Source organism: Pseudomaricurvus sp. ABR4_320 (assembly GCF_056159445.1).
The window spans coordinates 461374-576716 of the sequence record NZ_JBSWVF010000001.1 but is presented as its reverse complement, the minus strand read 5'-3'; the positions used below and the strand labels follow the sequence as shown (position 1 = coordinate 576716).

The window sequence follows — 115343 nt, the reverse complement described above, 5'->3', positions numbered from 1 at the left end:
CCGGGTGCGACGTTGCTCAATTTTGCTCGAGATCAGATCGTGGACGCAGAAGCGGTGGCCGCATCTCTGAATCATGGTCGGCTCAGCCATTATATTTGTGACTTCCCAGAGCCGAATCTCCTTGGATGTCCAGGCGTTATCGCGATGCCACACATTGGTGCCAGCACCAGTGAGGCTGAGGACAACTGTGCGGTAATGGCCGTCAATCAACTGATGGATTTTTTGGAAAATGGCAATATAGCCAATTCAGTCAACTATCCCAATATTCAGTTTCCGAGGGGGGAGGGGTATAGAATCACCTTCTGTAATGAAAACGTGTCAGGCGTGTTAGGTAATGTGCTCTCCATTTTTACCGCTAACGAAATCAATGTGCTCGATATGATGAATAAAAGCCGCGGCAATGTTGCTTACAATATTCTGGACCTGCAAGAGCCGCCTGCCACCCATATCCTCGCGTCAATTAAAGAGGTTGAGCATGTGATTTCAGTGAGAGCCCTGGATCAATAGGCCTATGAAAAAACTGTGTGTCTATATTCCCGAGGCTCACCTTGAGCCCGTCAAAGAAGCCTTGTTTGCCGCTGGCGCAGGGCGAATTGGGAATTATGATAAATGTTGCTGGCAGGTGGCTGGGCAGGGTCAGTTTCGACCTCTGTCAGGAAGTCAGCCATTTCTCGGCGGCCAGGATCAGCTTGAGGTCGTCGTAGAGTACCGAGTTGAAATGGTGTGCGATAACGCCTGTGCGGCCGACGTTATTAAGGCGCTGCGCGAGGCTCATCCCTATGAGGAGCCCGCGTTTGATCTGGCTGAGGTTGTCGATGTAGAGGATGTGGAGTGATCACATTAATCCGGGGGGACGACTGCCTTCCAGAGTTTCACTGCGCATGTGAAAGTGGTTTTTCTCCCGATCGGCAAAATAGTGCTCGAGTGTTCTACCCATTACGCGAAAAGCCAGTTGCTGCCAGGGAATTTCTTCTTCTTTAAAGAGGGCGACCTCTAGGGACTCGATTCCCGGTCCAAAATCTGTGTTGTTGAGCTTGCCTTTAAACAGCATATAGACCTGATTAATGTGCGGCAGACTAAACAGGGTATAGAGGCCGTCGAGAGAAATCTGAGCTCGGGCTTCTTCCCAAGATTCGCGCAAAGCGCCGTCTTCCGCGCTCTCACCGTTTTCCATAAAGCCGGCCGGCAAGGTCCATAATCCATGACGTGGTTCAATGGCGCGTCGGCAGAGTAGAACCTTGTCTTCGAAATAGGGGAGGCAGCCAACGATAATGCGAGGGTTCTGGTAGTGGATCTCGCCGCAACTGGTGCATACGTGCCGATGCCGGTCGTCGCCGTCGGGAATTTGTAGAGTTACTGTATTGCCGCATTTACTGCAGAAATTCATTCGCCACCTCAATCACAATGATGATTGATTATAAGGCAGCAAGACAAAAAAAAGCAGCGAAGGATTCGCCTTAGCGCTACAAAAGAGCGTCTAAGGCGGTGAAAGGTCAGAATTTTCCTGGAAACGGTAATACCTTGGCTTCGGTCGTTTGGCGATCGTTGTCCTGCTTGTCCAGAACGGACAGTTGCGCCGCACTTTGCCCGGTAATTTGGTTTAACAGGCTTTGCAGCTCGCCGAAGGATTCGTACATCATCTTAGAGATTTCAACACAGGAACCTATAGGGTTCTTATGTAATTGCCGACGCCCGTCAATGGTAAATTGCAAACCTCTAAGGCGTTGACGCATGTACTCAGGCGCTTCGTTGATCACTGCTTCTATCTGTTGTTGACGGTATGCCTCAAGTGCCTCCGGATCATTCTTTGCTAAGTCGATAAGTTCATCAACGGTTTTTCTTTCGCTTGTATTCATTGGGGTGTCCTTTCGTTGTTGCTTTACACATGCTCCTGTGCACCTTCTTACTGAAGGAAAAATGAATTAAGCGCCAAATCGATTGAAAAGTAGTCTATCAAACTTCCATTTTGTATTGCTAGCGACGTGGCTAGATCAATTGGTTATATAACCCGCAATTTCGACTGTGAAGTTAGTAGACGCTAACGGCGCTTTTGGCTACATTGGATAACGCGGTTTCATCAACTTACATGGAATTGTTTCCACGCCAATGATCTCCTTAAGTAAGGTTCGCCAGCATTTTGAGACAGACGTCGAGCTGTCTGTTCCCGCCGGAAAAAAAGGACAGGCTGCCGTCCTCCTGGCGCTCACTGATCGTGAATATCACCCTTCTGTCATCCTCACGCGACGCTCTCCTCATTTATCCTCTCACAGCGGTGAGGTGTCACTACCCGGCGGTAAGTGGGATAGAGGCGATGACTCGCTTCATGATACAGCGCTGCGTGAGACGGAAGAAGAAATTGGTGTCTCTCGGGACAATGTTGAAGTGCTCGGCAGTTTGCCGGTGCTGCAAACCTGGCGGGGTATCGATGTATTGCCGGTCGTTGGCGTTGTGCCGGGAAATCTCGATTACACGCCAAACCCGGCGGAACTGGATGCGATTTTTCATGTGCCATTGAGCTTCTTTGCTGTTGATAAGCGCATCAGAACCGATTGTTTTGAGCGAACTCTGGGGCATAGATGGTCGCCAGCTTACGATTATAATGGCTATGAGATTTGGGGGCTGACCGCGCGAATCCTCTGTATGTTTTTCAGTCGAGCTCTGGGGGTAAAAATCCCTCAGGAAAATCCCGCACCTGTAAAACTCTGGAGCGGTAGAGCTAAACAGGCCTCTTGAAGACTGTTATTCTTGTGATTCCACTTTATTGGGCGCAAAAGCTCTTTTGCGCTCTCGGCTGATATAAATCGGATCTGTTTTGGTGTCGTCTCGTTTGGATAATACGGGGGTTCTTGCATCACCGTGCATTAAGCTCTGCCGCCTCGATGAGCAGCAGCGCTGTGAAGGGTGTTTGCGAACGCTCGAAGAAATCGCTGGGTGGGCTAATTTTACTGAGGGCGAGAAAAGGCAGATCCTCGAGCAGTTAGAGAGCCGTCGTTCGACGGCGAGCCCCGGTTAAGTTATTCGCTGCTCCGGTTCACTCGGCGTACTTTGGCCGATTCAATCATCTTGTCCGTAAGTTCAACGGTTTCAAAGCGATAGTTTTCTATTTCAAAGCCGATGTTTCCAGCTGGAATGCTTTCTGTGTGCTCAAGCATCAGGCCGTTGAGGGTTTTCGGGCCGTCAGTGGGGAGCTCCCAATCCAGCATCTTATTGATGTCGCGAATCGACGTACCGCCTTCAATCAGGTACCAGCCGTGTTCCAGCTCAGAAATTTCACTGCTGTCTTCTTCTGCCAGATTCGTGGTGAATTCACCGACGATCTCTTCCAGCAGGTCCTCCATGGTGACCAGCCCTTGAACGTCTCCATACTCGTCAACAACGATGGCAATACGCCGCTTTTGTTGCTGAAATTGCAGCAGCTGAGTGTGAAGCGGTGTGCCTTCAGGTATGAAGTAGGGTTCGCGGGTAAAGCGACGGATGGCCTCGTGCGTTACTGTACCGTTGTCGCCCCAGATAAAGCGCGCAGCGTTACGCAAATGAAGTACACCAACGATATTGTTGATATCGCCATCGTACACGGGCAATCGAGTGTAGTTAGAGTTGCGTATTTGCGACAGGATATCCGCAATGTCATCCTGCATGTCTAAACCGACAACTTCGTTGCGAGGTATCATGATGTCTTCGACCGTGGCTTTTTCCAAGTCGAGAACATTGAGCAGCATGCCCTGATGTTGTTCTGGCAAAAGGTCTCCATGCTCGTCTACCGCGGTTCGCAGCTCTTCTGGGTGAAGTTTTTCACTCAACCCTGTGCTGGCTGGATCGACACCGCACAGTCGCGCGAGACCGTTGGATATCCCGTTTACCAGATACACCAGTGGATAAAACAGTATTAATAGTGGCCGTAGCAGAAAGCTGGCTGGAAAGGCGATTTTCTCAGGATAGAGTGCGGCAATGGTCTTTGGAGTGACTTCTGAAAAGATAAGTACCACTAACGTCAGGACCAGGCTGGCAGCAAACACGGCGCCTTCGCCGTAAAGTCGTATTGCGATTACGGTTGCCAGAGCTGCGGCGAGATTGTTGACCAGATTATTGCCAATCAAAATAACACCGATCAATCGATCCGGGCGCGCCAGTAAATTGGCAGCGCGAACAGCGCCAGCGTGCTTTTGCTTGACGAGGTGCTTCAGACGATAGCGATTCAGCGCCATCATCCCTGTTTCGGAGCTCGAGAAAAAACCGGATAGAATTACTAATACAGCCAGAATACTAAAAAGCAGGCTAAGAGGGGCGTCGTTCAAGAAGGTTATTGCCTGTATCGTTCTTTAGTGAGTAAGTGTGTCCCAGAACAGACGGTTTCGCAATAGTTTAGACGGGAGCAGTCCCGTTGCCATGGAAAATGCGTCATAAAGAGGCTATTCGCGCCATGCGCACCATCAAACGGGGTTGTGGAGCAGAATTTCCAGCACGAATTTGCTGCCAAGAAAGCCCAGCACTAAGATGAAAAAGCCTCCCAGCGCCCAGCGAACAGCGGTCATACCGCGCCAGCCAAGTCGATGATGACCCCACAGCAAAATGGAATAAATAATCCAGGCGGTAATTGATAGCAACGTCTTGTGGACTAGGTGTTGTGCAAACAAGTCTTCCAGGAATACAAAGCCGCTGATGATTGCCATAGAGAGCAACAGGTAGCCCGCCCAAAGCAATTCAAAAAACAGCGCTTCCATCGTCTGCAGTGGGGGCAGAAGCCGAATCAGTCCCGCTGGGTGCTTGTTTTTCAATTGATGCACTTCAAACGCCAGAAGCAATGCCTGCAAGGAGGCGATAACCAGCAAGCTGTACGCAAAAATCGAGAGCAGTATATGAACACTGGTACCGGTTTCAAAAGGAATCGGGGGAGATGTGTTGCCAGTCAGTAGCGCCAGGATGATGGCGGTTGCCGAAATCGGAAATAAGAATAAAAACAGGGTATATAGAGGTTTACGCAGTCCGCTGATCAAAACAACGGCATTTATAACCCAGCACAGCAGGGAAAAAATCTTGAATAAACCGAGGCTCAAACCGTTGGGCCGAATTAAACTGTGGGCGCCCCCAAACGCGTGAAAGACCAGAGCAATGCTGGTGATGGCAATAATCCATCCGCTGGAGCTGACACGCTTGTGCAGCGTCTGAGACAACAGATAAAAGGCCCCGGCGATATAGAGCGCTATGGCAACCAGGTTGGCGGCAACGATGATGGAATGGGGCATGAATCAGTTCAAATGCGTACTATTCGCGCCGCAGTGTGTCACAGCGCTGTCACAAGTTAAATAGAGGTTTCGAAAAACGGCGGTGCAGCTTATCGATTTTCTCTGCGTTAGTGTAGACCTCTGTGAATCCGTTATAATGTCGACAATTGGTTGTGGGAGACGTCCCGCGCATGTGACACGTATTTTTCCAGCCGCAGGTTTCGGTGCAGCTTTCCAAGATGTGCCAGAGCCTTCGTCGCTAAAAGAACCATCAGTTGAGACTCTGCATGTTTGACAATCTACAGGAACGCCTACAGCGAACAGTAAAACGCGTGACCGGCAAAAGCCGGTTGACGGATGCGAATATCAACGACTCCTTGAGGGAAGTTCGCAAAGCTTTGTTGGAGGCGGATGTTTCTCTGCCCGTTGTTAAGGCCTTTATCGAAAGTGTTCGTAAGCGTGCTCTGGGACAAGAGGTCGCGCGAGCTCTGAATCCCGGTCAGCAATTCATTAAAATTGTCCAGGCTGAACTCGTCAATGTTATGGGGGAGGCGAATGAGGGGTTACATCTTGCCGCCCAACCGCCCGCCGTCGTCCTAATGGCGGGTTTGCAAGGGGCAGGTAAAACAACCACCGTCGGTAAGCTGGCCCGGTTTCTCAAGGAGCGGGAAAAGAAAAAGGTTGTCGTTGTTTCCGCTGACATCTACCGACCAGCGGCGATTCAGCAGCTGGAAACCCTGGCTGGCGAGGTCGGGGTTGAGTTTTTTCCATCCTCTCCGGACCAAAAGCCTGTCGATATTGCGCAAGGCGCCATACTTCATGCGCGCAAGCACTATGCGGATGTTGTCATCGTCGATACCGCGGGTCGATTGCATATTGATGAGCAAATGATGGGGGAGATCAAGGCGGTACACAGCGCGATCAATCCGGTCGAAACCTTATTTGTAGTCGATGCCATGACGGGACAGGATGCGGTCAACACGGCGAAAGCCTTTGACGAAGCGCTGCCGTTAACCGGGGTGGTATTGACCAAGGCAGATGGTGATGCGCGAGGCGGTGCGGCTCTCTCAGTCAGGCATGTCACCGGCAAGCCGATTAAGTTCATGGGGATGGGCGAAAAAAGTGAGGCGCTGGAGCCTTTCCACCCCGACCGAATCGCTTCCCGCATTCTTGGAATGGGCGACGTACTGTCTTTGATTGAAGACGCTGAGCGAAAAATTGACCGAGAAAAAGCGGACAAACTGGTCAAGAAAGTCGTCAAAGGTAAGCGTTTTGATCTTGTCGACCTCAAAGAACAGCTGCAACAGATGCAAAACATGGGTGGAATGGGCGCCATGCTTGAGAAATTGCCAGGCATGGGGAACGTCGCACAGCTGGCAGAGCAGGCTAACCTTGGTGGCCAATTTAAGAAAATGGAAGTCATTATTGACTCCATGACCCCGGCTGAGCGTGCCAATCCAGACTTGTTGAATGGTTCCCGCAAGCGCCGTATCACTGAGGGATCCGGCACGAGCGTGCAAGATTTGAATCGATTGCTGAAGCAACACAAGCAGATGTCTAAAATGATGAAGAAAATGAAAGGCGACGGCATGTCTAAAATGATGCGTGGCCTGGGCGGCATGATGGGCGGCGGCGGCGGTCTGCCGCCTGGTATGCGCTAAAATAATAGGAATTATCCCTTCACAAGCGTTTTAGCTTCCCTTAGAATACCGCGCCTCTTTAAAGAGGCTCTAGCTTTGGTCTGGAGGTGCTTTCGTGCGCCATTACCAAGGCGCGGTGTCTCTAATTCCTTGAAGAGTTATTAGAAGAAATTGTTACGTCCAGCCCTATGAATGGCTGGGCTGGATAAACGTAATTAACTGGTAGGCCCAGCTTATGGTAAGTATTCGTCTCTCACGTGGTGGTTCTAAGAAGCGTCCTTTCTATCATGTGACCGTATCCGACAGTCGCACATCTCGTGACGGTCGCTTTATTGAGCGTGTCGGTTTCTTCAACCCAATTGCCCGCGGCCAAGAAGAGCGTTTGCGCATTGACAATGACCGTATTGATTACTGGGTATCTAAAGGTGCCAAGTGCTCCGAGCGTGTCGCCAAGTTGTTGAAAGAGCAGGTTGCAGCACCTGCTGAGGCGTAATTGCCTCATAACCGATCGCGACTTTGGACGTTAATGCGTGAGCAGCCCTGACAAGCGATTGGTTGTTGGCCGTATCGGTAGTGCCTTTGGCATTAAAGGGTGGGTCAAGGTCCACTCGGATACCTCGCCGGCAGAAAACCTCTTTGACTACTCGCCATGGACGTTAAATAGTAATGGCAGGTTGCAAGAGGTTGAATTGGTGGGCTTTAAAGCTCACGGCAAAGGGTATATCGCGCAGTTAAAAGGCATTGATGATCGTACCCAGGCTGAGTTATTGGTTAGGGCTACAATAGAGGTCCCCGCAGAGCAGCTACCTGGTCTGGAAGACGGGGAGTTTTACTGGCACCAATTGCAGGGGCTGCGTGTACGATCGGTGCACGAAGGGCACAGTGTGGAGCTGGGAGACGTTGTCGATCTGATGGAAACCGGCGCCAATGATGTCATGGTGGTGAAGGATTCTGCCGGAACTGAGCGGCTGATTCCCTATGTGCCAGGTCAATATGTCCTAAATATTGATGTCGGTGATGGGGTGATCACGGTCGATTGGGATCCTGAGTTCTAAAGTGCCACCCACTTGGAGTTGTGCGCTTTACGCTGATGTGATTCGCGACTGGGTAGGAGAATGTGTATGGCGATGACGCGAATTGCGGTTATTACACTTTTTCCTGAGATGTTTACTGCCTTGACTGGCAGTGGTGTTATCGGTCGAGCATTGGCAGAAAATAAAGTTGATCTACGTTTGATCAATCCGAGAGACTTTACCTCCGACCGTCATCGAACCGTGGATGATCGCCCATATGGTGGCGGACCAGGTATGGTCATGATGGTAGAGCCGCTGCAAGCTGCGATAGCCGACGCGAGAGATTGGGCGGCTGGAGAAGAAGATACTTGCCGAGTTGTATATTTGTCTCCCCAAGGAGACAGGTTTACTCAGGTGTTAGCGTCTCGTCAGGTTGACGCGGGAAATTTAGTGTTGATCTGTGGGCGCTATGAAGGCGTTGATCAACGATTGATTGATTTGTCTGTCGATGAGGAATGGTCTATCGGCGACTATGTATTGAGTGGCGGCGAACTGGCAGCCATGGCAATGATTGATGCCATGGTGAGATTGCTACCTGGGGTGCTTGGGCACGCAGATTCTGCCGCTCAAGATTCCTTTAGTGATGGTCTTTTGGATTGCCCTCACTATACACGGCCGGTGAATTATCAAGGCCACGAGGTCCCTGCCGTTTTATTGTCGGGGAATCACAAAAATATATCGCACTGGCGGCTTCAGCAATCTCTCGGGAGAACTTGGTTGAAGCGGCCTGAATTGCTCGAAAAGCGAGAGTTGTCGCCACTGGAGTCAAAATTGCTCAAGGCATTTAAAGATGCTCAGGGTGACGACCAATAACATTAACCGAAGAACTTACGGCGGATACCACCTGATATCGGGCTATTGTTCTTCTTTCGACAAGCGGCACGCTGGGAAGCGTCGCGATCTTGTCATCAGCGGCAACGCTGCCAATACAGGTGTAGGAGAACGTTATGTCTAACAAGATTATTCAAGAGCTGGAACAAGAGCAGCTTAAAAAGGACCTGCCAGAATTTTCACCCGGTGATACCGTCGTGGTTCAGGTTAAAGTAAAAGAAGGTAACCGCGAGCGTTTGCAGGCTTTCGAAGGTGTGGTTCTGGGTGTTCGCAGCCGTGGACTTAACTCCTCTTTCATCGTGCGTAAGATTTCCCATGGCATCGGTGTCGAGCGTACCTTCCAGACTCACAGTCCGCTGATTGATAGTATTGCCGTTAAGCGTCGTGGTGATGTACGTCAGGCGAAGCTTTACTACTTGCGCAACCTGTCTGGTAAAGCGGCTCGCATTAAAGAGAAGCTCAACGCTAAGTAATTCCTATGACGCGAACTTTTTCATTCGCGTGTGTAGAATTGATCAAAAGGCCATTCCCAGCACTGGGAATGGCCTTTTTGTTTTTGGGGTTCCAGATGGAGATCGTATAAGGTGTTCGACAGGCCTGTTTTTCCACTGGGTTTATCGGCGATTTGGCAAGATCCGAAAGAGGTTGGTATCACGGATCTTCGGGCGAGCTCCTGGTTGTTAGATCGTGGATCGCTTACGGTACGGCTGTCCCGCTATTGTGAAAAGGTTGCGGTCTCTCTATTGGGGCAGGCGGATCTTTTGCCACAGCAAGATGAATTAGACTGCTTGCAGCCATGTAAGCAATGGGTTGTACGAGAGGTCCTGTTGTGCGGTGACAACTCCCCTTGGGTCTTTGCAAGATCGGTTATATCACGCCATTTGATGACCGCTCAGCTGTCAAATTTACAGTCCACGCCTTTGGGGGATAGGTTGTTTCGTGGAGCGGACTTTCAAAGGGGCTCCTTTCAGGTTTGTCGCATGCCGAACGATCGAATTCCGTGGGGCAGAAACAGTCAGCCTGACCTGTGGGGGCGCAGATCGGTCTTTGAAAGTGGCGGAGAGCAGGTTCTGGTTGCCGAAATATTTCTGGCAGGATCGCCATTGTACTGGCTCGACTGACAGGAAAACCTCTGTGGAACCCAGGCCGCGCTCTGTACTCTATGGGTGGGTTGCCAGCAAAAATGTCACGGTTTTCAGTTTCAATTCAAGACTGGGCATTATCTATTGGCTGCCTTAGCCCATAAACGCCGCTAAACTTCATACATATTCAAAAAAGATTGATCATTATTATGCTGAAATTTTTCGCAAAACTGGTCTCTGCTGCTCTCCTTACCGGCAGTGTCGCAAGCTTATCATTCGCAGAGGAAAAGGTTCCCGCCGAGGTGGTCGACAGTATTCACAAATCGCTCAAAAGTGCCCGAAGCGATCTTGAATATGGCGACGTCACGCAAAGTCCGGTCCCCGGTTTGTATATGGTTCAGATCGAACAGGGGCCTCTGTTGTATGTGACTGCCGACGGTAAGTTTGCCCTGCCCGGACCTCTGTATGGGGTAAACGAGGGCGGCTTCGTTGATATGCAGGATTTAGCCATGCGTCCGATTCGCGCTGAGCAATTGGATGCTGTGTCTAAAGATAAGGAGCTGATCTTTGCCGCTGAAGGTGAGACGAAAGCACACATTTACGTGTTTACGGATGTGGATTGTGGATACTGTCGCAAACTTCACAAAGAAGTGCCAACGTTAAATGCCATGGGCGTCGAAGTTCGTTATTTGGCGTTTCCAAGGGCTGGTGTCGATTCCGAGTCCTTCACGAAAATTGCCACGGCTTGGTGTGCCGAAGACCCTCAGTCAGCGTTAACCAAATTAAAGAACGGCGGCTCCATCAAAGCAAACGTTTGTAAGGATAACCCCGTTGCAGAGCAGTTCGCTTTGGGTAACGACCTCGGCGTTCAGGGAACTCCCGCGATCATTCTTGCAGATGGCACCTTGTTGCCCGGCTACATGCCAGCTGACGCCCTGATGGAGCAAATACAGGCGCATCAGTAGTTCGTGGCAAGGGCTGCTTGCCGCCGGTAAATACCGCTAACCGCCAATCCTTAATTGACAGTTATACGGCGGATCTTTATCGTTCCCTCCTTTTCTGAAAAGTCCCAGATATCTTCGTTTCGGGGCTTTTCGTGTCTTCTGATCACGACGATAGGAACTGAACTTGAAACCGGTCAAAGTGGGGCTTTGCGGCCTGGGTACCGTGGCTAGCGGTACGGTGAATGTACTTCAACGCAATTTTCGCGAAATTAATTCCCGGGCTGGCAGAGAAATTCAGATTATTCAGATTGGCGCCCGCAGGGATAACCCCAATTGCGATATCAGTGCCTATAACGTCACCAGAGACATCTTCGAGGTTGCCACCAATCCAGAGGTTGATGTCCTGATCGAGCTGATCGGTGGCACCACTACGGCACTGGAGCTGGTAAAAACCGCTATCACCAATGGCAAGCACATCGTTACCGCGAACAAGGCTCTGTTGGCGGAACATGGCAACGAGATTTTTGCGCTGGCCGCTGAGCATAATGTGCAGGTCGCTTTTGAAGCGGCCGTCGCCGGCGGTATTCCGATCATCAAGGCGCTTCGGGAAGGGCTCAGTTCCAATAAAATTGAGTGGCTGGCAGGTATCATCAACGGCACCGGTAACTTCATTCTTTCTGAAATGAAAAGTAAGGGCCGCGATTTCGCCGATGTTCTCAAAGAAGCCCAGCGTCTCGGTTATGCGGAAGCGGATCCGACCTTTGATGTGGAGGGCATCGATGCCGCTCACAAGCTGGTGATTCTCGCCTCCATTGCGTTTGGTATCCCCCTGAATTTTGAAAAAGCCTATACCGAAGGCATCAGTGCTATTGAGCCGCAGGACCTGGAGCATGCTCAGGAACTGGGTTACAACATCAAGCATCTTGGGATTGCTCGTCAAACCGCTGAGGGTATTGAGCTGCGAGTTCACCCAACACTAGTGCCGAAAAAGCGACTGATTGCCAATGTGAACGGTGTGATGAATGCCGTCCTGGTAAAAGGCGACGCGGTCGGACCAACGCTCTACTACGGCGCCGGCGCCGGCGCTGAGCCGACGGCATCGTCCGTCATCGCGGATGTGGTGGATGTCGCTCAAACACTGGAAAGTGGTCCGGCAACTCAGGCCCTCGGTTTTTCCGCTGAAGACGTCAGACCGAAAACCGTACTGCCCATCGAGGAAGTAACGACGGCTTTTTATCTACGTCTTTGCGTACAGGATAAGCCGGGTGTACTGAATAAAGTGACGCGTATTCTGAGCGATTCCGGCATCAGTATTGAAGCTGTTGTGCAGAAAGAGCCGGAAGACGATGAAGCGACGGAAGTACCGCTGATTCTGTTGACGGATCGCGCGAAAGAAAAAGACCTGCTGCAGGCGGTGGCTGAGATTGAAGCGCTGGACGTCACTGTGGGTAGCGTTGCGCGAATCCGCGTGGAATCACTGGGATAAGGGGAAACTACGATGAAATATATCAGTACCCGGGGTGAAGCCCCTGCGTTGAGTTTCGCCGAAGTGGTCTTAACCGGACTCGCGCCGGATGGCGGCCTCTACGTGCCGGAAAGCCTGCCCAGTTTTTCCAAAGAACAGATTGCTTCCTGGGCGGGCTTGAATTATCGGGAGCTGGCGCTGGAAATCATGACGCCTTTTGTCGGCGACGATCTGACCCGGGATGAATTAACCGCGCTGATTGATCGCGCTTACGCCAGCTTCCGTCATTCGGCTGTTGCGCCGTTGATTCAGCTGGGGCCACAAGAGTGGGTTCTGGAGCTGTTTCAGGGGCCAACCCTGGCATTCAAGGATTTCGCGCTGCAGTTTCTCGGTCAGCTGCTGAATCACCTGCTGGAGCAGCGTGATCAGAAAGTCGTTGTGATGGGGGCCACCTCGGGTGATACCGGCTCTGCGGCTATCGAAGGCTGTCGTGGCTGTCCGAATCTGGACATTTTTATCCTGCATCCTCATCAGCGGGTCTCCGACGTCCAGCGTCTGCAGATGACCACGGTGCTGGATTCCAACGTTCACAATATCGCTCTGGAAGGCAATTTCGATGATTGTCAGACCATGGTTAAGCAGAGCTTCGGAGATCAGTCTTTTCTGCCCGACGGACGCCAGCTGGTCGCTGTGAATTCCATCAACTGGGCGCGGATTATGGCCCAGATTGTTTACTATTTTTATGCTGGTCTGCAGCTGGGTGCGCCGCATCGGGAAATGTCGTTTTCCGTTCCAACCGGAAACTTCGGCGACATCTTTGCCGGTTATCTGGCCCGCCAGATGGGCCTGCCCGTAGAGCAATTGGTCATTGCTACCAACGCCAACGACATTCTTCATCGCTGCCTGAGCCAGAACGATCACAGCCGCAAGCCGCTGGTGCATTCACTGTCGCCGAGTATGGACATTATGGTGTCCAGCAACTTTGAAAGGCTGCTGTTTGACCTCTATGGCCGCGATGGCGCTGCCATTCGTCAATTGATGGATGACTTTAAATCCGGCCCTCTGGTGTTGAAAGAATCGGCGCTGAGCGGTGCCCGCGAACTGTTCGACAGCTTCCGTCTGGACGACAGCTCAACGGTTGCCACCATTGAGCGGGTATTTACCGAAACAGGCTATCTGCTCGATCCCCACAGTGCCATCGCCGTGGAAGCCGGGCGCCAGTGTCGCCGCAGTAACGATGTGCCGATGATCTCTCTGGCGACGGCCCATCCGGCCAAGTTCCCTGAGGCAGTCCGTAAAGCCGGTCAGACTCAGGATCCGGCTCTGCCGGCGCACATGGCAGATCTGTTCGAGCGGGAAGAGCGCTTTCACGTACTTCCTAACGACGTTGCCGGCGTACAATCGTTTATTGGCAACAAACTGTCTGTCTGATTCCTGTCTGCGGCCGTGATCGCGCGGCCGTTGGACGCTTCAACTCTGGAATGCCATGTCCACACCGCGAATCCTGCGTCGTCCGGTTCCTGCAATAACCCCTGACTTCGAGGATGCGGCCGCGCAGTCTGTGCATCCGCGTCTCCTGCCCATTTATCTGGCTCGTGGTGTTACCTCCGCCACCGAGCTGGATTATGTGCTTGGCGGTTTGCAGAAACCGGCACAACTGCATGGCGTTGAGCCCGCGGCAGATCTGCTGGCCGATGCCGTAACGGCTGATCAGTGTATCGTGATCGTCGGTGACTTTGATGCTGATGGTGCCACGAGTACGGCGCTGGCCTGCCTCGCACTGCGTGCCATGGGTGCCTCCAATGTGCATTACGTCGTGCCCAACCGGTTCGAATACGGTTATGGGCTGACGCCTGAAATTGTTGAGGTTGCTGCACGACTGAAGCCGGATCTCATCGTCACCGTCGACAATGGTATTTCGTCCATTACCGGCGTCGAGCGGGCGACTCAGTTAGGCATTTCAGTACTCGTTACTGACCACCATCTACCCGGCGAAGAGTTACCGGCTGCAGCAGCGATCGTTAATCCTAATCAGCCTGGTTGTCGATTCCCCAGTAAAAATCTGGCCGGTGTCGGCGTCATTTTTTATGTGATGTCGGCGCTGCGGGCAAAATTACGGCAGCGGAACTGGTTCGAGCAGCGGCAGATTCCGGTGCCGAATATGGCGGAATTTCTCGACCTTGTCGCTCTGGGTACGGTGGCCGATGTGGTGCCTTTGGATCGCAACAACCGCATCCTGGTTCAGCAGGGGCTGCAGCGTATCCGTGCGGGTAGAGCGCGGCCGGGAATTCTCGCGCTGATCGAGGTCTCCGGACGTAGCGCCTATCGGCTCTGTTCCACGGATCTGGGCTTTGCTGTCGGGCCCAGGCTTAACGCGGCAGGCCGCCTGGATGATATGTCGCTCGGGATCGAATGTCTGCTCTGCGACAGTCCCTCGCTGGCCCGGGAAATGGCGCAGGCACTGGATGAGATGAACCGCGACCGGCGCAGCATCGAAAAAAGTATGCAGCAGGAAGCGCTGGCCAGCCTGCAATCCATTCACTTGCAGGAAGACGATATACCGACAGCACTCTGTCTCTATGATCCTCTCTGGCATCAGGGCGTTATCGGGATTCTGGCGGCGCGAATTCGCGAGCGCTTTCACCGGCCGGTCATTATTTTTGCCGATGGTGATTTGGGTGAGATCAAAGGTTCGGCAAGGTCCATCCCCGGTCTGCACATCCGCGATGCACTGGCCCGGCTGGACGCCAGTTTTCCGGGGCTGATCATTCGCTTTGGTGGTCACGCCATGGCAGCGGGGCTCACGATAGCGCGGGAAAATCTGGCAAGATTTGAAGAGACTTTTCAGGCTGTTGTGGCGGCCATGGTTGACGATGATGATCTCGAAGCGCGTGTATTGACGGACGGCGAGCTGGATTCTGAGGAATTAACGCTGGAATTTGCCGAAGCCCTGCGCAATGCCGGACCCTGGGGGCAGCACTTTCCCGAGCCGCTGTTTGAGGGGCGTTTTGACATTCTGCAACAGCGAGTTGTGGGTGGGAACCACCTGAAACTGGCTTTGACGCCAGTGCTGGAAGGACAGGCTGCTGTCGATTCGATTGATGCCATCTGGTTTAACGCCGATCTTGAATCCTGGCCGCGGGATGATGCCGGCTCAGTAAATGCGGTTTATCAGCTCGACGTCAACGAATTCCGGGGGCGCCGGACCTGCCAGCTGATTGTTCAGCATCTTTTCGTGCAGGACTGATTCTGCTCTTCAGTCATTGAGCAGTGGTGCCAGCGACTTCCAGATGGTGTCCAGAATCGGTGGTTGTCCTGCGGCGGTGGGATGAATCTGATCTTTCTGCATCATTTCCGGGTGCAGGGCGACGTCTACCAGCATAAATGGTACCAGAGCGACCGACGTCTCCTCGCGCAGATCCTGGTAGGTCTGTTCAAACAGGCGGGTATAGCGTGGCCCATAATTGGGGGGAATCTTCATGCCGACCAGCAGCACCTCTGCGCCTTGCTCGCGACTCATGGCAATCATGCTGGCCAGGTTTTCACGCATCTGGGGAATGGGGTAACCGCGCAGACCATCGTTGCCGCCGAGCTCCAGAATCACGATTTCGGGCTGATACTGTTCCAGCAGTCTGGGCAATCTGGCCAAACCGCCTGCGGTGGTATCACCACTGATGCTGCCATTGATAACCGTCAATGGAATTTCCTGCGTATCCAGCTTCTGGCGCAACAGATTGACCCAGCCATCTGCTTCATCAATACCGTAACCGGCACTGAGGCTGTCTCCCAAAACTAATAAGTTCCGCTCAGTTGCCGCGCCGGCCAGGGGCGACGTGAGGAAGCAGAGGCAGAGAAAGAATCCGGAAAGCCAGCGTGCTGATGAAAACAGAGACACAGAGCGGAAAGTTTTATTAAGGAGGGAATGCATTGGAACGGACGGTACTCTAATTCATTTCTTCTAATATTACGGCAGAAACCCCCATACGGCGCATAAACGCGCTGATTCATGGAGAATTCAGTGCCTGCTTTATACACTGAGTAATTATTCTGGAAACTTGCGTGCCTGATGATGCACAGGAGATTCGAAGTTAGTGATACTTGCAGCGACAAATCTGACGAAAACAGTGGCCTCGGCGGGATCGCCGCTGACGGTGCTGGACAACGTTTCGATGACCTTGCCTGAGGCTTCCAGTCTCGCCATTGTCGGTGCGTCAGGTTCCGGCAAATCGACATTGCTGGGATTACTGGCCGGCCTTGACACCCCGACATCCGGGCAGGTGATTCTGGATGGAGAAGACATCACCGCCCTCGACGAAGAAGGGCGAGCCGGGATTCGTGCAGAGAGTGTCGGCTTCGTGTTTCAGTCGTTTCAGCTGATGCCGGGGCTCACCGCGCTGGAAAACGTGATGTTACCCCTGGAATTGAGTGCCAGTTCCGGCGCGGAGGCTCGTGCCAGAGAATTATTGGATCAGGTCGGGCTGGGTGATCGCCTGCTGCATTACCCCAAGCAGTTGTCCGGAGGTGAGCAACAGCGGGTTGCTGTGGCCCGCGCCTTCGCCAGCCAACCCAGAATTCTGTTTGCCGATGAGCCGACAGGCAACCTCGATGCAACAACCGGGGAGACGGTGATCAATCTGCTGTTCGATCTCAATCGCCAGCAGAAGGCGACTCTGGTTCTCGTGACCCACGAGCAGCGGCTGGCTGATCGCTGTGAATTTCAATTGCAGCTGGCCGGTGGCCGGGTACAGGCGAGCAATCTGCCGACGGCTACGGCCGGGGCGCTCTGATGCTGCCTCTGAGATTACTGTGGCGGCATCTGCGCAGCGGTGAGTTGCGCCTGCTGAGTCTGGCGCTGGTACTCGCGGTGACGGTGGTCACCACCATTTCCCTGTTTACCAATCGCGTCGAGCGCACCATGGAACGCCAGGGAAACACCTTCCTCGGTGCTGACCAGGTAGTCGAAAGCAGCCAGCCCTTCGGTGCTGAGTGGTTGGACGCCGCCGCTACGGTGCCGAGTGTAAAAACCGCACGCATTGCCGAATTTGCGTCCATGGTTTTTGCCGGAGATCAGATGCATCTGGCAGCGGTTAAAGCCGTCAGTGATGGCTATCCGATACTGGGCCACCTGACGGTTACGGATCAGCCGTTTGCTACGCAGGCGGAGCTGCTTGAACAGACGAACGAGATACCGCCGCCGGGTGAAGTCTGGGTGGAAGCGCGCTTGCTTCCGATGCTCGGAGTGACACTTGGAGATACGCTGGATGTCGGCGAGCTGCCACTGACCATAACCCGGATACTGGTGGACGAGCCGGATCGTGGCAGTGATTTCAGCCGTTTCGGCGCTCGTGTCATGATCAACTATCAGGATCTCGCCGCGACGGAGGTTGTACAGCCGGGAAGTCGCATTCAATATCGGTTTTTACTCGGTGGAACTCCCGCAGCGCTGTCGGATGTGGCGAGCGCTCTCGCGCCCTTGTACAGCGAGCACGAGCGGGATATGTCGCTGGAGCAGGCGCAGAGGCGACTGTCCCGCAGCATGACAACCGCGACCGATTATCTGATGTTGGCGGCGATGATCGGCATTCTGTTAGCGGGGGTTGCGATCGCCATCGCCGCGCGACACTTCGCCGCCCGACAGGTGGATCAGGTCGCGCTGTTGAAAGCGCTGGGAGCGAGTCGTCAGAAGGTGATCAGTCTCTATGGCGCGCAATTGATTCTGCTGGCCGGGGTGACGGCGCTGATTGGAATGGCGGTCGGCTCGATTCTGCAGCTGGGCGTTATTCACGCGTTGCGATCTCTGTTGCCACTGGATCTGATGGCAGCATCCTGGCAGGCCTATCTGCCTGGTGCCGTGACCGGCGTTGTCTGTCTGCTGTGTTTTGTGGCTCCGCCACTCTGGTCGCTGCCAGGGACACCACCGATCAAAGTACTTCGTCGCGAGATGTCGGTCACGACCGTTGCCTGGTTCACGCAGATTGCCATGGGGTTTCTGGCGTTGGCCTTGTTGGTAGCGTTTCTGAATCCCGATATCTGGCTGAATGTGTCGGTGTTTCTGGCTCTGATTCTGTTGTTGGGGGCGGTGGCCGTCGTGGCTTTTCTGCTGCTGACCCGGCGCAGTCGGAGTGCGGACGTTTCCCGAGGCAGTCTGCGTCTGGCGATTGCGGCTCTGCGCCGCCATCAGCAGCAGAGTGTCATTCAGCTGGTGGTGGTGGCACTGGCGGTGACCTTACTGCTGACGCTGACCAATCTTCGCACGGGACTGCTGTCAGATTGGCAACAACAGCTGCCGGAAGGGGCACCGAATCATTTTCTCCTCAACGTAACACCTGCGCAGGTGGAACCCGTTGACCAGCTACTGCGCGACAATAATCTTGAACCGCAACCCTTTTATCCGATGGTGCGGGGACGGCTTACGGCCATTAACGATGAATTGGTCAAGCGTCGGGGAGAACGCGAGCCGGCAGAGTCCACTGACGGTGAGAACAGAGAGCGTCGTGGCATAGGTCGGGAAGTGAATCTGAGCTGGGCGTCTGAGCTGGCCGATGACAACCGCATCGTGGATGGCCAGTGGTGGGATGACTGGCAGGGTACTGGCATCGGTGTCTCTGTTGAAGACGGCATCGCTGAACGATTGGGCGTCGTGCTCGGTGATCGACTCACATTCAGCATTGGTGGCCTACCGCTGGAAGCTGAGGTCGCCAGTATCCGCACTCTGCGTTGGGATTCCATGAACCCCAATTTCTTTTTTCTTCTTTCCCCCGGTGCACTGGAATCTTTCGCGCCGACGTTTCTGACCAGTGTGCATCTGGAGCCAAGCGATAAGCCGCTGCTGAACACGCTTCTGCAGCAGTATCCGACTCTGGTTGTCATCGAAATGGATCGTGTGATCGCTCAGATCCAGACCATCGTCAATCAGGTGAGTGCCGGTGTGGAGTGGATTCTCTGGCTGGTGATGGTCGGCGGTGTACTGGTGATCTGGGCGGCTATTCACGCCAGTATGGAAGCACGGTTACAGGAGGCGGCGTTGTTGCGCGCGCTGGGGGCGTCGCGTAAACGTCTGTTGGGTGCCTTGTGGGCGGAGTTTTTACTGTTGGGTGCCACCGCGGGTGTGTTGGCTGTGGTCAGCTCCGAGGCGCTTTTGTCGGGCATACAGACCTGGGTGTTTGAGCAGGAATATTCGCTCAACCTGCGCTTCTGGATTCCGGCGATCATCGCCAGTGGACTGGTGGTGGCAGGGTTCGGGGTTTACGCCTGTCGCAAAGTGGTGGCGACACCACCGATGTGGATTCTGCGGGAATTGGGCTGACAACTCTGTTTCCCCCGCCGTTCCGGCGGGGGAAATCTTTGGTGATATTTTACAGATTGGCTTCGGCGTATTCCGCCAGCAGTGAACGTGGCACGCCCTGAAGTTTGATGTTGCCGCCGTATTCAAAGTTCTTGAAGCGCTCGGTCAGGTAGGTCAGACCAGAGCTGGTGGCGTTGAGGTAAGGCGTATCGATCTGCGCCAGATTTCCCAGACAGATAACTTTGGAGCCATTGCCCGCACGGGTGACAATGGTTTTGATCTGGTGGGGCGTCAGGTTCTGAGACTCGTCGATCAGGATCAGGCTGTGCTGAAAGCTGCGACCACGAATGTAGTTCAGCGATTTAAAGTGCAGCGGCACTTTATTCAGCACATAGTCGATGCTGCCGGAACAGTCTTCGTCGTCACAATGGAGCGCTTCCAGGTTGTCGGTAATGGCGCCCAGCCAGGGTTCCATTTTTTCCGCTTCCGTACCCGGCAGATAGCCGATGTCCTCGTCCAGCCCCTGAGTACTGCGGGTGGCGATAATGCGTCGATACTGTTTGTTGGCTACGGTCATTTCGATCGCGGCTGCCAGTGCCAGAATGGTTTTACCGGAACCGGCGGCACCGGTCAGATTGACCAGATGAACATCCGGATCCATCAACAGATTGAGCGCCATGGCCTGGAAGGTATCGCGGGGTGTCAGACCCCAGGCTTCCCGTTCCATAAAGTTGTCGCGATCAATGTGTAAGAGGTGAATTTCTTCTTCCTCAACGGCGACGACGCGGCCGATAAAGCCCTGTTCATCGATGATGAACTGATTCGGATACAGGTCTTTGCCGATGGCGGCACGGGGAATGCGATGCACCGTGCGACCCATCTGCTGTTCCGTTTCGACCTTCTCGATCTGCTCCCAGAAGCTGCCTTCAAACTCCAGATAGCCTTTGTTGAGCTGTTCGATGTCGGTGACCAACTGGTCGTTGTGGTAGTCGTCGGATTCCAATCCACAGCCCCTGGCTTTCAGGCGCATGTTGATATCTTTGGTGACGAGGATGATGCGGTGTTCGGGGAGTTGGCTGCGGAGCAGTCGGATTTCGTTGAGGATTTTGTTGTCGTTGTTGCTGGTGGGGAGAATGGCCAGATTATCGGGGGGAGGGGAGTGCATCAGTATCGAGAGTTTGCCCTGGTTTCTGTTGAGACTCTCTCGTCGTATCGGGACCCCGGCTTCGATTTCTTCTGGGGACGCTCGTCCCAGTATTTTGTCGATTTCCCTGATGGCTTGTCGGCAGTCTGCGGCCAGTGCCTGTTTTCCTCCTTTCAATTTATCGAGTTCTTCGAGGACCGTCATGGGGATCATGACGTGGTGTTCTTCAAAATTGAGCAGTGCTGTGGGGTCGTGAATGAGGACGTTGGTGTCGAGGACGTAGAGAATTGGCTGTGCGCTGCTGAGTGGTTCAGCAAGTTGCATATCTACCATAAGCACGTTTCCTTCCTTCTGGCCTGATAGGGTGCAGCTCTCGCGACTGGCTGTTGATTGCCTGAACGCTGGCCGCAATTAATTTGTAGCAGACCTTTACCGGTACTGGCAAGCAACAGGTTGCTTTCCGATATTTTTTGACTGCAGACAAAGGGTGTTTGATGTCTGGGGCATCAAAACAAAAAGTTCTCGTAAAACAATGAGTTAAAAACTCCGAAATTCATCGACCGCGATCTCTCTAAAGTACTTTAATTTATTGTGTTAACTCTATGATATTTATAGAAGATTAAAGAAATATTTCAGTTTTCCCTTGTCAGATTAGATGGGGCGCTTTTGTGTAAAGAAAATTGCACGTCAAAGTGGGCGATCGACGAAGAGTTGGCGTCCATTGATTTTTAGCCAGCGTCTGTGAGCATCGAAATCCGGCATCTGTTGCGCGACTAATGACCAGTAAGTTTGACTGTGGTTAAAGTGGATCAGATGACAGCATTCGTGGCATACAAGGTAGTCGATCACAGGCTCAGGTGCCTGCATGATCAGCCAGTTATATTGCAGTACACCGGCACGGGTGCAATGTCCCCATTTGGAGCGAGTGTTGCGTAATTTAAGACCGCTGAATTGAGTATTCAGTTGGCGGCACCTTTCTATAGATTTCGTCAGTAAAACCTCGGCAGCCTGCTGTTGATACCAGTGGATAAGTGCCTCTTTGATTTGATCCTGCTGCGTCTTTCTTGCTCGACTGGACAGCTTAATGATGAGGCGATCGCTCGTTTGTGTGATCTCGCTCGCGCGCGAGTGATGCTGGATATGCAGTGGATACTCGCGACCACGATAAGGCCAGTAGGCACCTTCAGCAAATGTCCTTTGGGGCAATGCCTCAAGGCTTTGGCGTTGTTTTTCCAGTTGCTGAGACAACCAGCTTGCTTTCGATTGTGCAAAAGCGCGTAAGCTACTCAGGCGCACACCGTTGGGGGAGGCAATCCACGCTTTGGCGTCTTTGACCTGCAGCGCCAGACTGCGACGCTTGGAAAAGCGGATAGTGAGACTCAGCTTTTCACCGGAAGGCAAGTTTATGTCGACGCTTTTGGGCGTTACCGAACGCTGTAACACGGATCTGATGAGCGTATCTCCTCGCGTATTTTTGGATGAAAAACAGACCGAACGGACGCTCGGCAAACTGCGCCAATTTTCGATAGATTTTGGCGCGGCAAATTATATGCAATTTAATTCTGAATAGCCTTGTTGCATCCCATGATGGTCGGGGGTTTTGTTCGTGAATTCTTGAGCAAATATTGAACAAGTTGCTGGGAATCACGGGTTTCCGTGGCTGCCGACGCTTTTCCTAAAACTATCCTCAGATTTATCCACAGGAACTGTGAGTTACTTTTTTCGTCGCGGTTCCCTCAGAGCGTCAGCCATAGTTTGCCAGTTGCCACCTGTCAACAATATTTCCAAAAAAAACAACGCATTTCAGGAGGTTACCAAGGGTAACAAAACTGTCATTGATGACAGCGTAGCGATATTTCCGGAGTGGGGCAGCCTGCTGCCGAAAAGAGGATTCTGGGGATAAATCTTCGGTAAAAAAATCTTTCAGGATAGGTTAAGTTTGTCTTCCTAGTGTTACCCAGATTGTAACAGCCTGTGTATTAGTATTAATGAATTGCCTATTGGTATTGTTCATAACAATTATCTTTGGCAATCTTAATATGCCTTATAGTTATCAAAACCTTAAAAAAAGGGATTACCGTGATGAAGAAAGCCGTGCTTCCCGTCGCTTTGGCGGCGTCTGTTTGTTTTACCTCTTTGACTGCCGTTGCGGCCAGTCAGAAAGATCAGATTGCTTTACGTGAGGGCGTGATGGAGGCCATTGCAGGTCATTTTGGCGCGATACGCGCGACCATGAAAGGATCTGAGGAGATGCAACAATACTGGGGCTTTCATGCAGATGCCTTGGCAGAATTGGCAAAGATATCCAAAGCCAGTTTCGCTGAAGGTTCTGCAGAAGGTAAAACTGACGCGAAAGCTGAGATTTGGGAAAAGCCTGAGGATTTTGCCAGAGCAATGGACACCTTCATTGAGCGTGCCGACACCTTTGCTACAGCCATCAAAGGCGATGACATGGGCGCGACCATGAGTGCCATGAAGGATCTCGGCGGTTCATGCAAAGGCTGTCACGACGATTTCAAGAAAGACTGATTCATTTGTCCGTGTCTGTTGGCCTGCCAACAGACACACCGCCGATTATCTTGATCCCAATTCGGCCACTCCTGCGTAACTTTCTGTACGCATGAGCGTATCCGCGTGTCAGCGGTTAACGCTTAAATTCCTACAACACATTATGCTCAGGAGTTTACTATGGCCATTCGTAAATCAGCGTCGGCTCGTTATGAAGGTTTGGGGAAAGCGGGAAAAGGGTATGTTTCCACGGAAAGTGGCGTACTTAATGACCAGCCCTACGGCTTCAATACCCGTTTTGATGGTGAAACCGGTACAAATCCAGAAGAACTGGTTGGCGCGGCACACGCGGCTTGTTACACAATGGCGCTTGCCTTTCAATTGGAAGCCGCAGGTTTTAAAGACGGGCAGCTGGATACCCAGGCTGTTATCAGTCTGGAAAAAGACGGCGACGGCTTTACGATTACTCGCTCAGCGCTACAACTTACGGCACAAGTAGATGGCATTGCCGACGAGAAATTTGCTGAACTTGCCGATGCGGCCAAGCAGGGTTGCCCTCTCTCAAAATTGATGAATACCGACATTACGCTGGAATATCAGTTGAACTGATACTCTGCTGCCAATCCGGACTTAAGCTATCCGGTGCTGGTTGATTCAAGTGACTGGTGTTTTAAAACTTCGTCCGGAAGAACCATAAAAAAAGGCCGCATTCGTCGCGGCCTTTTTTTATGCGTAGCATCTGTCCCACAGCATCAATAGGGGAGTGACACAAATGCCCAGGTCAGCACTCCGGCGAGTACGGCGGCGAAGAGTACTCTTTCTAATGGCGTATAGGTTACTTTTACAGCGGCCGGTTCTGAGGTTTTGCGTTTGCCAGTGACCATGGGTTCGATCAAACGATCTTTTTTCACCACTTGATAAAACAGGATTGCCGCGATGTGCAGGCCAATGAGACTGGCGATGATAATCCAATTAATACCATGAATTTTCGACCCCAAACTGACCAGCGACTCGCTGGCACCGTAGACCCAAGGGCCCTCGACAAAAAACTCATCGGTCGTCAGCAGTCCCGTGATCGCTTGAACGGTTAGCGCCAACAGCATGGCAATAACGCTCCAGGTTCCCAGAGGGTTGTGTCCCTGAAATCGTTGTTCGCCTTTTAGATAGGCGATAATTTTCGAGGGCGCCAAGACAAAATGGGAAAAATGGCCGTAGTCTCGCCCCAACAATCCGAGAACCAGCCGAAAAACGATCAGCCCCAGAACGCCATAGCCCATATAGATGTGCCAGGTCATCCAGTCCATGTTTTCGCCCAGACCGGAGATCAAAAGGCCCGTCACCAACAGGACGAGCAGCCAGTGAAACAAACGGGTGTGCAGCCCCCAAATGAGTTTTGGCGTGGCAGTAGTGGGCGCGTTTGGCGCAGAGTCAGACATGATTTTCCTTACAATTCAGTACGTCACTTGTCGTACGCTGACGCTTCCACATGAAAAGAAACTGAATCAAGCGTCAGGCCCAGATGCCTGGTATTTACGGGCGAAAGCCTCATTCTGTTCCATAACCCGCAGGAGGTTTCCGCCCATAATCTGGGCGATCTCAGGTTCCTGATAGCCGCGCTTTAGTAGTTCGGCAATCAGATTGGGATAGGCGGCTACGTCTTTTAAGCCTGTGGGAAGTGAATCGCCGACACCGTCAAAATCAGACCCCAGCCCGATGTGTTCGATACCAACCAATGCCTTGGCATAGTCGATTTGATCTGCAATATCTGTCACATCGGCAAATGGATAGGGAAATTTTTCGCGATACTCTTCATCAAAGTGGGACTGGCTCTGCTCGGTCAGATGGTCCCCTTGTAATGCTTCATAGGCTGTTTTGGCGATTTTGTAGTTATCTTCCCACTGGCGGGCAGCTGAGCTGACAAAGGAACTGCCAAAATTAATCATAATGACGCCTCCCTTCGCGGCCAGGGCTTTCAGCATGCTGTCGTCAACGTTGCGTTCAAACCCCGGTGTGAAATGCCGCAGCGATGAATGCGTCGCGACAACGGGCACCTCTGATAATTCGATCGCCTCATAAAACGCTGCGTCCGAAACATGGGCTATATCGATCATAATACCCAATCGGTTCATCTCCTTGACCAGCTTGCGGCCAAAGGGACTCAGACCGTCCCAGATCTTAACGTCATCGTAGGATGAGTCGGCAATGTGGTTGGATTTTGAGTGGCACAGTGTAATGTACCGAATTCCACGCTTGTAAAAATGGTGCAGGTTTTCCAGATTGCCCTCAATAGGTGCGCCATTTTCCATTCCCATGGGTAGAGAAATCAGGCCCTTAGTGAAGTTCTCTCGAATGTCTGCGGCTGTGGTGGCGATGGCGAAATCATTCGGTTGCCGATAGACCATGGCTTCCACCTGATCTATTAACGTGTTGGCGAAGGTGAATGCGCCGTCGGCTTCTTTGTCCGCGGGGATGTAAATGGACATGAATGGGGCATCCAGCCCGCCGGCTTTGGCCCTCGGCAAGTCGAATTCACCGTCGTCTTCGGCAACACCGACATCGCGCCAGTGAAAATTCAGATGAATCGGGACATCGATATGCCCATCGATCAATGGATGTCGTTTAGCGATTTCAGTGGCTTCTTGTAATTGGGCCGCCTCGGTTTCTGCGTGCAGGGGTAGGGAAATGGCACAGAATAAGCCGAGCGCGGTGAACTGCAATTTCATGGTAACTCCAGATGACAGGTAAGACAGATGTTCGCTCCAATACAAGATTCAAACCATGCCATCTTGGCGCACGACGTGTGTGAGTATTCGAGCGCATCTACGTCATTTGACGTAGATGGCTGGGGTAATCGGACAGTAGTGGGGGATTGGGCTCTCGGGAATAATAGAGTGCGTCGATAAGGCAGGCTCTGAGCCCAAGGTGTGTCATCGGTGGTTGAGTTTTTGCCCGCCGGGTGATGGCCAAGCCAGCCACCTTACCGTGTCGACGTTCTGACATTGCTTCTAAGACAAAGGATCTGATATGAACGTAAAAAACACCCTCGCGACGTTTGCGCTTTCCGCCGGTGCAACCTTGTTCAGTGTTTCCGTCCTCGCCGCCGACACCATTAAAGTCGGTGTTCTGCATTCGCTTTCCGGCACCATGGCCATCAGTGAAACCACGTTGAAAGATACTGTGCTAATGCTGATTGATGAGCAAAACAAAAAGGGCGGTGTACTGGGCAAAAAACTTGAGCCCGTTGTGGTTGATCCTGCGTCAAATTGGCCTCTGTTTGCGGAAAAAACCCGCGATCTGCTTACCAACGAGAAAGTGGATGTGATCTTTGGGTGCTGGACTTCGGTATCGCGCAAGTCGGTTCTGCCGGTTTTGGAAGAATTGAATGGCCTGATGTTTTATCCGGTTCAGTACGAAGGCGAAGAATCTTCTAAAAATGTCTTTTACACCGGTGCGGCGCCCAATCAGCAGGCGATTCCGGCGGTAGATTATTTAATGAACGAATTGGAAGTCGAACGTTGGGTCTTGGCCGGTACGGATTATGTGTATCCCCGCACCACCAATAAGATTCTGGAGGCTTATCTCAAAGACAAAGGCGTTGACGCCAAAGACATCATGATCAATTACACCCCGTTTGGGCACAGTGATTGGCAGAGCATCGTTGCGGATGTGAAAAAGTTCGGCAGCGCCGGTAAGAAGACAGCGGTCGTTTCTACGATCAATGGTGATGCCAACGTACCTTTCTATAAGGAACTTGCGAACCAGGGAATCTCCTCTGAAGACATTCCTGTGGTTGCTTTCTCGGTTGGCGAAGAAGAATTATCCGGTATTGATACCTCGCCACTGGTTGGTCACCTGGCTGCCTGGAACTATTTTGAAAGCGTCGAGACTGATGCCAATGAAGCGTTTATCGACACCTGGCATGAGTTCACAAAGAACGACGATCGTGTCACCAACGATCCCATGGAGGCCACCTTTATCGGATTTAACATGTGGGTGAAAGCTGTCGAAAAAGCCGGATCTACCGATGTCGATTCCGTTGAACAGGCTATGATCGGAATGGAGACACCAAATCTAACCGGTGGCACGGCGAAGATGCTGAAAAACCATCACTTAACCAAACCGGTTCTTATTGGCGAGATTCAGGATGACGGTCAATTTGAAGTGGTCTGGGAAACGGAAGGATTGGTGCCCGGCGATGCCTGGTCTGATTTCTTGCCTGGCTCCAAGAGCATTATTGCCGATTGGACCGCGCCTATCAGCTGCGGTAACTACAACACCGAAACCAAAACCTGCTCTGGTCAAAACTACGAGTAACCCGCCAGGCGGTTTCTAACCGTGGCGGGGAGAACTCATCCCCGCTGCGTCGATCTCCCGAAGTAGGTGTCATCGGCATTCTACTTCAGCCAAATTTCTGCGTGTATTGAGCCAGACGTCGGGCCGTCCCGAGGGGGGACTGTGCGTCTCCAGATCCACTGAATCCGGAGTACTTTTGTGAAACAGATTACGGCATTTTTGCTGATCCTCGTCGGGCTCTGCAGCCTGCATTCGGCCAGAGCCGCGGTAGAGTTCGAGGCATTATCGCCTTCGGTGTATGAACAGTTGCAAGCTCTGCCGAAGAGCAGCTTTAAAGAGAAGCAGGCCATGCTGTCAGCGCTGGTCGAGAAAGAAGGCGCCGCGGCCCTGCCGGCGTTGCAAGTTATCTTGGATGGTGAGCTCTACCACAATAAAGAAACCCTGAATCAACTCTATCGTGTCGTCGACGAGGGCAAAGAGGATGTTGTCTACGATCTGCTGTCGGCAGAGCCTGTCTCAGACGTGACTAAGAAGCAGTTGCGCAAGGTTCGCACAAACAATTCGCTGCGCAAAGCCATTCGTGGCTATATGGCCAGTGTGCAGTTGTTTCAAGGGGACAAGAGCCAGCGGTTGGCGGCCATTGAATCCATGCTCGGTGATATGGATGAGGATACGGCAGCTCTGGTCGAGCAGGCTAAAGCGCAAGAGGAATCCTCTGGGGTGCTGCAAATGATGGACGTCGCGTTGGTTATCTATGGGGCAGAAGACGGCGATACAGAGGCGCGGTTTGCGGCGGTACCGATTCTCGAAGGGCGTTTGGAGCCTGAAGCCAGATCAGCTTTGTTACGCATCGCCAATGACGAGAGTGAGGATGACAATCTGCGCCTGGCAGCAAAAAATGCGAGTGCTAAAACCGCTGAGAAAGTCGAATTTTATGGCTTTGTCGAAAAGGTCTTCTTTGGTCTCAGTTTGGGGTCTGTATTGTTGTTGGCCGCAATCGGACTGGCGATTACGTTTGGCGTGATGGGCGTGATCAATATGGCTCACGGTGAAATGATCATGCTCGGTGCTTACACCACCTATGCCATGCAGCAGCTCATGCCCAATCATCTGGCGGCGTCGTTAATCATTGCGATTCCTGCGGCGTTTCTGTTTTCGGGTCTTGTAGGCATCGCGATTCAGCAGGGCGTTATTCGGTTCCTGACCGGGCGGCCTCTAGAAACTCTACTGGCCACTTTTGGGATCAGCCTGATTCTTCAGCAAGCGGTTCGTACTCTGGTCTCACCGCAAAATGTCCAGGTTTCCGCACCGGATTTTATCAGTGGATCACTGGCGTTAAATCCGGTTCTGTCGGTGACGTTTAACCGCCTCTACATTCTGATTTTTTCACTGGTGGTGTTTGCCGTGCTTATGTACATCTTCAAGTACACCTCCCTCGGTTTGAAGGTCCGTGCCGTTTCGCAAAATCGCAATATGGCGCGCTCGATGGGCGTGAGAACTCAGTGGATTGATGCCATGACGTTTGGTCTTGGCTCCGGTGTCGCAGGTGTCGCGGGGGTTGCGCTCAGTCAGTTGACCAACGTGGGGCCTAATCTTGGTCAGGCCTACATTATCGATTCATTTATGGTGGTGGTGTTCGGGGGTGTCGGTAATTTGCTGGGAACCTTGGTTGGCGCCTTTTCACTCGGTGTCGTCAACAAATTTTTGGAGCCGCTCACCGGCGCTGTTCTGGCGAAAATCTTTGTCTTGGTGTTCATCATCCTATTTATTCAGAAGCGTCCGAAGGGACTCTTTCCTCAGAAAGGGAGGGCAGCAGAGTGAGTTCACTGACCGATATCTTAAGCAATCCAAAGTTGCGTCGCAGCAGTACAACCCGTGTCGTCGCAGTCCTGTTCGTCCTTACCCTCTACATGGTGATCTGCAATCAGTTGTTGCCCAGCGATTCATTTCTCTACGTCAACACTTATACCGTGACACTGATGGGCAAATACTTGTGCTACGCGTTGCTGGCGCTGTCTGTGGATGTGGTCTGGGGATATTGTGGCGTGTTGAGCCTGGGGCATGGTGCATTTTTCGCTTTGGGTGGCTACGGCATGGGAATGTACCTGATGCGTCAAATTGGCGACCGGGGCGTGTATGGCAATCCCGAGTTGCCGGATTTTATGGTGTTTCTGAATTGGGACAGTCTGCCTTGGTACTGGTGGGGGATGGATCAGTTTTGGTTCGCCATGTTGATGGCGTTGTTGGTTCCCGGCTTGCTGGCGTTTGTTTTTGGCTGGCTGGCGTTTCGGTCTAAAGTGACCGGGGTGTATCTGTCGATTATGACGCAGGCGTTGACCTACGCCTTGATGCTGGCGTTTTTTCGCAATGAAATGGGGTTCGGTGGCAACAACGGCATGACCGATTTTAAAGACATTATGGGGTTTGATCTGCAGCAGGATTCCACTCGCATTACCTTGTTTGCCTTGACTGCATTTTTTGTTGCGCTTGCGTTTGTGGTGAGTCATTTGATAATGAACTCCCGTTTTGGACGGGTGATTCTCGCGATTCGCGATTCCGAAGCGCGCAGCCGTTTTGTGGGTTACAAAACAGAAAACTACAAGGTATGGCTGTTTGTTTACTCCGCGATTCTGGCGGCAATTGCCGGTGCGTTATACGTTCCACAGGTGGGCATAATTAACCCCGGTGAATTTTCCCCGATCAATTCGATTGAAGTGGTGGTCTGGGTGGCTGTTGGGGGCCGCGCAACACTTTACGGTGCGATCATTGGAGCCATCTTGGTCAACTATGCCAAAACCCGTTTTACCGCGATAATGCCGGAAGCCTGGTTGTTTGCTCTGGGCGCTTTGTTTGTCTGGGTGACCATCTTCCTGCCCAAAGGCCTGGTGGGATTTGTGGAAAACCTCGTGAAGAAAGTCAGTGGTCGTCACACTGGTGGTGGCGCTTCGTCAACGGCCAAAGCAGAAGGAGCAGCATCATGATGGATTTAACCGCGACACGGGAATTCTGGCGCCGCGACCAAGTTTGGCCGGGCTTGAAGCCAAGCGGGGCAGATGTGGATGTCTCCAAACAAATTATTCTGTATGTCGAAGGTCTCAATGTCAGCTTCGATGGTTTTCGCGCGATTAACGATTTGAATCTCTACATTAACGATGGTGAGCTGCGCTGTCTGATTGGCGCCAACGGCGCAGGCAAAACCACGTTGATGGATGTGATTACCGGCAAAACGCGCTGCGATTCCGGCACGGTTTACTTCGGTCAAACCATTAATCTGCTGGAACATTCAGAGCCGGAAATCGCGCAACTCGGCATCGGGCGAAAATTTCAAAAGCCCACCGTATTTGAAGCCCAATCGGTGTTGGAAAATCTAGAGCTGTCGCTCAACGCCAGCAAGCAGATCTGGTTCAATCTATTTGCTAAATTAACCGGCGAAGAACAGGATCGTATCGACAGTATCCTGGAAACCATTGGGTTGGCCGATCACCGCCACTTGGCGTCTGGAGCGCTTTCCCACGGTCAAAAACAGTGGTTGGAGATCGGCATGTTGCTGGCTTCTAATCCTCGACTGTTGCTGATCGATGAGCCTGTCGCCGGGATGACCGCTCAGGAAACCGAGCGCACCGCGGAGTTGCTTACCTCGCTCGCCGGTGAGCGCACTGTGGTGGTGGTGGAGCACGATATGGAATTCGTGCGTAGCATCGCTCGCACCGTAACGGTATTGCATCAAGGCACGGTGCTCGCCGAAGGTACCATGGATCAAGTGCAGAATAACCGTGACGTTATTGAAGTGTATTTGGGGGAAGAAGCGTGATTTCCATTCAGCAAGTCAACCAAAAATACGGTGGAACACAAATTCTGTGGGATTTGAATCTGGACATTGCGCCGGGCAGCCGTACCTGCATTATGGGGCGCAATGGTGTTGGCAAAACCACGCTACTCAAATGTTTGATGGGGCTGCTGCCAATCAGTGCTGGCAGCATAGAGTTTGATGGTAAAGCGATTCACAAAATGCCTGCGGAAACACGCGCTCCTATGGGAATTGGCTATGTTCCCCAGGGGCGGGATATCTTTCCTCTCTTAACCGTCGAGGAGAATTTGCGCATTGGTTTACCTTGCAGAGCCGATAAGTTAAAGTCGATTCCAGATAAAATTTATGAACTCTTCCCCGTGTTAAAGGATATGGGGTCCCGCCTTGGGGGGGACTTGTCCGGCGGTCAGCAACAACAATTGGCCATTGGCAGAGCGCTGGTGACGGATCCTAAAGTCCTGATTCTGGATGAGCCAAACGAGGGCATTCAGCCGAATATTGTCGCGCAGATTGGGGATGTTATTCTCAAGCTTAATGAAGAAGATGGCCTCACCGTTATTTTGGTTGAACAAAAATTAGGCTTCGCCCGCAAGGTAGGCCAAGAATTTCGTCTTATGGAAAAAGGCCGGGTAGTCGCCAGTGATAAAATGGAAAATCTCAGTGATTCTCTTATCAAACAGCATTTGGCGGTGTAAACAGCCAATGGCGTCGGTTTGGCAGGAGGCGAGAGATTGAATCATCCTGCTGCGATTAGCCAGAGTGCTGTCGCTTCCTCCTGGAATGCGCGCCTGGAATTGGGGCTTGCACAAACCACTCGAGGCACTCGACTGCTGACCAACCGCCACAGTGGGCCTCTCTACGTACAAAAGCCCTTTTATCCAGAGGGGCCGGATTTACCCCACATCTACTTGCTGCATCCTCCGGGAGGGCTGGTCTCTGGCGACAGCCTCACGGTAGATGTCAATATTGCAACAGACGCCGGCGCCTTGTTTACGACCCCTGGCGCCGGTCGTTGCTATCGCGCCAGACAGGATGCCACGCCGCAGTGTCAGCACATTAATCTAAGCCTTGGTCAAGGGGCGAGTGTGGAATGGTTGCCGCAGGAGACCATTTTATTTCCCGGTGCCAACGCCCATTTGGACACCCGTATTGATTTGGCGGCGGCTGCCACTGTCTGCTTCTGGGATGTGGTGTCGCTCGGTTTACCGGCGATGAAGCAAACATTTGACCGTGGCCATTTTAAACAGCGGCTTACCATCTTTCACCAAGGGCGACCGCTGTTGGTGGATCGGCTTGATGTTGACGGCTGCGCTTTAAGCGAAGGTCCTCGGGATCTGCTGGCGTTGCGGGATAACCCCGTTGTTGGTTTCTTTGTCGCCGGTCCCTTTGCATCAACGGATCAGCCCGAACAGCTACTTCAACGTCTACGACAATCTGCTGGCGAATATGTCGGGATTGCCGGTTTGACGTTCAATGGGGGCTTTGTGATAGGGCGCTGTTTGGGCGATTGCTCGGCGAGTACCAGGCAGTTGTTGCACGGTTGGTGGCAACACGCTCGTCCGGAACTGCTGGCTCGCCCAGCACTGGCTCCGGGAATCTGGGCGACCTGATCACCTCAATTTCACTTACTTGGATGTGTTATCACTATGGAACTGCTACCGAGAGAAAAAGACAAGTTGCTGGTGTTTACCGCGGCATTACTGGCTGAACGACGATTGGCCCGCGGGCTCAAATTGAATTATCCCGAAGCTGTCGCCTTAATTACCATGGAAATCATGGAAGGTGCCAGAGATGGTAAAACGGTAGCGGAATTAATGAGCGCTGGTAAGGAGATTCTGCGCGCAGACCAGGTTATGGACGGAGTGGCCGAGCTGGTGCATGAAGTCCAGGTGGAGGCGACGTTTCCCGACGGCACCAAGCTGGTCACCGTACACGATCCCATCAACTAAGGATGCGCAAGATCCCCCTATCTGGAGAAGTTTATGAAACCCGGTGAAATACATGTCGCCCCTGGGACGATCACCTTGAATGCCGACCGTAAAACACTTTCCCTGCGGGTTGAAAATCATGGCGATCGCCCCGTGCAGATCGGCTCTCACTACCATTTTTATGAAGTGAACTCGGCCCTGAGTTTTGATCGTGAAAAAGCGCGCGGTTTCCATCTCAATATCGCATCGGGCACGGCTGTGCGTTTTGAGCCTGGACAGGGGCGTGAGGTCGAACTGGTGGAATATGCTGGCAGTCGCACCGTTTACGGTTTTCGTGGAGAGATCAATGGTTCTCTCGACGGTAGCGGAGGCGCATAACGATGGCGACGATGGATCGTAACAGCTATGCCCAGATGTTTGGACCAACCACCGGTGACAAGGTGCGCTTGGGGGATACGGAACTGTGGATCAAAGTTGAAAAAGACTTCACGCGCTACGGTGATGAGGTCAAATTCGGCGGTGGCAAAGTGATCCGCGACGGTATGGGGCAGGGGCAATTGTCCTGCGCCGAAACCGTGGATCTGGTCATCACGAATGCGCTTATTCTGGATCACTGGGGCATCGTAAAGGCCGATGTGGGGGTTAAAGGCGGTCGAATTGCCGCGATTGGTAAGGCGGGTAACCCCGATATCCAGGATGGTGTCGATATTCCCATTGGTCCGGGTACTGAGGTGATAGCCGGGGAGGGTTCGATTCTAACGGCAGGTGGGATTGACGCTCATATCCATTTTATTTGTCCACAGCAGGTGGATGAAGCTTTGATGAGTGGTGTGACCACGATGATTGGCGGTGGCACAGGGCCTGCGACAGGTACAAATGCCACCACCTGTACGCCTGGACCCTGGAACATCGCCCGTATGCTGCAGGCGACAGATTGCCTGCCGATGAATTTTGGATTTCTCGGGAAAGGCAATGCGACCTTGCCGGTCGCTCTGGAAGAGCAGTTGCGTGCTGGCGCATGCGGCTTAAAACTTCATGAAGATTGGGGAACCACGCCAGCCTCCATAGACAACTGTCTGTCGGTAGCAGATGCATTCGACGTGCAGGTCGCCATACACACAGATACTTTGAATGAGTCCGGCTTTGTTGACGACACCTTAGGCGCTTTTAAAAACCGGGTGATTCATACCTATCATACGGAAGGTGCTGGCGGCGGCCATGCGCCGGATATTATTAAAGCCTGCGGTTTTGCCAATGTGCTGCCATCTTCTACAAATCCGACACGCCCCTATACCCGCAATACGGTAGATGAACATCTGGACATGTTGATGGTGTGCCATCACCTGGATCCGCGTATTCCCGAAGATGTCGCCTTCGCCGATTCCCGCATTCGCAAGGAAACCATTGCGGCGGAAGACATACTGCATGATTTGGGCGCGTTCAGCATGATCTCTTCGGACTCCCAGGCGATGGGGCGTGTCGGCGAGGTCATCACCCGTACCTGGCAGACAGCGCACAAAATGAAGGTACAAAGGGGCGCCTTGCTGGAAGATCAGGGTGATGATTGTGACAATGTTCGGGCGCGTCGTTACATTGCCAAATACACCATCAATCCCGCATTGACTCATGGTATTGCTACGGAAGTCGGCTCTATTGAAGTGGGCAAACTCGCCGATTTGGTGTTGTGGAAACCCGCGTTTTTTGGTGCCAAGCCGTCGTTGATTCTCAAGGGCGGTTTTATTGCCGCCGCGCCGATGGGCGATCCCAACGCCTCGATTCCCACGCCGCAGCCGGTGCATTACCGACCGATGTTCGGATCTTTGGGGCTCGCGGCAGCAAACACCAGTTTGACCTTTACGTCCGCCGCGGCGCTGGATGAGGGCATTGGTTCGGCACTGTCTCTCCAGCGTCAATTGGTCGCCTGCGGCAATACGCGAACGTTAAGCAAATCCAACATGATATTGAATGATTGGTTGCCACACATCGAGGTTGATCCACAGACCTATGAAGTGCGTGCCGATGGCCAGCTGTTGACCTGTGACCCGGCGATTGAGTTGCCGCTCGCGCAGTTATATAACTTGTTTTAAAAGGATATTGACGATGGATGTCTATCAACGTCTGGGCGAGAATGCCACGCAAACCTCTCAGCTGCAGGTCGTTATGACTCATGCGCAGCGGGCAAAAGGACGCCAGCGTTTACAGGCAACAACAGGAGAGGAGGTTCGACTGTTTCTTGAGCGAGGACGGGATCTTCAGCCAGGTGAAAAGCTGGAATCCTCCTGTGGCGTTTGCATCGAAGTCGTCGCGGCGTCCGAACCCGTTGCTCTGGTGGAAGCCGATAATTGGCTGCTTTTTGCACGAGCCTGCTATCACTTGGGTAACCGTCATATCAAAGTTGATGTTGGTGAATGTCAGCTAAAAATGGAAAGGGACCATGTACTGGAAGATATGTTACGGCTGTTGGGCCTAACCGTAACTCATGTCGACGCAACCTTTGTTCCTGAGAATGGTGCTTATTTTCAGGGTTACACCGCCGGTCATCATCATGACCACAGCCACAGCCACAGCCACAGCCACAGCCACAGCCACAGCCACAGCCACAGCCATGGATGATTCTGATTCGGGATCACTCAGCTTGTTGCGGCTGCTGCAACTCTGCAGTGCCAGTCTGCCGGTTGGGGCTTTTGCTTTCTCCCAGGGGCTGGAAAGCGCAACTGAATTGGGCTGGGTGACAGATGCGGAGTCCACCTGCCATTGGCTGCAACAACAGATTGCCTGTGGCTTGGCGAGAACAGATCTACCGGTGCTGGCCCTAGCCTATGATGCCTTTTCCAGGGGAGACCATGATGAGGTGCTGCGCTGTAATGATTGGTTGCTCGCCTGTCGGGAAACGTCGGAATTGAGGTTAACGGAAACTGCAATGGGAGCATCACTGATGCGGTTGATGGTTCAACTGAAGGTCGCAACACCTCTGGTCTCTGTCCGTGAAAAAAGCTTTGTGGTTGGCTTTGCGTGTGTTGCGGCTGGTTGGGGGGTGGCAAGGTCGGCGGCGTTAACCGGTTTTGGCTGGAGCTGGCTTGATAATCAATTGGCGGCCGCCATCAAGCAGGTGCCTCTGGGACAAACACAGGCCCAGCATTTAGCGCTTCAATTACAACCGGCATTGGTTGCAGCTCAAACCAACGTCGATGCTTTTGTTCTTGAAGACACCGGCAGCAGCCTGCCAGCTTTGGCCATCGCCAGTTGTCAGCACGAAGTCCAATATTCTCGTTTATTTCGATCCTAGCAGGAGTTTAAACAATGATGGTTTCACAGCAAAAACAAACACTGCGTGTCGGAGTGGGGGGGCCGGTAGGTTCCGGTAAAACGGCGCTGTTGCGAACTCTGTGTACGGCGATGCGTGATCATTACAACATGGCCGTTGTGACGAACGATATTTACACTCAGGAAGACTCTCAGTTTCTTACCAAGCACGAAGCCCTGTCTGCAGATCGCATTATCGGCGTGGAAACCGGGGGTTGTCCACATACTGCGATTCGTGAAGATGCCTCAATGAATCTGGCCGCGATTGACGATTTACAATCCCGACATCCCGATTTGGATCTGATTTTTGTGGAGAGTGGTGGCGATAACCTCAGTGCGACCTTCAGTCCAGAGTTATCCGATCTAACACTTTATGTCATCGATGTTTCTGCAGGCGATAAAATTCCACGGAAAGGTGGGCCAGGCATAACCCGTTCTGATTTGCTGATCATCAATAAAACAGACCTTGCACCCCACGTTGGTGCTTCGCTTGATGTTATGGATCAGGATGCCCGTAAAATGCGCGGTGATAAGCCGTTTGTTTTTACCAATTTGAAACAGGGTCAGGGTGTTGATCAAATTATTGAATTTATTGTGACCGAAGGAATGCTGGACGCAAAAATATTGCCGCCAGCCAAAGCGGTTGTTTAACGCGCTATAAATTGAGGAATTAACATGAAACTGATCGTCCCCCTTGTGGCAACTTTACTCTCAGCTCAAGTTGTAGCGCACCCAGGCCATGGTACGCCGCTGACTCATGATGCCGAGCATCTACTGTGGTTGGCTGGTGCATTGGCTGTAGCCGCGGGCGGCTACTGGTTGATGCGACGTAAAGCGAAGTCGGCTCGCCAGTCTACTCGATAACAAATTGATCTGAGTAAGAGACATTAATCAAAAACCACTGGTCTTTGGGTTTATAGAAATAAAACTCCCATACCAGAGGAAAATGTTCCATGTTTAATTGGTAGATCAGGCGTTTGGTGGTTGACGAAATGTCTTCCTCTTCTGCTTTCTCATAGCCAAGAATGCGCCCATAGCCAGGAAACTGGCGGGCAACACTATCACTTAAACGAGCGACACCTTCGCCTTTGCGTTTTTCGATATAGGACCCTGCCAGCAGCTGTTGAAAGGCGTCTTCGATCTCATTGTTCTTGAGCATGTCGAAGAAGGTGGCAATACGCTCTTCAGGTAAATAGTTCTGGTTAGCAGCATTCGCTGAGTGGACAGAAAGCCCCATCAAAAGGCCGATGATGAGTGCGGTCAATGACCCGAGGCGAGGTCCGTGTCGGGCAGTGATAGGGGTGGGCATGGTGTTAAGCTCCGAATTTTCTCGAGGCTTAGACTGCAGGATCTTTATCGGGTTCGCAAGGTGCCAACCTTCTGCACCCGTTAGCCAACCTTTGTGTCAGGATGTAAGCAGGGTTGCTCTTCGTGAGGAAGCCCTGGTGCCAGACGGCCGTCCAGGTATGTAGATATTGCTCTTAAGGGGAATTTTTCTGTGGTCGTTACTAGAAGGGTACCACGTTCGGCGAGCCGTCGAACAACGCCGTCTCCCGCCGATTGAGCAATAGCGATATCGCAACCGTGGAGCGGGTGACGATGACCATCGTCACGCACATGCCACTCATGCAAGGTGCCGCCAGAGTCGAGGTTGAGAGTCCATTCCAGTTGTGGTTCAAGCGGGTTTTCTACGGTATAGACTTGCCAGATTTCAGCTCTTCCGGCGTGGGGGGCGAGGGTGCCATCCGGCAGCATCGCAACGGCAATCAGTTGGGTTGGCATGGGCGCGCTCACAAAACGTCGGTGAAAGGCTGAGAGTATTCAGAAATTTCAGGAATGAGATATTGATGCAACTCAATAACCTTAAATTATATGAGGTTATTGGCGGTTCAATCGTCAAATAACATTGCGAGCGGGTTTCTCGTTGGCAGATAGAGCCACGTATTCAGTCGTCAAATGCCTGTAGATCTTCGATCGTATCTATATCAATGGCGGCACTGGGCAGCGGCAAGGTTCGAACTGGATATTGTTGTAACAGGGCTTTGGCGCCGCGATCACCGGTGAGTTGACGTAATTCTGAAAAGTACGCCTTCGGAAAAATGGCGGGAATTCCCGGATTGTTTAAATAATGGGCTGCCGCGATGGTATCCGGTGCTTGCGCCCAGAGTGAAATGAGTGATGTCAGTTCGGCAGTGGATACCGCGACTTGATCAGCGGCAAGAAACAACAATGCACTGTGTTGCTTGCCTATGTGTTCGACTGCGACGCGAATGGAGCTGGCGATACCCTCCTGCCAATCTGAATTTATCATCACAGAAGCTTGGCTAAGGTTGGCCGTCTTTAGAATCTGTTCCGAATGTGCCCCGAGAATCACGTAGAGGGGAAAGGACAGTTTATGGCAGAGTGCTACCGAACGCTCCAGAAGTGTTGAGCCTTCGAGACTGGCAAGCTGCTTGGGAGAGCCGAAGCGGCTGGCGGAACCAGCGGCGAGAATGACGATAGCGATTGAGGGTCCACTGGAGGTATGTGGGTTGATTGAAGAGTCTGTCATCGGGGTCATTTTTCACTGCTTGAGCGCTAGGGTAGGAGGCTGATTTCGTATGATAGAAAAAATCTGGCCAAGATCAAATTTCGATTGATTCAGGTGGCGCTCTGTTGGGGTTTCGAGCCTGTGAGCTTGACCGTAAGAGTTAACCTGATTTAGTTTTGAACTTCTGTCTGTTTTATCACAGCAATAATGATCGAGGGGGAGCCGTGGGAAAACTCGTATGGGTTTCGTCAGCAGTAGGCTACTCAGTCTTTATTTTGCTGACTTTTGTATTCAATGTGTTAAATGTCGGCCTCAATATTTTTCTGGCTCTCATTGCTGTCTATGCGGTTGAGTCTGGTACCAAATCGGCTAAGAAATATATTGAAAGGAAAGCTTCAGTTCGTTGAGGTATGCGCGACGATTGGTATTTATCTGTATTCGCGCAAAGATCAAATTGCGTATTCAGAATGCCCGGTGTTTATCTAAGAAGCGGCCGGTGTATTCTGTGAGTTCGTCGCAGGTTGCGAGGATTTCTCGGTTGTCCATAATCCATTGCTTTCGCTTATTTTAGAATATATTTTCCGGTGGGGCCTGCTCTAGCCTACCAGAAAGATTGATTTTCACGTCGCGGTCTTCAGCCTGATCAGATATTTATTCTGATTCTCTTCTTTCCAGCTCCTCCTAAAGTCCATGTTGCCACGGTAAGGTTTACTCTTTTACAGTCGGTGCATATAAACAAGAATGGCGACCAGTAGGATGCCCAGACTGGCCAGCAGGCTGTTAACCAGTAAACCGGCCCTGGCGGGGTAGCCCGGCGGAAATTCCTTGGGATTCAGGCTGCGTAACAGGATGCGGAACTGCATCAATGAGAAGAGCGCCGTGGCAGATCCGAACAGGATAAAGGCGATTCCGAGGAAAAGGGTGGCGAGACTGCGCTCGGCCGCATGAGCGTCAGGTTTGAGTATGTGTAATAGTACGCCGGAGCGTTCGATGACAAAGCCGAAGGCCATTAACGACAGCGCCGTGCGGTTCCAGGCCAGCAGCGTTCTTTCCCCGGCAAAAAGCACTCGGGGGTCTTGCAGGTCGGACACTTCTGAGTTCCTGTATTTTGATAGGACGGGGCGACAACAATAATTAAGAGGTCTGGTTTTGGCAACTGCGCAATTGAGTTTACCCCCTGTACGATTGGTTGGTCTTGCGGCATTGGCGATGCTGGCGTTTGCCGCCAATTCCTTATTGTGTCGGGCGGCACTGCGCCAGACCGGCTTTGACGCGGCCAGCTTTACCAGTTTGCGCATCGGCTCCGGCGCACTGGTGCTCTGGCTGCTGGTCACCTGGCTGGATCGGCGGCGTTCGTCAGGAACATCTCCGTTAAAGATTCTCAACCATGGCAATTGGGTGTCCGCAGCAGCGCTCTTTGTGTATGCCGGCGCTTTTTCTTTTGCCTATCTGCAATTATCGGCAGCCACCGGTGCGTTGTTGCTGTTCGGTGCGGTGCAGATGACCATGATCGGCTATGGCTTTTTTCGTGGCGAGCGGCTGCAGATTCTGCAGTCGCTGGGTGTGTTTCTGGCATTGGTAGGATTGGTGCTGCTGTTACTGCCAGGACTCACGGCGCCGCCGCTAGTGGCTTCTGTGTTGATGTTAGCCTCTGGAATCGCCTGGGGGATTTATTCTCTGAGGGGGCGTGGCATCACCCATGCCGGCGCAGCAACAGCAGGCAATTTTATACGGGCGTTACCGCTGGCTCTGGGATTGTCGCTGCTGATGCTTCAACATGCCTCCTTGACCTCCAGCGGTGTCGTTTATGCGCTTTTGTCCGGAGGTCTTGCCTCCGGTGGTGGCTACATTCTCTGGTATGCCATTCTGCCGTATTTCCAGGCGGCGCAGGCGGCGACGCTGCAACTCAGCGTCCCGGTGATTACCGCGATCGGCGGTGTCCTGTTTCTTGGCGAAGCCTTGACATTACGCATGACGCTGGCGTCTCTGGCGATTCTCGGTGGTATTGCCATGGTTATTCTTTGCAAACGACGCTAAGGAACCTCTGATTAATTACCTACGTTGCCCTCGCTGTGTTAATAATGATCTCAAAATGCTCATTTACAAAACGTAAACTGTGCTTTTTCGACCATTATTGCCTTGCGCCGGCTGCCTCGCCAACATTAATCAGAGGTTCCTCAATCAGTGGTGCAGAGTGAGTCTGATACTGGCGACTCTGAGGATTGTGTCGCCGCGCGTCGACGTTGGTAGTCACTTATTTTTTCGCAGAGGTAGGCAGCATCCTGTTTTATGCCTGAAAAGCGACCCGATCCCCAGGTGTGCAACCAGGGCAGTCCGAGGAAGTAGAGACCGGGTTCTGCGGTGACGCCGCGATGATGTCGGGGATGTCCCTGTCCATTGAAAACGGCGGCATCCAGCCAGGAAAAGTCGGGACGAAATCCGATGCACCAGATAATACTGGTGATGCCGGAATCACTGAGAGACAGGTGGGTTCGTTCTGCTGCCACTGTCCACACGGGTGTATAGGTGGATGGGCCTTCGCGGGTGGTCAGCGCTGCTTTGGCGATGTAGTCGTCGATACGCTGGTTGATGTTGTTGTAGGTGGCGTCGGCACTGTCGAGATTGGCCGTCAGGTTGGGGGCGAAGGTCAGCGAACCGCTATTGCCATCGGTGAGCCGGCCAAATAATTCCATTCCTTCCAGAGCAAACTTACGCAGGTCGATATCGCGCCCACCATCCCGCCCGGTGACATAGTGATTGGTGTTCTGCCGCACGTTTTCACCGAGGGGGTGTTCATCAACGGACATCTGGTAGTAGCCCATCTCGTGTAACCATTCGACCACGTCCTTACCGCGATACACCCGTGCGCAGCGAGGTGCATCGCCGGTTGCCAGATACACTTTGCGTCCACTTAAGTGCAGGTCTTCGGCAATCTGTGCGCCGGATTGTCCGGATCCGACCACCAATACGGCACCCTCTGGCAGCTGACTGGCATTCTTGTAGTCGGCAGAGTGGTGTTGAACGATTGTCTCTGGGAGGCGCTCGGCAAAGCGGGGGATAACTGGCGTCTGATAGCCGCCAGCCGTAACGACGACTTGATCGGCTGTATAACTGCCATCGCTGGTAGAAATCTGGTAGATGCCGTTGTCATCCCGACGCACGTTTTTTACGGTAATACCCTCGCTTACAGGAGCAGCGACTTTTTCTGAAAATCGTTGCAGCCATTCCCGGATCTGTTGGCCGGTCATAAATCCATGGGGGTCATCACCATCATAGGGGAGACCGGGCAGATCGCACTGCCAGTTCGGCGTCACCAGAGTAAACGAATCCCAGCGTTCGTATTTCCAGCCATGCAGCGTCGTGCGTTTTTCCAGCAGCAGATGCTGAATGTTCTGTTGCTGTAAAAAATAACTCAACGTCAGTCCCGCTTGTCCCGCGCCGACGAGAATGACGGAAACATGTTTTGCATCGGTATTCATGGGGTTCTCTCTTCGTTCAGATGTTTATTAATGACAGGATGGTGATGTGTCGACTCTGGTCTTCGAATTCAGCACTGCGTCGCTTAAGGCCTTCCAGTTGATCATTGGCGCTGGAGCAGGCGTAGCCATAACGGGCTTGCACCCGCTCGCTGGCAAGTGTCAGCGCTTTACTGACACGCTCCATAAAGTCATTCACCGACAGTGAGTCACCTTTCGATAAAAACTGATGTATCACGGTTGATGGGGAGTAACAGGTTTCTTCGCGGCCGTCTGGCCAGCGAACAGAGAAGTTGACAGCGGGCATGGAATCTCCAGAAATAAGTCGTTCAATGGTTGTTCAACTGAACCCCGTCAGGGTGTTGTTATTAAGGTCGTAAAACACCTGCTCGGAATCTCCCTGTCGTAGAGTCAGCCGACGAGAGGTGTTCATGCGACCAATCACAGCTGCGTCTATGTCGCGTTGTTGAAAGGTATCGATAAGGGCAGCCAGCTGGTGATCGGTGGCGGTCAGCAGATACCCGAAGCTAGGAAACGCGCAGAGCCAGTCGGTCAATTCAACCCCGTTGGGGATGGGAATGGCATCCAGGTCGATGGTTGCGCCACAATGGGATTTCTCCAGCATCATTACCGTGGTTCCCAGCAGGCCCGCCTGGCTGATGTCTTTGCAGGCGTAAGCCAGTTCCCGCTCCGCGATGGACGGCAGCAGAGCGAGATCGTCGCGCAGTCGCGCTGCCGGTGCGTTGGTGGCTGCATTCCAGTTCAGGCTCTTGCCCTGAAACTTACCGCGTTGATCGATGGCCGCCACCAGCCATTGGTCGGGACGAGCCGCATCACTGCGCAACAGTCGTTGAGCGTGGCCGAGAATGGCGACCGCCAAATTGGCATTGTGAGAAGTCAGATTGGTGTGTCCGCCGACAATGGGAACGCCCAGATGCTCAGACGCATCGCGCATGCCACACACCATGGCTTTGAGTGTTTCAGGGTTGCCGTCGCACCAGAGAGCATCGACAACGGCGGTCGGGCGTCCGCCCATTGCCGCAATATCGCTGCAGTTGACCAGCAGGCTGCACCAACCGGCAAACCAGGGGTCGGCGTGGACAAATTCCGGCTGCATGCCCTCGACAGCGAGCAACTGCCAACCGTTTTCCTTGCCGAGCGGAATGGCCGCGGTATCGTCGCCGTTGCTCAGCCAGTTGTCCGGCAGTGCAGAAAGATGACGGCTGACAGCGGCAATATCCTGTTTCAAGCGAATGCCCGAATGGTCTGCCAGCTTGTCGATGAGGGTTTGCAGGCTGAGTTGATGGGACATCGCGTTATCCTCTCACCGGTTTCATAAGAGGCGTTGTCGCCTTTGATGATTCCAGTAGGCCCGGCCAGATCCCGATGCGCTGGTGCTGTCGTCTGGCTTTGATCACAAAGCCACTGTTGGGAGAGTGGCAGGGGGGATACGTCTGAAGGTCTGCTTCCATCAACACGTGGGGTTTGCCACAGTAGTTAAAGCGCTCAAGGCTCTGCCAGTGGAGTCGTCGGAACAGCGGCTCATTACGGCGTTGTACCCGAGCGAGAAAGCGTCTGCAGCCCAGCCCATGGGCGCTGGATACCGCGAGCCGGATCAGTTGAGCGCCCAGTTGTCCTTGAGAACGGAAATCGGCGTCGACCGCCAGACGCGACCCATACCAGACTCCGTCGGCGTCAGAGTGTATGCGCACGGTGCCCACCACCTGCTGATGCCAGCCGCCATGGTTGCCAAGGGCGACCAGCAATTGCGCGCCCGAGTCCGTGGTATCCCGGTCATTGTCCGTGAACAGTCCCTGTTCGTCGCAGAATACCCGTCGCCGCAGAGCGTAAGCCTGCTGTACTTCCCAGGGTAGGGTGACCCACTTTACGGTATAGTCTGAAAAGTCTGGCAGTGTCATTATCCGATCCCGGTCAGTGGGGGGTGTGAGTCTTCCTCAGCCGCCGCTTGTTCATAGCTGGACAGGGTTGAACAGGCCCCACATTTGCTGCAACCGGCCTTGGCGGTTGCAGAGGTTATTCCCGCATCGTAGAGATATTTACCCAAAGGTTTGAGCACCTCTGCCATAAATTCCGGGCTCGGAGATGGGTGGTCTTCCAAGGGTGTTCCCTGAATGGGTACAAACGGAACCACGAACGGATAGACGCCCATATCGACAAGTTTTCTGCTTGTCGACAGGATGCTGCCTGCACTGTCTCCGAGTCCCGCCAGAATGTAGGTGCTGACCTGTCCGCGCCCAAAGACTTCCACGGCTTGTGCAAAGGCCATGATGTAATCGTCCAGCGTTAGTTTTGATTTGCCCGGCAGAAGTTTCTTTCTCAAATCCGGATCCAGTACCTCCAAATGCATGCCGAGGCTGTCGATACCGGCATCCTTCATGCGCTGATACCAGATGGGATCAGAAGGTGGTTCGCATTGTCCCTGTAATGGCAGGTCTACTGCCGCACGAATCGCCAGCGCGCTTTCGGTAAGTACTTTGGCGCCACGATCCGGGGTGGCTGGTGTGCCTGTGGTCAGAATCATCTGATCGACACCGTCCAGAGACACTGCTGCAGCGGCAACTTCAGCCAGCTGTTGCGGTGTTTTGTGAGCGATGGTGCGACCCGCCCGCAGCGACTGTCCGATGGCACAGAACTGACAGGCTTTGCGACGACTTTCATAGTGAATGCAGGTCTGCAACACCGTCGTTGCCAGCACGCTTTTACTGTGCAGAGTCGCGATGTGGGAATAGGGAATGCCATCGTCTGTCACACCCTCATAAAATCGGGGCGTGTGGGTGAAGGTGATATCCCGGAGAGGAATCTGGTCTGCCGTATGTTGCTCGTGGCGTATTGTCGGCGCGCCGTCGGCGTCTCCCGAATCTGCAATCCAGAAGGGGGAATCCCAGGACGCTTCCGAATAGATGGGCACCATAACCGTGGTGCCGTCAATGGTGACCGCCTGATGATCCGATGGTCCGGCGCCACCTTTGCGCTGGACAATATCCGGTTGGCGCCTTCCGAGGCGCAGCCCCCGGGTCTGCAGTTCTGTCAGCAATTGCTGGCGTGATTCAGGACTCGTTGACATGGCGGTCTCCGTAGCGGGTATCGTCGTCGGGGAATTCCGTCTCAGCGCTTGTCGCATCTGAGTCTTGCATGGGTGCCGCGACATTGGCCGCCTGATCGTTGATCATCAATCGAAGTAATTCGGGGCGGGCATAGTGGCCGACGGAATCCATCATGCGTTTGCGCTTGGTGATTAACTGAAAATCCAGATCGGCGATAACCAGACCTTCGCCTTCCGTGAGCGCAGGCGCGAGGTGTTTGCCTTCAGGCGAAATGATCGCGGTATTGCACCCCTGACGCAGGGCATTCTGGAGCTGGAGGTCCGGGGTGATGGATTCGATCTGAGCGTCGCTCAGCCATCCGGTGGCGTTGACCACAAAGCAGCCGGACTCCAGCGCATGGTGGCGGATGGTGACTTCAATCTGGTCGCCAAAGACCGGCCCGACCAGTGAGCCGGGAAACTGACTGCAGTGAATTTCTTCGTGTTGCGTCATCAGTGCATAGCGGGCGAGGGGATTGTAGTGCTCCCAGCAGGCCAATGCGCCAACACGACCTTTCTGCGTTTCAACGACTTTGAGACCCGAGGCATCGCCCTGACCCCAGACCATGCGTTCGTGATACGTGGGGGTTATTTTGCGACGCTTAAGACGCAACTCGCCGTCGGCATCGAAGATCAGTTGAGCGTTATAGAGGCTGCCGTGATCCCGTTCATTAATCCCCACGACCGCCACCATCTGATATTGCCGGGCGGCTTCGGCGATGGCGGCCGTAATCGGGCCGGGTACCGTCACCGCTTCGTCGTAGAGCCGCAGGTGTTCGCGACCTGCGCTGACCGGTGGGCAGATAAACGAGTAATAGGGATACCAGGGAATAAACGTTTCCGGAAAAACGATCAGTTCAACCCCCTGTGCAGAGGCTTCTTCCATGGCGTTGAGAACCTTGCCCAGAGTGCCCTGAGCACTCCGGAGATCCGGAGCGATCTGGGCAGCGGCGGCTCTGACGATCTTGGTCATGACCGCGGCCTCGTTACAGTGTCCAGGTATCGATGATGACGGCGCCGTCGCGCATGTGCAGGAGTTTCAAGTCCATCACATCGAGGGGATTAATCGGACGAATACCCTCGATTAATGCGGGTTCCCCATGACCGTAAAGTGCCTGTAGCGCGAATCGGCAGCAGTAAACCTTACCGCCTTCGGACATAAACTTGGTCAGCTGATTGGCGTAATTTTGATGGCCGGGGAAGGCTTCGTCACCCAGAGTGGGAAATCCCCGTTGTACGCCGAGGGTGACGCCGGGGCCGTAGAGCAGAATGGATGTCTCGTAGCCTTTTCGTAACAGGCGTGTGGCCTGCAACATATTGACAAGACCAATGGATCCTTCGAAGGCGACGGTGTGAAAGGTGACAAGCGCTTTTTCGCCTTCCCGGGCTTTAACGTCTTCAAACACTTTCTCTTCGTAGTCGACAAAAAAATCGCCACTTTTGTGATTGGGTTGAGTGACTGCGGGCATGGTTTTCTCCTGTGATGTGAGCAAGCAAAACGTGTAGATAAAAAGCAATCAATTTATGCAATCAATAGAGAGCAATCATGGGGCCAATATCTGAGGAGCTGATTGCAATCAATCATCAATCAAGCCCGGGGGAGAAATCCTGAAGACGCAAAAATAATTGATTATTTGACCTATATGCGATCATTATGCAATCAATTTAACGAAAAAATATGCACCGTATCCGCTCATTGATGAGCGGTAACGCACCAAAGTAAGTCTTTTTGAGAGGTGTTTTTTCTGACGCTTAAACGCAATCAATTCAATGCAATCAATTGTTAAAGAAGTAGGGTAGACTGATGGCATCCACATTTGACGACTGTGCATCATGAAGAAAACAGAACTCACGCGATGGGCTCGCCGCATGAAAAACCGGCAGGGTATTCCCGCTTATCGGCTTATTGCTGACCTGATTGGAGAGGATGTCGATAGTGGTCTGTTACAAGCTCGGGATCGCCTTCCCACGCTCCGTGATCTGGCGACGGCGACGGGCATCAATTACACCACGGCGGCGCGTGCCTATCAGGAGGCGCGAACCCGCGGACTGATCGATTCTCATCCGGGATCTGGCAGCTTTGTAAAAGGGAAGGTGGCACCGGTGCCGCCAACTCTCGGCAGCTATGAAATGACGATGAATCTCGTTGTCGAGCCAGCAATTCCCACGTTGGTTGAACAGGTTCGCGACAGTGCGATGACCGTCTTGTTGCAAAAAGATTTGTATGGCTTAATGCGCTATCAGGCGTTTGGTGGAACGCCTGAGCATCGTGAAGCGGCACTGGTCTGGCTGGATCAGCGTTTGCCGGACCCTCAATTGGAGCAGGTGTTGATCTGCCCTGGCATCCACTCTGCTTTGGTTGGATTGGTCAGCACGCTGGTCAATAAACAACAAGTGTTATGTGTCGAGAGTCTGGTGTATCCCGGTATAAAAGCCATTGCCTCGCACCTGGGCATCACTCTGCATTCTTTACCACGGGATTCCAGTGGTCTTTTGGTTAAGCCATTTGAAGATTTTTGCAAATTGGGGCAAGTCGGTGCCTTGTATTTGAACCCTACCATTCACAACCCGACAACGACGACCATGAGTCAGGGGCGGCGTGAAGCGATTGCAGATGTCTGTCGGCGTTATAGCATCGCGATCATTGAAGACGAAGCTTATACCATGCTGGCGGAACCGCGTCCTGTCAGTTTTTCCGAACTGGTGCCCGAGTTGACCTGGTACATTACGGGAACATCCAAGTGTTTTGGTCCGGGGGTAAGATCTGCATTTCTGTACACTCCCAGTCGCCGCCACAGTCAGAGGATCTCTGCGGCGCTGCGATCCTTGCATGTCATGTCCAGCCCGCTGACGGACGCGATGGTCAGTCAGTGGATTCTCGATGGAACTGCACAGCAAATGGTGAAATGCATTCGTCGAGAGAGTATCGCCCGATTACGACTTGCAGAAATGCACCTCGGCAGACGCAATATCCACGGGGCCGATGGCGCTTTTCACCTTTGGTTGGATATTCCCAAAACGTCCGATTGGCACCCATCAGAGTTGGCTGTGCATTTACGCCAACTGGGCATCAGTGCGGTGTTTAGTGCGGCATTCTCGACAGACAATAATCCGCCCGCCGCGCTCAGGTTGTGTTTTGGTGGGCCTATAGGGCGGGATCAGTGGGAGGAAAACGTGAAGCAGGTTGCTGAGGTGTTATCACAGCCCAGTTTTCTGACGACCGGAATGCATTAGGTTCGCTTACGACTGTGTCAGTCGCGATGAAAATTGGGTGTAAACACTCTGTGAATACATTCAAGCAGGCTCGAAGCGCCGTTTTTACTGCATGGAGTTTAGTCGCATCGTCACTGAGATCACCGGCGCGAGGCCGGTGATCTTGTCGGGGGTTAGCGTTGGTTTACTTGCACAATTTGTGGATGTTGCCCAGAGAGAAAAACAGGGTTTCACCCGTCGCGTCATCGACACCATCGTTATCGGTAGCAAGCCAGGTTTTACCATTACGGGTTACAGCAAATCCTTCTAGTTTTTCCGCCGTCCAAACGCTGCGCTTTTGCATGGTTGGCAAAGCATCTACCAGGAGATGTTTTTTCAGCGTAACCAGTCCGCGACTGTCGCTTAAAGAACGAAAATCGGCCTTGGTCAGATTGACTTGGAAGACGGATTTTAAACCGGCAACGGGGCCGGTCGATTCTCCCCAACCTTTGTCGCGTTCGATTACCGCAAATTTGCCATTGGGGAGCAGGGTCAGATCGCTGAGGCCAATCCAACCGCCCTCAGTTTCGGCTTCAAGAGGATAGTGGACGAATGTCCATTCACCACTGGCAACATCGTAGCGACCCAACTTGGTTTCGACACCATCCTCATCGCCGGCGTCTGGCCAGGCACGTTGAATAGCGGCATATAACACTTCTTTTCCTGGCTTGCCTGTCACCGCAACGCCTTCAAAGCCGTTGCTACGGGCATTGGCTTCCAGTGCGTCAGGCAAGAAGATTTCTTCAAGTACCGAGCCGTTGGCTGCGACTTTCAAGATTGCGTTGGGGCGATCTTCCGCGTCGCCTTCACTGGCGACCCAAAAACTGCCGTCCTTACCCACGGCGATACCTTCCAGATCGAGATCGAAACTGGCACCGGTCACTTCAATACGGTCTGTAATTTGTGCGGGCTTTTGGCTGACGTCGATGGTGTAGATAAAGCCGCTGGCCAGAAAAGAATCGCTGACCGCGTAAACGGTACTGTTGTCGACGGGGTCACCCGCAAGACCTGAAAGCGCGACCCAGGGAATCGGATTGCCGGATGTATCTTCAACAGATTCAATCATCGGGTAGCGAGCTTGCTTGGCACCGTACCGATAGATGTTGACCATGGTTGGAATACCATCGTCGGCAACTTCGGTTTCCGTGGCGGCAACAAAAAGGTTTTTTTGCGGAATGGCTTTCAAACCTTCTGGGGCGATACCCGTTGGCAGAATTTGACGTAATTTCGGTTTGCTGGAATTTTTGACGTCGTAAACGCCAACCATATTGGATCTCTCTGAGCCGACAAATAACAGCTTGGACTTTCCGTACTGTCCAAATTCGACGGCCTCTGGCTCTACGCCTTTATTTTCTGAACGGCTTTCATTGTACTGTCCGACTTTGGCGATCAGGTGTTCAAAGGATTCGGCAGACTCATACTCAACGGTGCCGTCCTGATTGAACAGGGTGAAGCTGCGGCTGCCGCCTTCTTCACCATTGGCATCTTCGTAATCACCTTCGTTGGCTGACGCAAAGGTGTCGCAGTCGATCCAGGAAACCGCATCCGGCTCGCGACGCTTAGTGATGGTGGAATCGAAATGGATCAGATCCTCTTCTTCAGTATCGACGTTCTTTAGGGTAACCTCGCCGGCCGGAAAATGATTAAGCACCGATCCTGAAATCATGTCGACGATGGCGAAGTAGTTGTTTTCCTGAAACGAAACGACGGCTTCGTTGTCTGCATTGATGTCGACGTATTCTGGCTCCAGGTCATCGCCGAAAGGCGCTGCTGCAGCAACGTCACTGAGATCAATGGTGTTCAGCTGCCACTGGTTGGGAGCCCCTTTAAGCAGGACTGAAACGAGTCCACCTGTCGGATACTGGGGCAGCAACCCGCCGTTGTAATCTTCGTCGCGTTCGTTTTCGAGTACGATGGCAACGCGCTTTTTGTCGGGCGATAAGGCGAGAGAGTCTGGCTGACCGGCGAGGGCATGTTCTGCAATAATATTTTGATTAAAGCGGTTGATGACCACCAGCTTGCCGGAAGGATTGGTAAAACTCTCTGACGTATTCACCCCGATAATGACCCAGGGTCCTTTGATAACGAGACTGGTTGGTTCACCTCCCAATTCGACACTGCCTTGGCCTCTGGGGTTGGCAGGGTGGCGAATATTGATAAAGCCGACTGCACCATTTTCAGCGTCGGTATAAGCCAGTTGTGTACCATCTGCGGATACATCTATGATTTCTGCGACGCCAGAGCCATTTTCTGCCATCACGTCAAACGTGGCCAGATGGTTGAAGTATTGGGTGTTGGAAGCGTTGCCTGCTTCTGCTTGAAAGGTCAATGCACCCAGTGTCATACCGATAGCGCAGGCGAGACGTTTGCGTTGTAGAGGACGGAAAAAGCGTCGAATCATAATTGGGTTCCCACGAAAATCATCAATTCCTGTTTGATTGGTCTAGCGGTAGCATGCTGTCGATATAGCAGTGTCCGCTATGTTATCGGTGCTGGCGCACCGTGGTGGGAAGTGTCACATAGCAAAGTGACAAATTGGTGACAGCGAATTGCCGTAAGGGAACGGCATACTGCTCTATAATTTTTATATTTTATGATGAGATAGCGTACTGAATGACAGATCTACTCAAACAATTCGTTTTACTTTGGTCGGTAATCGATCCCATCGGGACGCTACCCGTATTCCTTGCGGTAACGGCAGGTTATTCCGATCCTGTCTTGGTGCGTAAAATTGCTTTTAAGGCAATCACCATTGCCGGAGCTGTGCTGCTGTTTTTCGCGGTTGCAGGTGAGTATTTGCTCGATGCGTTGGAAATTCCTTTACCGGCGTTTCAGATCGCTGGAGGACTGGTGTTGTTTCTCTTTGCGTTGACCATGATTTTTGGTGAGGGTAAACCGGAGGAGGAATTACATCTGGTGGAAAAAGGCATGCAGACCGCCGTATATCCTTTGGCTATTCCATCGATCGCGTCGCCTGGGGCGATGACGGCCGCAGTGTTGCTCACAGACAATCACCGCTTTTCGTTTGTTCATCAGAGTATGACGGTGGTGGTGATCCTTGTTGTTCTCCTCATCACTCTGGTATTGATGCTACTCGCTAGCCGCCTGCTGAAAATTATTGGGCAGTCTGGCGCCAGTGTCGTGAGTCGGGTCATGGGGCTGATCCTCGCCGCAGTTGCCGTCAACGCCGTACTGGCTGGCCTGCAAATTTATTTTGGTCTCGACAGCGCCGTGCCCGAGGGTGGTTTGACGGCGCCCGCCGTGGAATCCTCTTCGGTATGAGTTTGGGGTGGGGGCCGTTTGGCCTGCCGTTGACGTTTTTGCCGGGCTAAACGTCGCCACTCAGGTAGCCGGGTGGCGGTAAGAGCGACGGCGAAAATGAGGTAGATCAACGGTTCGCCGATCGCTGATTTCACTGACCACAGAAAGTGCAGGCAGCCAAGAAACGCTGCAACAAAAACAAGTCTGTGCAGTGGTTTCCAGCGTCTTGCCAAGCGTCTGACAATCTTTGGGATGGAGGTGACCGCCAGAATCAGGAGAATCACCAGTGCTAGCAGGCCTACGATGATGTAGGGGCGGCTGGTCAATTCTTCACCGATGAGCGCCCAGTCAAATTGAAGATCAAAGGCCAGATAGCTGCCAAAATGCGCGACCGCAAAAAAGAAACTGTACAGACCCAAGGGGCGCCTTAGTGATGTCAGCCGGCTCTGCCGCAACCAACGGGCCATGGGTGCCACAAGAAGCGATAGCAGTAACAAGCGCAGTGCATCGAGGCCAGTGGCGTGGATCAGTGCTTTGACGGGATCGCCACCCAACTGATTCGTGAAAGCGCGGTAGAACAAAGAGATCAGTATCCATAGGCAGATGACGTGCAGTGCGATACGCAACCACAGATACAGTTTGGGATTCGGTTGAAACATACGGGGTTTGATCATCGAGTTAAAACTGGCGCGTCAGATCCATACCCTTATAAAGTTGCGCAACCTCCTCGCCATAGCCGTTGAAGGCTTGGGTTGGAATGCGCTTATCACTGCCGATTCCGCCACCGACGATGCGACGCTCACTGCCCTGGCTCCAGCGGGGGTGGTCTACTTCGGGATTGACGTTGGCATAGAATCCATACTCGTTTGCCGCAGCAAGGTTCCAGGTTGTCGGCGGTTGTTCGCGAACCAGTGAGATTTTGACGATGGATTTAATGCTCTTAAAGCCGTATTTCCAGGGCACCACTAATCTCAGTGGGGCACCGTTTTGTGGGGGGAGTGTTTTACCGTACACTCCGACCGCCATAAAGGTGAGGGGGTGTTGGGCCTCGTCCATGCGCAGACCTTCGACATAGGGGAAGGAAATTCCACCACCCAGAAACCGGCTTTTCACCCCCGGCATCTGGTCTGGGTCATTGAGTGTCTGCATGGCAACATAGCGGGCGCTGGATAAGGGTTTGGCTTTTGCGAGCAAGCTGGCCAGAGGGAATCCCACCCAGGGAATGACCATCGACCAAGCTTCCACACAGCGCAGGCGGTAAATGCGCTGCTCCAAAGACTGACCGTAGATGTCGTCGTAACTGAGCGTTACCGGGTTTTCCACTTCTCCATCAATGGTCAGCTGCCAGGGGTCGACCTTGAACGATTGAGCGTTTTCGACAGGATCAGATTTAGCGGTGCCAAACTCGTAGAAATTGTTGTAGCTCAGAACGGTTGCTTCTTTTGTCAGAGGATCTGCCGCCTGGAAATCCGAGCTTTCAGAGAACGTCAGTGCCCGCTGTGAGAATGGGCTCGCTGCTTTCTCTTTACCGAATAGATCCAGTAGACCCGCGGAGGCCGGGCGCGCCAGCAGAGTTCCCAATCCGATATAGCCTAGATTGCGTAGCAACTGCCGGCGATTATGGTAGGTCGATTCCGCCGTGGTCTCAGATTCTGGCAGTTGCCAGGGTTTAGGGCGTCGGATCAGCATGACAAAGGCTCCTGTGTGCCTGCTACGATATCTCAAGTTTACGTGACAAGCTGGCCCCAGGTTGACTTTCTAGCGACTAAGGTGCTGAATTCGATGCCGCGGCGTAAATTGCTGTCACCTTACAAGACCCGCGCAGCCTGACAAACCTTACCTACATGGAAAAATTTTCTTGTGGCGAGGCCTTGCAGGCCAGCGATGGCGTAAAAATACAACCTTTTATTCGAACTGCTGTCAGATGGACTGACCATTCGATGACACATAACCATTAGGCGATGTACCTTTTCTGGGAGGAAATACACAATGAAGAAGAAGCCAATGACTTCACTTTTAAAGGCTCTGGCCGTCACCGGTACCGTGGGATTCAGTGGATTTACACTGGCCGATTGTACGCAGCCGGATATGCCCGAGATGCCCGAGGGTGGCAAGGCTTCCATGGAGCAGATGCTTGAAGGTCAAAAATCCATGAAGGCCTTCCAAGCAGAAAACGCTGACTATATGACCTGCTTGGAACAAAAGTTCACAGCCGCGGAAAAAACCGTGAAAGACGGTGCTGATGAAGACAAAGCGGAAGCTTTAAAAGCCTACGAAAGTGGTATCAAAGCCTACAATGACGCAGTTAATGCTGAGAAAGGCATGGCAGAAGATTTCAATGCCCAGGTGCGCGCCTATAAGGAAGCGAATCCAGGCTAAAGTACTGAAAAACACGCTGTTGTAAATTTATCTATACTGTAAACGGGGGCGCCAACCGATGACGTCCCTGTTTTTTTGTTCCTAATGTATCTGTTGTGAAGTCATAAAAGCGGCTTGTGACAGTCCTGTCATTGTCCTTATAGGCAGGCTTCATGCATAATTCACATTGACGTCAGCATGAGGCTGCAAACTGTCACTGCTCCCCAATAAACAAGGCTTGTTGAACTAACTCCACTATGTATGCCGAATATTTCGGACTGAAGGAAGCGCCTTTCTCCATCGCTCCGAACCCCAATTACCTATATATGAGTCCGCGGCACCGGGAAGCCCTGGCGCATTTGCTGTACGGGGTCGGTGTCGGAGGCGGTTTCGTCCTGTTGACCGGTGAAGTCGGAACCGGCAAAACCACCGTGTGTCGCTGCTTTCTTGAGCAAATACCTGACGAAGTCGACGTGGCATTCGTACTCAATCCATTGATGAACAGCCAGGAATTGCTGGCGACCGTTTGTGATGAACTGAGCATCGAGTATACCCAGGAGCAGGCTACAACAAAGGGTTTGACAGAAGCTCTTTACCATTTCCTGCTGATGAATCACGCCCGGGGTCGCAACACCGTCCTGTTGATTGATGAGGCACAGCTGCTCGAGTTTGAGGTGCTGGAGCAGATTCGTCTGCTAACCAATCTGGAAACCAATTCCCGCAAGTTGCTGCAGATCATTTTTATCGGCCAGCCGGAGTTGCGTGAGCTGTTGCGTCAACCTCGATTGCGGCAGTTGTCCCAGCGGATTACAGCAAGATTTCATATCGAACCTCTGAATCAACAGGAAACGGCAGACTACATTCGTCACCGTTTACAAACTGCCGGACAGGCGGGAGGCATTGAGCTCTTCAGTGACAAGCTCATCGCCCGCATTCACCAGTTTTCTGGCGGTGTCCCTCGATTGATCAACGTTGTGTGCGACCGCATGCTGTTGGGAGCATACGCTCAGAATCGTACCCATCTGGATGGCAGCCTGTTTGAAAGTGCCATTTCAGAAATTCGCGACGAGCAGGATTTACCTGGCAAAAGCACTTGGCGCTGGCCATTAAAACACTGGCAGAGCGGTGCCATCGCGGCAATGTTGCTTTTCGGAATACTAATATGGCAGTGGCCATTGTTGGCGGGGCTGTTTTCGTCGAATCCCTCGCGGGGAGAGGAGGTGGTCGAGGCCGCACCTGCGCAACCACCCCAACAAGAATCAGGCAAGCGTTCGCCTCTTAATGAAGTGGAAACCTCATCGTTGCAGGAGGTTTCTGAGGCGGAGCAGCGCGATGTGGTCGCTGCCGCTGAAGAGATTGAAATTGCCGATACTGATCGCCTGCTGGCGGTAAGCTACGAAACGCGCGAAGGGGCGATCAATCAGCTACTGAAGATGCGCGGGCGCTACCAGTTAAAATTTTCGGATCCTTGTGCCGAGATAGGTGCGCTGAGCATGCGCTGTGAACGGGAATCCGTGCGCAATTGGTCAGATTTTCGCAGTTACGGTCGACCGGCAGTGCTCTCTCTGGACTTCGATGGAAGAGAGCGTTACGTCGCTCTGGTGGGGATGTCTGATCATCTGGCGATGCTCGCCAATAAAGAGCGCCGCCTGGAGATTCCGTTAATCTCGTTGGGCCGTTGGTGGACGGGAGATTTTCAATTTATCTGGCATCCACCGGAAGGATATCGCGGTAACTCGTTGGTTGCCGGTGAGCGTTCGCCAATGGTCAGTTGGCTGGCGGATGTTTTTATGGAGCTGAACGACGATCTTGTATTGCCGTCGGGAGAGGTCTACTCTTCTCAATTGCAGCAGCAAGTTCGAGAGTTTCAGAGAGTTGAGGGATTACAACAGGATGGTGTCGTCGGGTTGAAAACTCTGCTGCGCCTGAATGTGGCTTTGGGCCTGGATGACCCATTGCGTGAAATTGGAGACGGTATTAGCGACAACACCGCCGCTTTGGCGGACATCTACCAGGAAGACCCCTGATGTCGTACATTCTTGATGCCCTAAACAAATCCGAAAGTGAGCGGGTAGAACGGCAAAAACTACCGACCTTGCAGTCTCGCCACGGTGTCGTTGCTGCGCCGGTTGAACGCAAGTCCCGTCGCCTGGTACTTATTGCGGCCGTGGTCGCCTGCTGGTTGTTGACAATTGCTGTGCTACTGGTCAGTCGTTTGGATGTGACAGTATCTGCCGGTCATCAAACCGCTGAGGCCGCTCCGGTGGCTGCGGCTCCAGCACAGCAAGTTCAGGCGACAGCTCAGACCCCAGCCCAGGTGGCTATGGCTCCTGCGGCTGATAATTCATTTAGTGCCGCCAATGCGAATCTCTCGAACGATGAATTGCCGTTTTTGACAGAGTTGCCCACCTCTGCTCAAGAGGGCCTTCCGCCGTTGGATTACTCCGCCCATATTTTCTCCGGTACAACCAGCCGCGGTTTTGTGATCATAAATGGTCGCAAACTGTACAGCGGTGATCGCCTCTCTGCAGAGCTAAAGATTGAAGACGTTCTGCCAGAAAGTGTCGTCGTTAATTGGCAGGGGCGTCGTTTTCGACTGGCTGCCATGCAGAACTGGCCGGGATAACAGACAGATTCGCATTACCTTATCGGTGGGGTTACATGCTGCCGATGATGGCCAGAGCTTTACTGGCGGCTGCAGTGCGATTTTCCACACCGATTTTTTGAAAAACCTGCTCCAGGTGTTTGTTAACGGTTCTGGGGCTTATAGACAGTATCGTGGCGATTTCCCGGTTGGTTTTGCCGCGGGATATCCACATCAAAACCTCTGCCTCTCTGACCGTTAGTCCCAATTGCTCCCGTAAACGTTCGTCTTCCCGTACCTCGGATTCTTGAACCAATCGCAACAGATATTCGCTTCGCATCTGGCGTGCTTCGACCATAACGACAGTAAATGCCTTGTCGGCTGTTCGCAGGGACAGCTTCTGCCGTGGCAGTGGCTCTCTTGCCAGCCACTGGGCAATGGGAGCCGTGAGCCCGGATTCTCGCCAGGAAAAAGCCGCGCCAAGGGTTTGTAACCAGCGGTTTGCCTGTGGCGTTGCCCACAGTAAATCTCCTTCTGCGTCGACCGTTAACAGTGGCTGGCCGATCGAGTCGTGGGCGGTGCGGGCGCTGGCGGTGAGCCGTGCGTTTTGTAAATGCACCCGCATGCGCGCCAGCAATTCATCGGGCTTTACGGGTTTGGTGAGATAGTCGACACCGCCAGCATCAAAGGCTCGCACCAAGTCCTGAGTGTCTGTAAGGCCGGTCATAAAGATGACGGGAATGTCGGCTAGGGCTGGGTCGCGCTTGAGCTCCCGACAGGTTTCGAAACCGTCCATTTTCGGCATCATAGCGTCGAGAAGAATAATATCGGGGGGCATTCGTTTGGCGATGTTCAGCGCTTGCTGCCCCTCTAATGCGACCAGAACATCGATCCCGGCTTGCTCAAGCGTATCATTGATGAGGCTGAGCGCATCGGGCGAGTCGTCGGCGACCAAGACCAGATCCTGGCGTTGTTTATCCATGTTGGTTGGGGGCATCGTTGAGCACTTCCTGAATGTGGTCAAATCGCATGGCTGCGGCCATGTCGCGCAGGCTCTCGACATCGAGCGAACCTGTGTTTCCGGTCGCCTGAATCTGGTCCAGCACCGCCAGAAAACCGCGTTTGTGGCCAATGGCGGCTTTCTCTTTCAGTTCTGTGAGCAGTGTATTGTTTCCCTTCTGAGTTGGGAGACCAAGGCTCGCCGGAGTGGATGTAGTTTTGCTGGAGGGGCTGATCAATTCCTGTTGGTTCTGGGTGGGTTCAACCTTTTGGGGCCGTGTGGGGGTGTAGACCCAGGTCAATTTGAGCAACTCGCCAATTTTGGCGATAAAGGCCTGATTGCGGAACGGCTTGGTCATATAGCCATTGTGCTCGACGCTGCGCGCTTCTCCAACATGGGTTTCCGTCGCATTGGCAGACAGCATCAAAATCGGTGATGAGTATCCCTGATGGCGCAATTGACTGGCGAGATCCAGGCCGCTCATACCGGGCATATTGACGTCCAGTAGGCAGAGGTCGGGAACGCTTTTTGTCATCCATTGCAAACATTCCTGCGGGTCTTTGGCTTCGATCACGATAAAACCCAATGGGGTCAGAATTTCTGTTACTAATCCGCGATGCACTGGCTCATCATCGACCACCAGCACTTCACGACGTTTGCCATGGTAGCCGATGATGGATCGAGATTGTGTGTCGACGGCCGGAGGCTGATGGATGCTGCTGAGCATAAGAGAAACCTGGAAGCGACTGCCCTGGCCAGGCTCACTCGTGATTTGCAAGTTGCCGCCGAGAACGTCCGTGAGCAATTTGACGATGGTGAGACCCAGTCCGGTCCCGGCGACGGCGGGGGCGTCAGCCGTACGTACGCGTTCAAACGGTCTCAAAATGCGTTCAATGTCTTCCTTCGCAATACCGATGCCGGTGTCTTCAACGATAAATTCTGCGACCTGAAAGCGGTAGCGAACGTGGAAGTCGACTTTGCCAGATACTGTATATTTTACCGCGTTGCTCAGTAGATTCGTCAGAATCTGGCGAACGCGGCGTTCATCTGCTGCAACATAATCGGGTAGTGGGGTGTGTTGATGAAAGGTGAATTCGAGGCCTTTCCCGTGAGCCTGATCCGAAAAAAACTCCACCAGTTGATGCAGTAACTCGCCGATGTTCACCGTGTTGCGGTAAATGTCCAGGCGCCCGGCTTCAATTTTAGAAATTTCCAACAAGCCTTCGATCAGATCAACGAGGTGTTCACCGCTGTTGCGAATAATGGTTAGTGCTCGAGACTGGCCCGGTTGCACGTCGTCGCGGTTTTGTAGCAGTTGAGCGTATCCAAGAATGGCCTGTAGAGGCGTGCGCAGTTCATGGGTGATGCCGGACAGGTAGCGGCTCTTGGCAGCGTTGGCTCTTTCGGCGGCTTCTTTGGCTTGCTGAAGTGCCAGATCGGTTTCTCGGTGGGCGTCAATTTCCCCCATCAGTAACTGAGTTTGACGGGTGGATTCCTGCTGTGCAACGACCCGGCTTTCGTGGGCGAGTAAAAACAACCAGGCAATGACACCGGCGATAACCAAAACGATGTAGAACACGGTCCACAGGGTCTGGTTCACCAAAGACAGCTGGCTGTCACTGTGGTTGCTGGCCAATTGATAGTAGATAAGCGTTAGAAAGCCACCTGTCACCAGGGCGATGGCTGCGAAGATGGCGCCAAACCTCAGTGCCCGGGAGCGGGCAATGGCCGCCGCGTGGCGAGGCGTAAACAAGTGCAAAAATCTGGCGAGTTGATCACCCAGTCGAGCGCGATCCTTGCAACTATCCAGGCAGCGCGCGTCGAGGGAGCAGCATAATGAGCAGATATAGCCGTTGTACGCCGGACAGCGGCTGATATCTTCGGCGTCAAAATCGTTTTTACAGATACAGCAGGTTAACCGATGGGCGCGGAGAAAGGGCGCTTTATCCCCGGGACGGATGGTGACCGGAGAATCCTTTCGCGCAAGGTAGAAGCGGCCTCCGGTTAGGGCGGCCATAAGTGGCATCATCAAAAAGCAGATGCCGAGGCTGAGATAGTGAGCGAGATATCGCGCCGTATCCCCAAAGAGGCCCAAGTAGGCCAGTAGACCGATAAGAGACGCTGTAAACATTGAGACCAGGCCGACGGGATTGATGTCGTAGAGGTGAGAGCGTTTGAATTCAATCCGTGCAGGGCTGAGACCCAGCGGTTTATTGATCAGCAGTTCTGCGGCCAGGCAACCCAGCCAGCTGATAGCGATCAGGGCGAAGGTGCCGACAATGGCTTCCAAAGCCTGCAGAATTCCCAACTCCATCAATAGCAGGGCAATGGCGACATTGAACACCAGCCAGACGACCCGCCCCGGGTGGCTATGGGTGAGCCTTGAAAAGAAATTGGACCAGGCGATTGAGCCGGCGTAAGCATTGGTGACGTTAATTTTCATTTGCGAAACGATCACCATGACACCGGCCAGAATCAGCGCAAACGTTGGCGAGTCGGTGACGTAATTAAAGGCAGTCTGGTACATGTAGACCGGGTCTATGGCCGTTTCGAAGCCGAGGCCAGCACTTACCGCGAGATAGGCCAGGAAAGATCCCAGCAACATTTTAGGCAGGCCCACCAATATCCATCCTGGACCCGAAATTAACGTCCAAAACCACCACTGATAGCGATTGGATGGCCTCTTGGTCGGCATAAAGCGCAGATAGTCCACTTGCTCGCCGATCTGGGCGACCATCGCAAAAAATAATGCTGAACAGGCGCCGAACAGGCTCAAATTGAAGGAGGTCGCCTCGGGAAGTTGGGACGGGGCGTAGTGCGTCCAATCGTCGACGTTGTCCAATTCATGGAAAGCGACTATCGCCAGGGCGGAAATCTGCAAAAGCAACCAGATCGGTTGGGATCCTAATTGGAAACGACTGATGGCCGTGATGCCGTGGCTAACAATGGGGATGACGAGTAAGGCGCAAAGGATATAGCCAATGTTTACAGGTATTCCGAAGAGAGCATTGAAGGCAGATGCTAAAATGGCAGCTTCGATGGCGAAAAAAATAAAGGTGAATGTCGCGTAGATTAATGAGGTTAGCGTCGACCCCAGGTAGCCGAAACCTGCACCGCGAGTCAGTAAGTCGATATCCAGACCTTCACGTGCGGCAGTGACGACAATCGGTATGCCGGTCAGAATGATAACCGCCGCCAGAGCCAGCATCGCCGCCAGCGCATTGATGAAACCGTATTGTAAGGTTGCTGCCGCGGCCAGGGCTTCCAGGGCCATAAAGGCCGTCGTTCCCAGTGCCGTTTGACCTATTCGGGCCGCGCTCCAACGGCGCGCGTCTTTTGCGGTAAACCGCAGAGCGTAATCTTCTAGAGTTTCGTCTGCGACCCACTGATTATAATCGCGTCTGACGCGAAAGATTGATTGAGGTGCCTGACCCTGGATGTCATCGGTTGCGGGGGATTGTGATTCGGGACTGCCCATGACGACATCGCTGTAACCAAACCATTAAGTCTGCACAGATTCCAGAGGTGATACAAGAACCTCGAACTTGACTGACACAGGCTCTCGCAGTTATCGCAGAAATCTACGGTATTTTGTTTGGCAGGCGATTATCGAGATGTCGGTTTGGATGGTTGTTTCTTGCGCCGCAGCCATCTCGTCGTGAGTCAATTGGCAAAATGACTTCGTCGCACGACAGGATTCAGCAGGCGCGAAAACCAACCGGTAAATTCTATGGGAGCGGCAACGGATGTGAGGCAGATACACGCGACGTCTGTGTCAGCAATGGGGCTGTGGTCCTGCAGGGACGCCTTGTTAAAAATGATGTCGCCTCGCTCGTAACGACCACTGTCGTCTTCAAAACCGCCTTGTAGAACCACCGTGATTTCCTCGCCGGTGTGGCGATGGGCAGGCATTTTACTGCCGGGTTTTATTTTAAGCAGTTCCAATTTTGAACCGTCGACATCATTGGGAAAACGCACGGTCTGGATGGCCGAACTCAGTCGTTTCCAGGACCTGCCATCGGTCCTGTTGGTCAAGAAATTCTGCAGGCTGGCCGGGAGTAGATTGTGCTCCGGCAGGCGCCGCTGATCGTTGCTGTGATGGGGGATGCTAAAAGGGCATTTGCGCGCCTGAGCTGATGCTTTTATCTGAATGGCATCGGCATTGTCTATCGCGTCCAACACTTTATTGCGCAGCTCTTCGCTAACTTTGGCGTCGCTGGCTGACGTTTGCTTAAAGTAGGTAGCTCCCACCATCTGTAACCGTTGAGCCTCGCACCGACAGCGGTGGCAGAGTTCTATGTGCGCGGCAATGCACAGAGACTGACTCAGCGGTAAATTGCCTGCGGCAAAAGCCGTCAGGTAATCGTCAGAAGGGTGGTGAGAAATCATTAAGCATAACCTCTAACGAGCACCTCCAACTTCTGCAAAGCGAGGCGCGCTCTCGATTTGACGGTGCCGAGTGGAATGTTTAACTCGGCCGCGGTCTCCCGCTGTGTTTTGCCTTCCAGGTATATCTTCGCAAGTACCTGGTTTTGTTCCGAAGGCAGTGTCTGCAGCCCGTCGTGAATTTTTTCGCCAATGCGTTTCTGTTGTGTACGCTCGAACGGATCAGGTTCGTCACATTCAATGGTGGCAAATAGGCTATCTGCATCGACATCAGCCGCATAACGGCCATTGCGTCGCAGATAATCAATGCGACAGTTTCGAGTCAGCGTAAAAACCCAGGTATTTACGTTTGCCTTTTCAGGGTTGTAAGTACTGGCCTTCAACCAGATTTTCAGCATGACATCTTGGACCAGCTCATCTGCGACGAGGCTTGACCCAGGGTCTCGATTTAAGCTGAAGGATTTGATCAGTGGCGCAAAGTGATCGAATAAGCGACTGTAGGCTTCTCTGTCGCGGTCTTGGGCAACGCGGTGAACCAGTTCTTTCAGGTCTTCAGGTGAATTGGCTTTTTGCGACTGTCTCATTATGGGCCTCTGATGCTGATGGACGATGTCGGACCGCATTCCCATCAGCGAATCCGATCAACTATACGTTTCCGTACGACGACAGGTTCAGCCCGAAGGCCCGGGAATTCTCCTATCTGGCAGTTGGGAAGGCTGCCGAGAAACCCTGCTCCTGTTCTTACAACCTCATGACTCAGGTTGAAGGATAGGCCGAAACATCCGCTATTTCGACAATGAACTTAAAATCTCAGGTCAGCGTAATCATCGCCATGATGACTATCCGGAGTTTTCCAGTGATTCCTGTCACCGAGCGCTTGAAAGGCCTGATGCGAGAACCTTTGCAAGTTGATCCGCGTGAATTCATGCTCACCTATGATGACCATGTCATCGTGCGCAATCCCTTCATGCAAGTGCAGGGAGCCGCCGACCTGTATGCGAGGTTGCAGGAACTGTGCCGGTGTCTCACATTTGCTCGAGTTGAGTACCTGGATCAAATGATTGGGACCGACTCTGCTTACCTAAAGTGGCAATTGCACTACCGGCATCCGAGGCTTGGGCAGCAGACTCACAATCTGCGCGGATTCACGCATTTGGAGTTTGGCGAGAAGATTCGATTTCAGGAAGATTGTTTCGACACCGGTCAGGCTGTCTACGAACAAGTCCCCATGGTTAGCGGGATGGCGCGATGGTGGCGGCGCAGAATGGCGAGCTGATCTTATCTTTAGGGGGCTGCGTATTACTGGATGATCGGTTTCTTAATGCAAACAAAGGTGGTCGGTAACGTAATCTTTGAAAGATTGTGCACAGCGGAAATGAACGTCATTGCCGGAGCCTTTCAAAGCCACGCTTAGTCAAGCTAAGCGTGGCGAAGAGCAAGCGTCAAACGCTGTGGCGGAGAGAGAATTTTGCAATATTTGCAAAATCGACTGCAGGCTTTTCCCAATTTTGCAGACTCTATAATTAAACAGGCGGTCGCAGGACTTACTGTCCGATAGAAGATCTCTCTACAGTGTCGATCTCAGACCGTTGGTGGTACATCAGACTCAACGGTTTTTCCGCGCAGTTAAGTCTCAGGCTTTGGCCGTTTACTTGGCCACTTTGGGACTTGTGCCTGACTGATTGAGTCGGTACCTTGCACCGCGCCTGAAGTGCTAGCATCCTGCCAAATTAACCGAGTTTGGCGCCGAATTGCTTCTTTTCGGGAGATTTTCTAGGTTATATAGGGTTGATTGATTGAAGATTGCGGTTATCGGCACAGGTATTTCCGGACTGACCTCTGCCTACTTATTGGATGCCGAGCACGAGCTGACCTTGTATGAGGCAGAGGATTGGATAGGTGGTCACACAGCAACGCGCAGTGTCGAGGTAGCCAGCGGTCGCTATAACATCGATACCGGGTTTATCGTTTTTAATGACGCCACCTATCCCAATTTCATTCGCCTCCTCGGTCAATTAGGCATTGGCGCTCAGGCGACGGAAATGAGCTTCAGTGTCCACGCTGCAGATACTGGCCTCGAATATAACGGCGGTACCCTCAATGGGCTCTTCGCTCAACGCCGTAATTTGGTCAAGCCCGACTTTTGGAAAATGTTGGCGGATATTCTCCGGTTTAATCGCGAGGCCTTAAAGGACTTGGAAGCCGGGTCTATCAGCGCGGGTGAAACCCTTGGTGAGTATCTGTCCGCGCACGGTTACGGCCAAGCCTTTCGCAATCATTACCTGATCCCAATGGGAAGCGCCATTTGGTCTGCCGGCTTGGCGGATATGCTGGATTTTCCACTGCAGTTCTTTGTGCGTTTCTTCAAGAATCATGGCTTATTGCAAGTCTCTAATCGTCCCCAGTGGCGTGTCGTCGAAGGTGGATCAGCCAGTTACGTGACGGCGCTGCTGAAAGGAATGCGGGCCAGAGTTCTCAGCAATACACCTGTACACCGGGTAACTCGCGACGACGGCGGTGTCACCGTAGAGAGTGCGCAGGGCTCGGAGGTTTTTGATCAGGTTATATTTGCTTGCCACAGCGATCAGGCCTTGGCGATGCTGACAGATGCCAGTCCTCAAGAGACCGACATACTGGGGCGAATGCCGTACCAGGATAATTCCGTTATTTTGCACACCGATACGCGTTTGCTACCGAGTCGACGCAGAGCCTGGGCGGCGTGGAATTATCATCTCCAAGGCAACGCAACCAACGCAGCTCAGGCGCTGGTTACCTATAACATGAACATTCTGCAGGGACTTAGTGCTCCAGAAACCTTCTGTGTCTCGTTGAACAATGATGATCAAATAGATCCTACTGCAATTTTGGGCCGTTACACCTACGCCCATCCCGCATTTTCATTAGCGTCTGTGGCAGCGGCAGAGCGCTGGCCAGAGATTAACGGTGTTAATCGCACTTGGTATTGTGGTGCCTACTGGGCCAATGGCTTCCATGAAGATGGATGTCTTAGCGGCATTCGGGTCGCCCGTGGACTTGGGGCTGAATGGTGATCGAACGCAGCGCGATTTATACGGGATGGGTTGGACATCGGCGTTTGACTCCCCGACAGCACAGCTTCCGCTATCAGTGTTTTATGGTGTATCTAGACCTTGCTGAGCTTGATGACGTCTTGTCGATGGGACGTGGCTGGTCGACCCGACGGGGCTTTCCCGCCCGCTTTGTGCGCAGTGATTATCTCGGGGATCCCGAGCGGCCGTTATTGGATAGTGTGCGCGAACTGGTGGCAACAGAATTGGGGCTCGATCTGCAGGGGGCTGTCTGCCTATTGACCAATCTGCGCTATTTCGGCAAGACGATGAATCCGATCAGCGTCTACTATTGCTATGATTTAGATAATCGTCTGCGAGCGCAGGTTCTGGAGGTGACCAATACGCCCTGGAACGAGAAAACAACCTATGTCCTGGCCTGTGACCCCGAGCAGGATCTCCAGCGTATTTCGTTTGACAAGGCAATGCACGTATCGCCTTTCAACCCTATGAATGTCCGCTACCATTGGCAGAGCAACTGCCCTGGAGAGGTGTTGTCTGCTGAATTGCGCAATGAGATTGACGGTGAATGCAATTTTACCGCGACCTTGTCGCTGAAGCGTGAGCCGTTGATACCCGGTAAACTGGATGGTTTGCTGCTGCGTTACCCGCTCATGACATTAAAGGTGGCGACCGCAATTTACTGGCAGGCGGCGCGACTTTGGCTAAAACGGGTGCCGATTTTTGATCATCCGGGATGATAACCCTGACATAAATAAAGTATGCGTAGTTATGAGTGAACAGAGTATTGGTGACCTGCAATCCCGTAAACGGCAGGGCAGTTTTCTCGACGGGTTGGCCCGCAAAGTGGTATTGCGTTTTCTCGGTCAGTTGCAGGACTGTGAATTGGCGGTCGAAGAAAATGGTGAGCATTTTGTTTTTGGTGACACGTCATCTGAGTTAAAAGCGCAGATCGTAATCCATCAACCCTGGGCGTATCGCAGTCTGTTGAGTGACGGTTCCATAGGTGCAGGTGAAAGTTATATTGATGGCGCTTGGTCGTCGCCGGATTTGGTCGCTTTGATTCGCGTTTTTGCTCGGAACATCGACCTCTTAAATAAATTGGACCGCCGTTGGCCGCTGCTATCGTCGCTATTGAATCGTATTGCCCATCGCGGTCGGGCAAACAGTCTGAGCGGTTCGCGGCAAAATATCGCAGCCCACTACGACCTCAGCAATAAGTTCTTTGAATTGTTCCTCGACCCCCAAATGATGTATTCGGCCGCGATCTACCGGACGGATTCGACCTCTCTGGAAGAAGCCGCTGTGACGAAGTTGGAAAGGGTGTGTCAGCAACTGCAGCTCAACCCCAGTGACCATCTCTTGGAAATTGGCTCTGGCTGGGGGGGCATGGCAATTCACGCAGCGCAGAATTATGGCTGCCGCGTCACCACAACGACATTATCCCGCGAACAATTTGAATGGGTCCAAGCGCGGGTGGATGCCCTGGGGTTGAAGGATCAGATTACGGTATTACTGGATGATTACCGTGAGTTACAGGGATCCTATGACAAACTGGTTTCCATCGAGATGATCGAGGCTGTAGGGCATCAATTCTACGACCAGTATTTTCGGATGTGTTCGCAACTTCTGAAGCCCGAAGGGTTGATGATGTTGCAGGCCATCACCATCGCTGATCAACGATTTGACGACGCCAAGCGTTCTGTCGACTTTATTCAAAAATATATCTTTCCCGGAGGCAGTTTGCCTTCGGTCGCGGTCATGGCGGATTGTGTATCGCGGTGTACTGACATGATGATGGTTGATTTGCGCGATATGGGCCGTGACTACGCGTTGACCCTGAAAGACTGGCGCCAGCGATTTATGGCGCGGCAAAATGACGTTGAGGCGCTGGGTTTTAGGGCGGATTTCCGGCGCATGTGGGAGTTTTACCTGGCCTACTGTGAAGGGGGCTTTCAAGAGCGTGCTATCAGTACGGTGCAAGTGCTTATGGCGAAGCCGAGAGCGGAACTGGCGAGAGGATTTCGTCCAGTTTGAACTGACTGCTCTGCCATACTGTCTGTAGTCAACGTGTTTCAGTAAAATCGCCCATGATAAAAATTGCCTTTCGTTCTCCCGGTCGCACTTGTCGGCTGGGTCGTTACCGCCTGCAGCCTTCTCGAATGATTCTGCTGAGTCTCGCTTTATTGGTCAGCCTTCCCGTGTGGGCGGCGGTGCCCGATGGCGCCACTCTATACGCCGTTGGGGAGGCCAAAGATCGAGATTCTCGGCAACTGGTGTATCGGGAATATCACTATCATTTGCCTGCGACTGATCGATCGCAGACGCCGGACTATGTGGTGTACAAAACACCCGATGGCCGTCTGCTGGTAGAGAAGCAGCTGTGGTTTCGTTTGGGGCCGACAGTTCCGGATGTCAGGCAGCGCAACCATCTCAACGGGCGTGAAATTGACGTCTCCGTTTCAGAAGCGGAACTGGACATTCGCTATCGGGACAGTACCGACGCAAAGGAAGAGCAATACTCTCTGGAAAATCAGGCGATCACGGCGGTCGATGCGGGGATGGAAGGGCTGATTCGAACCCGCTGGGATGAGTTACTCAAGGGAAGCATAGTCGAGTTTCACTTTCCGCTTGTCGCTCGAGGTCAGCATGCTGTATTGAGAATGCGCAAAGGAGACTGTGGTTCACGCGCCGAAGCATTGTGTTTGCAGGTTGAGCCCAACGCCTTCCTTTTGCGAATGCTGATATCGCCCATCAAAATGCAGTTTTCTCTGTCGGATCAGCGTCTTTTGGAATATCGAGGTCCCAGTAATATTACCCTGGCCGATGGCAGTAATCCTGAGGTTGTCATCGGCTACCGCTATCCCGAATCTGAACCAAAGAACTGAGACCAGCCTCAGTTCTTTGGCATCACGGTTTCTTCGGCGGGAAGTTCGACAATGGGAACCGCATCGGCATCTTTGCTCGTCGCCGATTTCTGTTGTGAGGCTTCGCCAACGTCGATCGGAATGGCAAAGGAGCGATTCATGCTGCGGCTGCCCGATTTGGATTCTACAAACAGGTTGATGTAGAACTTGCCATCGCTTACTGATTGAACAGTGATGGGGATATCCAGAATGTCATTGCCAAAATTCGAAACACTGATCTCCGTTTCTGTATTGACCAAAAGCCCGGCCGGCGCAGACAGCTGCACAGTGATGGTATCAAGGGGCTGTGTGGCGGACAATTTTGCCGTAAAGGATTCCACCTGACCATTGTCCGTATGGCCGTCATAATCGTGGGTTAGGGTGACGGGAGCCCCTGGTTTGGCGATTGCGGGTTTGAACTCTCCTTGACTGGCGACAATGGGCGCGCTGCGACTGATGGCGTCGTTGTGCTGGGAGTTTGGCTGAGAGGCATTACAGCCGGTCAGGACAAATAGGCTGAAAATCGCAGATTGCGTGCAGCGAACGACATAGTTATGTGATGGATTCATGAGTGCGTCCTTAATTCTGTGTGATGACCAGGCTGTAGCAGGCGGCTTGCGCGTCCAGCTCAAAGAGATCGAGCAGATAATCACTTTCGGTCAAAGTGCCGCTCCAATCAATGGCGCCGCTGCTGGTCGCCGTCAGTTCTCGATAAAAGCCTAAATTATTAAAAATATACAGGTTGGGCGTCGTGCCAGAGGTGGGGCTGGAACCGCTTTCAGTCAGCTGTATCCGATAGCTTCCTCCACTTACGCTGGTAATACGAAGGTAGCGATGATTTCCCAGGCGATTGGTATCACCATCGCTGCTGTAATCATCAAAGGTACACAGGGTCTGGCTGCTGCCGATACTGCCAGTCTGGTAGATCGGCAGCAGGGCCGCGATGTCTCCGTCGTTGGTTTCTCCCACCCCCCAGGCATCAGCAACTCCGATTTCCTGGGCTGCAGCTAATGCGTTCACAGCTGCAGTTTGGCTGGGGTAAAGGGTTCTGAATTGTTCGAGAAACAGAAAGACGGAAGCAAAACCGGGGAAGGTCAGATACTCATTGTCCGTCAGCGTAGCGTAGATGGGGCCTAGTCCCAGTGCTAGAGTGTCGGCACCATCCTCGGCGGAATCAAAAATGTCGTACAGCAATGAGTGTATCGACGCTTCGACAAACCAACCTCGATCGGAATAATTGTTCTCTTCCATATCAATGGCGAACCCAAAGGCTTGCTGAAGGCCGCCGCTGTCCTGATAGATTGGGTCATTGAGTATCATGGCTGCCAGGGCATTGCTCCAGCCTTCTGACCAGGCGACACGCATATCCAGCCGATCGGTGATACTGTGTCCGCCGCCAATTGAATCTGAGCGGGCGAGTACCGATTCAATAAAATGTCCCCATTCATGCACGATGAGGTGTTGATCGTACTCGTCACTGTCGTTATCTGCCGCACCGAGCAAATAGATCACATCGCCAGCACTGGTGTAAAAGCTGGTGCCGATGTCGCCGTCGGCATAATCACCGCTGGCAGCGATGTTATTTTCACTCCATCGAACTTCCAGTGCGGGAAGCGTCAGGTCTGTGTCGACGCTACTGAGCGCTTCCATCCCTTCGTAAATAATGTCCAGGATGGCGAAAGGCGCAGCTGCGCGGGTTGAATCGTAGGTGCTGCTGCTGGTGTTCCATCCGGAGGCTGCGTGCAGATCGCGAACACTCGCGCCACTTCCCGTCGACAAGAGTTGACCGTTGAGGACATAGAGCGCGTTATCCGAGGTATTGTCTGTCACAGTGACATCGCCAATGCCGCTCAGCGATGCTCGCATTTCCGCTCTGACTCTCACTCGAACATCGACGTTGGGTTCTACATCAAATTGATAAAAGCCGGCAGCATCTGTGGTCGTTAGGTCGATTTCGCTGCCGTTGGCATCCAGCAACTGCACGACCAGGCCGCGGGCGGGGGCGCTATAAGTTTCGTCATAATCCAGGCCATTGGTGCTGTCGTCATGGGGGACACGATCATAGGTGATCGTACCAGAGAGGCCGGATGTGTTGTTAACCGGAGGCGTTGAACCGCCGCCAGAATCTCCGTCATCGTCGCTGCTACCGCCGCCACCTCCGCCACCGCAAGCGGTGAGAGCCAGGCCGAAGCAGATGGGGGAAAGTATCTTGAAGAATTTGTAGGTCATACCGAATTTCCTGACAGGCAACAGCAGTTTCCCGTCTGATGTTAACAGGCCATCCTGTCATTCCCGTGAAAGGTGGCCGAATGAGGTTGTTTTGGTCTAGGGAACGTCTGTGCTAATGTGCCCTGGTTTTATGGGGACTGTCGTCTCTGTCCTTCTTAGCATAGTTGGTTTATGTCTGAATTGCTCTCGTCTGTTCCCCTTGGCGCCCGTTACATGATCTTAAGCGCCGCGGGATTCGCCTGTATGGGTATGTGCGTTAAGCTCGCTCACGCTGACGGTATTCCGATTCTGGAAATCGTTGCAGCAAGGTCGCTGATTTCCGGTGTTATCAGTTGGGCGGACGTCCGCCGCAAGGGAATTTCGCTGTTGGGTAACCAGCGGGGGCTGCTGTTTGCGCGTGGGTTGGTTGGCGCTGTTGCGTTAATCTGTGTGTACTATGCGGTCGTTCATTTACCTTTTGCGACGGCGACGTTATTGCAATACTTGCATCCGATGTTTACAGCGGTTCTCGCGGCGTTATTTCTGCGTGAAAGACTGCAAATGCCAACACTGGTCTGCATCCTGTTGAGTTTGCTTGGGTTGCTGACGATTGTTCGCCCAGGCCCAGAGGCGCTGTCGGCAGGCTACCCGCCACTGGCAATCACGGCGGCCATTGTGGGTGCTCTCGGCAGCAGTGTCGCCTATGTGTTCGTGCGCCGTTTGAGTCGCAGCGAAGACCCGTCGGTCATCATTTTTTATTTCCCCATCATCACCCTGCCGATTGCGCTCGTTCTCTTGGGTAATGATGCGGTCATGCCGGAGGGCGTAACCTGGCTGACGTTATTGGGGGTTGGAGTGTCCACGCAGATTGGTCAAATTGGATTGACCAAGGCCATGCAAACCGAAACGGCCGGCCGTGCGACCAGCTTTTCCTATCTGCAGGTGGTTTTTGCCGCAATAATTGGGTGGTGGGTGTTTGCGGAAATGCCGGATCTCTGGACTTGGATTGGGGGTGGGTTAATCGTGCTCGGTGCCCTTGTTAATATCTTCTGGAAACCCCAGGCCAATCGTTAGGACACGTGGTTTTGCTTTGGATCAGTCTACTTTTAGCGAGTGTGCATGCTGCAGGAATCCTGTCGTCGGTGCATGCGCTGTTGATGGTTCGCAGTTCACAAAGCGTTATTGCATGGGTGTTAATCCTGTTGATGTTTCCCTGGTTGGGGGTGCCAGCCTATTGGGCGTTTGGCCAAAATCGTCTGCATGGCTATGTCCCTTTACGTCGACGGGTCGATAGTTCGTTGCGCCAACGAGTGCAGGCTGAACGTCAGGCATTGACTCAGCTGACGCCGGTTAGCTCGCCGCCACAGCCAGAAATTGAAGCGGTGCAGCGACTTGCCCAGCTACCGTTTTTAAGAGGGAATCGGGCGGAACTGTTAATTGACGGGCAGGCCACTTTTGACAGCATACTTGCCGGTATGGCGGCGGCTCGTCATTATGTTCTGGTGCAGTTTTTTATTGTTAAAGATGATCGAACCGGAAAGCGCTTGCAAGAGGCTATGTTGTCCTGTCAGTCTCGCGGCGTGTCTGTGTACTTTCTCTACGATGATATCGGCAGCCATGCCTTGCCCAAGGCGTTTTTGCAGACGTTGCGAGATCGTGGCGTTCAGGTCCAACGATTCCATTCCCGTCAGGGCAGCAGCAATCGATTTCAAATTAATTTTCGCAACCATCGAAAAATTGTCATCGTTGACGGTGTTTGGGGTTGGCTCGGAGGACACAATGTCGGTGACGAATATGTCTATGGCCATGACCGCCTCGGCCATTGGCGTGATACGCATTTAAAACTAACCGGTCCCGCGGTGCTCGGCCTGCAAATGGTTTTTGCCGAAGACTGGAACTGGGTAACGGGAGAAACTCTTCCGGTTTGTTGGACACTGTGTCCTCAGCCAGAAGATCTGCCGGTGCTCATTATTCCATCCGGTCCTGCGGACGTTCGTGACACGGCCAGTCTGATGTTGCAGCAGGCGATATTTTCCGCTGAACGACGCATCTGGATTACATCGCCTTACTGTATCCCGGACGATGGTGTTTCCTCGGCATTGCAATTGGCGGTGCTGCGCGGGGTCGATGTTCGCTTGTTAATTCCAGATCAGCCAGACCATGATTTGGTCTTTCATGCATCCTTTTCTTTTCTGGGGCCGATCATCGATGCTGGGATAAAGGTTTATCGTTACAAAGCGGGATTTCTGCACCAGAAGGTTTTTCTTGTCGATGATAAAGCCGCGGGGATTGGTACGGTTAATCTCGACAACCGTTCTTTTCGGCTAAATTTCGAAGTGACAGCATTGATTACCGATAGCGGTTTTGCCAAACAGGTTGAAAGCATGTTGGTCGAGGATTTTGAGGACTCAGTGTTGATGACCAAAGCATCGCTGGAACAAAGGGGGCTTGCTCGCAAGGTGATTTCCAGAATCTGCTATCTGTTCGCGCCGATTCTGTGAGTGCTGGCGTCGATCAGGATTTAGCCTGAAACGATTGGAGTTCTCGCGCCAGCGCTTCGCTCAATTGTAATAGCAGTTCACTGTACGACTGGGCCAGTGCACGGCTACTGTCGCCGCTCAAAGGGGCTTTGAGATTGAGCATCCCTTCCTTCAATAATTGGCGTTCGTCGGGAGCGCGTAAACTCCATTGCGCTTGCAGTACGGATTCGTCACCGCCATCGTAAAGATTCAGAATTTCCACCTTAAAGGCGAGGTCGGGAGCATCCTGTCGGTGCCAGGGAAAGGCGCGTACATGTTCATTGCCCGTTAACGTGATGATGTTGCTGGTGAGAATGCGGGTCATGGAGATCTGTAGATCTTCGCCCCATTGTTCCAGTTCACTGCGGACGAGCCGATAGTTACTGCCATCGCGAATAATAGAGCGGCCAGCCAGGTATTCAGGAATACGCACTGGCCCTATGCCAACGCTTTGATTGCTGTCGGTAGGAATAACCTGTGCGCTAGCCTGTGGTTGTAATAAGTAGTAGCGGATAGGGGGGCTGGAACCGCAAGCACTGAGTAACAGTGTCAAAAAAAGGCTTGTCAACAGGGATAACAGGGAAAATCTCATCATTAGTGCAACTGTAGCCAGAGGTCAGGGAGCGCGTTTACCTTTAAGAATAGCTTCTGGTTCCCGCTCCAGGGTGCCAGATATTCGATTTACCTGATCGGCGGCTCTGCGCATGGCTTGCGCCGCCTGACTCATCTGATAAATCAATGGCGAATCGTCGGAGAGCAGATAGCTGCCATCTTCTGCCATATGCTCAAGTTTTAAGGCGGCCTGCTGAAGACTGGCAGAGGTTTCTCCGAGATCTTCAAGTAGATTAGGGAGGTCGCGATTGAGCGTACTGAGCAGCTGTTCGCCTTCGCGGCCAATAGGCTGCAAGGATTTACTGATGGCACTGATGTCTTTCTGACTGCTTACTGCCAGAGTCTCCAGGGACCGCGCTGCCGAGGCCAGTGTGGCAGGAAGCTGCTGAGTTTCTGGTTGGTTGAAGAGATCATTAAGCGAGCCGAGTAAGGAGTGCACTTGAGCGGCCATGAGTTCCACGTTGATTTCTTCGAAGATGTTGTAGATTTCTTCGAGGTCTGACCAGACAGTGGGAAACTGCGGATAGTCCGTATTGACGTCAACCAGTCGCGGAGGATTGGCATCGCCAAAAAAATCGACATTGATGTACAGCAATCCCGTCAGCAGACTCTGTGACTTTAGTTGTGCACCTAACCCATTGGCGAGCATTTCCTGCAGCAGTGTGTCGTCGTCGATATCCGACCCGGATTTCTCTCGGAACAAGGCTTCTGGACGTATACTGGCAATCACGTGGTTGTAGACGGTAACATCGTCACTGTCGAGTTTGACACGTATATCTACGACTTCGCCGATATTGACCCCTTTGATCGCAACCGGTGCGCCAACACGCAGCCCACTGATGGACGTCTTAAACACCATTTCGAATTTTTGAGAATCTGAAACCAGGTAGCCGCCACCGAAGAACATGACCAGGGCGGTGGCCAGTCCAACAATACCGATAAAAAAACCGCCAATCGCGCTGACGCTAATGCTTTTTGACATGCTTGCTCTTTCGGTTTTTGGAGATCATTGAGACTGAGCATCCGGCTCGGGTTCTGGGGCGCCACGACGTAGAAACTTTCTCACATCGACATGATGACTGTGGTGCAGGAGATCGCTCGGTTTTCCACAATCGAGCTGTGTACGCCTTACCGGATCGAGAAAAACGGAGTTTGTCCCAATTGTAAAGATACTTTCCAATTCATGAGTGACAATAACAAACGTAGATCCCAGTGTCTCTCGCAATTCTAGTATAAGTTCATCGAGCAGTCGGGCGCTGAGAGGGTCAAGCCCGGCAGAGGGTTCGTCGAAAAATAACAGCTCAGGGTCCAAGGCGATGGCTCGGGCGAGTCCGGCTCGTTTTTGCATTCCTCCACTGATCTCAGCAGGATAGTAGTCTTCGAATCCTGCCAGTCCGACGAGCGCCAGTTTAAAGTGAGCTCGCTCTGCGATATCCCCTTTGCTGAGTTTCGTGTGTTGACGCAGAGGGATACTCACATTTTCTGCCAGCGTTAAATCACTGAACAGAGCGCCACTTTGAAAGGTCACCCCCCAGCTTTGTGTCATTTCGATACGGTGCTGTCGACTGGCGTGAGAAATGCTCTGGCCGTTGATTTTGATATCACCTTTACGGGGTTGATAGAGGCCGATCATGTGTTTTAACAGGGTACTTTTGCCACAGCCACTGCCGCCCATTATGATAAAAATATCGCCGCGGTTTATGTGGAAGTTCAGGTGTTCCTGAACGACGCGCGAACCGTAGGCCATGGTGAGATTACAGACATCGATATGGACACTTGTCATCAAATATCCAACCGACTTAACGCAATATTAAAGATGGCATCCCACACCACTAACCAGACAATGGCTGAGACGACGGCTCGGGTTGTCGCCGCGCCAACCGCCGCAGAATTGCGTCCGCTGGCCATACCTGCCTTGCATCCGGCGACGGCAATAACCATTGCAAACACCAAACTTTTCGTGACGCCAATAAGAATCACGCTGGGTGTGGCGGCGTCGCGGGCCTGGGCGGCGAACTGTACCATGGAGACATCCATTTCCAGGGCGACCAGGGCTCCACCGAGAATGCCCAGCACGTCGGCGTAGATACACAGCATGGGCATGGCAATAATCAAGGCCAGTAGTCGGGGAATCACCAGATAATCGATCGGCGAAATTCCCAAGGTCGTCAGCGCATCAATTTCTTCGTTGGCCTGCATGCTGCCGAGCTGAGCCGCGTAGGCTGCCCCAGTACGTCCGGCGACGATGATCGCTGTCATAAAGGCGCCCATTTCTCGCAGCATACCGATGGCAACCAAATCGGCTACGTACAATTCAGCACCAAACATACGTAGTTGGACTGCCCCCAGGTAGGCCAAAATCATTCCCACTAAAATGCTGATCAAGCCAATGATTTTCAGTGCTTCGGGGCCGCATTGTTGAAAAAACGACCAGAACTCTCGGGTTGGCATGTCGGAGCGGCCGACGCAGAGTCTGCCACACCCACAGATAACTTCGCCGATAAACGTGCATTGGGAATGCAAGGTGCTCCAGATTCGGCGTAGCGTGGGCAGTGGATTCAGCGAAGAATACCAGTGTTCGTCTGCTGTTTTATGTACATCTCGTGGTGGAACAGCAATCGCCAATTCCATGATGCGGCAGAGATTCGGCGGCAATTCGTGAAACGTCAAAGGAATATTGCGCTGACAGCTCCAGCGCCAGCATTGGTAGAGGCGTGCGGTCAACGTTGAATCCCAGCTGGTGTGTCCATCCAGCGTGAGAATCAGTTGGCGGGGCTTGGCATCTTCCAGCGTTCGTGACATCTCGGCAAAGGTTGGCGGCTTGTGAGCTTCGCGCCAGGTGCCGGAAAACACCAGCGTGGTGGCGGCATCGGATTGATGTAAGGAATAGCCGGGAGTCATAAGTTGTCTAGCAGCGAAGCAGGGCGTTGGACCAGCGAAGCTTATGTCCATTGCTAAAAACAGAAATCATTGAGCTTGTCGCTAACCCCAAAATGGCTCCTTGTTATCTGGGTTTGTCACTTTTCATTAGGTCTGAGGTAATTCGACCACAGCCATGGTTAATCGGGAAATACAGCTCAGCTTACCCCGGTGATCGACGATTTTGATCTCCCAGACCTGGGTGGTTTTGCCCATATGAATCGGGTGCGCTGTGCCGATGACCTCGCCCCGAGACACGCCCCTCAGATGATTGGCGTTGACCTCCATGCCGAAGCAGCGATAGCGAGACGGGTCGACGGTTAGATTGGCGCCGATGCTGCCCAAACTTTCAGCCAGTACCACATTCGCGCCGCCGTGAATTCTGCCGGTGGGTTGAAAGGTGCGTTGATCGGCAGGCATTGTACCCTGCAAAAAATCAGGGCCGATTTGGGTGAGTTTTATACCGAGGGTTTCGTCGATGGTACCAAGCATCATTTCGCGAACTTGGTCGACCGTGGGTTGGCCAAACCAGATAGGTTTTGACATTCCGATGATTTCCTTACCAGCTGGGCCTTTATGATTGATCTGTTTGAATTTTTTCGGGAATCGTTCGACGCAAATTTATACCGTTTGGTTAAAACACAAGCGCACCATAAGCGTCTGACTTATTGGGGTCAGTGTAGCCTTAGCTGACGTCAATGAACAGTGACATTGCGCTGGGCTCGATGGCCGTATTTCGTGTGATCGTACCTACGGCGGAAACTCTGTGTCGATTTACGTGTCTAGGATTGGCGAATTCGGGAATTATTGTGTAAAGTTACTTAACTTTTCTTTAATGCCCTTTTCGCTTGTGTCTCGAGGTTCCGGAGAGCAAAGGGGACCACTGGACAGTCACGATTTTGCCGAAGTGCCAGTGCCGCCGGTCGGGTAGTTTTAACCGTAATTGATACGAATCACATTTCTGTCGCCTGTTTTGTCTTTGTATAAGACAGAGCTGGTAGAATTGTTGAGTATCAGGGAAGACGCACGGAAGCAAAGCAGCAGTGTTCTTACGATTTTTTCTAACGTTTGTTACCGCTATCACGCTGTCGTTGCACACGGCTGCTGGCTGGTGTGCAGAGGCTTCTGCAGAGGCAGTTCAATCTTCAAAGAAGGTTGTGCTGCAACTGAAATGGCGCCATCAGTTTCAGTTTGCTGGCTATTATGCGGCGCAAAAGCAAGGCTATTATGCGGCAGAAGGGCTCGAAGTTGAGTTTCGTGAGCCTGATCCGGATAAGCAGCCCTTGCAAAGTGTATTGGATGGTGACGCACAATACGGCGTCAATGATTCCAGTATTGTTCGCGCGCGTCTGCAGGGTAAACCGCTCGTTATTGTCGCGCCTATTTTTCAGCGGTCAGCACTCGCTATTCTCACCTTGGCATCTTCGTCAATAACACGTCCCGAGCAGCTCCGGGGGCGAACAATCATGTATACCCTGTCTGAATACGAGGGCAGTCTGACCGGCATGCTGCGCCGCGCTGGAATCAATTACGGCAATCATACACATATTGCTCACTCGATGAATGACGACGAGCTATTGCGCGGAAAGATAGATGCGATGTCTGGGTACGTCACCGATCAGCCCTACTATTTGCAGCAGAAGGGCGTGGCTGTCAATGTGCTGTCGCCGGACGCCGAAGGCATTGATTTTTATGGCGATACACTGTTTGTTAAAGAATCATACCTCGATGAACATGCCCATGAAGTTGAAGCGTTTCGACGTGCTTCGATTCGGGGATGGGTGTACGCCTTATCGAACAGAGAGGAAATGGTCGATTGGATCGTTGATCATTACAATCCCGGCAAAACCCGTTCTCATTTGCTCTATGAAGCCGAGCAAATCGAGAAGCTGATTCGCCCTGACTTGGTTAATATTGGCTATTTCAGTCGAGAGCGAGTGGAGCGTATCGCCCAGACATATCTGGATTTGGATATGGTACCGGACACTAACGGGCTAAAAGGTATCTACTACCTAGAGCATATGAACTCCAGTCGGGGAATTTATACCCGCTGGGCGGTAGGGACTTTGCTCGTCATTTTGCTGATCACTGGTATCGCTGTCGGGCTCTGGGCCATTAATCGCCGATTGAAACGCGAAGTCATTCTGCGGACTCGGGAGCTCCAGTTACAGACACGAGCACTGCGCCAATCGGAACAGCGCCTCATCGCCGCTCAGTTTATCGCACACCTCGGTAACTGGGAGTGGGACATAGAGAGTGACCAACTCTGGTTGTCGGCTCAAGCGCGACAGTTGCTGGGTATTTCTAACCGTGAAAAGGTGCTGGCTTTGGCGCATTTTGAGTCTGCCATTCATGCAAATGATCGCACCCATTTCGATGTCGTACTGCATGCATCTCTGGCTGGCAAGCGCCCCTTTGATCTGGAAGTCCGCGTCGCCGATGACGGGCGTGAAGCCTATCTGGAGATCAAAGGCGAGGTAACCTGTAATGAACGTGGCGAACCTTTGCAAATGCAGGGAGTCTGCATGGATATCACCGAACGTTTTTTGCAGGAAAAGCGATTGGCGCTCGCTGCGAGTGTGTTTTCACACACCCAGGAAGGAATCATTATTACCGATGCTGAGGGGCGCATTATTGAGACCAATGAAGCGTTTGAGCAGATAACCGGTTATTCCGGTGAAGACGTGGAGGGGAAAAACCCACGGCTGCTCAAATCCGATCGTCACGATGACGGCTTTTATCGCCGTTTATGGCAGGATTTAACCCAGCTGGGGCGCTGGAGTGGAGAGTTGTGGAACTCCAGTAAATCGGGTGAGCTTTTCGCCGTCAATCTGGCGATATCTGCGGTTGCGGACAATCGGGGGCGGCAAACTCATTACGTCGGTGTATTTTCTGATATCACGGAAAAGAAAGTGTATCAGGAGGAGCTGGAGCACAATGCGTTTTACGACATCCTTACCTCGTTGCCCAATCGTTTGCTGCTGGCGGAAAAACTTGAAGAAGCGATGAAGTTCTGTGCAAGAACCGGGGAGTATCTCGCCGTCTTCTATTTGGATCTCGACGGGTTTAAGGCCGTTAATGATCACCATGGCCACAGGGTCGGGGACGAGTTGCTGACGATTGTGTCGTCGCGATTAAATGAGTTAATTCGAGAGACAGATACGCTGGCTCGTGTAGGCGGGGATGAATTCGTCGCAGTTGTCCTTGGGTTGGAGCCAGGTAAAGAGTTGGAGATGTTAATCGAACGACTGCTCCGGGCGGCATCGACGACCGTAAAACTGTCTGTTGGTAAAATTAATATATCAGCGAGTATTGGTGTCGCGATCAGTCATCAGACCGGAGAAGATACCGCGGAGAAATTATTGTCTGTCGCTGATGAGGCTATGTATATCGCCAAGGCGGCAGGTAAAAATCGTCATCATGTGATCGAAATTTAGTTCGTCATCCACGTCTAAGCTGTTAGTCAGGGAGGGCGCCGGAAATATGTTTATTACCGTTACTGGGGGAATACAAATGAAAAAACTGTCTGCCATTGCGCTGTCAATGTTTTTGATGCATCAAGCTCACGCGGGGTTGTTTGACTCGGCAGAAGAGGCTGTCGATGAAGGTGAGGCCTCGTCCGCGGCGGCGGACCTGGCAAGCGCAGGCGCTGATTTATTGCCAATGTTAAGCAGTGCCCTGGGTGTTTCGACGGAGCAAGCTGAAGGTGGCACCGGTTCCCTATTGCAGGCCGCCAGTTCCATGTTATCGGATACGGATTTCAGCACGCTGTCGTCAGCAATCCCGAATGTGGATGATCTGCTCGCTGCGGCGCCTTCTCTCGGGTCTGGCGAAAGCGAAGAGGGAGACAGCAGCAGTCTGTTGAGCGGAGCCTTAGAAGCTGCTGGTGAATACAGCGAAACCGCCAAGATGGCCAGTCAGCTTGGGGCGCAGTTCGAAGCTCTGGGGCTGGATGCCGATATGATTCCCAAGTTCATTGACGTGCTGAATGGCTTTCTCGGCAAAAGCGATCAGAGTGAGGCTTCAAGCCTCTTACAAGAGGCCTTGGGTGGCTTCCTGTAAAATGTCGTTTAGGGCCTGCTAGCAGGCCCTAGGGCAAATCACCTTCCGCGGGACGAATGATCAAATCTTCAACCACCGTGCGTGGGCTGGTGGCATGGGCTGAGTAGATCAATTCAGCAACGTCAGTGGCGGGAATAAAACGGTCTTCAGATAGGTCAGTTCCCTCCCAGCTCCCCGTAAACGTGGCTCCCGGCATCACAGAGGTAACACGAATGCCGAAAGGTTTGAGTTCCTGTCGCAGACTTTGAGAAAGGCCATACAAGGCAAACTTGCTGATGGTGTAAGAACCGCTGTTACGGTAGGCTGCCAGCGAGGCGATTGAGCAAATATTGAAGATATGGCCTTGTTTGCGGCTCATCATCTCTGGCAATAGCCCACGGGTGATACGGTAGGCGGATTGTACATTGGTCGCCAGTTGTTCTTCTAAGACGCCTTCCGGTTCTGACCATATTTCGCCGGGATAGTAAACCCCCGCGTTATTGATCAATATATCAACACGCATCCGGTGATCTTTAATGGCCGTGACAAACGCATCACAGTCTTCAGGCTTGCTAACATCGGTCGGAACAGCCACCACTTTATTTTCATAACGGCTTTCTACGAGTTCCTTTAACTCATAGATATCCTGTCGATTGCGAGCGCAGGTCGCAATATCAAAGCCCGCTGCGGCGAATCGATCAACCAGCGCTAGGCCGATACCTTTGGTGCCACCGGTAATGACCGCACAACCTTTGGTAGTGGTACTCATCGAATTCCTCCTTATTGGTCTCATTGAATAGACCATATTTCCGCTTGGTGTGTATCAATAAATAGATTCCGATGTATGATACATCGGAACAAGCGACGATATTTGCTGGCTTTTGCTGGTCACGATCTGATGATCGTCGTGGGTAATATCTGGGTGCTTAACGCTGACAGGCTATTATGTGAGCTGCCCGCAAATAACTGTATTAGAACACTATGACTTCTCGAACAACGAAAATAACACTGGCAAAAGAGTACCAGAAATTTTCCGCTGCCCATTTTACGATTTTTTCTGCGACAGAAAGAGAGCGATTACACGGACACAATTTTTCTGTTGCCGTTGCCATCACCGTGCCCGTTGGTGATGATGGCTTGTGTTTTAGCTACCGTATATACAAAGACATATTAAAGTCCATTTGTGAAGAATTGGACGAGTTCACACTGCTTCCGGGTCTCTCTCCCTATTTATCACTCACAGAGGAGGGCAATTATATCTTGGCGCAATTCAATGGCGAACGTCATTATTATTTGCGTTCGGATACTCGTATCTTGCCAATCCGTAATACGACGGTCGAAGAGTTTTCCGCTTATATTCTCGGTCAGCTTCTTAAGCCGGGGGGGGAATCGGAGGCTCTTGGTATTCTCGCGATTGAAGTACAGGTTTTTTCCGGTCCAGGCCAAAGTGGCAGTGCCGATTGGAATGCATCTGATCCGATTCGGGCCTGATGGCAGGCCCTGTCTTTGAATTTGGTTAATATTGCTCTGGTTGGTCTTCAAGCTGTAAATAGGACTTGAGTTTGGCCACCAGATAATAAAATGGCAGAGTATCTGCGATTGCGACCACCATCTTAAAAACATAGCTGCTGAGCATTAACATGATCAGTGCCTGCAGCGTCATTTCCCCGGCTAAAAACGCAGCCCCAAAAGCAACCCCAATGACGACGATGGAATCTACCATTTGACTAATTAGAGTGCTGAAATTATTGCGCAGCCAAAGATGGCGGCCGCGGGTTAATCGCTTCCAAAAATGAAACAGACGCACATCGCAGTACTGAGCTGCTGTATACGCCAGCATAGAGGCAACAACCGATCCGGCGGTGAGCGAGTAGATAAAATCGAAAAGCTCTACAGAACCGGACATAACCACACCGTTCGGTAGCAAAACATCGTTTTCCAGTGTCAACGTCTGCCAAGGTGGCATCACGGATGGATCCACTGGCGGAAAGGCTTGCGCCAGATAAACAAAGAAAATGACCAAGAGATTGAGTAGCAGGCCGACCGTCACTAGAAAGTTCGCCCGTCTTTTCCCGTACAGCTCACAGACCAAATCGGTACAGAGAAAGGTAATGGGGTAGGGCAATACGCCAACGGTTACCGCCATAGGACCGATTTGAATAAATCGAGTCATGCCAATCACATTGAGCATCGTCATTGATGCCAGAAAGATGCCGGCGAGTACAAGAAAAACTCTCTCACGCCTTTCCATTATGTCGGTGTAACCCGACAGTGCAATGCCTTTATCAGACATGAATAACGTCCTTGAACCGTTTAAGAGAGGAGGAAAACAGAGGTAACGATAAACGAAGTTGGCGCCAATTATAATTCATAAAAAGGAAATTATTCTGTAACACAGTCACCCTAGCCTTGTTGGGCCTCTCCGGTAACCCGAAAAAAACACATGGAGTTTTAACCCGATGATTAAGTCTGAAGACCAAAAACAGACGCAAGCCCAACTGCATGACGAATTGCACCCTGATAATAACAAATCTGGCAACCGCCCATTTGCCGATGTCCTCAAGTCTCACATCTCTCGCCGCAAAATTGTACAAGGTAGTGTTACTGCGGCAGCGACCACGTTTCTCGCACCCTCCGCTTTCGCGGGTTGGAAAGCCAAAAAATCAACAAGCGGTGGTGAGTTGGTTGGTTTCAATCCAGTAACGACGGAAGAAAAAGCCGCTAACCCAACTTGGCCAAGCATTTCTTCAGATTACGAATTTCAAGTCTTGATTCCTTGGGGAACCCCCTTGGAGCCAGGAACAACGACTGCGTATAAAGGTGATCCTACCACTCGTCCAACACCTGAGGAAGCCGCGCTGCAGATCGGCATCGGTCATGACGGTATGTGGTTTTTCCCCATCGACTGCCACACCTACCGCAAGAACAAGCACAAAGGTTACAAAGCCAGTTCTGTCGCCGGTATGTTGTGTATCAACCACGAATACGGCGGCAACAGCCATGTTCTTGGTAAGGACGCACCCGAAGATCTCGATGATGTACGCCGTATGCAACACGCCATGGGCGTGTCTGTGGTTGCGTTGAAAAAAGTGGGTAAGAAGTGGAAAAACGCCCAGCACAAAAATGCTCGCCGTATCCATGCCAATACGCCAGTGATGTATTCTGGGCCTGCCGCTGACAGTGATCTGTTGCAAAACACGGCCGGTAACATTGCGCTTGGTACATTGAACAATTGTGGTAGCGGTCCAACTCTATGGGACACCTATCTCACTTGCGAAGAAAATTTCAATGGCTACTTCGGTACCAGCATTGACATGGTGCTGTCAGAAGAGCAGGAACGTTACGGCTTGTCCAGTGGCGGATCTGGTTACAATTGGCATTACTTTGACAAGCGTTTTGATCTGTCTGACGCTGACTATGCAAACGAATGTAACCGCTATGGTTGGATCATGGAAATCGATCCCTTTGATGCAACTCAAACACCGGTGAAGAGAACGGCTCTGGGTCGCTTCAAGCACGAAGCCATTGCCATTGCTGAAGACGAAGCCAGTGGACGTATTGCAGCGTACATGGGTGATGATGAGCGTTTCAATTATTGCTACAAGTATATTTCTGACGCAGCTTACGAAACTTGTTTGGCGAACGGCAACAGTCCGCTGGACGAAGGCAAACTCTACGTTGCCAAGTTCAACGATGACGGTTCCGGCGAATGGTTAGAGTTGACCATCGACAATCCGACCCTGGCTGCCCGCTTCAGCTCTCAGGCGGAAGTCTTGATCTATGCTCGTATCGCTGCGGATCTTCTCGGTGCTACACCGATGGATCGTCCAGAGTGGACGACCATTGGCGGTCAAGGGGAAGTTTATTGGACCATGACCAATAACTCTGAGCGGACTGAAGCGACAGTTCCGAATCCAGAAGCGCCCAACCCGAACGGACACATCATTCGTACCACTGGCGAGCATGCGAGCACCAGTTTCCAGTGGGAAATCTTCATTCTGGCGTCGTCTACTGTAGAAACCGAAGAAGCCTTCTCCTCTCCGGACGCGGCTTGGGCTGATCCATACGGTCGCTTGTTCATCGGTACTGACGGTGGACAGCCGAATGGTTTGCAGGATCAGTTGACCGTTTTCGATACAACGGCGGCTAACCCAGTGCCTAAGCGTTTGTTCTCTGGTGTAGAAGGGGATGAGATTACCGGTTTCACCATCACTCCCGATCAGCGCACGGCGTTTGTTAATATTCAGCATCCTGGCAATGGTGACCCTTCTGTCACTAACTTCCCGGCGCCATTGGATTACATGACCATTCCACGCGACTGCACAATTGTCATCACCAAGAAGGATGGCGGCATTATTGGTTCCTGATTTTTAGGAGCTGTCTCACTAAGGCCTCCCCTGGAGGCCTTTTTTATGCCTGGAGAATACGCTACTGACGCCATTCATTTTCCTGGTCGGAAAGATCAATACCGGTTAGCCTGAAGGAAATACTCTGAGAAATAAGACGCTGAAGAATAGGGAGGAGGAGACGATTGTGAATTCAGGTGTCGTCATGCCGGCAATGACTCTTGCTGGTTGGACATTGTGTGTGCTTTTGTTGATTCCCTGGCGACGTTTTCAGGCGGCGCGGCAAGGCCTCGTTAATCCCGATGATTTTAAGCTCGGTGAATCCAGTCGGGTGCCTGATGTCGTTTGCCTTGCCAATCGCAATTATATGAATCTGTTGGAATTGCCGATTCTCTTTTATTTTTTGTCAGTCGTTCTGTTGATTACTCAGGAAGCGACGGCGGCAATCATGGTTTTGATGTGGCTGTATGTCTCTTTGCGAGTAATCCATAGCTTGATTCATCTTACTTACAACCATGTGTTTCATCGTCTGACGGCATTCGCGAGCAGCAACTTAGTGTTGCTGGTGTTGTGGTTAATGACGCTGAGTGCATTGGCAGGCTCAGCGTCATCCTCGTGAGTGACTATTTATCGATTACGAAGTAGCTGGTAGAGAGAGGAGGCAGGTCTAGAGAGATAGAGAAGGCCTGGCCGTGACTGGCGATGCGTTCGGCTTCAACGCCGCCTCCGTTGCCCATGTTCGAACCCCCGTAGCAGTGAGCGTCGCTGTTGAGTCGTTCTTTCCAAAAACCAATCCGCGGCACGCCGAGTCGATACCCCTGGCGGGGCACCGGAGTGAAGTTGCATACCACCAATACCGGCGCGATCTTGTCGTCGGGCGCGCGGCGAATAAAGGCGAATACGGAATTGGCTTTATCATCGCCAATAATCCAGCGGAATCCCTGCGGGTCATCATCTGCGAGGTGCAGGGCTGGTAGCTCGCGGTAGAGTTTGTTCAAGTCACTGATTAATCTGGCGGCTCCTGAATGAAGCTCATGACTCAATGCCGGCCAGTCCAGTTGCACGTTGTGATTCCACTCGGAGCGCTGCCCAAATTCTCCGCCCATAAATAACAGCTTTCTGCCAGGGTGGCCCCACATAAAGCCGAAGTAGCTGCGCAGATTGGCGAATTTCTGCCAGGCATCACCGGGCATTTTTCCAATAAGTGAGCCTTTTCCGTGTACCACTTCATCGTGGGACAGGGGCAGTACAAAATGTTCTGAAAAGGCGTAATGCAGACCGAAAGTGATGTTGTTGAGGTGATGCCCCCGATAGAGCGGGTCTTTGCTCATAAAGTTGAGCGTGTCGTGCATCCAGCCCATGTTCCATTTGTGGCTGAAACCGAGCCCGCCATTGTCGACACGCTGAGTGACGCCAGGCCAAGCGGTCGATTCCTCTGCCATCACCAAAGCGCCCGGTGCGCGTTCAGCCACAATACCATTGAGATGCTGCAAAAAGGCAATGGATTCGAGATTTTCACGACCACCGTATTTGTTGGGTACCCATTCGCCGTCTTTGCGGGAATAATCCCGGTACAACATTGAGGCGACGGCATCGACTCTGAGAGCATCCACATGGTAATTGTTGAGCCAGTGCAGTGCATTAGCGAGTAGAAAACCCTTTACTTCGTTGCGTCCCAAGTTATAGATCAGCGTATTCCAATCCTGGTGATAGCCTTCGCGAGCATCCTGGTGTTCATACAACGCCGTGCCGTCAAACTGCATCAGGCCGTGGGGATCGGTAGGGAAGTGTGCTGGCACCCAGTCGCAAATCACGCCAATTTCGGCTTGATGACACGCATTGACGAAGGCGGCAAAATCTTCCGGTCTGCCGAGTTCAGGCATAGGGGCAAATAACCCAATCGGTTGATAGCCCCAGGATCCGTGAAAGGGGTGCGCGGTTATGGGAAGTAATTCTATGTGGGTAAATCCCTTTTCTTGAACGTAGGGGATCAGCTGTTCCTGCAGCTCTGTCCAGGTGAGTGGTCGATTCCCCTCTTCGGGAACTCGGCGCCAAGAAAGCACGTGAACCTCGTAGATGGAAATTGGGCAGCGCTCACCTTGATGGTAGTGACGATTGCGCATCCAGTCGTCGTCTTGCCATTGAAAGGATGTGGTTTCTGGAACGATTGATGCTGTGCCGGGTGCCGGTTCACAGCGACCGGCAACCGGGTCTGCCTTCAATGGCAGAACCCCTTTCGAACCCAGGATTTCATACTTATAGAATTCGCCTGGTGCCAGCCGGGGTACGAAAATCTCCCACACTCCGGAAGCCCCGCGATGGCGCATGGGGTGGCGACGGCCATCCCAGGCGTTAAAGTTTCCAACCACGGAAACCCGTTTAGCATTGGGTGCCCAGACGGCGAAGCGCACCCCGGCCACACCGTCGACCGTGACGGGATGCGCGCCCAGAGTATCGTAAAGCTGGTAGTGTCGTCCTTCACCGATGAGGTGAAGGTCCATCTCACCCAACAACAATCCAAAGCTGTAGGGATCTTCAATCTCTTGAATCTGATCTCCCCAGTCGATACGAAGGAGGTAGTCAGGCAAATTTTCAATGCTGCCAACAAACAGTCCACCGGTGGTGTCATCTTCTAAAAGCTCACCGATGACCGTGTTGCTCTCCCGCTCAACGAGCTCGACCCGTTGGGCGCCGGGTTGGAAGGTTCGAATAACCGTTTTACGGCCATTTTTGTGGGGCCCTAGCAAGCCAAAGGGGTCACTCAAAGTGCCCTGTGTCAGTGCGTTCACGGCAGCTCTGTCAGTGGCTGCATCTTGAATTTTGGTGTAGTTGTTCATCCTATAAACCTTGTTGTCGGTGATGTCTGGTTAGGGTGAAGCAACGCTCTATGCGAGCAATCTGTTCATAATGCGAACGGATTTAGTCTCGAAATAGTCGCTGTACAATACCAGTCATACTCATCACCGTGGATTCCAGATCAGGTGAATTTGTGCCTGGAGATATCTCTGCGATCCGATTCATCAAGATATCCAGGGCGAAAAAGTCCACCAGAGAGGACAGATTGTGTTGATCCTTCCAGTGATGGTCAATGGCGGAGGCGGTTTCCAAGTAGCCTCTCCACACCTGATGCCAGCAGGTATCGATGCACATTTGCTGCAAACGCCCTGACCGACGAGGCTCCTCTGCCAATTCACCGAACGTTATTCCAATGTCGTTAAACGTAGTTTCAATTGACAAATACAGGCTAGCCAGGTCTTTCGCGGGTGATGCTTTATAAAGGTATTCGGCGCCATCCAGGTATACATCTCGAAAGCCACGAAAAAACACTTCGTCTTGTGCGATAAGAATGTTCGTTAGCGTTGCGTTACCATGAATGCACATTTCAAGAGATCCTACCGCTTCTTGCGCCAGACGACTGAGTTGTCTTCGCAACCAGTTAGAGCGCTCCAGCAGTTGATCATAATGCTGCAGGGCACCACGGTTGTTCGTTCTTTGATTTGACAGTGTCCTTTCAGCGGCCTCCAGTTTGCAAGTGGCGTCGCGGTACCAGGTTTGTACGTGTTCGTCGGTGATGCGATTTGGCGACAATGGGCTGTCACTGCTGGGGTTGGCCAGTAAGCTGTGCATTTCTCCCAGCCGCAGGCCCAGCCGCCGAAAAACGGGCGCCAGGGTTGCGACGACGTCTTTTCCGTAGCGATCCAGTTCGTCCTGGAGGTCAGTGAGATCCGAATTGGCTCCTTCCAAATCTCTCAATGTGTGATTGAGATGGGCTTGCGACCAAGTCGCCGCATTGCCCTGATTGTCGATGTAGGTCTGTAGGTACGCGATGGCGCGGTGGGAGTCCGGTGAGGGCGTATGTAGCAAGTAGCCGCACAGCTGCGGCAGATAGGCGAAGTTTTCGCGCGTTAGGTAATCTGCGACCACGAGTTCCGGAGGAATCGACTGTTCCTTGGGGGTGGTCAGGGGGCAGCGAATCACTTTAAGAACAACCGCATCACCCACAACCAATCCGCTATGGGGGGCTTCCGGGTTTAATGCTCGGGTTTCTGCATCCGCAAGTGTCGTTGGCAGGTGGGCAAAGCCTGACGTTTTGACAAAGCTCAACATGTTTTCGAAGCCTGCTTTTGTCTGGTCATTAAAAAATGCCTGTAGCAGTTCCTGTGAAAATGTCGGCATCGAGATGGCGTCGGTCAGGTAGCCCACCTGATAGCCATGTCGTATGCGCGAAACGGCCAATTGATGTGCCAGCGCAGGTATGTTTTCGCCTTCGTAGCAGACCGTCAGAGGTAAGTGCACGGTTATCTCGCGATGGCCCAGATCGACGGTAAAATCCGTCAGATACAGCCTGCTGTCGGATTCATTCGATAATGCTGTCCAGTTCTGTAAGCTAATGCTGCGAATGTCGGCGACGCGGGCTAAAAACCAACGACGTTTCGCCAAATAGGCGGGCAAAATATCCTGCAGCAAGGTGTCGATATGAGGGCTGGAAAATACGTCGTCTGGCGAACGCGTTACCACGAAGGTTGTCAGTTCTGGCAGTGGTTCGGGGGGGGCTACATACCAATCGGGCAGCTGTGTCTCTGTGGACAATAAGAACCAATAGAAGCCGTAGGGCGAAAGTGTCAACAGATAGGGAAGCTCTCCGATCGGCGGAAAACGACTGCCGCCCAGTAACTCTAAAGGAACACTGTCTTGGTATGCTGATAGGTCGAGTTCCACGGCTTGAGCGCTGTTCGCCATATTGGCGACACAGAGTAAAATCTGCTCCTGACCATCTGCGACGGAATGGCGTCGGATAAACGCCAGTATGCGCCGATTACTAGGATAAAGTATGGTCATTTCTCCGCGCCCGAACGCCTGAAAGCGTTTGCGAATATGGATCATCTGACGCGTCCAGTTCAGCAGAGAGTGGGGATCGCGGCTCTGTGCTTCAACGTTGACGGCGCCAAATCCATAGAGTGGATCCATAATGGGTGGGAGCACCATTTGCGAGGGATCCGCGCGTGAAAATCCACCGTTGCGATCGGGAGACCATTGCATTGGGGTGCGCACCCCGTCGCGATCACCTAAGTAGATATTGTCACCCATCCCGATTTCATCTCCATAATAGATAACGGGCGTGCCAGGCATGGAGAACAGTAGGGAGGTCATCAGTTCGATGCGTCTGCGGTCCCGTTGCAACAGAGGCGCCAGCCGCCGGCGAATCCCCAAGTTTAGGCGGGCGCGGGTTTCACGGGCGTATTCCTGCCAGAGATAATCCCGCTCCTGGTCGGTGACCAATTCCAACGTCAGTTCATCGTGGTTTCTCAGAAAAATCGCCCACTGGCAGTTTTCGGGAATCGGCGGTGTTTGCTTGAGAATATCGACGATAGGAAAGCGATCTTCCTGGGCAATTGCGATGTACATTCTCGGCATCAATGGAAAGTGAAATGCCATGTGGCACTCATCGCCATCGCCGAAAAATTCGAGTGCGTTCTCTGGCCATTGATTGGCTTCCGCAAGTAAAAATCGGTCGGGAAAGCGATTGTCGATTTCAGCCCTGAGGCGTTTTAGGACCGCATGGGTTTCCGGAAGGTTTTCATTGTTGGTACCCTCGCGTTCCACGAGGTAGGGAATGGCATCCAGACGTAAGCCATCGATACCCAGTTCGAGCCAATAGTGCAGGACTTTGACAACGGCTTCTAACACGGCGGGGTTGTCGAAGTTCAAGTCCGGTTGATGCGAATAAAATCGATGCCAATAATAGGCACCGGCAGTTTCATCCCACGTCCAGTTAGATGTCTCTGTGTCCGAGAAGATAATTCGCGTACCTTGGTACGTCTCTTTGGTTGTCGACCACACGTACCAGTCCCGTTCGTCGCTGCCGGCTGGCGCCTCGCGGGCACGTTGAAACCAGGGGTGCTGGTCCGAAGTGTGGTTTATCACCAGTTCGGATATTACCCGGAGACCTCGACGATGTGCCTCGTCAATAAAGCGCCGAACTTGCGCAAGAGTTCCATAATCTGGGTTTACGCCATAATAGTCGGCGACGTCGTAGCCATCATCTCGCAGTGGACTCGGATTGAACGGGAGTAACCAGAGGGTGTTTACTCCAAGCCCTGCTATGTAGTCCAATTTAGAGATGAGTCCGGTGAAATCACCGATCCCGTCGTCGTTTCCATCGTAAAATGATTTCACGTGCAGTTGGTAGATGAGTGCGTCTTTATACCAGTCGGGTTGAGTGGTTGATGGCGGTGTCGGATGTTGAGCGGTCGATGAATCTGGATGGGACATGAGTGTGACATTCCTGCAAAAAAGCAATAGGTGGCTGATCAGGCATGGCTTCAAGGATTCAGAGAATAGTTACTGGTGGTTGTCGATTCTGGCTCATTTCATCCTTTTCTTTGAGTCATAAACGGGGGAATTCTGCTGTGAAAATTGGTGTCATCAGTGATACCCATGGATTACTCCGTCCAGAGGCTGCGACGCAGCTGCAAGGCTGTGATGTGATCATTCATGGGGGCGATATTGGCAAGCCGGACGTCATGGCTAGGCTCAGTGACATTGCCCCGCTTCATGGGATCCGCGGTAATGTCGATCGCGACGCCTGGGCGCTTGAGTATCCTGACCAGTTGTTGCTGACCATCGCTGGGCACAAGGTATTTGTCATCCATAATCGAAACGATTTAGGTTCCGAGCGTATCATTGAATTGAGTCCGGATGTCGTCATTTGTGGACACTCCCACAAGCCCTACATCGAGAAGGAGGGGACGCGTTTGTGGATCAATCCCGGTAGCGCAGGGCCAAGACGTTTCCGGTTGCCGGTCACACTGGCGTTGCTGACGTTATCGCCATCCGATTGTGACGCTCAAATTGTTGATTTGCTCTAACGGTATTTATTAATGAAAGGGCGCGGACGTCCGTAGGTCGGTGTCTTTCGTAAATTTATGAATTCACCTTTTCTAAAAGATTCCGCGTTGTTGGAGGTTATCCATGTCGGAAATGTATCAGTTTGGGAGACGTCGACGTATCACCGACGTTCAAACTCAGATATTCAACACCCTTTCCCGTGTTGTTTCTTTCGCCCTGTTTTGTTTGGCTGGGCTCGCAGCGACAGAGAGTTTCGCTGAATCTGTGGACTATAGTATCGAGAAGGTCACGGGTAACGTGTACCGCTTCAATGCGGGCAACTATAAGTCGGTCGTCATGGTGACACCGTCCTCTGTCGTCGTTACGGATCCAATCAGTCGCGAGGCTTCCGCATGGTTAGCGCAAGCGATTGAAGATCGGTGGAAAAGACCGATTCGCTATGTCATTTACAGCCATAATCATACGGACCATACCTACGGTGGTGAAAATTTTGATTCGCCGCACACGGATTTTATCGCTCATCAATTGGCGCGCGAAGATTTGATCAATACCCGAGCACAGACGCGAATCCCCAACTTGACGTTTACCGATGAGATGGTGCTTACCGTCGATGATAGTCAAGTCACCCTGCGCTATCACGGTGAGAACAACGGGCGAGGATCCATTTCCATGATGTTTGAGCCCGCGGGTGTACTGCACGTGGTGGACTGGGTGGTGATCGGTCGTATGCCTTATAAAGATTTGCTGGGTTATGATATCCAGGGGATGATCGATTCGACGCGAGAGATTTTGAATCTGGATTTCGACGTGTTTGTTGGCGGTCATGCGGATATGGGAGATAAAGCTGATGTCGCCTATTACCTCGGCTATCTCGAGGCACTTTATGACTCTGTTAGGGACGGCATGCTGGCAGGGCAGGATCTGGCGACCTTGAAGGAAACAATCCGGCTTGATGATTATCAGGATTTACCTCAGTACGAGGCTTGGTTGCCGTATAATATCGAGGGCGTGTATAAAACACTGACAGACCGTTCATATCTGCCGATGCGCCCCGATGTTACCGGCGAATGGTGACCCTAGAGGCAATACTGAGCCAAATGTAAAGATGTGATCGTTAGTGTTCAGTCTGGATTCAGATGCTGCCGCTAGCCTAGCGGTAAGAATTTGATCCGTTCGAGCTTACGATATCCGGTTAACTATGGCGAAAAAATCACAGCCTCAACGCCGCCGCCTGGTGCTATGCATCGAGCTGTGTCTGGCTTTCGGACCTTGCCTGGCCTTGGCGGGACAAGAAGAGGGCAGTGGTGGTCCACAGCATCGTAAAGCGGTTGAGTTGCAGAAAGAAGGCAAAATCGTTGCTCTGGAATCTATTTTAGAGCATTTAAAATCGATTAAGTCAGGTCGTATCATAGAAGTTGAATTTGAAGAAGAAAATCAGACCTATCTCTACGCCATTGAATGGCTGGATGATGCTGGCAAGGTTTGGGAATTTGAGGTCGATGCCCGCACGGGGCATTTGCTGGAATTGAATCAAGAGGGACATTAGTGCGCTTATTGCTCGTAGAAGATGAGCCAGAGTTGGGCAGAGAACTTAGAGGTGCTTTACAGCAGGCTGGATACGCCGTCGATCTGTCTGTTGATGGAATTGATGCACAGGCGTTAGGGGAAATTGAACCCTACGATCTCATTGTGTTGGACCTGGGACTGCCTGGGCGCAATGGCTTGGATATCCTCAATTACTGGCGCGAGAAAAATAATCGCGTTCCTGTCATTGTTCTGACAGCTCGTGACGGCTGGCAGGATAAAGTCGCCGGGTTTAAAGCTGGTGCAGACGATTATCTTGCCAAACCGTTTCAAACCGAAGAGCTGCTCGCTCGGATTGGTGCAGTATTAAAACGTTCTAGCGGTGTTACGGTTGGCGAGTTGGCGTTTGAAGGTCTGCGGCTCGATGAGGCTACTCAACGAGTCATCCTGGAAGACGAGTCTGAGTTGCCATTGACGGGAACTGAGTTCCGGCTCTTGCGATATATGATGATGAATCCCGGGAAGATCCTGTCAAAATCAAATCTTACCGAACACGTCTACGAATACGATTCGGACAAAGACAGCAATGTTGTCGAAGTCTACGTCAATCGCTTGCGACGTAAAATCGGCAATCACTTTATCACCACGCGACGTGGTCAAGGGTACGTCTTTGGCAGCCGCCAAACATGCGATCCCTGAAGCGCTTTTTAACCATCCGGCTGGCATTGGCACTGGGTGTGCTGATGTCGTTGCAATGGATGGTGGTCACCTACGCATTGGACCACCTGGTCGAAGATCAGTTGGTCGAGCGTCTCAAGCAGGAAGGTAACAGCCTGCTGGCCGTCATAGATGTAAACGTTGACGGTGGTCTGAGTCTCGTCAATCTGCCCGTGAAAAGTATCTACCTCAGACCTTTCTCCGGACGCTACTTTGCGATTCGGACCGCCAATCAGTCCGCCCAGTCCCGCTCTCTGTGGGATCACACTCTAAATTTGCCGTTGCTACCCACCGGGCGGGTGGAGCATCGCATTATTGAGGGGCCGTTAAAGCAGCGCCTGATGATGGTTCTGCATGGCTACAGTAAGCAAGGTGTGAACATTACGGTAGCGGTCGCTGAGGATATATCCGGCCTTCAAGAAGATAAATGGCGCTTCTTTTATCTCTTTAGCTTTCTTTCCAGTATTGGGTTGTTGCTGCTTTTGTGGTCCCAGACGCGGATTGTTACTCAAGGATTGCGTCCTCTATCGGCGATTCGTCGTAGATTGATACAACTGCGTCGAGGCGAATTGGCAAAGATTATGGTATCTGCGCCAGAGGAAGTTGAGCCGCTGATTGATGAGTTAAATCGACTTCTGGAAAACATCAGTCAGCGATCCCGGCGCTCCCGGCAGGCGACGGGAAATCTTGCCCACGCGTTAAAGACTCGCTTGACGTTACTCAATCAGATCGCGGAGCGCCGTGAGTTGGATGGCGCCGTCTCGTTGCGCCAGGATATTTTAAAAACAACCCAGGACCTCCGAGTGATTGTTGAACGGGAATTGCGTCATGCCCGTTTACTGGGGACGGCTCTGCCGGGGAAAGCCGTGGATATCGCAGAAGAGCTACCTCAGTTGATACAGACGCTCGAGCAAATCTATCGTGATAAAGCGCTGACGTTCTCCGTCCACATCGATGCAGATGCGCGATTTCTTGGGGACAGCGAAGACTTTCTGGAGCTAATTGGCAATGTTCTAGATAACGCCTGTAAGTGGTGTCAGCAGCGGGTTGATGTCAAAGTTCAGCAATCAGAGGACACGCTGATTATGATCATCAATGATGACGGTCCCGGATGCAGCGAAGAAGATTTGCAGGAGATTGATCGCCGCGGTTATCGCGCTGACGAAAATACGCCGGGCAGCGGCTTGGGATTGGCGATTGTTCGAGATACGGTAGATGCTTATGGCGGAAAATTACGCTTTGCCAGTGGTGAAGGGCTTGGCGGCTTGCACGTCACCATTCGTTTTCCCAGTGACTGGCAGGCGGGGATGTAGGGCGGCAGCGTTTAGCGCCCGCGGTTAGTTTCGCGTCCAGGTTCCGTTGGCTCAGATTCCATATCCGCGCGTTGCACCATTTCCCAGCGGTGAGCCGTATTTTCCTGGCAGCCGTGTTCTTTAGCCAGACGCTCTTCCAGGGCCATTACTCCGCCGCTAATGGTTAACAGCATTGCGGTGGAGGCGCAGCGTTTCACCAGAGATTTTTTCTTCACGTTTAATATCCTGAAAATGTCGTTACCGAAAAGGTAGGCTCCTGGGCTGAATTCAGTCTTAACAGTTGCTGCGATTTCTCTCAATGAACGACGGACGGTTTGCCGCTCCAAATTAGAATACTTTCTGCTAACCACTGGTTGATGGCGATGGCTGAACACGAAGCCGCTTCCTGGAGTGGTATTAACAGGTCGCCGTAGGGATTAATCCGCTCTTGGCTTTGCAACAACCGGTTCGCCGATTCGAAAATTTGGCTTGCACTGCTGCAGCGTCCTGTTTTCCGTAATAGGTAAATAAGCTCACGCGCTGATTCAACGAAAAACCTCTCTGCCTGTAGCCCTGAGGTCTCATCCTGTAACAGAATCCCTGCCGCATCGAAGGCGTTTCCATAGGGCATGATTGCGTCATCCCAGCGCATTTCCGTCATCATTTGACGGGCTTCTCCCATGGTAAAGTGCCAAAAGGCGCGAGCTTGGGTACTGTCATTTGCCAGCAACGTAAAGTGTTTTTCACAGAGAAACATGGTTTGCCCTTGTGCCAGTGAATTGTATCGTTTTAGATCAGGCGCTGATTTGCTGCAGTTGCGGTAAGCGATTGATAGAGTCAACCCGGCCTGTTCTGCGGACTTGAAGTACCGCTGGTGTAGCGGTTTCGCCAGTGCTTTGCACGGTGGTTTTCTCGGCAGTTAGGGGGGAGAAGCGCTGTTGGGCCTGCCGTAATGCTTCAGCACTGGTTAATTGGTTGCCTCTACGAACGATCATCATGACTTCTAAGTCGGGTTTTTGTGGTGTCGAACGGTTGCCAGCGTTGCGATGGATGAATGAGCCAAGGATTCGGTTCAGTTTGGCCTGAACGCCGTAGGCTGCGCTGGGTTGTTCCTGAATGCTCAAGGCTTCTTCAAGCTGGCGATAAGAAAAGGCAGCGAGGCCCGCAATCGCAGCGTCAGAACTGCACCGCAGTTCCTTTTCAATGATTTCACAGGCTTTTATAAGCCACGCTGTCCTACTGGCAATGGCATTGGCGTGCTTACTGACTTCTGCAGCAGTGATGTATTGAATCCAGCGTTCCATAGTCTCTCTCCCAATGGTCGATCGTTACGAAATGTGTCCAGTTGATTGGGGCGGTGGGAATTCTTGCAGAATTTCCCGTGGCCTGGCCTGCGTTTAAAACCGCCGCTGAGCTATTTGTAAATCGGAAGCTCATTGACGTCTTTGTTGAGAAGGATATTGACACACCACCCTATTTTTGTAAATGATAATAATTATCATTTGAAAAGATTCTGACAGCTATTTCAACGATTGAGCCAGCAGAGATTGATTCTGCCTGTTTGAAAGGCTTTACAGCCAACTTCAGCGGTGCGTGAGACCGTTGGTCGTTCTTGAATTGTTATCGAATATTGATTACGTCGGGAGTCTCGACGAACTTGGAAGGGTTGAACATTGGTAAAGATGATTGTTGTCGTTCTAATCTTAGTGGCTACGTTGGCGGTATCACTGGGCCTTGAGAGGGTGTTGATGGCGTTGGGATTGCCCGAGGCGGAGTTGTTATTGACGCAGGCGCTTTATACGGTGGTATTCGTCTGCTTCTTATGGGGGGCGGGTATCGGTGCACTCAGGTTCATGATGGTAACCTCAGTTGCGTTAATACCCTGTTCAGTGCTTGTGCTATTAATGATGCTTTATCGATTTGGCTGAATAACTTGCTCGGATTGAGGTGTTGAGCCGAATGATTCTACTTCGAGATTATTGCTTGCACTGTTTGCCGATACCAGTGTGCTCACCATGGCGATTAGCACGATGGGGCGAGTGACCAGGATTAAGAACATCATCGTTCTCTTTAACCGTGGTGATTGTGATATCCGTTTCATGGTGTACCTCAATAGTTGTTTGCTGGCACACGAGACGTCAGGCGACCTCTGCCGGCAAAGATGCAAACTGTTAAATCGATAAATGAATATGCCAGTGCTGGAAATGGCAATGGATGCCAAGCTCAAGGCAAAAAAAGGTGTACGTGAAGTTACGCGGCAAACTTTACGTTAGGGTAGGGTTTTGCTGTAGCCTCATTTTGGTCAGCTAATAGGGTGATTTAGACTTGGAGAGTCTTGGCCCCGGGTTGAACGTACGAAATCACATTGCTGTTTCTTAAAACCGCAGCTCGGCACGTTGCCCTATATACATGAAGGGCAAGACGTTCGTCCTGAGACCTCCCATCTTCGTTCGACAAATTTCCATCAAGTGTGACTTTTAAAGATCGGACTGGTTTTTGGGCGGGTCGTTTTTGGGGCTGAAATATTGTCATCATGTCGGTTTGTTATAAGTTCATTGTGAGCAATTTTGGTGATTTTGATTAAAAAATGCGGTGTGTAATGCACCATTTTTGACGGTGGGACTGTTCAATAAAAAAACCCTACAGACTTTGGGAAAATTAACTTGAACCGAATCGCCGCTTTCCATAAAGTTCCCGCGTTGCTAAAAAATTGGCGCTAAAATTCTCTCTGTAATTCAAGGATATGTCTTCATGATACGGAATGTCAGCGGCAAGGTTGCCGCCGGTCTGGTTAGCTTGTTGGTAGGGACGATTGGTGCTCAGTCTGTAAATGCGGCTCTTAATGCCAGTGAAAGGGACTATGAGCTTAAACTTCTTGGCAAATACGTTTTCTTCGATGAATCTTTGTCCAATCCAGAGACCATGGCATGTGCAACCTGTCATGCGCCTTCGGCGGGTGGCACCAGTCCTTTTGAGCAGGTAAACCGTTTCGGCGTAGTTATGCCGGGGGCAGACCAAAATAGTACCGGTGGGTTAAAACCGCCGACCAATGCTTATGCAACCTTTATCGAGCCTTTTGGTGTTTGCGGTAAGGGGGCTACGGGTTATTGCGGAGGAAACTTCTGGAACGGCCGTTCTGTCGGTCGTTTTGGTGAGGTGCAATCCTTTAGCACCACGGTCATTGGAGTAGATGTTATTCCTGCCGGGAAGGAAAGCTACAGGATGTATTTAAAGCCCGCTGCAGATCAGGCAATGAATCCATTTCTGAATCCCGTCGAGCATAATATGACGGAGCAATCTATCTGTAACAAAGTCGCTGCAGCTTCTTATAGCCCGTTGTACACCGAAGCCTGGGGCGAGCCAATTGACTGTGGTGTTAATCTTGAGGAAAGCTATCAACGTATCGCTGTTTCCCTTGCAGCCTACCAGCACTCTAGGGATATAAACTCTTTTAGCTCAAAGTACGATCGAGCTCTGCGTCGGGAGAGGAACGGCATTGATGTCGACTCTACTCCAGGAGAGTTTCCACTAGTGCGATTTACAAATCAGGAAAATCTTGGCCGAGATTTGTTTTACGGCGTGACGTCGACATTGAATCCGCAAGGAAAAGATGCACGCTGTGCGGTATGTCATACTGACAACGAGGGAGACAGTGGAGCTGAGCAGCGCCAATTGTTTACTGACGACAGCTTCCACAATATCGGTATGCCATTTAATTCCGCAATTGTTAATCCCGAATCCGTTGGTACTGAAGGGCTAATTGGACATTTAGGAAGTTCCAATTTTCGCGGTTACCGCAAAACTCCAACTCTGAGAAATGTCGACAAACGTCCGACAGATAATTTTATTAAAGCTTACGGCTCAAATGGTTGGTTTAAATCTTTGGAATCAATTGTTCACTTTTATAATACGGCAGATACTCGCTCCCCTGAAGATCATTTGGCGGGAATAGGCGGTCGACAGGGTGTTAAATTGCATTCTGTTACAGAATGTCCGGCTTGGGTACGTCGGGAAGCCCAGGCTTTGGCTCGTAACTGTTGGCCTACTGCTGAGTTTCGACGTGGCGCTGTAAGGGGCAGGGATATCGGAAATCTGGGACTAACCGACGCCGAAGAAGCCGCTATCGTCGCATTTCTCAAAACAATGACTGACTCCCAAACTGCGGAGCCGCCAGCACCCTACCAGCCTTGATTCTTTAGGCTCTTTTTCCCGCTCACCGACTTCTAAAATTAACAGTCGCTGCCGTGGCAATTACGCTGCTGCAGTGGATTGTTAAGCTTCAGCTAAGCTGCATAAAATAGAGTTGCTCTCAGTCGCGATTTTCATTCATGCTTTATGTAAACAGCTATAAATGAGGTCAGCAATATGGCTGGCGTTTATGCGAACCTGAGTGTGCTAATTGCCCGGAAGCGTCTTATTGAAAAGTTGTGTAAATTAAAAGCGCAAAGTTTCGAAAATCTCTAGACCGAAATTTGTATTTGGGTGCCAACTTCCATACAGTCGCAGCCAATCGCAGTACTAAGATACCTTTATTTCTCAAAGGGTTAAGATGCTTTTATTGATTTCTGGAATAGAAATTAATTTTTTTGAGAGCGCTTCTTAACTTTTATCTTACTTTTGTTACTGCATAGGAATTTACGTCGTAGTGTCGTACTTTTAACGATCACTTATACAATTGGTGCCTATCATGAAAAACAGGGAAGAATGGATAGACGCGGTTAAAGGACTAACAATTTGCTTAGTCGTGATGTATCACCTTTTTGGAGGTGTTAACAATCATGTGGGCTTTTCTGAACAAACACTCTCTCTATACGAATTAGCGACAACGATTCGGATGCCGCTCTTTTTTCTCGTTGCAGGTTTTTTTGCCTATAAAGCCATACATGCATCGTGGAATGAATTCGTTGACAAAAAGATATTCCACTTTTTGTATTTCTATTTGTTGTGGAATTCCCTGACAATCATTGGTGCGTTTTTATTAACTGATTTTTCCCGAGCGCAGCAACTCGCTATGTTTGCATGGGTGCCGTTCCGAAATTTTTGGTTCTTATACGCCTTAATGCTGTGCTTTCTTTTTGCTAGATATAGTCGCAATTTACCATTTTCCGTTCAGTTATCGTCTGCTCTCATGGCTTCCTGCCTGCTGTACTTCTTGCCGAAAATACCAATCCCCGAGGTTTTTTCAGGAACTATAAAATACTATCCATGCTTTCTGACTGGCATCTATCTGTCCGGCAATATTCGACGTTTCGTGGTTGAAGCAAATTGGCGGCAGTTGGCCGGCTGCGCGCTGGTCTTTTCATTATTGTCAGTCATTGCTTTGGAAATTTTGCCGGTTTCAAACCCATTTTTATATTACCCCATGGCTGCTGCTGTCAGCCTGTTGATTATGGGGCTTATCCAAAAAATTCGTGGTACTGGGTTGTTTAACGTACTCGTATATCTTGGCGAGCGGGGCCTTTACATTTTTGTACTCTATACCGTTCCGGTGATGCTTATACAGCAGTACGGGTTGAAATACGGACTTGGAGCCTACCCAGGTGCGCTCGTGATTTTTGGCTCCATTGCAGCCGTCGCGATCTGTATCGGGCTTTACAGTGTGCTGAGCAAAATCCCCGCGTTGTCCTTTCTCTTTCACCGTCCGGATTTTGCGCATTATCGCGTGAATTCCCATCGTCAAGAGGCAACCGCGCGCCCTCGACAAGCCACGGATATTCGCTAGTCCATAGTTCTGTGATCTTCCCCTAAATATCTGCCCGCTCGTTCGTCAGCGGGCATTTGCCTTTTTTCATTCATTTCATCAAAGATTCTGCATCGACGCTTAATTGGTGGTGAAGATGCTAAACTCTCCTTTGTAACTTCAGTCTGATAGTCCCTGATCCTTGAGAGGGTAAGGGCGTCAATTCGGGAATTGGTGGTTTCGCTGATATGGAAATAAATCTGCTGTACTGGCACTGGATTCTTCTGGGCGTCATCCTGATGCTTGCGGAAATTTTTCTGGCGTCGTTCTTTGTGCTTTGGTTTGGTGTCGCCGCGATCATTACCGGTATTGTTTTGATGGTGGCGCCTGGATTAGGCCTGTCTGTTCAGCTAACGCTATGGACATTGCTGTCTGTGTGTCTGGCGATCGCTTGGTTCAAATATCTGAGACCTCTTGCTGTCGATAGAACTCAGGCTGGCCTTTCTCGTGAGGCCATTATAGGGCAGACCGGTCAGGTAATTGTGGTTCCTCAGGGGGAGATAAAAGGCTCACTCCGGTTTCCCGCACCTATACTAGGCAATGATGAGTGGCTGATCATGACGGAGGATTCTGTCGCTGTTGGTGATCGAGTCAGAGTAATAGAAGTCTCTGGCAATGCCCTCATTGTCACAAAGGCTTAGTTTAAGGAGAGATTATGGAAAGTTTGTATGTCGTTGTAGCGCTCTTAGTCCTGGTCATTGTCACCCTGGGTAAAGGGGTAAGGCTGGTTCCGCAGGGCTATAAGTGGGTGGTTCAACGCTTGGGAAAATACCATTGCACCTTGAATCCGGGTCTTAATATTTTGATACCGTATATCGACAACGTGGCTTATAAAGTCACAACGAAAGATATCGTTTTGGATATTCCCTCACAGGAAGTGATTACCCGAGATAATGCAGTGATTGTTGCTAACGCTGTCGCTTATATCAACATAATTTCACCAGAAAAAGCGGTGTACGGTGTGGAGGACTACAGTATCGCCATACAGACATTGGTCCAAACCACACTGCGTTCAATTATCGGGGAGATGGATCTGGATGACGCTCTGTCTTCGAGAGATAAAATTAAATCACATTTGAAGAACTCCATTTCCGATGATATTGCCGATTGGGGTATCACTCTGAAAACAGTTGAAATTCAGGACATCAATCCATCGGGTACCATGCAGCATGCGATGGAAGAGCAGGCCGCAGCAGAGCGAGCTCGTCGAGCCACCGTCACACGGGCGGATGGTGACAAACAAGCGGCCATTCTTGAGGCTGATGGCCGACTAGAGGCATCTCGTCGGGATGCTGAGGCTCAGGTGGTATTGGCGGAAGCCAGCCAGAGAGCGATTTCTATGGTGTCAGAAGCGATTGGTGACAAAGAGTTGCCCATTGTTTATCTGTTGGGAGAGAAGTACGTCCATTCTCTTGAGAGCCTGGCAGAATCTGAGAATGGAAAAATGGTTGTTCTTCCTGCGGATTTACCCGCGGCTATCCGTGGCATGATGGGTAAAGCCTAACTGAAACCTGGGGTTCGTCGCTGAGACGTGTATTATGTCGAATAAGGTGTGATTTCCCGGTCGGGTTGAGCACCTTATTTCCATCTCCCGCGTAATTAAACACAAGATTACACGCGGAAAGTGCAACCAACAGACAGTTCCAACGTCAAAACTCCTTTTTCGCCTTTTAGGAAAAGGCTGCGAGACAGCAGAGAAAAGTGACACGTTAATGGCAAGAACCACGACACAAGAAAGAGTCAAACGACTCGAAAAACATCTCCAGCAAGAAAATCCAATACTCTCCCAGGTGGTTTCTGGTTTCCAGAAACTTGATCGCATCGCGCGAGGCTTGGGGCTGATGGAGGCTGACGACTCTTACGCGACACAGGTCTCTTGGTGGCCGGTAGTCTCTATCCTAGGTACTTTTTCTGCCGGTAAATCAACCTTTATCAATCAGTACACTGGGCACAAGCTGCAGCGTACAGGCAATCAGGCGGTGGATGACAAATTCACTGTTCTTTGTTACGGCAACACTGACTCCAATCAGGCGCTACCAGGCCTGGCTTTGGACAGTGACCCGCGCTTCCCCTTTTATCAAATCAGTCACGACATCGATAGCGTGGCAGAAGGCGAGGGACGCCGAGTCGACTCTTACTTGCAGCTGAAAACCTGTAAGTCAGAAAACCTGCTAGGAAAAATTCTGATCGATTCTCCTGGGTTTGATGCGGATCATCAGCGCACATCAACACTATTGATCATCGATCACATTATTGACCTGTCTGATCTCGTGCTCGTGTTTTTTGATGGTAGACACCCAGAGCCTGGTGCAATGGCAGACACATTGGCGCACTTGGTTAAAAATACCATTAACCGACATGATGCTACCAAGTTTCTCTACATTCTGAATCAGATCGACAACACTGCTCGAGAGGACAACCCGGAAGAAGTGGTCGCTGCGTGGCAGCGAGCTCTGGCTCAGCAAGGGTTGACAGCGGGTCGCTTCTATCGGATTTACTCTCGAGAGGCAGAGGTGACAGGTGTTGACGACTCGGTCAAACAGCGGCTTGAACGCATTCGTGACGAAGACCTGAAAGATATAGAAGCTCGTATGACCCAGGTTGAAGTTGAGCGAGCCTATCGGGTTGTCGGCGTTTTGGAAAAAACCGCCCGCCACATCCAAGATGTGATGGTGCCCCGGTTATCTGATCTGCGACGCCAGTGGCGCAAACTCACGGCAACCTTTAATACGGTTGTTTTTGGTACGCTGCTGGCGCTGTTTGCCTGGTGGAGTATCTCGTCTGGCTACTGGGTTGATGGTGCTTTCACGCCTTTGGCAACGATGGACCCTGCCATGCAGATGGTCTCGCTCATTATGGGGGCATTGGTTGCCGGGCTCATTTACTACAAGCTTAGGGGTATTGCCGGCAGTATTGTTGCCCGTCGTTTTGAAAAGACGGCCGGTGACAACCGCGACGATAATGCGTTAAGAAAGGCATTCAAGCATAACAGGATGGCATGGTGGAAGTCTGTCGCTTCGCCAACGCCGAGAGGTTGGGGCTTTCGCAAAAAGCGAATGCTGGAGAAATTACTGGCTGATGCGGATGGTTTTGTACAAACCTTGAACGATCAGTACGCCAGTCCCTCCGGTAAAGGTTCCACTGTTGCCGCTGCAGCAGCAGACGTTGCAGAACCGGGCGTGCCTGAAAAAGATATGGCCGAGACAGAGTTGGCGGAGAGTGATTTGGCAGAGAAGGGCGACTCAGTTGATGAGTCTACGGGAGCCGATGTTCAACCGGCTTCCGAGCCAGAAAAATCCCCTTCATCCACTCAATCCTAATTCTATGCGGACCTGCTTGAAATACTGATTCAGGCGGTCCGCATTTTTCCCAACATCACTGACCCCCACTCTTGATACAGAACGTGCGTCGAGCCTCGTCTGACCGTTGTCGGTGTTGATTCTAACCACCACATCATCTTTAAAGCGAAACCAGAAGGTCGTGTCTGTCGCTTCAATTCGCAGGCGTTCTTTGTCTGCCGCCGCGATCTCCCACCCCATGGACTCAGCCGCTTGCAACGCTGCATCAAAGACCTCTGTGCTGGCTTGGTCATAATACTGTGGGACAATTTCCGGGTAGGCTTCGGTCTGAAGAGCAGCAAGTTTTTCGGGTGTCATATCCGGAGAGCCGCCATAAACGGTAGTGTTGCTGTCTGCTCCGCGCAACGGGAGCACGGCTTCAAATTCGGGAGGATTTGTCGTGTCGCTCGAAATATCGTGAATTGGGGGAATGATCACTTCCTCGCCAGGCCGATAGCTCTCGGGAATCTGCCAAGCCAGTAGGGCTCCGATCAGCCCAATGACACTTTTCTGAAGGCCATTCCTGAATGTTTTAGACGTACCAAGCTTGGGCAGAAAGACCACCAGAATGATCACTAGCATCACCAGCGACAGCCAGGAACCTGCCTTATTTGCGGCACCCAACAAAAGAAAACCTGTGCGAAAATTCCACAGTTGCAGCCATACGCCGAGAGGACCGGCGATCGCCAGTAGACCGCAAAGAAGGCCGAGGCAAAGTAACAAGTTAGCTGTTAGGGAGGGAAGTTTGCTGGCATTTGCCTGCGTGGTTTGGTTCATGGAGATCTGGTCCTTAAAGTTTTTTCAAAGATGGTTGAACGGCGGTTCACCGACCGTCCTGAATGTTCGCTTTATTCTCTGTACTGGTAACGCGTAACCATAGATACCCTAAAAGACCACAACACAGCGATGTTAGCAAGATCGTAATCTTACTCAGGTCGGCTGGCGCAAAGGCTGACTCTTGTGAGCCTGTGAACGCCAGTGTGGCCACGAGAATGGACATGGTAAAGCCGATACCTGCGAGAAAGCCTATACCTACGACATCGTTCAGCCGCAGGCCACTGGGCAGTTTCCCTCCAGCAATTTTCATTGTGAGAAATGAAAACAGCAAGATTCCGCCCATCTTTCCCAGCGCCAAACCTGCGGCAATACCCCACGCCAAAGGTTGCTGTAAGAGTTCGGCGAACAGCTGGCCTGACAAAGGGATACCGGCATTTGCGAGCGCAAATAACGGCATAACCAGTAATGTAATTGGTTTGGAAAAGAGGTTTTCCCATCGTCGCAAGGGGGTAGTTGCTCTCTCGGCTTCTTGTCGTACGCCTTCAATAACCTCGTGCTGTTCCTCGTCTTCGAGCACGCCAGAATCCTGTCGGTCGCGCCTCAGCGCGAATGCGTGACGTAAGAGCGTTGATGATTTCGCTAGGAAGCCTGTGCGCCCAATGCGTGGCCTCGCCGGGACCGTTATGGCAACCAAAATCCCTGCCAGGGTTGTGTGAATACCGGCTTCATGAAGCAGTCCCCATACTATGCAACCACCTATCGCGTATAACGCAGAATGGCGTATTCCGAACCAATTTCCCGCCGCCAACACCATTAAGATAACGCCGGAGTATGCTAGCGGTTGACAGTGGAGTTCTTCGGTGTACGCGATAGCAATGACCAACATAGCGCCAATGTCGTCAATAATGGCCAGAGCGGTAATAAACAGCGCAGCGCCCATTGGCGCTCGCCTACCCAATAGCGCCAGAATGCCCAAGGCAAAGGCGGTATCCGTCGCCATGGGAATTCCCCAACCGTGAGAAAATTCACTGTCCGGCGGATTGAGTATTAGGTAGATGGCTGCCGGGCAAAGCATGCCTCCAATCGCGGCCATGATAATGGGCAGTGAACGGTCAAGGTGTCTTAGTTCACCGACGAGGAATTCCCGTTTGATTTCCAGGCCAAGATAAAAGAAGAACAGTGCCATAAGGCCGTCTGATATCCACTCTTCTACTGTTAAAGAGAAATGCTGTTCTCCGTATAAAACGCCGACGTCTAGACCAAAGAAATGGTGGTAGGAGGGCGCCCATGGTGAATTTGCCCAGATCAGCGCGGCCAGAGTGCAGGAGAGCAAAAGCAGGCTCGATGCCGTTTGGCTTTCCGTAAACTCTGCAAAAGGGCGAACCGCACTTTTGACTTTGTTAGCTACTTTCATCGGCGATTTCAAATCTATTTGCCTCATAAATGCCATATATTTGCAACGATATTGCCGTAACTCTGTCACTTTTAGGTTTTAGGATCCTGGTTCACGCATGGCGCCCGGTTAAACACAGGAGAGCGCCAGAACATCAGTCCTGATAGGAGTTACACATGAAAAGCAAGGGAACCAATCGCAGAGACTTTCTTCGAGATTCCAGCATGACCCTGGGGGCAGGAGCCGTTGCCGTCCAGAGCGGTCTGTCCACCAAAGCGTTCGCGGGCTCGCCAGCCGTGATCACGTCTGAAAAAGAAAGGCCTCAAGTCGATCAGGGATTACAGATCGGCGATGTTCTGGCTCGCCGCGGTGTGGTGTGGAGCCGTTCCGATCGTCCCGCACGTATGTGGGTTGAAGCCAGCTATCATGAAAGTTTCGCCAACAGCATGCGTCTGCGTGGTCCCTTTGCCCTTGCGGATACTGACTATACGACGCGTATAGACCTTTCGGGTTTACGCGCCGATAGTAAGGTTTACGTTAAAGTGACTTACGAATCTCTGGATAACAGTCGCTGCACCAGTGCGCCGGTGTATGGAGAGTTTGTCACTGCGCCTGAGCGTGCTCGTGATATCCACTTCCTTTGGTCTGGAGACACGGCGGGTCAAGGCTGGGGGATCAATCCTGATTTCGGCGGTATGAAAATCTATTCGGCGATGAAGAATGAAGGTGCTGACTTTTTTATTCACAGTGGCGACACGATATACGCCGACGGTCCTATCAGCGAATTTCAAACGGCAGAAGATGGTTCTACCTGGCGTAACATTGTGACTGAAGAAGTCAGCAAGGTCGCGGAGACCCTGGATGAGTATCGGGGACGCTATAAATACAATTTGCTCGATGAAAACATGCTCGCGTTCAATGCGACAACACCGCAAATCTGGCAGTGGGACGATCATGAGGTGACCAACAACTGGTCGAGCTCTAAAGACCTCACTGATGACGATCGTTATACCGAAAAGAATGTTCCTTTGCTGATTGCCCGCGGCGCTACCGCTTTTCTTGAGTATGCACCGATTCGTCCTCATAACGCGCGGGAAGAGGAGCGGGTTTATCGCAAAATTTCCTATGGCAGCCTGCTCGACGTGATTGTTGTGGACATGCGCAGTTATCGTGGCCCAAATACCGCCAATGATCAAACCGAAGCTGGGCCAGAGACCCGCTTTTTTGGCGCTCGCCAATTGGCGTGGATCAAAAAGGCTTTGAAAGAATCCACGGCCACCTGGAAGGTTGTTGCCTCTGATATGCCCATTGGACTGGTCGTCGCGGATGGTGACAACTTTGAGAACATGGCCAACGGCATGGATATGCTGGCGGGAAGAGAATTGGAAATGGCAGAGTTACTGCGTCATATCAAAACCTGCAACATCGAGAACGTGGTGTGGTTGACGGCAGATGTCCATTATTGTGCCGCCCATCACTATTCGCCTGAGCGAGCTGTTTTTCAGGATTTCGCGCCTTTCTGGGAGTTTGTTGCAGGCCCACTAAATGCAGGAACCTTTGGTCCAAATGATTTGGACAATACCTTTGGGCCGCAAGTGGTTTTCGAGAAAGCGCCTGAAGTGGCAAATTCCTCACCTTTCGCAGGCTTGCAGTTTTACGGCGATGTGAAGATTGATGGCTATAGCGGACAGATGACGGTCAGTCTGAAAGATCTCAATGGCGCGGTGGTGTATTCGAAAACACTGGATCCTGTGGTTTAACCGCCGATTGGTCACAGTGCGGTTTTCGCACTGTGACGATTTCCAATAACCTTGTTGTGATTGGGCGTCCGTACTGACCTTTGGTGCGTCTATCGTGCGCTGACTGACGTTTCACATCACTGTCTTTTTGATTTTGAGTTTTCTTGATGTCTTCAACCTTTCTATAACGAACACTCAATCGCTTTAGAAAATTGACTTCCTCGGTCTCTGTCGCTATTTTCGGCTCTTTGTTGAGGTAAGGGCCGGGAATGATGGAAAGCAAACCGACATCCGTATTGGTGACAGGGGGGCTGGGGTTTATTGGATCAACACTTACCGAACAGCTGCTCGCCAGTGGCGTGGACGTTACTGTTATCGACAGTAAAATCTCAAATGTGATTGACGGTAGTGACTTGCTGTCACAATACGCCAATTTCCATCTTATTGAAGCTTCCGTTTCTCCCAAATCTTTGGCAGCTGCGGCAGAGTTTCAGCCGGATATGGTGGTTCACCTGGCCAGTTACGTTGGACCTGCCGGAATCTTAAAATACAGTGGGAAAATCGGACCTGAAATCGTCGCTAATACGGCGGATGTCATTGAATTTTCGCTCAGCCACCAACTGCCCTTGGTTTACTTCTCATCTGCAGAGGTCTACGGATTCAGTGGCGTTTTGAGGGAATCTGCCAAAATTGAAGTGACACCGCATTACAATGCCCGGATTGAGTATGCGCTGGGCAAAGTCACTTGTGAATCTATGGTGTATAACTCTAGAGTTCACGGTCTTAAATCGATCACCATTCGGCCATTCAATGTCGCCGGATCGCGTCAATCCAGCGCTGGCGGCTTCGTTCTACCAACGTTCATCGAGCAAGCCTTGCAAAATCAGCCGTTAACGGTTTTTCATACGGGACAACAACAGCGCGCGTTTACCGATGTGCGGGATGTCGCGCATTTCGTTGAACAGGTGATGATGCGACCTGACTGTATGGACGGGCGTGTGGTTAACGTTGGAAATCCCGGAAACAGTATCACCATGATGGCCTTGGCGGAGCGGGTAAAAGCCCAATTGCACAGCGAATCTGACATCCAGTTGGTCGATGGCAAGTCCATTCATGGTGATTTGTACGAAGAAGCGGAGAGCATTATAAAGATACCGGATATCGATAGGGCTCGCTCGATGGGCTGGGTTCCGGAATACGATCTCGAGGCCGTTATAGAGCAGGCAGCCGCAGAAATCCGGAGTAAGCTAGGTAGCTCTTTGGAGAGCACTCTTGCGAGCTGAACGAGTCTTAGTGGTTTCTCCCCATCCGGATGATGAAGTGCTCGGTGCTGCAGGGACTCTGCAAAAACTAAAGGCGGCGGGAGCGGAGATCTGGGTAACCTATCTGTGTGTGGATGGCTTCAACCACTATGGCATTGATTATAAGACGACTGCCGCAGAGCGATACGCTGAAATTGACGCTGTGGCAGATTTGTTAGGTTTTGGTTATGACGTGGTGTTTGATCAACAGGAACTCACTGAAAAGCTCGACACGGTACCACAACGAGACTTGGTCACGTGGTTTGAACAAAAATACAACGCGTTTAAACCAGATCTCTTATTTTTGCCACACGGAGAAGATTACGATCAGGACCACCGAGCGACCTTCCAAGCCGCGTTTACCGCTGCCAGACCCATTCCTGAATCTCTGCAGAAACATTTACCGCCTCGTGTTCTGACCTATGAATCACCGAAATTGGCTTGGGCTGAGCATGTGTTTCGTCCTACGTGCCATTGGGAAATCGGTGCTCAGCTGCAGACGAAATTGGATGCCGTAGCGCTTTATAAAAGCCAGTTGCGCGAGCCGCCTCATATTCGCAGTCTGGAAAACTTGAGAAGTTTGGCCAATCTGCGCGGAAGTGAAATGGGCGTCGACTACGCTGAGGCATTCCAAGTGTGGCGTTGGTTCGCCGGTTGAGAGCTTGGGCGACATCGTTTGCGCATACTGCAGCTATACAATCAGTATCGAAATAACGTCCATGGTGAAGAAACGGTTATTCGACGCACCTGCCAGTTACTTCAGGCCCATGGCCATGATGTTGAGGTTATTCGGTTTCCGTCGACGCCGGTAGATCTGACAGCTTTGGCAAAAGTCCGTCTCGCGGTGCAGAGCCACTTCAACCTTCGCAGCCATCGCTTTTTGGTCGAGAAATTCCGCCAACTGCGACCAGAGATAGTTCATCTTCACAATATTTACCCCAGTATTTCTCCGGCTGTTTTTGCGGCGGCCAGACGCTGCGGCATTCCGACAGTGATGTCTTTGCATCACTTTTTCTTAACGTGTCCGGTGTTGACTCATCGCCGGGGCAATCAAAGTTGTCTCAAATGCGTTGGGCACTCTGCGTTTAATGCGCTGCGCTATAACTGTCGCGACAACTGGCTGGAAAGTGCGGTCTATGCCAGCCGTTCCGCGTTTGCGAGGCAATTTGACTTGATTCCCAAGGCTGAAACGCGTCTGATTGCTTTGTCGTTTTTCTCTCGGAATCTGTTGATACAGCAGGGTTTTTCGCCTGATTTCATTTCTGTCTTACCCAATATGGCGGACATTGCACCCGAACCAGCAAAGCCCAGCGCGGGGGGCTATTTCCTTTATTTGGGGCGATTGACTGCGGAAAAGGGCATAGAAACGCTGTTTCGTGCCGTCGAAAAAACGGGGCTTCCTCTGAAATACGCCGGACCCTATCAGGACAATTGGCTGGAGACTCTGACAGAGCCAGAGTCAGCACATTATTTGGGTGTGCTCTCTCAACATAAGTGTACTGCGATGCTTAGAGGCGCGATTGCTCTCATCGTGCCAAGTGAGTGGTTCGAAATGTGTCCCATGGTAATATTGGAGGCGATGGGGCAGGGAATACCGATTATTTGTTCGTCAATCGGAGGATTACCTGAAATGGTCGGTCACGAGCGGGAAGGGCTATTGTTCTCGGCGGGTAACACGGAGTCGTTGGCGAGGGCCATGAATCGCCTGTGGCATGATCGGCGTTTGGTCGCTCAGTTGTCAGCGAGGGCCTACAAGGCTGCGTTGCTTAAGTATCATGATCGACGTTATGTCGATAAACTGCTGTCGATTTACCGTGAATCGGTAAGATCAAGCGGAAACTAGGGATGTGTTCGGACAGTGATGTTCGTCAGTGGAAGAATCAGTTGAGATTAGAGGATGACCGTAAAAGCGCGACGTAATTGGTATACCGAGTTTTCGACAGTGAATTTCAGCGGTGATCCCTTGAATTTGGTGGGCGAGCGCGTTATTGATTTGGCGAGCACTCAAGGTCGCAGTACTCTGATTACGGGCATTTCCATTCACGGCTTGACGGCGATGTATCAAGACGCTGATTTCCTTAAGGCCGTGAAGTCTTTTGACGTTGTAACCATCGACGGCGTTTCAACTCAAAATGTGCTCTGGGCGTCGGCGGGAGGGAAGAGACCTCATCGCGTTACCGGGACTGATCTCACCTGTTGGCTTTTAGAGCGTGCTCATCGAGAGCGAGTCCCTGTGTATTTCTATGGCAGTCGTCCCGAAACCATCGATCGCTTGATTGTACAGACAAAACGCCGTTACCCCGATATCGAAATTGTCGGTGCTGAACCCTCTCTGTTTAGACCTTTGAATAGAGAAGAAAAAGCCTTACTTTGTCAAAGAGTCAGAAACAGTGGCGCGCAATTTTTGTTCTTGGGATTAGGCTGCCCTCTGCAGGAAAAATTTGCTGCAGAGATTGCAAGCCAGTTGGCGGTTGCCATTGTATGTTCCGGGGCGGCTTTTGATTTTATAGCGGGTACTCGTTCCAGAGCTCCAGCCTGGATGCAGCGTTTCGGATTGGAGTGGTTACACAGGATAACCCAAGAACCTACACGGCTTGGGTGGCGCTATTTAGCCTGCGGAGTATTACTGGGTATTCTCTGCGGAGCAAGTTTACTCCGCAGACCCTCTAGAATTAATGGTTAACCACGTAGCACCCTGTAAGCCTTTTCTTTTTATGCTTAGACCCTATCTCGAGTCCGGACTCTTCAGTCTTTTTCTCTCTGTCGGAATTCTGTCGGCGATATACCGTGCCAGCGTTTGAACGCCCGAGTGAAATTCGCCTGATCAGAAAATCCCAAAAGATAGGCAATTTCGTTGATTGACAGCGAATGGTCGCGGATATATTGATCGGTCAGCTTTTGACGTGCTTCCTGTAGCAGTTGACTAAAGCTCAGCCCCTCGTCGGCCAGCCGGCGCTGCATCGTACGGGTGCTCATGCCAAGCTTTGATGCGATGTCTTCTTCACGCAAATGGCCTGATGGCAGCAATTCGAGGATTTTCAATTGTATTTGCGTGCCAAGCTTATCTTTGTCGAGATCCGCCAAATGCTTGAGAATGATTTGCTCATTAGCCTGGGATAGCTCGTTGTTCCCCGAGGTCAGCTTGCGCTCAATATCCTGCCGGTCGAAGACAAACTCAACGGCGTCACCGCCATAATGAACCGGGCAGCGTGCTCTCATCTCCAGCATCAAGCTGGCGCCATTTGGCGGGTGAGGACAAATTATTTGGCGAGGATTGAAGGATTCGCCCATCAGCATACGGATCATCTTTAATATCGCAGCGATCGCCGCATCTGATGCCGGTGACTGGTGCTGTCTTTCCAGAGGAATCGGGACCTGTTGTTTTACGCGAATACGAAAGTAATACAACATTTTATCGGCCACCAACTCGTACTCCATCCCGTCAATGACGAAGTCGCCATAGCGTGCAAAGCGGTGCAGCGCCTCCCCTAGGGAATTGCTGGCAAGCCAGGCGAAGCCTAGGGCGTGGAAAGTCGACGGGTTCCAGCGGCTTCCTGCTTCGATGCCGAAACATTCGTCGCCGCTTGTGCTTCGGGCTAATTCCCACAGCTTTGCCATGTTGAGCATGGGAAAACGTGCGGCAGAGTCGTTAAGTTTGGTGGGATCTAGGTCGGCTTGCCGAAAGACGCTATTGGCATCCAGTTGTCGAGAATTTAACTCATCCCAGATTAAACGGGCCCAAGAACTGAGGCTGGAAGAGGACAATCAGGTAACTCCGTGGGTGGATTTCGTGTAAGGATAAACTTTTGGCGCAAAATGACAATTCCCGGACTGAAATTTGGCAGGAATAAACCAGCAGTGCTTAGACCGTTTTTCTATTATTGCTTCCATGATCTATTTCGAGGAAAGCACAATGAAATCGGTTAACCCGTCCATTTATCAACAGCACACGTTGGTGGCTCCAATCCACTTCGTTGGACAGGGCCTGCACAGTGGCAAGCCGGTTAGTATGACATTGAAGCCGGCGGTCGCCGACTCGGGATACATTTTTGAGCGCCTGGACGTTGCCCCTGGCATCGGCGAAATTCCTGCTCGTTGGCACACGGTGACCGACACGCGTTTGTCCACAACCATTGCAAATGGTTCCGGAGTGACAGTCAGTACCGTTGAACACTTGATGGCTGCGCTTTTCGCAATGGGCGTTGATAACTGCCGTATTCAGCTCGACGGCCCAGAAGTACCGATTATGGATGGCAGTTCTGACGTATTTGTTGAGCAGATCCAAGCCATTGGCCTAAAGGAACAAACGGCTCCGAGACGCGCCCTGGTGATTACCGCACCCATCGGCGTTTGGGAAAAGGACAAGCACGCCGGGTTCACGCCATTTGGTCAGCCGTGTATAGACATGACCATTGATTTTGAAAATCCGGCGATTGGGCGTCAGTCGTACTCCTACAATCTGATGGATGCAGATTTTGCCGATGAAATTGGTCGTGCACGGACGTTTGGTTTTCAAGAGCAATTAGATACTTTACAGAAACTTGGATTGGCGAAAGGCGGCTCTCTCGACAACGCGATTTTGTTAAATGAGCAGGGGATCGTAAATAAAGAAGGTTTGCGATACACCAACGAATTTGCGCGCCACAAGCTGTTGGATGCGATTGGTGACTTGTCTCTGGCCGGTGCAATTATCGTCGGACGTTTTTCCGGAAATTGCAGCGGACATCAGCTTAACAACGAAGTATTGAGAAAATTACTTCAGCAAGGTGACTGCTGGAGATTTACAACGCTGGAAAACGCGATCGAACATTGGGGTCAGTTTATGGATTCAACATCGAGATTGAAGACTGCCTAAACAGACTCCCTACAACGACTTACCACAACCGGGCTCAGGCCCGGTTTTTTTGTTTGCAATAAAGCAAAGCAGAGACGTAAAATATCTGTACATAAATACAGTTTTTGGAGCGTTTCTGTCCGTTGAGTCCCGTGAATCGGAAAATTCTGCCGCCAACCTACTATTTAGAGCATTTTCTCGAATTTCTAGAGCAACTGGAAACTGCCAGTCGCCATCTGCTGTTTGAAGAGCACCGCCTATTTATCCAGAGGTTTTATCAGCTCAATACGGATTCGCAATGTCTTCTCGTTCGATGCATTTCTCGCAAAGGCCATTTTTTTCATCTGGAAAGCCTGAATTACGCTGAAATCATTGACCAGCCAATGGCGCTGCGTCAACTGAAGGCGGCGGGCTTTGTTGCCTCCATACGAGTCTCGTCGGTTAAATCGTTGATCAAAGGTCTTACCAAACCGCAACTACAGCAACTAATACCCTTGTGCTCGACGGCGAACACGCCATCTAAATCTGCGTCAAAACTACGCTGGATGACGTTTTTTCTCGCTCCGCAACAAGTAAAAGTGCTCGAGGCGCAAGCTCACTCTTTAAATTACATTGAGCTGCAGCATTTGGGTGTTATCGAGTACCTACTGTTCCTTTTCTTTGGTCAGTTGGATGTTGGCCTGTCGCAATTTTCATTGCGAGATCTCGGAATTCTGCAGACGCGAAAGTCGATAAAGAGTCCCATAGCTCGCTTTGAGACTTCTG

At 51.9% G+C, this 115343-nt stretch carries 113 protein-coding genes and 1 pseudogene (2 of these 114 only partly in view); 68 read left to right on the top strand and 46 right to left on the bottom strand.

Going from position 1 to position 115343, the window contains the following annotated elements; translation table 11 throughout:
• Positions 1–507, top strand: partial view of a 3-phosphoglycerate dehydrogenase family protein gene (locus ACXAFR_RS02540; protein WP_475171612.1) — the end only. The gene continues 669 nt to the left of window position 1, outside the view; the window shows 507 of its 1176 coding nt (coding positions 670–1176); the start codon falls outside the window, past its left edge; it ends in the stop codon at positions 505–507.
• A 4-nt stretch (positions 508–511) separates the two neighbouring features.
• Positions 512–835: a YqfO family protein gene (locus ACXAFR_RS02535; protein WP_475171611.1), complete on the top strand. Its 324-nt coding sequence runs from the start codon at positions 512–514 to the stop codon at positions 833–835.
• On the opposite strand, the gene ACXAFR_RS02530 is transcribed toward ACXAFR_RS02535, so the two are convergent.
• Complete coding sequence (locus ACXAFR_RS02530; protein WP_475171609.1) at positions 836–1387, bottom strand: NUDIX hydrolase; 552 nt, start codon at positions 1385–1387, stop codon at positions 836–838.
• Positions 1388–1493: 106 nt separating this feature from the next.
• Positions 1494–1856, bottom strand: a complete 363-nt coding sequence (locus ACXAFR_RS02525; protein WP_475171608.1) for a DUF3135 domain-containing protein — start codon at positions 1854–1856, stop codon at positions 1494–1496.
• A gap of 250 nt (positions 1857–2106) precedes the next feature.
• Here ACXAFR_RS02525 and ACXAFR_RS02520 point away from each other — a divergent pair, with 250 nt between their 5' ends.
• Together ACXAFR_RS02520 and ACXAFR_RS02515 are read left to right on the top strand one after the other, a co-directional pair.
• Positions 2107–2733 (top strand): NUDIX hydrolase, encoded by a 627-nt coding sequence (locus ACXAFR_RS02520; protein ID WP_475171606.1) that lies wholly within the window; start codon positions 2107–2109, stop codon positions 2731–2733.
• Between the two features lie 82 nt (positions 2734–2815).
• Positions 2816–3013 carry a DUF1289 domain-containing protein gene (locus ACXAFR_RS02515; protein ID WP_475171604.1) on the top strand — a complete coding sequence of 66 codons (198 nt, stop codon included), beginning with the start codon at positions 2816–2818 and terminating at the stop codon, positions 3011–3013.
• A 1-nt stretch (position 3014) separates the two neighbouring features.
• Here ACXAFR_RS02515 and ACXAFR_RS02510 read toward each other — a convergent pair whose 3' ends face one another.
• Both ACXAFR_RS02510 and ACXAFR_RS02505 read right to left on the bottom strand, forming a co-directional pair.
• Positions 3015–4295 (bottom strand): HlyC/CorC family transporter, encoded by a 1281-nt coding sequence (locus ACXAFR_RS02510; protein ID WP_475171603.1) that lies wholly within the window; start codon positions 4293–4295, stop codon positions 3015–3017.
• A 135-nt stretch (positions 4296–4430) separates the two neighbouring features.
• A complete protein-coding gene (locus ACXAFR_RS02505; protein WP_475171601.1) occupies positions 4431–5243 on the bottom strand; it encodes a cytochrome C assembly family protein in 813 nt (270 codons plus the stop codon).
• Between the two features lie 266 nt (positions 5244–5509).
• Here ACXAFR_RS02505 and ffh point away from each other — a divergent pair, with 266 nt between their 5' ends.
• The 10 genes from ffh (at position 5510) to recJ (ending at position 15504) form a co-directional block, all read left to right on the top strand.
• Positions 5510–6883, top strand: a complete 1374-nt coding sequence (gene ffh, locus ACXAFR_RS02500) for a signal recognition particle protein (protein WP_475171599.1) — start codon at positions 5510–5512, stop codon at positions 6881–6883.
• Between the two features lie 214 nt (positions 6884–7097).
• The gene (gene rpsP / locus ACXAFR_RS02495; RefSeq protein ID WP_475171597.1) at positions 7098–7355 is read left to right on the top strand and encodes a 30S ribosomal protein S16; all 258 of its coding nucleotides are present in this window, start codon (positions 7098–7100) and stop codon (positions 7353–7355) included.
• A 37-nt stretch (positions 7356–7392) separates the two neighbouring features.
• A complete protein-coding gene (gene rimM, locus ACXAFR_RS02490; protein ID WP_475171595.1) occupies positions 7393–7917 on the top strand; it encodes a ribosome maturation factor RimM in 525 nt (174 codons plus the stop codon).
• 60 nt (positions 7918–7977) lie between these two features.
• Positions 7978–8748: a tRNA (guanosine(37)-N1)-methyltransferase TrmD gene (gene trmD, locus ACXAFR_RS02485; protein ID WP_475171593.1), complete on the top strand. Its 771-nt coding sequence runs from the start codon at positions 7978–7980 to the stop codon at positions 8746–8748.
• A 134-nt stretch (positions 8749–8882) separates the two neighbouring features.
• Complete coding sequence (rplS, locus tag ACXAFR_RS02480) at positions 8883–9239, top strand: 50S ribosomal protein L19 (protein ID WP_475171591.1); 357 nt, start codon at positions 8883–8885, stop codon at positions 9237–9239.
• A gap of 111 nt (positions 9240–9350) precedes the next feature.
• Positions 9351–9887, top strand: a complete 537-nt coding sequence (locus ACXAFR_RS02475) for a chorismate--pyruvate lyase family protein (protein ID WP_475171589.1) — start codon at positions 9351–9353, stop codon at positions 9885–9887.
• 170 nt (positions 9888–10057) lie between these two features.
• A complete protein-coding gene (locus ACXAFR_RS02470) occupies positions 10058–10813 on the top strand; it encodes a thioredoxin fold domain-containing protein (RefSeq protein ID WP_475171587.1) in 756 nt (251 codons plus the stop codon).
• A gap of 163 nt (positions 10814–10976) precedes the next feature.
• The gene (locus ACXAFR_RS02465) at positions 10977–12278 is read left to right on the top strand and encodes a homoserine dehydrogenase (RefSeq protein WP_475171585.1); all 1302 of its coding nucleotides are present in this window, start codon (positions 10977–10979) and stop codon (positions 12276–12278) included.
• A gap of 12 nt (positions 12279–12290) precedes the next feature.
• Positions 12291–13688 carry a threonine synthase gene (gene thrC, locus ACXAFR_RS02460; RefSeq protein WP_475171583.1) on the top strand — a complete coding sequence of 466 codons (1398 nt, stop codon included), beginning with the start codon at positions 12291–12293 and terminating at the stop codon, positions 13686–13688.
• A gap of 55 nt (positions 13689–13743) precedes the next feature.
• A complete protein-coding gene (recJ, locus tag ACXAFR_RS02455) occupies positions 13744–15504 on the top strand; it encodes a single-stranded-DNA-specific exonuclease RecJ (RefSeq protein ID WP_475171581.1) in 1761 nt (586 codons plus the stop codon).
• Positions 15505–15513: 9 nt separating this feature from the next.
• Here the strand turns inward: recJ and ACXAFR_RS02450 are convergent, their stop codons facing one another.
• Positions 15514–16047, bottom strand: coding sequence for an arylesterase (locus tag ACXAFR_RS02450; RefSeq protein WP_475171579.1), 534 nt, complete (start codon positions 16045–16047; stop codon positions 15514–15516).
• 304 nt (positions 16048–16351) lie between these two features.
• On the opposite strand from ACXAFR_RS02450, the gene ACXAFR_RS02445 reads away from it, so the two are divergent.
• Entirely contained in the window at positions 16352–17044 is a 693-nt protein-coding gene (locus ACXAFR_RS02445) for an ABC transporter ATP-binding protein (RefSeq protein WP_475171881.1), read from the top strand.
• Positions 17044–19563 (top strand): ABC transporter permease, encoded by a 2520-nt coding sequence (locus ACXAFR_RS02440; RefSeq protein ID WP_475171577.1) that lies wholly within the window; start codon positions 17044–17046, stop codon positions 19561–19563. Before ACXAFR_RS02445 ends, ACXAFR_RS02440 begins: the two co-directional genes overlap by 1 nt.
• Before the next feature lie 49 nt (positions 19564–19612).
• Here ACXAFR_RS02440 and ACXAFR_RS02435 read toward each other — a convergent pair whose 3' ends face one another.
• Positions 19613–21019, bottom strand: a complete 1407-nt coding sequence (locus ACXAFR_RS02435) for a PhoH family protein (protein ID WP_475171576.1) — start codon at positions 21017–21019, stop codon at positions 19613–19615.
• A gap of 354 nt (positions 21020–21373) precedes the next feature.
• A complete protein-coding gene (locus ACXAFR_RS02430; RefSeq protein WP_475171575.1) occupies positions 21374–22087 on the bottom strand; it encodes a M48 family metallopeptidase in 714 nt (237 codons plus the stop codon).
• Positions 22088–22091: 4 nt separating this feature from the next.
• Here ACXAFR_RS02430 and ACXAFR_RS02425 point away from each other — a divergent pair, with 4 nt between their 5' ends.
• The 3 genes from ACXAFR_RS02425 (at position 22092) to ACXAFR_RS02415 (ending at position 23803) form a co-directional block, all read left to right on the top strand.
• Positions 22092–22256 carry a hypothetical protein gene (locus ACXAFR_RS02425; protein WP_475171574.1) on the top strand — a complete coding sequence of 55 codons (165 nt, stop codon included), beginning with the start codon at positions 22092–22094 and terminating at the stop codon, positions 22254–22256.
• Positions 22257–22768: 512 nt separating this feature from the next.
• On the top strand, positions 22769–23215 hold the full coding sequence (locus tag ACXAFR_RS02420; RefSeq protein WP_475171572.1) for a c-type cytochrome: 447 nt from the start codon (positions 22769–22771) through the stop codon (positions 23213–23215).
• 159 nt (positions 23216–23374) lie between these two features.
• Complete coding sequence (locus tag ACXAFR_RS02415; protein WP_475171571.1) at positions 23375–23803, top strand: OsmC family protein; 429 nt, start codon at positions 23375–23377, stop codon at positions 23801–23803.
• Positions 23804–23946: 143 nt separating this feature from the next.
• On the opposite strand, the gene ACXAFR_RS02410 is transcribed toward ACXAFR_RS02415, so the two are convergent.
• The 3 genes from ACXAFR_RS02410 to ACXAFR_RS02400 form a co-directional block, all read right to left on the bottom strand.
• Positions 23947–24630: a cytochrome b/b6 domain-containing protein gene (locus ACXAFR_RS02410; RefSeq protein ID WP_475171569.1), complete on the bottom strand. Its 684-nt coding sequence runs from the start codon at positions 24628–24630 to the stop codon at positions 23947–23949.
• 66 nt (positions 24631–24696) lie between these two features.
• Positions 24697–25917, bottom strand: a complete 1221-nt coding sequence (locus ACXAFR_RS02405; RefSeq protein ID WP_475171566.1) for a dipeptidase — start codon at positions 25915–25917, stop codon at positions 24697–24699.
• Between the two features lie 97 nt (positions 25918–26014).
• Positions 26015–26194 carry a hypothetical protein gene (locus ACXAFR_RS02400; protein ID WP_475171562.1) on the bottom strand — a complete coding sequence of 60 codons (180 nt, stop codon included), beginning with the start codon at positions 26192–26194 and terminating at the stop codon, positions 26015–26017.
• Between the two features lie 24 nt (positions 26195–26218).
• On the opposite strand from ACXAFR_RS02400, the gene urtA reads away from it, so the two are divergent.
• The 13 genes from urtA (at position 26219) to ACXAFR_RS02335 (ending at position 37390) form a co-directional block, all read left to right on the top strand.
• Positions 26219–27508 (top strand): urea ABC transporter substrate-binding protein, encoded by a 1290-nt coding sequence (urtA, locus tag ACXAFR_RS02395; protein WP_475171561.1) that lies wholly within the window; start codon positions 26219–26221, stop codon positions 27506–27508.
• Between the two features lie 177 nt (positions 27509–27685).
• Positions 27686–29308, top strand: coding sequence for an urea ABC transporter permease subunit UrtB (gene urtB / locus ACXAFR_RS02390; protein ID WP_475171560.1), 1623 nt, complete (start codon positions 27686–27688; stop codon positions 29306–29308).
• Positions 29309–29313: 5 nt separating this feature from the next.
• Positions 29314–30468: an urea ABC transporter permease subunit UrtC gene (urtC, locus tag ACXAFR_RS02385; protein WP_475171878.1), complete on the top strand. Its 1155-nt coding sequence runs from the start codon at positions 29314–29316 to the stop codon at positions 30466–30468.
• On the top strand, positions 30465–31298 hold the full coding sequence (gene urtD / locus ACXAFR_RS02380; RefSeq protein WP_475171558.1) for an urea ABC transporter ATP-binding protein UrtD: 834 nt from the start codon (positions 30465–30467) through the stop codon (positions 31296–31298). Before urtC ends, urtD begins: the two co-directional genes overlap by 4 nt.
• Positions 31295–31990, top strand: a complete 696-nt coding sequence (gene urtE, locus ACXAFR_RS02375; protein WP_475171556.1) for an urea ABC transporter ATP-binding subunit UrtE — start codon at positions 31295–31297, stop codon at positions 31988–31990. Before urtD ends, urtE begins: the two co-directional genes overlap by 4 nt.
• Positions 31991–32026: 36 nt before the next feature.
• Positions 32027–32905 (top strand): urease accessory protein UreD, encoded by an 879-nt coding sequence (locus ACXAFR_RS02370; protein WP_475171553.1) that lies wholly within the window; start codon positions 32027–32029, stop codon positions 32903–32905.
• 36 nt (positions 32906–32941) lie between these two features.
• Positions 32942–33244, top strand: coding sequence for an urease subunit gamma (locus tag ACXAFR_RS02365; protein WP_475171551.1), 303 nt, complete (start codon positions 32942–32944; stop codon positions 33242–33244).
• A gap of 33 nt (positions 33245–33277) precedes the next feature.
• Positions 33278–33601, top strand: coding sequence for an urease subunit beta (locus tag ACXAFR_RS02360; protein WP_475171548.1), 324 nt, complete (start codon positions 33278–33280; stop codon positions 33599–33601).
• Between the two features lie 2 nt (positions 33602–33603).
• Positions 33604–35310, top strand: coding sequence for an urease subunit alpha (gene ureC / locus ACXAFR_RS02355; RefSeq protein ID WP_475171546.1), 1707 nt, complete (start codon positions 33604–33606; stop codon positions 35308–35310).
• 13 nt (positions 35311–35323) lie between these two features.
• Entirely contained in the window at positions 35324–35836 is a 513-nt protein-coding gene (gene ureE, locus ACXAFR_RS02350) for an urease accessory protein UreE (RefSeq protein ID WP_475171545.1), read from the top strand.
• The gene (locus ACXAFR_RS02345) at positions 35769–36509 is read left to right on the top strand and encodes an urease accessory protein UreF (RefSeq protein WP_475171544.1); all 741 of its coding nucleotides are present in this window, start codon (positions 35769–35771) and stop codon (positions 36507–36509) included. The genes ureE and ACXAFR_RS02345 overlap by 68 nt, the downstream gene beginning before the upstream one ends.
• 14 nt (positions 36510–36523) lie before the next feature.
• Positions 36524–37177: an urease accessory protein UreG gene (gene ureG, locus ACXAFR_RS02340; RefSeq protein ID WP_475171543.1), complete on the top strand. Its 654-nt coding sequence runs from the start codon at positions 36524–36526 to the stop codon at positions 37175–37177.
• Between the two features lie 24 nt (positions 37178–37201).
• Positions 37202–37390 carry a hypothetical protein gene (locus ACXAFR_RS02335; RefSeq protein ID WP_475171541.1) on the top strand — a complete coding sequence of 63 codons (189 nt, stop codon included), beginning with the start codon at positions 37202–37204 and terminating at the stop codon, positions 37388–37390.
• Here the strand turns inward: ACXAFR_RS02335 and ACXAFR_RS02330 are convergent.
• From ACXAFR_RS02330 to ACXAFR_RS02310, 5 genes and pseudogenes are all read right to left on the bottom strand, one after another.
• Complete coding sequence (locus tag ACXAFR_RS02330) at positions 37380–37835, bottom strand: hypothetical protein (RefSeq protein WP_475171537.1); 456 nt, start codon at positions 37833–37835, stop codon at positions 37380–37382. The genes ACXAFR_RS02335 and ACXAFR_RS02330 overlap by 11 nt on opposite strands.
• 80 nt (positions 37836–37915) lie before the next feature.
• Complete coding sequence (locus ACXAFR_RS02325) at positions 37916–38308, bottom strand: NifB/NifX family molybdenum-iron cluster-binding protein (protein WP_475171534.1); 393 nt, start codon at positions 38306–38308, stop codon at positions 37916–37918.
• A 163-nt stretch (positions 38309–38471) separates the two neighbouring features.
• Positions 38472–39086 carry a nucleotidyltransferase family protein gene (locus ACXAFR_RS02320; protein ID WP_475171531.1) on the bottom strand — a complete coding sequence of 205 codons (615 nt, stop codon included), beginning with the start codon at positions 39084–39086 and terminating at the stop codon, positions 38472–38474.
• A 432-nt stretch (positions 39087–39518) separates the two neighbouring features.
• Positions 39519–39608: pseudogene (locus ACXAFR_RS02315) on the bottom strand (type II toxin-antitoxin system CcdA family antitoxin); the annotation flags it as partial.
• A 164-nt stretch (positions 39609–39772) separates the two neighbouring features.
• Positions 39773–40147 carry a YidH family protein gene (locus ACXAFR_RS02310; RefSeq protein WP_475171529.1) on the bottom strand — a complete coding sequence of 125 codons (375 nt, stop codon included), beginning with the start codon at positions 40145–40147 and terminating at the stop codon, positions 39773–39775.
• A 58-nt stretch (positions 40148–40205) separates the two neighbouring features.
• Between ACXAFR_RS02310 and ACXAFR_RS02305 the strand changes: the two genes are divergently transcribed.
• On the top strand, positions 40206–41093 hold the full coding sequence (locus ACXAFR_RS02305; protein ID WP_475171527.1) for an EamA family transporter: 888 nt from the start codon (positions 40206–40208) through the stop codon (positions 41091–41093).
• A gap of 140 nt (positions 41094–41233) precedes the next feature.
• Here ACXAFR_RS02305 and ACXAFR_RS02300 read toward each other — a convergent pair whose 3' ends face one another.
• The 7 genes from ACXAFR_RS02300 to ACXAFR_RS02270 are packed head-to-tail and all read right to left on the bottom strand — an operon-like array spanning position 41234 to position 47104.
• Positions 41234–42535: an MSMEG_0569 family flavin-dependent oxidoreductase gene (locus ACXAFR_RS02300; RefSeq protein WP_475171525.1), complete on the bottom strand. Its 1302-nt coding sequence runs from the start codon at positions 42533–42535 to the stop codon at positions 41234–41236.
• A gap of 16 nt (positions 42536–42551) precedes the next feature.
• Positions 42552–42839, bottom strand: a complete 288-nt coding sequence (locus ACXAFR_RS02295) for an MSMEG_0570 family nitrogen starvation response protein (protein ID WP_475171523.1) — start codon at positions 42837–42839, stop codon at positions 42552–42554.
• A gap of 33 nt (positions 42840–42872) precedes the next feature.
• Positions 42873–43844, bottom strand: a complete 972-nt coding sequence (locus tag ACXAFR_RS02290) for a sll0787 family AIR synthase-like protein (RefSeq protein ID WP_475171522.1) — start codon at positions 43842–43844, stop codon at positions 42873–42875.
• A 4-nt stretch (positions 43845–43848) separates the two neighbouring features.
• Positions 43849–44451 (bottom strand): MSMEG_0567/Sll0786 family nitrogen starvation N-acetyltransferase, encoded by a 603-nt coding sequence (locus tag ACXAFR_RS02285; protein WP_475171520.1) that lies wholly within the window; start codon positions 44449–44451, stop codon positions 43849–43851.
• On the bottom strand, positions 44451–45617 hold the full coding sequence (locus ACXAFR_RS02280; protein WP_475171519.1) for an MSMEG_0568 family radical SAM protein: 1167 nt from the start codon (positions 45615–45617) through the stop codon (positions 44451–44453). Before ACXAFR_RS02280 ends, ACXAFR_RS02285 begins: the two co-directional genes overlap by 1 nt.
• A complete protein-coding gene (locus ACXAFR_RS02275; RefSeq protein WP_475171518.1) occupies positions 45601–46608 on the bottom strand; it encodes a Nit6803 family nitrilase in 1008 nt (335 codons plus the stop codon). Before ACXAFR_RS02275 ends, ACXAFR_RS02280 begins: the two co-directional genes overlap by 17 nt.
• Positions 46609–46621: 13 nt before the next feature.
• Entirely contained in the window at positions 46622–47104 is a 483-nt protein-coding gene (locus ACXAFR_RS02270) for an MSMEG_0572/Sll0783 family nitrogen starvation response protein (RefSeq protein ID WP_475171517.1), read from the bottom strand.
• 364 nt (positions 47105–47468) lie between these two features.
• Between ACXAFR_RS02270 and ACXAFR_RS02265 the strand changes: the two genes are divergently transcribed.
• Positions 47469–48869: an aminotransferase-like domain-containing protein gene (locus tag ACXAFR_RS02265; RefSeq protein WP_475171515.1), complete on the top strand. Its 1401-nt coding sequence runs from the start codon at positions 47469–47471 to the stop codon at positions 48867–48869.
• Positions 48870–49032: 163 nt separating this feature from the next.
• On the opposite strand, the gene ACXAFR_RS02260 is transcribed toward ACXAFR_RS02265, so the two are convergent.
• Positions 49033–51288 (bottom strand): esterase-like activity of phytase family protein, encoded by a 2256-nt coding sequence (locus ACXAFR_RS02260; RefSeq protein ID WP_475171514.1) that lies wholly within the window; start codon positions 51286–51288, stop codon positions 49033–49035.
• 212 nt (positions 51289–51500) lie between these two features.
• Here ACXAFR_RS02260 and ACXAFR_RS02255 point away from each other — a divergent pair, with 212 nt between their 5' ends.
• Positions 51501–52169 (top strand): MarC family protein, encoded by a 669-nt coding sequence (locus tag ACXAFR_RS02255; protein ID WP_475171513.1) that lies wholly within the window; start codon positions 51501–51503, stop codon positions 52167–52169.
• On the opposite strand, the gene ACXAFR_RS02250 is transcribed toward ACXAFR_RS02255, so the two are convergent.
• Positions 52097–52822: a protein-methionine-sulfoxide reductase heme-binding subunit MsrQ gene (locus ACXAFR_RS02250; RefSeq protein WP_475171511.1), complete on the bottom strand. Its 726-nt coding sequence runs from the start codon at positions 52820–52822 to the stop codon at positions 52097–52099. The genes ACXAFR_RS02255 and ACXAFR_RS02250 overlap by 73 nt on opposite strands.
• A gap of 4 nt (positions 52823–52826) precedes the next feature.
• On the bottom strand, positions 52827–53837 hold the full coding sequence (msrP, locus tag ACXAFR_RS02245) for a protein-methionine-sulfoxide reductase catalytic subunit MsrP (protein WP_475171510.1): 1011 nt from the start codon (positions 53835–53837) through the stop codon (positions 52827–52829).
• Between the two features lie 315 nt (positions 53838–54152).
• On the opposite strand from msrP, the gene ACXAFR_RS02240 reads away from it, so the two are divergent.
• From ACXAFR_RS02240 to ACXAFR_RS02230, 3 genes are all read left to right on the top strand, one after another.
• Positions 54153–54527 (top strand): hypothetical protein, encoded by a 375-nt coding sequence (locus ACXAFR_RS02240; protein ID WP_475171509.1) that lies wholly within the window; start codon positions 54153–54155, stop codon positions 54525–54527.
• Positions 54528–54763: 236 nt separating this feature from the next.
• A complete protein-coding gene (locus ACXAFR_RS02235; protein ID WP_475171508.1) occupies positions 54764–56533 on the top strand; it encodes an ExeA family protein in 1770 nt (589 codons plus the stop codon).
• A complete protein-coding gene (locus tag ACXAFR_RS02230) occupies positions 56533–57132 on the top strand; it encodes a general secretion pathway protein GspB (RefSeq protein WP_475171506.1) in 600 nt (199 codons plus the stop codon). Before ACXAFR_RS02235 ends, ACXAFR_RS02230 begins: the two co-directional genes overlap by 1 nt.
• Positions 57133–57163: 31 nt before the next feature.
• Here the strand turns inward: ACXAFR_RS02230 and ACXAFR_RS02225 are convergent, their stop codons facing one another.
• From ACXAFR_RS02225 to ACXAFR_RS02210, 4 genes are all read right to left on the bottom strand, one after another.
• Entirely contained in the window at positions 57164–58087 is a 924-nt protein-coding gene (locus ACXAFR_RS02225) for a response regulator (RefSeq protein WP_475171504.1), read from the bottom strand.
• Positions 58065–61568: a hybrid sensor histidine kinase/response regulator gene (locus tag ACXAFR_RS02220; RefSeq protein ID WP_475171502.1), complete on the bottom strand. Its 3504-nt coding sequence runs from the start codon at positions 61566–61568 to the stop codon at positions 58065–58067. The genes ACXAFR_RS02225 and ACXAFR_RS02220 overlap by 23 nt, the downstream gene beginning before the upstream one ends.
• Before the next feature lie 185 nt (positions 61569–61753).
• Entirely contained in the window at positions 61754–62479 is a 726-nt protein-coding gene (locus tag ACXAFR_RS02215) for a ChrR family anti-sigma-E factor (protein WP_475171500.1), read from the bottom strand.
• On the bottom strand, positions 62479–63060 hold the full coding sequence (locus ACXAFR_RS02210; protein ID WP_475171498.1) for a sigma-70 family RNA polymerase sigma factor: 582 nt from the start codon (positions 63058–63060) through the stop codon (positions 62479–62481). The genes ACXAFR_RS02215 and ACXAFR_RS02210 overlap by 1 nt, the downstream gene beginning before the upstream one ends.
• Before the next feature lie 212 nt (positions 63061–63272).
• Here ACXAFR_RS02210 and ACXAFR_RS02205 point away from each other — a divergent pair, with 212 nt between their 5' ends.
• The 5 genes from ACXAFR_RS02205 to ACXAFR_RS02185 all read left to right on the top strand — a co-directional run bounded on the left by ACXAFR_RS02205 (position 63273) and on the right by ACXAFR_RS02185 (position 68411).
• Positions 63273–63752, top strand: coding sequence for a nuclear transport factor 2 family protein (locus ACXAFR_RS02205; protein ID WP_475171496.1), 480 nt, complete (start codon positions 63273–63275; stop codon positions 63750–63752).
• A 520-nt stretch (positions 63753–64272) separates the two neighbouring features.
• On the top strand, positions 64273–65526 hold the full coding sequence (locus tag ACXAFR_RS02200; RefSeq protein ID WP_475171495.1) for an NAD(P)/FAD-dependent oxidoreductase: 1254 nt from the start codon (positions 64273–64275) through the stop codon (positions 65524–65526).
• A complete protein-coding gene (locus ACXAFR_RS02195) occupies positions 65520–66263 on the top strand; it encodes a DUF1365 domain-containing protein (protein WP_475171494.1) in 744 nt (247 codons plus the stop codon). Before ACXAFR_RS02200 ends, ACXAFR_RS02195 begins: the two co-directional genes overlap by 7 nt.
• Before the next feature lie 31 nt (positions 66264–66294).
• The gene (locus ACXAFR_RS02190; protein ID WP_475171492.1) at positions 66295–67560 is read left to right on the top strand and encodes a class I SAM-dependent methyltransferase; all 1266 of its coding nucleotides are present in this window, start codon (positions 66295–66297) and stop codon (positions 67558–67560) included.
• 53 nt (positions 67561–67613) lie between these two features.
• On the top strand, positions 67614–68411 hold the full coding sequence (locus tag ACXAFR_RS02185) for a hypothetical protein (protein WP_475171491.1): 798 nt from the start codon (positions 67614–67616) through the stop codon (positions 68409–68411).
• Positions 68412–68419: 8 nt separating this feature from the next.
• Here the strand turns inward: ACXAFR_RS02185 and ACXAFR_RS02180 are convergent, their stop codons facing one another.
• Both ACXAFR_RS02180 and ACXAFR_RS02175 read right to left on the bottom strand, forming a co-directional pair.
• Positions 68420–68998 (bottom strand): hypothetical protein, encoded by a 579-nt coding sequence (locus ACXAFR_RS02180; protein ID WP_475171490.1) that lies wholly within the window; start codon positions 68996–68998, stop codon positions 68420–68422.
• Positions 68999–69008: 10 nt separating this feature from the next.
• Positions 69009–70658, bottom strand: coding sequence for a hypothetical protein (locus ACXAFR_RS02175; RefSeq protein WP_475171488.1), 1650 nt, complete (start codon positions 70656–70658; stop codon positions 69009–69011).
• 171 nt (positions 70659–70829) lie between these two features.
• Between ACXAFR_RS02175 and ACXAFR_RS02170 the strand changes: the two genes are divergently transcribed.
• The gene (locus ACXAFR_RS02170; RefSeq protein WP_475171485.1) at positions 70830–71711 is read left to right on the top strand and encodes a DMT family transporter; all 882 of its coding nucleotides are present in this window, start codon (positions 70830–70832) and stop codon (positions 71709–71711) included.
• 11 nt (positions 71712–71722) lie between these two features.
• Entirely contained in the window at positions 71723–73138 is a 1416-nt protein-coding gene (cls, locus tag ACXAFR_RS02165; RefSeq protein WP_475171484.1) for a cardiolipin synthase, read from the top strand.
• A gap of 13 nt (positions 73139–73151) precedes the next feature.
• Here cls and ACXAFR_RS02160 read toward each other — a convergent pair whose 3' ends face one another.
• From ACXAFR_RS02160 to ACXAFR_RS02140, 5 genes are all read right to left on the bottom strand, one after another.
• Entirely contained in the window at positions 73152–73751 is a 600-nt protein-coding gene (locus tag ACXAFR_RS02160) for a PqiC family protein (RefSeq protein WP_475171482.1), read from the bottom strand.
• A gap of 21 nt (positions 73752–73772) precedes the next feature.
• Positions 73773–74750, bottom strand: coding sequence for an MlaD family protein (locus ACXAFR_RS02155; RefSeq protein ID WP_475171480.1), 978 nt, complete (start codon positions 74748–74750; stop codon positions 73773–73775).
• Between the two features lie 24 nt (positions 74751–74774).
• A complete protein-coding gene (locus ACXAFR_RS02150; protein ID WP_475171478.1) occupies positions 74775–75551 on the bottom strand; it encodes an ABC transporter ATP-binding protein in 777 nt (258 codons plus the stop codon).
• Complete coding sequence (locus tag ACXAFR_RS02145) at positions 75551–76669, bottom strand: MlaE family ABC transporter permease (RefSeq protein ID WP_475171474.1); 1119 nt, start codon at positions 76667–76669, stop codon at positions 75551–75553. The genes ACXAFR_RS02150 and ACXAFR_RS02145 overlap by 1 nt, the downstream gene beginning before the upstream one ends.
• A gap of 126 nt (positions 76670–76795) precedes the next feature.
• Positions 76796–77233, bottom strand: a complete 438-nt coding sequence (locus tag ACXAFR_RS02140; protein WP_475171471.1) for a hotdog fold thioesterase — start codon at positions 77231–77233, stop codon at positions 76796–76798.
• Between the two features lie 497 nt (positions 77234–77730).
• Here ACXAFR_RS02140 and ACXAFR_RS02135 point away from each other — a divergent pair, with 497 nt between their 5' ends.
• Both ACXAFR_RS02135 and ACXAFR_RS02130 read left to right on the top strand, forming a co-directional pair.
• Complete coding sequence (locus ACXAFR_RS02135) at positions 77731–80124, top strand: ABC transporter substrate-binding protein (protein WP_475171468.1); 2394 nt, start codon at positions 77731–77733, stop codon at positions 80122–80124.
• 76 nt (positions 80125–80200) lie between these two features.
• Positions 80201–80749: a DUF2780 domain-containing protein gene (locus ACXAFR_RS02130; RefSeq protein ID WP_475171467.1), complete on the top strand. Its 549-nt coding sequence runs from the start codon at positions 80201–80203 to the stop codon at positions 80747–80749.
• Between the two features lie 28 nt (positions 80750–80777).
• Here the strand turns inward: ACXAFR_RS02130 and ACXAFR_RS02125 are convergent, their stop codons facing one another.
• Entirely contained in the window at positions 80778–81497 is a 720-nt protein-coding gene (locus ACXAFR_RS02125) for an SDR family oxidoreductase (RefSeq protein WP_475171465.1), read from the bottom strand.
• Positions 81498–81709: 212 nt separating this feature from the next.
• Between ACXAFR_RS02125 and ACXAFR_RS02120 the strand changes: the two genes are divergently transcribed.
• Positions 81710–82219, top strand: a complete 510-nt coding sequence (locus tag ACXAFR_RS02120) for a 6-pyruvoyl trahydropterin synthase family protein (protein WP_475171461.1) — start codon at positions 81710–81712, stop codon at positions 82217–82219.
• Positions 82220–82244: 25 nt separating this feature from the next.
• On the opposite strand, the gene ACXAFR_RS02115 is transcribed toward ACXAFR_RS02120, so the two are convergent.
• Complete coding sequence (locus ACXAFR_RS02115) at positions 82245–83021, bottom strand: queuosine precursor transporter (RefSeq protein WP_475171460.1); 777 nt, start codon at positions 83019–83021, stop codon at positions 82245–82247.
• 166 nt (positions 83022–83187) lie between these two features.
• Between ACXAFR_RS02115 and ACXAFR_RS02110 the strand changes: the two genes are divergently transcribed.
• Both ACXAFR_RS02110 and ACXAFR_RS02105 read left to right on the top strand, forming a co-directional pair.
• Positions 83188–85095 carry a PhoX family protein gene (locus ACXAFR_RS02110; RefSeq protein WP_475171458.1) on the top strand — a complete coding sequence of 636 codons (1908 nt, stop codon included), beginning with the start codon at positions 83188–83190 and terminating at the stop codon, positions 85093–85095.
• A gap of 166 nt (positions 85096–85261) precedes the next feature.
• Entirely contained in the window at positions 85262–85693 is a 432-nt protein-coding gene (locus tag ACXAFR_RS02105) for an MAPEG family protein (protein ID WP_475171454.1), read from the top strand.
• Between the two features lie 4 nt (positions 85694–85697).
• Here ACXAFR_RS02105 and glgB read toward each other — a convergent pair whose 3' ends face one another.
• Together glgB and treS are read right to left on the bottom strand one after the other, a co-directional pair.
• On the bottom strand, positions 85698–87911 hold the full coding sequence (gene glgB / locus ACXAFR_RS02100) for a 1,4-alpha-glucan branching protein GlgB (protein ID WP_475171452.1): 2214 nt from the start codon (positions 87909–87911) through the stop codon (positions 85698–85700).
• Between the two features lie 82 nt (positions 87912–87993).
• Complete coding sequence (treS, locus tag ACXAFR_RS02095; protein WP_475171450.1) at positions 87994–91347, bottom strand: maltose alpha-D-glucosyltransferase; 3354 nt, start codon at positions 91345–91347, stop codon at positions 87994–87996.
• Between the two features lie 137 nt (positions 91348–91484).
• On the opposite strand from treS, the gene ACXAFR_RS02090 reads away from it, so the two are divergent.
• From ACXAFR_RS02090 to ACXAFR_RS02070, 5 genes are all read left to right on the top strand, one after another.
• A complete protein-coding gene (locus tag ACXAFR_RS02090) occupies positions 91485–91943 on the top strand; it encodes a metallophosphoesterase family protein (RefSeq protein WP_475171448.1) in 459 nt (152 codons plus the stop codon).
• Positions 91944–92046: 103 nt separating this feature from the next.
• Positions 92047–92997: an MBL fold metallo-hydrolase gene (locus ACXAFR_RS02085; protein WP_475171447.1), complete on the top strand. Its 951-nt coding sequence runs from the start codon at positions 92047–92049 to the stop codon at positions 92995–92997.
• Between the two features lie 124 nt (positions 92998–93121).
• The gene (locus tag ACXAFR_RS02080; protein WP_475171445.1) at positions 93122–93469 is read left to right on the top strand and encodes a PepSY domain-containing protein; all 348 of its coding nucleotides are present in this window, start codon (positions 93122–93124) and stop codon (positions 93467–93469) included.
• Positions 93469–94146 (top strand): response regulator transcription factor, encoded by a 678-nt coding sequence (locus tag ACXAFR_RS02075; RefSeq protein ID WP_475171443.1) that lies wholly within the window; start codon positions 93469–93471, stop codon positions 94144–94146. Before ACXAFR_RS02080 ends, ACXAFR_RS02075 begins: the two co-directional genes overlap by 1 nt.
• Positions 94134–95477, top strand: a complete 1344-nt coding sequence (locus ACXAFR_RS02070; protein WP_475171441.1) for an ATP-binding protein — start codon at positions 94134–94136, stop codon at positions 95475–95477. The genes ACXAFR_RS02075 and ACXAFR_RS02070 overlap by 13 nt, the downstream gene beginning before the upstream one ends.
• 11 nt (positions 95478–95488) lie before the next feature.
• Here ACXAFR_RS02070 and ACXAFR_RS02065 read toward each other — a convergent pair whose 3' ends face one another.
• The 3 genes from ACXAFR_RS02065 to ACXAFR_RS02055 all read right to left on the bottom strand — a co-directional run bounded on the left by ACXAFR_RS02065 (position 95489) and on the right by ACXAFR_RS02055 (position 96760).
• The gene (locus ACXAFR_RS02065; RefSeq protein ID WP_475171440.1) at positions 95489–95692 is read right to left on the bottom strand and encodes a hypothetical protein; all 204 of its coding nucleotides are present in this window, start codon (positions 95690–95692) and stop codon (positions 95489–95491) included.
• A gap of 80 nt (positions 95693–95772) precedes the next feature.
• Complete coding sequence (locus ACXAFR_RS02060; RefSeq protein WP_475171439.1) at positions 95773–96213, bottom strand: hypothetical protein; 441 nt, start codon at positions 96211–96213, stop codon at positions 95773–95775.
• Positions 96214–96250: 37 nt separating this feature from the next.
• On the bottom strand, positions 96251–96760 hold the full coding sequence (locus ACXAFR_RS02055) for a hypothetical protein (RefSeq protein ID WP_475171437.1): 510 nt from the start codon (positions 96758–96760) through the stop codon (positions 96251–96253).
• Positions 96761–97129: 369 nt separating this feature from the next.
• On the opposite strand from ACXAFR_RS02055, the gene ACXAFR_RS02050 reads away from it, so the two are divergent.
• The 6 genes from ACXAFR_RS02050 to ACXAFR_RS02025 all read left to right on the top strand — a co-directional run bounded on the left by ACXAFR_RS02050 (position 97130) and on the right by ACXAFR_RS02025 (position 104516).
• Positions 97130–97384 (top strand): hypothetical protein, encoded by a 255-nt coding sequence (locus ACXAFR_RS02050; RefSeq protein ID WP_475171435.1) that lies wholly within the window; start codon positions 97130–97132, stop codon positions 97382–97384.
• 823 nt (positions 97385–98207) lie between these two features.
• Complete coding sequence (locus tag ACXAFR_RS02045; protein WP_475171433.1) at positions 98208–99647, top strand: cytochrome-c peroxidase; 1440 nt, start codon at positions 98208–98210, stop codon at positions 99645–99647.
• Between the two features lie 496 nt (positions 99648–100143).
• Positions 100144–101178: an acyltransferase family protein gene (locus tag ACXAFR_RS02040; protein WP_475171431.1), complete on the top strand. Its 1035-nt coding sequence runs from the start codon at positions 100144–100146 to the stop codon at positions 101176–101178.
• 206 nt (positions 101179–101384) lie between these two features.
• Positions 101385–101837 (top strand): NfeD family protein, encoded by a 453-nt coding sequence (locus ACXAFR_RS02035; RefSeq protein ID WP_475171430.1) that lies wholly within the window; start codon positions 101385–101387, stop codon positions 101835–101837.
• Positions 101838–101851: 14 nt separating this feature from the next.
• Complete coding sequence (locus tag ACXAFR_RS02030; protein WP_475171429.1) at positions 101852–102700, top strand: SPFH domain-containing protein; 849 nt, start codon at positions 101852–101854, stop codon at positions 102698–102700.
• A gap of 208 nt (positions 102701–102908) precedes the next feature.
• The gene (locus ACXAFR_RS02025) at positions 102909–104516 is read left to right on the top strand and encodes a dynamin family protein (protein ID WP_475171427.1); all 1608 of its coding nucleotides are present in this window, start codon (positions 102909–102911) and stop codon (positions 104514–104516) included.
• Here the strand turns inward: ACXAFR_RS02025 and ACXAFR_RS02020 are convergent.
• The gene (locus ACXAFR_RS02020) at positions 104499–105311 is read right to left on the bottom strand and encodes a DUF1499 domain-containing protein (RefSeq protein ID WP_475171425.1); all 813 of its coding nucleotides are present in this window, start codon (positions 105309–105311) and stop codon (positions 104499–104501) included. The two genes, ACXAFR_RS02025 and ACXAFR_RS02020, sit on opposite strands and share 18 nt — an antisense overlap.
• Positions 105312–105357: 46 nt before the next feature.
• Positions 105358–106725, bottom strand: coding sequence for a Na+/H+ antiporter NhaA (gene nhaA, locus ACXAFR_RS02015; RefSeq protein WP_475171424.1), 1368 nt, complete (start codon positions 106723–106725; stop codon positions 105358–105360).
• 155 nt (positions 106726–106880) lie between these two features.
• Between nhaA and ACXAFR_RS02010 the strand changes: the two genes are divergently transcribed.
• The 5 genes from ACXAFR_RS02010 (at position 106881) to ACXAFR_RS01990 (ending at position 112427) form a co-directional block, all read left to right on the top strand.
• Positions 106881–108464, top strand: a complete 1584-nt coding sequence (locus tag ACXAFR_RS02010) for an alkaline phosphatase D family protein (RefSeq protein ID WP_475171422.1) — start codon at positions 106881–106883, stop codon at positions 108462–108464.
• Between the two features lie 248 nt (positions 108465–108712).
• The gene (locus ACXAFR_RS02005) at positions 108713–109726 is read left to right on the top strand and encodes an NAD-dependent epimerase/dehydratase family protein (RefSeq protein ID WP_475171421.1); all 1014 of its coding nucleotides are present in this window, start codon (positions 108713–108715) and stop codon (positions 109724–109726) included.
• Positions 109716–110402: a PIG-L deacetylase family protein gene (locus tag ACXAFR_RS02000; protein ID WP_475171419.1), complete on the top strand. Its 687-nt coding sequence runs from the start codon at positions 109716–109718 to the stop codon at positions 110400–110402. The genes ACXAFR_RS02005 and ACXAFR_RS02000 overlap by 11 nt, the downstream gene beginning before the upstream one ends.
• An 18-nt stretch (positions 110403–110420) precedes the next feature.
• Positions 110421–111587, top strand: a complete 1167-nt coding sequence (locus ACXAFR_RS01995) for a glycosyltransferase family 4 protein (protein ID WP_475171418.1) — start codon at positions 110421–110423, stop codon at positions 111585–111587.
• A 54-nt stretch (positions 111588–111641) separates the two neighbouring features.
• Positions 111642–112427 (top strand): WecB/TagA/CpsF family glycosyltransferase, encoded by a 786-nt coding sequence (locus ACXAFR_RS01990; RefSeq protein WP_475171417.1) that lies wholly within the window; start codon positions 111642–111644, stop codon positions 112425–112427.
• Between the two features lie 62 nt (positions 112428–112489).
• Here ACXAFR_RS01990 and ACXAFR_RS01985 read toward each other — a convergent pair whose 3' ends face one another.
• The gene (locus tag ACXAFR_RS01985; protein WP_475171415.1) at positions 112490–113509 is read right to left on the bottom strand and encodes an AraC family transcriptional regulator; all 1020 of its coding nucleotides are present in this window, start codon (positions 113507–113509) and stop codon (positions 112490–112492) included.
• Between the two features lie 148 nt (positions 113510–113657).
• Between ACXAFR_RS01985 and lpxC the strand changes: the two genes are divergently transcribed.
• Together lpxC and ACXAFR_RS01975 are read left to right on the top strand one after the other, a co-directional pair.
• The gene (gene lpxC / locus ACXAFR_RS01980) at positions 113658–114599 is read left to right on the top strand and encodes a UDP-3-O-acyl-N-acetylglucosamine deacetylase (RefSeq protein ID WP_475171413.1); all 942 of its coding nucleotides are present in this window, start codon (positions 113658–113660) and stop codon (positions 114597–114599) included.
• 131 nt (positions 114600–114730) lie between these two features.
• Positions 114731–115343, top strand: the 5' portion of a protein-coding gene (locus ACXAFR_RS01975; protein WP_475171411.1) for an exonuclease domain-containing protein. Its footprint extends 1544 nt past the window's final position; only the first 613 of its 2157 coding nucleotides appear in the window; its start codon is at positions 114731–114733; its stop codon lies beyond the right edge, outside the window.

What these genes read in the sequence shown, in the direction of transcription:
- ACXAFR_RS02155 (WP_475171480.1), bottom strand. Translation starts at nt 74,750, where the DNA reads ATGTCAAAAAGCATTAGCGTCAGCGCGATTGGCGGTTTTTTTATCGGT.
- ACXAFR_RS02265 (WP_475171515.1), top strand. Translation starts at nt 47,469, where the DNA reads ATGAAGAAAACAGAACTCACGCGATGGGCTCGCCGCATGAAAAACCGG.
- treS (WP_475171450.1), bottom strand. Translation starts at nt 91,347, where the DNA reads ATGTCCCATCCAGATTCATCGACCGCTCAACATCCGACACCGCCATCA.
- ACXAFR_RS02415 (WP_475171571.1), top strand. Translation starts at nt 23,375, where the DNA reads ATGGCCATTCGTAAATCAGCGTCGGCTCGTTATGAAGGTTTGGGGAAA.
- recJ (WP_475171581.1), top strand. Translation starts at nt 13,744, where the DNA reads ATGTCCACACCGCGAATCCTGCGTCGTCCGGTTCCTGCAATAACCCCT.
- ffh (WP_475171599.1), top strand. Translation starts at nt 5,510, where the DNA reads ATGTTTGACAATCTACAGGAACGCCTACAGCGAACAGTAAAACGCGTG.
- nhaA (WP_475171424.1), bottom strand. Translation starts at nt 106,725, where the DNA reads ATGAAAGTAGCTAACAAAGTCAAAAGTGCGGTTCGCCCTTTTGCAGAG.
- ACXAFR_RS02230 (WP_475171506.1), top strand. Translation starts at nt 56,533, where the DNA reads ATGTCGTACATTCTTGATGCCCTAAACAAATCCGAAAGTGAGCGGGTA.
- ACXAFR_RS02035 (WP_475171430.1), top strand. Translation starts at nt 101,385, where the DNA reads ATGGAAATAAATCTGCTGTACTGGCACTGGATTCTTCTGGGCGTCATC.
- ACXAFR_RS02055 (WP_475171437.1), bottom strand. Translation starts at nt 96,760, where the DNA reads ATGGAACGCTGGATTCAATACATCACTGCTGCAGAAGTCAGTAAGCAC.
- ureE (WP_475171545.1), top strand. Translation starts at nt 35,324, where the DNA reads ATGGATGTCTATCAACGTCTGGGCGAGAATGCCACGCAAACCTCTCAG.
- ACXAFR_RS02220 (WP_475171502.1), bottom strand. Translation starts at nt 61,568, where the DNA reads ATGGGCAGTCCCGAATCACAATCCCCCGCAACCGATGACATCCAGGGT.
- ACXAFR_RS02335 (WP_475171541.1), top strand. Translation starts at nt 37,202, where the DNA reads ATGAAACTGATCGTCCCCCTTGTGGCAACTTTACTCTCAGCTCAAGTT.
- ACXAFR_RS02150 (WP_475171478.1), bottom strand. Translation starts at nt 75,551, where the DNA reads ATGACAAGTGTCCATATCGATGTCTGTAATCTCACCATGGCCTACGGT.
- ACXAFR_RS02085 (WP_475171447.1), top strand. Translation starts at nt 92,047, where the DNA reads ATGTCGGAAATGTATCAGTTTGGGAGACGTCGACGTATCACCGACGTT.
- ACXAFR_RS02025 (WP_475171427.1), top strand. Translation starts at nt 102,909, where the DNA reads ATGGCAAGAACCACGACACAAGAAAGAGTCAAACGACTCGAAAAACAT.
- ACXAFR_RS02045 (WP_475171433.1), top strand. Translation starts at nt 98,208, where the DNA reads ATGATACGGAATGTCAGCGGCAAGGTTGCCGCCGGTCTGGTTAGCTTG.
- ACXAFR_RS02440 (WP_475171577.1), top strand. Translation starts at nt 17,044, where the DNA reads ATGCTGCCTCTGAGATTACTGTGGCGGCATCTGCGCAGCGGTGAGTTG.
- ACXAFR_RS02060 (WP_475171439.1), bottom strand. Translation starts at nt 96,213, where the DNA reads ATGTTTCTCTGTGAAAAACACTTTACGTTGCTGGCAAATGACAGTACC.
- ACXAFR_RS02180 (WP_475171490.1), bottom strand. Translation starts at nt 68,998, where the DNA reads ATGAATCCATCACATAACTATGTCGTTCGCTGCACGCAATCTGCGATT.
- ACXAFR_RS02300 (WP_475171525.1), bottom strand. Translation starts at nt 42,535, where the DNA reads ATGAATACCGATGCAAAACATGTTTCCGTCATTCTCGTCGGCGCGGGA.
- ACXAFR_RS02260 (WP_475171514.1), bottom strand. Translation starts at nt 51,288, where the DNA reads ATGATTCGACGCTTTTTCCGTCCTCTACAACGCAAACGTCTCGCCTGC.
- ACXAFR_RS02170 (WP_475171485.1), top strand. Translation starts at nt 70,830, where the DNA reads ATGTCTGAATTGCTCTCGTCTGTTCCCCTTGGCGCCCGTTACATGATC.
- ACXAFR_RS02125 (WP_475171465.1), bottom strand. Translation starts at nt 81,497, where the DNA reads ATGAGTACCACTACCAAAGGTTGTGCGGTCATTACCGGTGGCACCAAA.
- ACXAFR_RS02255 (WP_475171513.1), top strand. Translation starts at nt 51,501, where the DNA reads ATGACAGATCTACTCAAACAATTCGTTTTACTTTGGTCGGTAATCGAT.
- ACXAFR_RS02345 (WP_475171544.1), top strand. Translation starts at nt 35,769, where the DNA reads ATGACCACAGCCACAGCCACAGCCACAGCCACAGCCACAGCCACAGCC.
- rplS (WP_475171591.1), top strand. Translation starts at nt 8,883, where the DNA reads ATGTCTAACAAGATTATTCAAGAGCTGGAACAAGAGCAGCTTAAAAAG.
- ACXAFR_RS02405 (WP_475171566.1), bottom strand. Translation starts at nt 25,917, where the DNA reads ATGAAATTGCAGTTCACCGCGCTCGGCTTATTCTGTGCCATTTCCCTA.
- trmD (WP_475171593.1), top strand. Translation starts at nt 7,978, where the DNA reads ATGTGTATGGCGATGACGCGAATTGCGGTTATTACACTTTTTCCTGAG.
- ACXAFR_RS02145 (WP_475171474.1), bottom strand. Translation starts at nt 76,669, where the DNA reads ATGACTCCCGGCTATTCCTTACATCAATCCGATGCCGCCACCACGCTG.
- ACXAFR_RS02215 (WP_475171500.1), bottom strand. Translation starts at nt 62,479, where the DNA reads ATGATTTCTCACCACCCTTCTGACGATTACCTGACGGCTTTTGCCGCA.
- ACXAFR_RS02285 (WP_475171520.1), bottom strand. Translation starts at nt 44,451, where the DNA reads ATGACACTGCCAGACTTTTCAGACTATACCGTAAAGTGGGTCACCCTA.
- rpsP (WP_475171597.1), top strand. Translation starts at nt 7,098, where the DNA reads ATGGTAAGTATTCGTCTCTCACGTGGTGGTTCTAAGAAGCGTCCTTTC.
- ACXAFR_RS02110 (WP_475171458.1), top strand. Translation starts at nt 83,188, where the DNA reads ATGATTAAGTCTGAAGACCAAAAACAGACGCAAGCCCAACTGCATGAC.
- urtA (WP_475171561.1), top strand. Translation starts at nt 26,219, where the DNA reads ATGAACGTAAAAAACACCCTCGCGACGTTTGCGCTTTCCGCCGGTGCA.
- ACXAFR_RS02120 (WP_475171461.1), top strand. Translation starts at nt 81,710, where the DNA reads ATGACTTCTCGAACAACGAAAATAACACTGGCAAAAGAGTACCAGAAA.
- ureG (WP_475171543.1), top strand. Translation starts at nt 36,524, where the DNA reads ATGATGGTTTCACAGCAAAAACAAACACTGCGTGTCGGAGTGGGGGGG.
- ACXAFR_RS02010 (WP_475171422.1), top strand. Translation starts at nt 106,881, where the DNA reads ATGAAAAGCAAGGGAACCAATCGCAGAGACTTTCTTCGAGATTCCAGC.
- ACXAFR_RS02535 (WP_475171611.1), top strand. Translation starts at nt 512, where the DNA reads ATGAAAAAACTGTGTGTCTATATTCCCGAGGCTCACCTTGAGCCCGTC.
- ACXAFR_RS02070 (WP_475171441.1), top strand. Translation starts at nt 94,134, where the DNA reads ATGCGATCCCTGAAGCGCTTTTTAACCATCCGGCTGGCATTGGCACTG.
- ACXAFR_RS02240 (WP_475171509.1), top strand. Translation starts at nt 54,153, where the DNA reads ATGACTTCACTTTTAAAGGCTCTGGCCGTCACCGGTACCGTGGGATTC.
- ACXAFR_RS01990 (WP_475171417.1), top strand. Translation starts at nt 111,642, where the DNA reads ATGACCGTAAAAGCGCGACGTAATTGGTATACCGAGTTTTCGACAGTG.
- ACXAFR_RS02195 (WP_475171494.1), top strand. Translation starts at nt 65,520, where the DNA reads ATGGTGATCGAACGCAGCGCGATTTATACGGGATGGGTTGGACATCGG.
- ACXAFR_RS02210 (WP_475171498.1), bottom strand. Translation starts at nt 63,060, where the DNA reads ATGAGACAGTCGCAAAAAGCCAATTCACCTGAAGACCTGAAAGAACTG.
- urtD (WP_475171558.1), top strand. Translation starts at nt 30,465, where the DNA reads ATGATGGATTTAACCGCGACACGGGAATTCTGGCGCCGCGACCAAGTT.
- ACXAFR_RS02080 (WP_475171445.1), top strand. Translation starts at nt 93,122, where the DNA reads ATGGCGAAAAAATCACAGCCTCAACGCCGCCGCCTGGTGCTATGCATC.
- ACXAFR_RS02425 (WP_475171574.1), top strand. Translation starts at nt 22,092, where the DNA reads ATGTCGACGCTTTTGGGCGTTACCGAACGCTGTAACACGGATCTGATG.
- ACXAFR_RS02190 (WP_475171492.1), top strand. Translation starts at nt 66,295, where the DNA reads ATGAGTGAACAGAGTATTGGTGACCTGCAATCCCGTAAACGGCAGGGC.
- ACXAFR_RS02525 (WP_475171608.1), bottom strand. Translation starts at nt 1,856, where the DNA reads ATGAATACAAGCGAAAGAAAAACCGTTGATGAACTTATCGACTTAGCA.
- ACXAFR_RS02280 (WP_475171519.1), bottom strand. Translation starts at nt 45,617, where the DNA reads ATGTCAACGAGTCCTGAATCACGCCAGCAATTGCTGACAGAACTGCAG.
- ACXAFR_RS02115 (WP_475171460.1), bottom strand. Translation starts at nt 83,021, where the DNA reads ATGTCTGATAAAGGCATTGCACTGTCGGGTTACACCGACATAATGGAA.
- msrP (WP_475171510.1), bottom strand. Translation starts at nt 53,837, where the DNA reads ATGCTGATCCGACGCCCTAAACCCTGGCAACTGCCAGAATCTGAGACC.
- ACXAFR_RS02225 (WP_475171504.1), bottom strand. Translation starts at nt 58,087, where the DNA reads ATGCCCCCAACCAACATGGATAAACAACGCCAGGATCTGGTCTTGGTC.
- ACXAFR_RS02005 (WP_475171421.1), top strand. Translation starts at nt 108,713, where the DNA reads ATGATGGAAAGCAAACCGACATCCGTATTGGTGACAGGGGGGCTGGGG.
- ACXAFR_RS02250 (WP_475171511.1), bottom strand. Translation starts at nt 52,822, where the DNA reads ATGATCAAACCCCGTATGTTTCAACCGAATCCCAAACTGTATCTGTGG.
- ACXAFR_RS02020 (WP_475171425.1), bottom strand. Translation starts at nt 105,311, where the DNA reads ATGAACCAAACCACGCAGGCAAATGCCAGCAAACTTCCCTCCCTAACA.
- lpxC (WP_475171413.1), top strand. Translation starts at nt 113,658, where the DNA reads ATGAAATCGGTTAACCCGTCCATTTATCAACAGCACACGTTGGTGGCT.
- ACXAFR_RS02325 (WP_475171534.1), bottom strand. Translation starts at nt 38,308, where the DNA reads ATGCCAACCCAACTGATTGCCGTTGCGATGCTGCCGGATGGCACCCTC.
- thrC (WP_475171583.1), top strand. Translation starts at nt 12,291, where the DNA reads ATGAAATATATCAGTACCCGGGGTGAAGCCCCTGCGTTGAGTTTCGCC.
- ACXAFR_RS02040 (WP_475171431.1), top strand. Translation starts at nt 100,144, where the DNA reads ATGAAAAACAGGGAAGAATGGATAGACGCGGTTAAAGGACTAACAATT.
- ACXAFR_RS02505 (WP_475171601.1), bottom strand. Translation starts at nt 5,243, where the DNA reads ATGCCCCATTCCATCATCGTTGCCGCCAACCTGGTTGCCATAGCGCTC.
- ACXAFR_RS02275 (WP_475171518.1), bottom strand. Translation starts at nt 46,608, where the DNA reads ATGACCAAGATCGTCAGAGCCGCCGCTGCCCAGATCGCTCCGGATCTC.
- glgB (WP_475171452.1), bottom strand. Translation starts at nt 87,911, where the DNA reads ATGAACAACTACACCAAAATTCAAGATGCAGCCACTGACAGAGCTGCC.
- ACXAFR_RS02520 (WP_475171606.1), top strand. Translation starts at nt 2,107, where the DNA reads ATGATCTCCTTAAGTAAGGTTCGCCAGCATTTTGAGACAGACGTCGAG.
- ACXAFR_RS02435 (WP_475171576.1), bottom strand. Translation starts at nt 21,019, where the DNA reads ATGGTAGATATGCAACTTGCTGAACCACTCAGCAGCGCACAGCCAATT.
- ACXAFR_RS02400 (WP_475171562.1), bottom strand. Translation starts at nt 26,194, where the DNA reads ATGTCAGAACGTCGACACGGTAAGGTGGCTGGCTTGGCCATCACCCGG.
- ACXAFR_RS02290 (WP_475171522.1), bottom strand. Translation starts at nt 43,844, where the DNA reads ATGTCCCATCAACTCAGCCTGCAAACCCTCATCGACAAGCTGGCAGAC.
- ACXAFR_RS02470 (WP_475171587.1), top strand. Translation starts at nt 10,058, where the DNA reads ATGCTGAAATTTTTCGCAAAACTGGTCTCTGCTGCTCTCCTTACCGGC.
- ACXAFR_RS02140 (WP_475171471.1), bottom strand. Translation starts at nt 77,233, where the DNA reads ATGTCAAAACCTATCTGGTTTGGCCAACCCACGGTCGACCAAGTTCGC.
- ACXAFR_RS02530 (WP_475171609.1), bottom strand. Translation starts at nt 1,387, where the DNA reads ATGAATTTCTGCAGTAAATGCGGCAATACAGTAACTCTACAAATTCCC.
- ACXAFR_RS02205 (WP_475171496.1), top strand. Translation starts at nt 63,273, where the DNA reads ATGAACTTAAAATCTCAGGTCAGCGTAATCATCGCCATGATGACTATC.
- ACXAFR_RS02365 (WP_475171551.1), top strand. Translation starts at nt 32,942, where the DNA reads ATGGAACTGCTACCGAGAGAAAAAGACAAGTTGCTGGTGTTTACCGCG.
- ACXAFR_RS02330 (WP_475171537.1), bottom strand. Translation starts at nt 37,835, where the DNA reads ATGCCCACCCCTATCACTGCCCGACACGGACCTCGCCTCGGGTCATTG.
- ACXAFR_RS02235 (WP_475171508.1), top strand. Translation starts at nt 54,764, where the DNA reads ATGTATGCCGAATATTTCGGACTGAAGGAAGCGCCTTTCTCCATCGCT.
- ACXAFR_RS02160 (WP_475171482.1), bottom strand. Translation starts at nt 73,751, where the DNA reads ATGATGAGATTTTCCCTGTTATCCCTGTTGACAAGCCTTTTTTTGACA.
- ACXAFR_RS02360 (WP_475171548.1), top strand. Translation starts at nt 33,278, where the DNA reads ATGAAACCCGGTGAAATACATGTCGCCCCTGGGACGATCACCTTGAAT.
- ACXAFR_RS02030 (WP_475171429.1), top strand. Translation starts at nt 101,852, where the DNA reads ATGGAAAGTTTGTATGTCGTTGTAGCGCTCTTAGTCCTGGTCATTGTC.
- ACXAFR_RS02270 (WP_475171517.1), bottom strand. Translation starts at nt 47,104, where the DNA reads ATGCCCGCAGTCACTCAACCCAATCACAAAAGTGGCGATTTTTTTGTC.
- ACXAFR_RS02295 (WP_475171523.1), bottom strand. Translation starts at nt 42,839, where the DNA reads ATGCCCGCTGTCAACTTCTCTGTTCGCTGGCCAGACGGCCGCGAAGAA.
- ACXAFR_RS02410 (WP_475171569.1), bottom strand. Translation starts at nt 24,630, where the DNA reads ATGTCTGACTCTGCGCCAAACGCGCCCACTACTGCCACGCCAAAACTC.
- ACXAFR_RS02420 (WP_475171572.1), top strand. Translation starts at nt 22,769, where the DNA reads ATGAAGAAAGCCGTGCTTCCCGTCGCTTTGGCGGCGTCTGTTTGTTTT.
- ACXAFR_RS02130 (WP_475171467.1), top strand. Translation starts at nt 80,201, where the DNA reads ATGAAAAAACTGTCTGCCATTGCGCTGTCAATGTTTTTGATGCATCAA.
- ACXAFR_RS02175 (WP_475171488.1), bottom strand. Translation starts at nt 70,658, where the DNA reads ATGACCTACAAATTCTTCAAGATACTTTCCCCCATCTGCTTCGGCCTG.
- ACXAFR_RS02185 (WP_475171491.1), top strand. Translation starts at nt 67,614, where the DNA reads ATGATAAAAATTGCCTTTCGTTCTCCCGGTCGCACTTGTCGGCTGGGT.
- ureC (WP_475171546.1), top strand. Translation starts at nt 33,604, where the DNA reads ATGGCGACGATGGATCGTAACAGCTATGCCCAGATGTTTGGACCAACC.
- ACXAFR_RS02320 (WP_475171531.1), bottom strand. Translation starts at nt 39,086, where the DNA reads ATGACCCCGATGACAGACTCTTCAATCAACCCACATACCTCCAGTGGA.